This window comes from Aquimarina sp. Aq78, assembly GCF_900299525.1.
Classification (GTDB): domain Bacteria; phylum Bacteroidota; class Bacteroidia; order Flavobacteriales; family Flavobacteriaceae; genus Aquimarina.
Window position 1 is genome coordinate 1 of the sequence record NZ_OMKA01000003.1, and the last position, 115,343, is coordinate 115,343.

The window sequence follows — 115,343 nt, forward strand, 5'->3', positions numbered from 1 at the left end:
TTGATTAGAACCTAAGTTTAAAACCTTTAATGCCCCCATACTACCAATAGATGTGGGAATAGTACCCGTCATGGCATTACGCTCAACAGTAAATGTTTCTACATTTACCAAGTTGCCTATTGAACCTGGTAAAGGTCCTGATAATTGATTAATAGCAAAGTTAACAGATGTAAGGTGTATCAAGTCTCCAAAAGAGGCTGGAATTACTCCCTTTAATCCGTTATATGATAAAGTTAATTTTGTTACTTTTCCATTCTCAACAATAACACCGGCCCAATCACAAACAGGAGTATTAGTTAACCAATTAGTATTCTTTGTCCAATTAGCACCATCTGTACTATTGTAGAAATCAACTAATGCTTGTTTTTCTGCGGCAGAAACCGTGCAATTAATCGTTAAAGTAATCGGGTTACGGGTTAATGTCAGGTCTGTAACAATACTATTGGTCGCAGTAAAATGATACACTCCTGCATTAGCATCTGTAGCATTAGAAATAACCAAGTCTCTATTAGTTGCTCCTGTAATTGCTACTCCATCCTTATACCATTGATAGCTATTATTTGTACTGGTTAATGCTGTACTAGATAATGTAATACTTCCATTTGTAGTTACAGATAATGTCTCTGTTTGGTCTACCTTACCTTGCGTGAGATAACCAAAATCTGTTATATTATTTTTATAAGTAGTAAAATCTGATTCAAAATCACTAAAAACAAAATTATTAGTACTAAAACCAAAGACGTTCAATACATCATTAGTTGCTAATACTGCTAAACTAGGAGGTACTGCTCCCGACAATTGATTACGAGAGAGTCCTAGCGTTTTTAATCCCGGTAAATTACCAATACTTGAAGGAATAGAGCCTGTAATTTGATTAGTAGATAAATACAGCTTTTCTAGTTTTAATAAATTACCTAAAACTGATGGTATTTCTCCGGTGATTTTATTATCTTCTATAGACAAAAATGTTAAATTAGATAATTGGCCCAATGAAACAGGAATTGAACCACTAAGACCATTTCTAAATAAATTAAGGCCTGTTAGTTGAGAAAGATTACCTAATTCTGAAGGAATCGAGCCGGTGAGCTTATTTGCATTTAAAGATAATCCTGTTAAATTACTTAACCCTCCTAAAGAAGATGGAATACTACCACTAAGACCGTTTCTTGCAAGATTTAACGTTTCTAATTTACTTAAATTACCTAATTCTACAGGGATGGTCCCAGTTAAAGAATTCTGGAAAAAATTTAACGTCTTTAAATTTAATAAGTTTGATAATGATATAGGAATTGAACCTGTTAATCCATTTTCTGCTAATGTTAGGTGAACTAAGTTTGATAAACTACCTAATGAAGATGGAATGGTACCACTAAGATTATTCCTAAATAAGTTAATATTTTCTAAGGCTAATAAAGTTCCTAATTCTGTAGGAATTGGGCCTGTAAGCTTGTTTGCATTAAAGTCTATCTGTTTGATATTAGTCCAATTACCAATTGTTGCTGGGATACTGCCTATTAAACGTCCATGTCTTGTAATCGATATAGAAGTAAGATGAACTAAATCTCCTATAGAGGCTGGAAGCTCTCCGTTAAGTGCATTGTCGAAAATGTATAAACCAGTAACTTTTCCATTGGTAACTGTAACTCCTGTCCAGTCACAAACAGGAGCATCAGTTGCCCAATTGGTATTATTACGCCAATTAGCACCATCAGTACTATTGTATAAATCTACCAAGGCCTGTCTTTCTGCTGCAGAAACCCCACAAGCATTCTCTGCTGGAGTTACTGATAATGTTATATTATTACGATAAATATTAAGCCCCGTAACAACGGTATTTTTAACAAGCATCTTATAAACTCCAGCATTAGTTTCACTTGCATTTGTAATCGTATATTCTCTATTAGTTGCTCCAGAAATAGCAGTAGTCCCTTTATACCACTGATATGTATTATTAGGATTAGTAAATACATTTGATGTTAGTGTGATACTTCCACCTATAGACACATTAAGTGCTTCTTCGACATCTGCATTTTTCTGTTTATTATAGTTAAAACTAGATAAGTTTGCTTTATATGTAGCGAACTCAGGTTCGAAATCAGAAAATACAAATTGATTACCCGAAATTCCGAAGTTACTTAGTTTAGGTAACGTACTCATTTCTGGTGGAATTTTTCCAGAGAGGTTATTATTATATAGGTATAATGATTTTAAATTAACCAATTGTTTAAATGATATTGGAACCGAACCGGTTAACTCATTATTATGAAAGTGAATGTGTTCTATTTTTGTTAATTGGCCTAATTCTGAAGGTATATTACCGCTAATTTTATTCCCCGATAAGCCAATTCTTACCACATTAGACAATAAGCCCATTTCTGCAGGAATACCACCAGTAAGCTGATTCGCTCCCAATTGTAAATTTTCTAATTTCGACAACTGCCCAAAACTAGAAGGAACACTTCCTGAGATTTGATTATCTGCAATATACAAACGTTTCATATTTGCCAATTGCCCTAGTTCTGAAGGTAATGCCCCAGTTAAATTATTATCATTTAAGCTTAAAGCATATAATTTTGATAGTTGTCCTAATTGTGGAGGAATAGTTCCTGTAAGTTGATTACCACTAAGTGATAAAGATCCAAGTTTAGTCAATAAAGCAAGGCTTTCAGGGATAGTTCCTGTAAGTATATTATTTGCTAGAGAAAGTTTTTGAAGATTAGCTAATTGGCCTAATTCTATAGGTATAGCTCCGGTGAGTTTATTATTTGTTAAATATAAGGATCCTAATTTTGAAAGTTGAGCCAGTTCAACCGGTATCGCTCCGGTTAACTGATTATATCCCATATTAATAAACAAAAGATTTGTTAATTGACCTAATTGAGGCGGAATCACACCCGAAAAATTATTACTATCAAAATATAAATGTGTTAAGCCTGGCGCATTTAATAATGTAGTTATTGGTAGTGTTCCAGAAAACTCATTACCACTCAAATGAAGAGACTTCAACCCGGTCATTTGTCCCAAACCTGCAGGTAATGCTCCTCCAATATCATTGCTACTAAGCACCAATTGAGTTATATTAGGTAAATTCCCTATAGAGTTTGGTAAAGTACCAGTTAGATTATTTTTAAAAAAATCTAACCTAACAACCTTACCACTAGATACTGTAACACCATACCAATCACTCACTAAAGAATTAGGGTCATTGATTAACCAAGGTTGATTTCCCTCTATTGTATTTTTCCAATTATTTCCATTAGTAGAATTATATAAATCTATCAATGCCTGGCGTTCTGTCGAAGAAACTTGAGCCAATAAAGGAAATGTTAAAACAAGAGTTAAAAATACTGTTAAGACAAATGCAATAGAATCACCAAAACGTGCTTTTATCTGCTTCATTTATTTTTTATTTTTAGTCAGTTAGTTACTTTTTATTAATGTGAAAATGGTTTTTAAATAAGCCAAATACCCTCCTACCCAACAACTTAACGCTATTAGCTACAATCAACACATATCACTCAATAACAAGCATTTACATGCATCATTCTAAGCAATATTCTTAATATTTATGAAATTATTTGTAGGACTAGCACTAAAATTAATGGGGTTTTATATTAATCTCATTGCTCGGGCAAACATACTATTTTCTCAAATCAAAATAAAACAATTTATGGTTAACTTATCTTTAACAGAATTGGTGTTTTTAAGTAAAAAAGGGTAAAACAATTGAACACTAAATACTTAAAAAAAACTTTATCTCTTAAAAATTTTATTTAAATCTATTTATTAATAATAATCTAAAATCACTAAATAAAAACTCTACTTTATCTAAAGTTCATTTTCATTAGTTAAAGAGTTATTGCACTAGTTTTAGATACTACAATCTCAAAGTTTAGTCTAAACAAAGAAGCTCTTAATTTGCTACTTCGTAAAAATTTATAATTTTCTTTAAAATTAGCTTTCATAAAACTAAGTATTACTCTTCATTATTTATTACAGTACAAGAATACGAGTAATGAGTCCCATTTTTCGGGACTGAGGAATATTTTTTTTATTTTTTTTAAGATGGTCTTAAATAAAACATAAAAACTGTAGTATACAGTGTGTTTTACAGCGCAGTTCTTCTTAAAATTATTTTTAATAATCGCACAAAACATGTAGCTCTATCTTTTAAGAAAACCACAAAACGATTATCAAAATATCATAGAAATAAAGAATATAATTATTTTTCTGTAGAAATTGCTTTTTTAGTTTTCTTATAATGCACCTTGTTCCTCCAATATGAAACCACACCCAGCACAGCAAGAAAGACAATTGAATAATAAACAGCATTAGGGGTAATTACTTTATCACCACTAGCATACGAGTGTAGTCCTTTTAGGTAAAAATTAACTCCAAAATACGTCATTAGAATACTATAGACAGCAATAACTGAAGCCAAGTTAAACCACCATCTTCCTCGTAATCCTGGAACTAATCGCATATGTATCACAAAAGCATACACCATAATACTTACCAACGCCCATGTTTCTTTTGGATCCCAACCCCAGTAACGTCCCCAACTCTCGTTAGCCCACATTCCGCCCAGGAAATTACCTATGGTAAGCATTACTAACCCAATAGTAAGCGCCATCTCATTGATAATAGTTATCTCTTTAATATTAAGATCCATTCGTTTCTTATTAGATTCTGTTGTCAATATCATTAACAACAGCGATAGGATTCCTAAAATTGCTCCGACAAAGAATGGTCCATAGCTACCTACAATAATAGATACATGAATTAATACCCAATATGAATCTAATACTGGTTGTAAGTTTGCGATAGCCGGATCTGTCCAGTTTTCATGTGCAAAAAACAAGATGATTGCCGCCACAAAAGTAGTAGCTGCAATAGTTAGATTACTTCTTTTACCAAAAGCAAGACCAATTGCCAGGGTCATCCAGCCCACATAAATCATAGATTCGTATGCATCACTCCAAGGAGCATGCCCCGAAACATACCAACGTATTATCAATCCCGCAGTATGTAGAATAAAAAGAAGAATAACAATACCAATTGCACTATTTATTAAAGTTCTTACAATTTTAGAATCCTTAAATATTCTAACAACTACAAAGATCATTAGTAGCAAGCCTATTACTCCATAGTATCGATATAGTGTTCTAAAAATATCATATTTATTCAGTGCAATTTCTGCTTCGATTTTTTTATCCGTTGGTAATACTTCGTTTCCAAATTTTTTCTGAAAACTTTTAATACTTTCAATATATTGATCAGGTTTGCTATAATCCCCTGTTTTTCTTGCTTCTCGTAAAGACTGGCGATAAATCGGAATAATCTGTCTGGTGTATACCGAATCCATCCCGCTAAATTTAAATTCATTTAGCTCGGGCATAGAAACCCATTTGTTTCCTTCATCACCCGGAACCGGAAAAACTCTTAAAATCCCTCCTCCTAAAGCTTGATTAAGCAAATAAAATTTCTCATGAGTTTTAAGAAAATCTTTTTCAAAACTACTAGGTGTATTGGTACTACTTGCTTTTTCTAAATAAGGAGTTAATTTATAAGATCCATCTGGTTCTACAAGATCTATTAAAGATACTCTTCTTTCGGTTTTTGGAACTCCTAATATTTTACGTAAGCTATCATTTTCTCTTTGGATTTCTATAATTGGAATACTATACCAGATAAATGGATTCTCTACCATAGATACAAATACCTGATCTGCATTTAATCCTTCATAAGTATCCTTTTTACTAAGTTTACGTAATAATTCTGAAGAAAATGTATTTACAGGTTTCATTCTTCCTCTTTCATCCTGAATCACAATACTACCAAATTTAGCCGCATGAACAGCAGGAACAACATTAGCCAAAATAACCGAATCCAATTGTGCTTTGCTAGGCAACGATGGTAAATGATTTGTATGATCAGGTTGAGATTGATCTTGTGCGAAAGAAAAAGTAGACACTATTAATGCTAAAAATATAGTTAATGCATTTTTCTTTTTCTTCACCTTACTCAATTTATATTCTATTTCCTTAAAACGTGATCCCTTGGTAAAAAGAATTAGCATTAATCCTAAGTATAACAACATATAACCTATATAAGTAATCCATGTACCCCAACGATCATGATTTACAGAAAGTACAGTTCCTTTTTCATCTGGATCAAAAGAAGCTTGAAAAAATCGATACCCTTTATGATCTAGTACATGATTCATATAAATATCATACGGGCGAGAAGAATTTCCTTCTACAATATCAACCTTACTCTTAAAAGATTTATAAACATTCTCTGTACCAGGGAATTTTTCAGCTATAAAGTCATTTAATTTTAATGCAAAAGGTAATTCCATTTGTTTAGAACCATAACTAAAATACATATCCAAACCTCCTAATGAGATTTTACTCATGTCATTATTATATCCTTTTCCTCCCAATAATTTAACTTCTTTGGTTTCTTCATTAGTAGAAACATTTATTACCAAAGCATCTTCTTGTCCTTTACCTTTAACTTCTATAGGAACTACATCATACTTACCTGTAATTACAGGATCGGGAATTACAAACTGCATTCCGGCAGTTTGATATAAAGATCTAAGCATTAAAGGCTGAAGACTATCCTTAAATACTAATCCTTGCATCTGATCTGCCATTCTCAAAAATGATCCATCAAAAGGGGATTCTATGAAATAATCATCATTTTTATATGTGATATTTATTGCTCCTTTGGTTGGTTTATTAAAACTAACCAATATATTATGAATATTAGAAACCTCTCCTTCTCTTAAAAAATGATCATGACGATTACCATCTCCTGCTTCTACTACTTTAAGATAGTTTTCTCCATCTTCTGTCTCAACTAATCCCATCTCTGCTCCCTGGATATAGTTTTGATATGTTATCGTAACGGGTTGCTTATTATAATCTGTATTAATCGTAAAATCATTATTGGTCGCTTCAGCTAGTTCTAAGGCTTCGGTAATTATACGTCTGCGAGGTTCTCCATTAATTTCTCCATCCAGAAAAACGGATAAGTATGTTTTTTCAGAAAGAAAAGTGGATGTAGTTTCACCTTCTCTAATAGGCATAACTCCTTCATAGCTTATATATCGGGTAACAAAAGCTCCTATGATAATTAAAATAAAAGATAAATGGAGTAGTAATGTTGCCAATTTACCTTTCTTATATAATTTGTAACGTACAATATTTCCACAGAAATTAATAACGAAAAACACCATTATAGCCTCAAACCACCATGTGTTATACACCCAAATCCTAGCGGCTGTAGTTCCATGTGCATCTTCTAAAAACGTTCCTACTCCCATAGAAAACGCAAAAACAATAAATAAAACTGCCATTAATCGTGTGGAGAACAAAATACTCGCTAGCTTATCTTGCATAGTAACCTTTCTTTTTTTGCTGGGCAAATTTACTATTTTTGGCAGGATAATATACCATGATCGCCTTTTGATTTTATGGTTTTAACAGAAGTATAAGTATAAACGATATTACTTTTTCGTTTTTCGCAAAAATATGTCGCATCAGATATACTTCTAATTCTAACTATTTCTGAAAAAAATATCAAAAAAAGTAAGGCCAAAACTCATTATAAATATAGAATTTGGCCTTTTTTTTCTTCTATAGTGCTTTTAGATATTCGACCAGATCATCTTGTTCCTGATTTGTTAACTCCAAACCAAAATGATCATTATAATGTATAACCACATCATTAAGGGTAGTAAATCGCCCGTCATGAAAGAAACCATTACCATCAGATTTAACAAATATTCCTCTTAGCGGAGGTGTTCTATACATTTCTGTCGGAGATCTCTTTGCTTCAAAGTCATCGATCCCGATTTCTTCTGGAGTATGTAATATATTATCTGCAAAAGCGCGCCCCGAGTGGCAAGAAATACAATTTGCTTTACCATCAAACAATATTTTACCTCGAATTGCCGAAGTCTCATCATAACTATCCGGATCTGGATTTGGGGCTAATATTGATAATTGGTATTCTCGTAAACTTTCCAGTTTCGAATCTACCATATCTACAGGAGCACTAACATCAAATAATCCTCTTTCTACTGCAAGTGGAAATTTTTCGGGATCGTTTAATCTTTGATCAGAAAAATTTCCCTGCCCTCCCATGACCAAAACGCCAATAAACCTATTCCAATAAGATACTTCACCCCAACCGGTATATGTTTCATGCGTTATCCCTTGCAATCCATAAGCCGGTGGTATTACTAATGTTGCTAGCTCCCCATTTGGCTTAGTTACTTTTCCGTCCATTAATAATGTAGGAGCAAACCTTCCTGGCCCCCATGCATTAACAACACTATTAAAAGTCTCGACATCAACATTTAGAATATCTGCGAGAGGAGCATTTTTAACAAATCCCAAAATAGCTCCCACATTAAGATCGGTATTTGCCCAACCATCTTTTCTATTTCCTATTCCTGAAGTAAATGAATCATCAACTGTAGAATGACATAAGGCACATGTGATCCCAACAGATGTTAATTTTTTATTTTCATTAAAGCTTCCTTTTACACCAACAACAGCACCCAAATCTAACAAAGCTACTGTGGTCATTGGATCGGTTAAATCAATACTTCCATCTGTAATACCATCTACCACAGCTTGCGGTAATACTTCGGCATCTACTTTAAGTCCTATTGCTAAAGCCGTAGTTGGATCAAGGCCAGGTCCAAACCCACCATTTGCTGCTCCCAAAATAGCTTTGTCCAACTCTAATAAATCTGTCCATTGTGCTTCGCTTCCAAAAGTATCGTGTCTAAATACTTCTTTTCCTTGAGCAACCAAAGCCGGGTCTAAATTAAGTTCAATCGGAGGTGGTATTACCAATTCTTCTGGTATTGGAATCAAATCATCATCCTTACATTGAATAAAAATTGTGCTAATGCCAAATAGCATCAGAAAGAATATTGTTTTTCTTAGTTTCATAGCGGTCATTTTTATGAATTATGTGAAAATTTTAATTGTTGATTTACTATTGGTTTTTAAGAGTTGTACTATTTTGTATAAACTAAATAAGGATCTATTGTAAACCTTAGATAAATGGGCTTGAAAAAGGTTACAAAATTTTGCTTTTTTTTAAATCAGGATTAATTTTGGTGAGCATTATCGTTTCAACATTTTATTCTGAATTAACCTGAGCACCCTCTTTTATCTTAAAACTCGTTTAAAATAAAAATGAAAAAATGTATTGCTCTTCTTTTTAAGGGAACTTCCCTATTTTAGCCAAATGATTAGAGTTATAATTCTTGGTGCCGGTAATGTGGCCAAACACTTGTATGCTGCTTTTTACAATCAAAAATCGGTAGAAGTTGTGCAGTGCTATAATCGTAAAGGATTGTCGTTACATCCTGATCAGAGAGAAAATACTATTACACAAGATTTTAGTTCACTAAAAGAAGCTGATATTTATATTTTGGCAGTAAGTGATGATGCAATTGAAGAGGTTTCTAGTCTATTACCATTTACGAATAAACTTATCGTTCATACCTCTGGCAGTGTTCCTATGAATGTCCTTACAGATACAAATAAAAGAGGTGTTTTTTACCCATTACAAACATTTAGTAAAGATAAAGCCGTTGATTTCTCCACTATTCCTTTTTGTTTGGAAGCTGAAAATGAAGCGGATCTTACCTTATTAAAAAAGCTAAGCTCTACTCTTTCTAAAAAAGTATATGAAGTTTCTTCAGAACAACGTAATGTGCTTCATGTTTCTGCTGTATTCGTAAATAATTTTACTAATTATTTATTTTCAACAGCAAACGACATTTGTAATGAGCATGATGTTCCTTTTGAAATTTTGTATCCTTTGATTATGGAAACCGCCAAAAAAATTACAAAAATGAATCCTGACCTGGCCCAAACAGGACCTGGGATACGTAATGATTCTAAAACTATAAATCGGCATTTAAAAATTTTAACAGATACTACGCAACAAGAAATATATAAAACCCTTACCAAAGCAATTCAATCTAAATATGGAAAAAAGTTATAAAGAATACCTGCAGCACATTACCACCTTTATTTTTGATGTAGATGGTGTACTTACAGATGGTACTGTTATTATCAATACAGATGGCCAATTACTAAGAACAATGAACATTAAAGATGGATACGCTTTGAAAACTGCTATACAACAGGGTTTTAAAGTATGTATTATTTCTGGAGGAAAAAACGAAGGTGTTCGCCAACGCTTAAAAGGGTTAGGAATAACCGATATATATCTTGGAGCACATCAAAAAGTAGAGCAACTAAATGAGTATCTCGATACTAATAATATCAATATTAAAAATGTATTATACATGGGAGATGACATTCCTGATTTACCGGTCATGAAAATGGTAGGATTACCAACTTGCCCTCAGGATGCAGTTGCAGAAGTAAAAGAAGCCTCTAAATACGTATCCTACAAAAAAGGAGGTAAAGGATGTGCAAGAGATGTTATCGAACAAGTACTTAAAGTCCAGGAGAAATGGGTATTAGATTTTGATGCAAAAGCGTAACAAGAACATATTTTTTTGAAAACTATACATTAGAAATTACACCTCTAAATGAAAATCGTATTTGCTACCAATAATCATAATAAAATAAAAGAAGTACAAGCATTACTGCCTTCTACTATCCAAATAGTAGGACTTAGCGATATAGGTTGCATAGAAGATATTCCCGAAACTTCTTCTACTATAGAAGGTAATGCAATGCAAAAAGCTAATTATATCAAAGAGCATTATGGATTTGATTGTTTTGCCGATGATACAGGTCTTGAAGTCGAATCGTTGCATGGTGCTCCCGGGGTATATTCGGCAAGGTATGCTGGCGAAGCCAAAGATTCGAATGCTAATATGGATAAGCTCTTAAAAGAGTTAAAAGAAAAAGAAAATCGCAAGGCACAGTTTAAAACTGTAATCGCCCTGGTATTAAATGGAAAATTAAAAACATTTACAGGAATATGCTCTGGTTTTATTACCGAAGATAAAAGAGGAAAAGGAGGTTTTGGATATGATCCAGTTTTTTTACCCGATGGGTATACCGAAACATTTGCCGAACTTTCTTTATCAGAAAAAAACAAGATTGGTCATCGTGGAAAAGCAGTACGCCAGCTTATAGAGTACTTTTTGTAATTTATCCAGGGCCGGGAAAGGCTAACATTTCCCCCATACCAACAGTAAATAACCAATTACCATAAATAGCATGCTCTATAGAAACTAAGGTAGTAGATTTTGTTTTTTGGTAAGTATAAGCAAATAACAAACCGCCAACAAAAGTTAATACTTGCACTAAAAAACTATTCAAAAAAAGATGGGCTAAGGAAAAAAGGATTGCGTTTATAAAAATAAACAACCACTTATTACTAATTAGATTCTCATAACGCTCATAAAAAAAGGTTCTATATATAATCTCCTGTGGCCAAACAGACAAAAATGTATATATAAAAAGAATGATTATCCATAACCCTGGTCTTTTTATCAGTACAGAAAACAACTTATCCGGAGCAATTAAAAAGACATATACTCCAGTTATTATCGCGATAATCCCAAACTTAACTATAATTTCTTTCCAAAAAGGTTTCCAATATTCTTTAACAGGAAATTTCAACCTTAACAGTCCTTTCTTCTTAAGAAGGACCAGAATATAAACAAATCCCAAAACAGTAGGTATAACTTTAAAAAGAAAGTGAGAATCTAATAAAAAACTTAACGGCAGTAGTATAAAAAAACAAAATAATTCTAAGCCTTTATATGTATTAGTTTCCATCCTATTAGTTTTCGACTAATTTCAATATAAAAAATGGAACTTACACTACTAAAATCCTATTGAGACAAGAATAATGAATATTTAGCTATAATAATATGTTGTGTTATATCTATAATAATAAAAAAAGCCTCTGGGGTATGAGGCTTATTAGGGCTTGGGGCGAAATTAATTTGGGGTAAAAAAGACTAATTCTAGTTCAATGGGCTAATCAATATTTTAATTTCTTTATGTTTCTTTATTTCTATACATCAAAAGTATGTTGTTATCACTAAAATCTTACAAAATAGCAATATGGAAAATAACAAATTATCGATTAAATACATTAATTGTCGATAAAACACAATAATCAGTTCGCAAAATATTGTATCTCAATTAGAACAAAAGTTAAAAAATCAGAGAAATAATGTATATCGATATGATCAATTATTGCTCATGATATTTCTTACACATATATATATAAAAAGCAAAAAGCCTCTGGGTATGAGGCTTATTAGGTTTAGTGTTCAAAATAACTCATTAAGAATTATTTTACTGGGACAAAAAAAGTCACAAAACAATCAAAAAATTCCAATTTTTCTCTTACTCTTCTTCTTTCGTAATCCAAAAGTAGAACATATCATAAAATTTATCATAAAATAGTTATGTAATAAGATTATAAATATCGATAAAAAGCACAAAAGATCGATTAATGTAGATTTTCGTCATTATAAATCAACATTCTATCCTTTTACATCTTTTTTATTTAGGTTTGAAAGTAATTAAACTCAATGTAGACGTTGCATAGCTTTTATTAATATCGTAACATTACATCCATAAAATTTCGAATTTAGCATATGGAAAGTCAAAACATCACACCTACCGATCCCCAAAACGAAGATATTATTGAGAATAAAGAATTAAACATCTGGGAAGCCTTGATCCCAATTATAGCATTGGTTATTATGTTATTCTTTAATGTCTATTATATTTATGGAGATGAAGCAATTAGCGGAAGTAATCAGTTTGTTTTGCTTATGGGAGCTGCTGTAGCTGCGATAGTAGGGTTTTATAATAAGGTAACTTATAAACAAATGATGGAAGAGGTTGCCAAAAATATAAAATCAACCTCTAGTGCACTAATTATACTATTATTAGTGGGGTCATTAGCAGGAACCTGGTTGATTAGCGGTATTATCCCTACCATGATTTATTATGGTTTACAAATTCTTAATCCAACTATCTTCCTGGCCGCCTGTGTAATCATTTGCGCCATCATATCTATTGCAACGGGTAGCTCCTGGACTACCTCTGCAACTGTAGGTATTGCACTGATCGGTATTGGTGATACCTTGGGAATCTCTCTCGGAATGACAGCAGGCGCTGTAATCTCTGGTGCTTATTTTGGAGATAAAATGTCTCCCTTATCCGATACTACTAATTTAGCTCCTGCGATGGCTGGTGGAGAATTATTTTCTCATATAAAATATATGGCGTATACAACTATACCAACTATAGTAATCACACTACTGGTTTTTATTGTTATAGGATTTACTATTGATACATCTGGAACTCCAGAAATTAGTGAGCAATTACATGTTATTGATAATGCTTTCAATATTTCTCCCTGGTTATTTATTGTTCCTGTTTTGATTATCGGTTTAATTATTAAAAAAACACCTCCGGTGGTTGCCTTACTTATAGGTACGTTGCTTGGTGCTATTGCTGCCATTATTGCTCAGCCAGAAATTGTAACGACCGTTGCCGGTAGTGACGAATTCACATTTAATTCTGCATATAAAGGAGTGATGAATGCAATAACAACAAAAACATCAATACAGACATCCAATGCTGAACTTACTAAGCTCTTTACTTCTAAAGGAATGGTTGGAATGCTAAATACTATTTGGCTAATATTATGCGCTATGGTATTTGGTGGTGTGATGGATGCTATTGGAGCATTAGCAAGGATTAGTAAAGCTTTATTGAATTTATTTGATTCTGTATTCGGGCTTTTTGCCAGTACAGTAGTAAGTTGCCTAGCACTAAATGTAACTGCATCTGATCAATATTTAGCTATCGTAGTACCAGGAAGAATGTACGCCAAAGCTTATAAAGATAAAGGACTAGCCCCAGAAAACCTTAGTCGTACTCTAGAGGATTCGGGAACTGTTACTTCAGTTTTAATTCCCTGGAACACTTGTGGAGCTTATCAAAGTGGAGTACTTGGTGTACCTGTAGTCGATTATTTCTTTTTTGCCATTTTTAACTGGCTTAGTCCATTTATGACATTACTTTTTGCTGCTTTCAGAATTAAAATAAAACAGTTGGCTAAAGGGTAACAACTATCAAACAACATATAAAAAAAGCACATTGTTCTCGATGTGCTTTTTTTATCCCCCAGATATTTTAAAAGTATACTTATTCATAACAAGTAAAACAGTAATAACCTATTAAACAACTCATTACTCCTCTCTACTTACTTACGGGACACTAATAAAATTCGAATACAGCATCAAAAAACCTTCTTTTTTAGAATTATTTTCAGTTTTTAACAAAAAAACTAAGAATACGATTGTTAAACACATGTATTTATAGATTTTTGAAACCTTAACATAAACTTAATATTATGAAAACAATTCAAAAAATTATTCGTATTGAAATGATTCTAATTATGGTTGGAATCGCATTTTTTTTAAATTCTTGTTCTAAAGAAGAAGTTTCTGAAGAACTATCAACAGAAAGCCCTTCTACAGATATTAGCGCTGCTCAAGCAGTTCCTAATAGCTATATTATTGTTTTTAAAGAAGATGAAAAGTTAAAAAAGAACAAACAAAAAGTAACTCAAAAAGCATCTGGTATTTTATCTAAATACAAAATTTCTTCACAAAAAATGAAATTTGTTTATGAAACTGCGATACAGGGGTTTAACCTTGACGATATTTCTACAAAAGAAGCCGAGTTACTTAAAAACGATCCTGACATTCTTGCTGTAGAACCAAATTACATTGAGAAATTAGACGTTACTGTAGAACAAGGGGTAATGCCTTCTGTAACAACAGGAAAAGCAAACAAAAAAGCTACTACTGGTTATTATGAAACCGGGGGAGATTATGTAGACTGGGGGGTTGTAAGAGTTGGAGGCTACACCTACTCTACCGGAAAAACAGCATGGGTCCTGGATAGTGGTGTGTATGCACACCCTGACCTTAACATCGATTATAATCGTAGTACCACTTTTGTAGATAACAATTGGGGAGATAGAAATGGTCATGGTACTCACGTGGCAGGAACCATTGGTGCAATGCATAATGGAGATGGAGTTGTTGGAGTTGCTCCAGGGGCTACAATTGTTGCGGTAAAAGTATTAAGTGATGGTGGAACCGGAACACAAGCGCAAATCATTGCAGGAATCAATTATGTTGCTAATAATGCTAGCTATGGTGATGTATGGAACTATAGCATAGGGTTTACCAGTAGAACAATTAGTGTAGCTTACGAAACTGCTTTCAGAAACTTAGCCAAAACTACATTTGGGGCTATGGCCGCTGGTAATAATAATGATAACGTATATTACTACTCACCACAAAGAGCATATATCCAAGGATGCTGGGTCGTTGGAAATATGACTAATACTGATGCTGCTGCAGGTGGTTCTAGCTACGGAGATAATGTACATGCATGGGCTCCGGGAACAGGGATCTGGTCTTGTGGTATAGGCGGTAATGAATTTGCACAAAAGTCGGGTACTTCAATGGCCTCTCCTCATTTGGCGGGTATATTACTTGTTAACGGAAATGGTAAGATTTTTACTGATGGTAATGTTACTAAAGGAGGGTATACTGCATCAATAGCAGTAGCAAAGTAATAAAACATTCTAATTCTAGTGACATTTTTATTTCAGAAATTGGTTAATTGTAAATAAGCAAACTTGGTTGTTTGTGTATTCTGTAAAAGGCTGTTTAAAATTTTAAACAGCCTTTTCTCTTCATTTCTTACAACACATAATAAATTCATCTTTTCAATTTACTGCTTCCTTTGTACACGACAAAAATTTACATGATACAGAGATGTGTTGATGTGTCATTCTATCAAAGAACACAATCTACTCGTTAATAGCACAATAGATATTTTATCAAGTATCTAGGTTTTTATATACTAAAAGGCTGTATGAAAAATATCATACAGCCTTTCCTATTTACCGCCAAACGGGTAAATTCAAACTAAACTAACTAATTTTTTACCATTGTAGGGTTAACTACCAGGCTAGAAATCATTTTCACTTTATTTGCTACAGTAGCATAGTTTGGTGAAAATTGGATAACCTGATCTGCAATTTCTTTAAAATCCTGCTCTGTACCGTTTCCTTCAACAGTAAAACAATATTCTACGGTATCAAATCCTACAGGAGAAGTTTCATTTATACCTAGAAATCCTTGCAAGTCCAAGCTTGATTTTATCTCTAAAGAAACTCCTTCTAATTCGATTCCTTTTATTGAAGTCATAGCAACAAAAGTTACCATCATACAGCCCGAAAGTCCTCCTAATAAATAATCCTGAGGTGTTGGAGAAGAATGTTCTCCTAATAGTTGTTCTGGCTCATCAATAACAAAAGAAAAACTATGAGGTATTTTCTCATCTCCAAGTTGCAATGCGTTGGTTTCAACCCCTACTTTTGTACCGCCTAACCAGGTCGCTTTAATACCACCAGAATACATTCCATTCTTAGAATCCTGCTCAACTGTATTTTTGTAAGCTCCTAAAGCCTCTAAATTAATTCCGTTAATCATAATTGTTTAAAGTTTTAAAATTGTTAATGTATTTAATTTAAGTATCCGTGATCTATTAACTGTTGTTGTACTTCCATATATGTATCTGCATATAATTTATCTACTTCACTTTGAGATAAGAAAGAACTAGAGAATCCTGGTTTTTCTGGATCTATCATTAGTTTTACAGATTGCATAAAATGTTGAATCAATTCTTTTGGGTTCTCATTACCAACAGATACTCTCATTGTCGTTTTGTGAATACCTGCCTCTAGCAAAGCATCTTTATTTAATTCTGAATGAGATGTAAATGCTGGACATAAAAGTGTAGTGTTAATCTGTCCTAAACTTACCTGAAGACCAAATGCAGGAGCCAAAGTATCAAAGAACATCTTAAAGGCTTTATCAGATACTTTTGCTTTTTCAAAATCAATAGTAAATAAAGGCGAAGCTAATTGATACTTACTAATCTTCTTCATAATGCCATGATTATGATTGTTTTCTAATCCATTACAGTGTACGGTTATACCAGGATTAGAGTCAAAAAACTTAGCAAGAACTAAAGTATTTACACATTTTTGAGCCATTCTCATACTTAGTGTTTTCATACCCGATAACACCTCGAATGCAGTATCAGAATCTAAGAAAGCACCTTTGATGTAGTATACATTCCAGAATAAAGTTTCATCCCATTTTATTCCATCTACTTCATCTCCTTTTGGTAAAAACATTAAGTTATTTTTACCTATAATACCCCCTGCTATTGCATTACCAGATCCGGTAATATCTTTGGTATAGCTATGAAATAAGAAATCTGGTCTACACTCTTCATCTTCATGCTGTAATGGTTTGATCAGGAATGGTGTTGCTACCGTCCCATCCAACATTACTGTTGCTCCGTTCTGCTTAGAAAATTTACAAATAGCAGGCACATCCAACATATAACCATGAGGATTACATGGAGACTCCATATACACATGTAATTTATTACCAGAAGAGAGTATATCCTGGTAATCTTCTTTGGCTTTTTCTAATACTGGTTTAAAATCTTCTATAGAATATCCATCAAACCAAACTACATTAATTGCGAACTTATTCTTTTTAGCAAAAAAATCTTCGATTAACTGGTAAACTCCTCCATAGATATTTCTAGAAAGTATAAGAACATCATTATGATTTAACACATTACTCAATAGCGCATCTACCGCAGCCATACCACTATTAAAATTCCACGCAGTATACTCATCTGCGTATTTACCTGCTTCTATGTGTACCATATGAGTAGCCAAAGCCATAGAAGTAGGATTTAATAACCTGGAGTATATATGATGTATCGATTCTTTACCGTTAAAAGCATCGTCAACCCATTCTGTACAAGAGTAATCATATGTAGAAGTACGTGCAATCACTGGAGTCGCAGAAAATAAAGCTGCAATATTATTAAACAAAGGATGAGGTCCTTTGGCTTGTAAAGATTCATCTGACTGCCCTAAAGACTGATAGGTTTTGCTTAGCGGGCCTTGTAATGTTTCTAATACTTTTGCTATTTGAAAAGATAAAAAACGCTTAGCATTAAAATATGCTACTTTCTCTCCCTGATCTAATTTTGCAATGGTATCATTTGTTATTTTCTGTAATTTAGAAATATCTGATTGTGCATTGTAAATATCCATAGCAGCGCCTTTCAGGGCTTCTCCATATGCACTATCAACATCTATTTGAAAATGTTCTAACTGTTCGATTGCCAACTCTTCTATAGTTGTACTTGCTGTAGATTTTCTTCTAGGTGATAATACTTTGGCTATATCTATGTTTCCATTTTTTGTTATAGTTTCGTCTGATAACATCTCTACGTTTTCTATACTATTCATATCTATAATTTATTTAAAGGTTAAAACATGCAATTTTAGTTGTGGTCATTTCCCGTATAGCAGATTTTACTCCTTCCCGGCCAATACCACTTTGTTTAATTCCGCCAAAAGGCATCATATCTATTCGGTAATCTGAAGAATCATTAACCATAACCCCTCCACACTCTAATTGGTTTACTGCTTTAAATGCGGATTCGATTGAATTTGTAAAGATCCCTGCATGCAATCCGTAAGGAGAATCATTGCTTGCGTTGATACCTTCTTCTAATGAGTTAATTCTAGAAATTGTTGCTACTGGTCCAAAGATTTCTTGTTTACCATTTAATGGGTGATCATGATTTCCTTCTATAAGCGTTGCTTCAAAAGCATTGCCTACTCGGTTTCCTCCACATAAAACCTGGTAACCAGAATTTTTTAATTCAGAAATAGAGTTCTCTATAACACCAATTGCTTCTTGAGTAATAATAGGTCCCATATCGGTATTAGCATCATTAGGGTCTCCCAGTTGTATTGAATTAGAAAGGGTAACTACCTTTTCCTTGAACGCATCGTAGATCGTATCATGAACATACAAGCGTTTTACGCCTACACAGTTTTGGCCTGCTGCCCATACCATACCTCCTACGCAGTTTTCTGCGACAGCATCTATATCAACATCATCCATAACTATTACCGGAGAGCTCGAACCAAGTTCCATTGCTACTTTTTTAATTCCTGCAGCTTTTATGATTGCCTCTCCGGATTTAGTCCCCCCAGTAAAACTTACCATATTAACACGTGAGTCCGTAATTAATGCATTTCCAAAATTACTTACCGGCCCGGTTATGATATTTAGGATATGATGAGGTAAACCAGCTTCTAGGAATAATTCACCTAGTTTTATTGCAGAAATAGGAGTGAAATCTGAGGGTTTAAGTATAACTGCATTCCCCGAGGCAATTGCGGGGCCTAATTTATGTGCCACCAAATTAAGAGGATCATTAAATGGCGTTATTGCAGTGATGATACCTATGGGGTCATGTACATAATAACCTGTTCTGGAAGCAGCACCAGCAAATGCATTAAAAGGCACAGTTTCTCCCGTAAGCCTTTTAGCTTCTTCACTACAAAGGGTTAATGTATTGATACACCTATCTACTTCTTTGGCTGCTTCAATTTTGGTTTTAACTCCCTCGTTTACTATAGTTTGGGTAAACTCTTCTTTTCTTTCTTTTAAGAAAATAACTACTCTGGCTATAATTTCACTTCTATCATATGGTGATAAATTTCTGGATATCACTTTTCCTAACTCTGCAGATTTTAAAGCTTTTTGTATGTGATCTGCATCAGCACAAGAAACAGCATACACCTCTTTTCCTGAATAAGGATTTAATACCGATAATTTTGTTGAACTTTCTACCCAATCTTCTCCAATTAACATTTTCATGGAATCAATCTTGTCTAAAGTGCTTATCATACCTCAACTATTTTTAATTATTGATAATACATCTGAGAATACAGAATAGCCTGTTTCAAGTTTTCCGGCTCCGGGTCCTGTAACCATAAGTTTTCCTAAGTATGCAGTAGAGACTTCTATCGCATTAGTAACACCTCCTATATTTGATAGTGCATCTTCGTTATCCAAAGCTTCTGGCTGCACTTTTGCTTCTATAGTCTTACCAGTTTTTGTTAAACTCCCTATAAGACGAATGTTTTTTCCTTCCTTTTTAGCAGCATCCAGTTCTTCTATAGAAATAGCATCAATACCAACAGTAGGTATATTTTCTAATCCCAGATCAACACCAAAGACTTTATGAGAAAGTATAGCTACTTTTCCTCTTGCATCATATCCCTTAACATCATTAGTAGGATCTGCTTCTGCATACCCTTTTTCTTGAGCAACTCCTAATGCATTTTCAAAAGAATCTCCCTGAGACATTTTTGATAGGATATAATTACTCGTCCCATTGAGAATTCCTCGTATACTTACGATATCATCTCCAGCAAGGCATTCTTCTATTAATGAAAATGTAGGAGTACCACTTAATACTGTACCTTCATATCGTAACATCGCTTTATTATCATTTGCTAACTTGTTTAGTTCTGTATAATGCAATGCAACCGGACCTTTATTTGTAGTAACCACATGTTTACCATTAGTAAGAGCATCCTTAATGAAAGTATATGCAGGATCTCCTGTTGTATAATCACTATAAGTTGCCTCTACAATAAGATCTACACTATCTATTTCAGAAAGAGAATCTCCATCTTTTAATGAAGTATCACTGATTTTTTCCCCATTATTAAGTTTTTTTAAAAGCTCACTAATATTTATCCCCTGAGGATTATATATGTTTCCTCTTGCAATATCTTTGACAGCTACTACCTTGATATCACTTCCAAATTTTTGAGAAATCCAATCTGTTTTTTGCTCTAGAATTTCTAAAAAACCTCTACTTACGGTACCCAATCCTATTATACCTATATTCATTTTTGAATTTAATTTTACAAGTTCACGAACAAAATTCACTATATTTACAAATTATATGAATTATATTCATATTAAATTTCAGTAAAACCGAAATAAATTCTAAATAGATAGTAAATATGAAGTTAGATCAGAAGGATATTCAGATTTTAAACCTATTACAAAATAATGCTCGGCTTTCTAATAAAGAGTTAGCTGCAGAGCTAGATATCGCGCCCTCTACCTGCCATGAGCGATTAAAAAGATTAACAAGAGAGGGATTTTTTAAAGCTTTTAATGCTGATCTTAATTTAAAAAAATTAGGGATCAATGTACAAGTAATAATTGCTATACGTTTAAAAAAGCATGAAAGGGAAATTATAAATTCTTTTATTAAAAGAATACGAACACTTAAAGGAGTTATTAAGTTTTATCATATGGCGGGAGATACCGATTTTATGATTCACATTGGAGTAAAAGATTCTGATGATCTTAGATCCTTTATTCTTGATAAATTAGCAAACTTTAGTTACATAGACCATATAGAAACGGCTATGATTTTTTATGATGAATGTGTATGTAACCTTTCTATTTTTGAATCTGAAAACTAAAAATAGCTAATTCACAAAGAATTATTTGTTAACTATAGGAATTGGATTTTTATTATTATCTATGGCAACAAACTTGAAGTGCCCAGAAACGGCAAGTTCTCTATCATTGCTATACATATCTTCTTTGTAAATATCAACTTTTACCAAACAACTGGTTCTTCCTACTTCTGCAATTCTTGCTACGAGTTCTATAATGGTTCCTTCGGGTATTGGTTTCCCAAAATCAATCTTATCTGTAGATATGGTGACTACTTTTTTTCTACTAAAACGAGTAGCACATATAAAAGACACTTCATCCATAAGCTGTAATGCTGTACCACCAAATAAAGTTTCGTAATGATTGGTCGTATTAGGGAATACAGCTTTAAAGATTCTTGTTTCAGATTTATTAATCAATTCTTCTATAGCATTCATACAATTGTGATATAGTTTTTTCTTATCATTTTACCTGTCAAAGGTAAATCTTATCGTACTATCTTTGTCATATACTTAAAAAAACTTCGAATGAATATTATAGAAAGTTTACATTGGCGTTATGCCACCAAAAAATTCGATAATAAGAAAATCCTTTCTCAAGAAAAAATAGATATATTAACAGAAGCTTTTAACCTTACTGCTACTTCATATGGCTTGCAACCCTTAAAATTAGTGGTAATTAAGAATAAAGACCTACAAAAAGAACTTACTCCACATTCTTGGAACCAACAGCAGGTTGCCGATGCATCACACGTGCTGGTATTTTGTATCGAAAAGACAATAGGAGAACAATACATATCTAAGTATTTTGATAATGTAAAAGAGATAAGAGATACTCCCGAAGAAATATTAAAACCTTTTAAAGAGCAGCTTGTGGATTCTTTTACTTATAAATCCTCTGAAGAGATATCTAATTGGGCTGCAAAACAAGCATATTTGGCCTTGGGAAATATACTTACCGTATGCGCTATCGAAAAAATAGATTCCTGTCCTATGGAAGGTTTTATACCAGAAAAATATGATGAAGTCCTTAATCTCAATGATTTAGGACTAACATCAGTATTGGTACTACCTATTGGGTATAGAGCAGAAGATGATATGTTTTCTGAGTTCAAAAAAGTAAGGCGCCCAATTAAAGATACTATCATTACTATCTAAATTTTGGTTCGTTAAATTTTAATTCACTCTATAAAAATTATTCCATATTATTGTAATCAAAAAAATCTGGTATATCCACTATAAAATCAAAACTCTTTTCGGTATTTTTGCCGGGAAGAGTTTTTAATTTAACACTATACCTATGCCAGGATTTGAGTTATTTGGTGCTGAAGAGCAAAAAGAAGTTCAAGATGTTTTAGATAATGGAGTTTTAATGCGATATGGATTTGATCCAATGAGAAATGGCCATCATAAAGCATTAGAATTAGAAAGAGATTTAGCAAACAGAATGCAATCCAAATATGCTCAGGTAGTATCCAGCGGAACTGCAGCTTTAACAGTTGCATTGGCATGTGCTGGTATCGGATCTGGAGATGAAGTAATTATGCCTACATTTACTTTTGTAGCAAGTTTTGAAGCTATATTATCTGTTGGGGCCACCCCAATACTATGTGATATAGATGATACACTTACTTTGGACCCTAAAGCTGTTGAAGCATCTATAACTCCAAAAACAAAAGCAATCATGCCTGTGCATATGTGTGGGTCTATGGCAGATCTTAGTACATTAAAAGCAATTTGTGATACACATGATCTTATTTTATTAGAAGATGCTTGTCAGGCTATCGGAGCCACTTACGATGGAAAACCATTAGGAAGTTATGGAGATCTGGGTTGTTTTTCTTTTGATTATGTTAAAACAATTACCTGTGGTGAAGGTGGGGGTATAATTACTAATTCTGAAACCTATGCAGATCGAGCACACAAATACCAAGATCATGGTCATGACCATGTTGGTAATGATCGCGGTGCAGAGACACATCCATTTTTAGGATATAATTATAGATTATCCGAACTAAATGCGGCAGTGGGAATTGCACAGCTAAGAAAATTAGATCATACACTAACAATCCAGGAAAAAAACTACACTATACTTCGTAATGCTCTGGCAGCAGTTCCCGAAGTTTCTTTTAGAAGAGTTCCAGAAACAGGAGTAGAAAATTATTCATTTTTAAATATATTTTTACCTACAGAAGATATTGCCAGAAAAGCACATAAAGCTTTAGGAGAAAATGGTGTAGATGCTTGTTTTTATTGGTTTGATAATAACTGGCATTACTATAAAAAATGGGAACATCTTTTAGAACAAAAATCTCTTAGTAAACTATCTCAGGAAATACAATTAGGGTTACAAAAAAACAATCGGTCATTTGATGCCAGTGATCTATGGATGGGACGTACTGTTTCTTGCCTTATTAAATTAAACTGGACTGAAACAGAAGTAGCAGATAGAGCTTCAAAAATGGTTGAAGCTTTAAAAGGTGTTCTTGTAAAAAGTGTACTATAAGATAGATATCAGATTTTAATACCCCACATAGTCTACGATTTCTAAACCGTATCCAATCATTCCAACGCGTTTTTGTTGTACTGTATTAGATACTAATCGTAGTTTATGAATATTAATATCATGTAGAATCTGTGCTCCTATACCAAAGTCTTTGGTATCCATGGCAATTTTTGGTGCTTTTACTACATCTTTTCCATTTTGAATTTCTTTTAAGGCACTTAAGCGCCCTAAAAGATTAAGGGATTGGCTTTCTTGATTAATAAAAATTATTGCTCCTTTACCTTCAGCATTAATACGTTGAAACATAGCATCCAGTCGTTTATCAGCATTATTGGTTAGCGTTCCCAGAATATCATTATTAAACAAGGTAGAATTAATTCTTGTAAGCACAGGTTCGTTTTCTTTCCAAGAACCTAGTGTCAAGGCAATATGCACTTGATCATTGGTTGTTTGCTTATAGGCTCTAAGTCTATAACTTCCAAAACGTGTAGTAATATCAAAATCTTCTTTTTTCTCGATCAGAGAATCATGCTGCATACGATAGGCTACAAGGTCTTCAATCGATATCAATTTAAGGTCAAATTTCTTGGCAACCTCTACCAATTGAGGTAAACGGGCCATAGTACCATCTTCATTCAAAATTTCGACCAAAATCCCTGCTGGTTTAAATCCTGCAAGTCTTGCAAGGTCAACAGCTGCTTCGGTATGTCCTGTACGTCTTAATACTCCTCCATTTTTCGCTTTAAGCGGAAAAATATGCCCCGGTCTTCCCAAATCATCAGGTTTTGTATCTTCCTGAATCAATGCATTTATAGTCTTGGCTCTATCATGTACAGAAATCCCTGTTGTACACCCATGTCCAATTAAATCTACCGATACGGTAAATTGGGTTTCATGCAAAACGGTATTGTTCTGAACCATCATATTCAGGTTTAACTCCTCACAACGATCTCTTGTAAGTGGAGCACAAATCAATCCACGACCATGGGTCGCCATAAAATTGATCATTTCTGGAGTTACTTTCTCTGCAGCAGCAATAAAATCTCCTTCATTTTCACGATCTTCATCATCTACCACAATGATCACCTTTCCTTGCCGAATATCTTCAATAGCTTCTTGAATGGTGTTCAGTTTCATTTTGTTTGTGGTATTAGTTGCTTGTGACATAATCATACTCTTAAATTTATTACGGGCAAAGATATTTAAAAAGAAATCTATTTTTTAGATTTAGAAGATCGTTTTGCAAAGAAATTCTTTATTGGTTGTATAAAAGTATCCATATTAAAGATTCCTTGATCTGTAGTTGCCCTATATGTTAGGAATATACTTAGAGGAAATATAATACACGTAGAAAGCCATGAACCTACAAATGGGGGAATCCCACCTTCTTCTGCACTGTTTTTAGCAAAAATTCCAATAAAATGGTATGTCAAAAACAATACTACTCCAATAACTATAGGTAATCCTAACCCTCCTTTACGAATTATAGCCCCCAAAGGAGCTCCAACAAAGAACAATAAGATGCAAGAAATTCCTAAAGCAAATTTATCATGAAATGACATTTCATATTTATTTAGAGCCCTTTTCTTAAAACTTAGATTTTTTTGTGTCGAATTTAGCTTTCTTATTACTCCATCTACTGTAGAATTTGCAATCTGGTATATCTGTATTTTTTTAAGCGTATTATAATAATCTCTTACATGCAACGTATCATTACTTGTTTTTGAAAGAGAATCCGTTATTTTAATATTTCTATTTAATCCTTCAAATCCTATCATTCTGTCGATTTCTACCGTCATATTCTTCACATCGGCATTAACCTGGATAGATAATGTATCTATCTGATCTTTTAGTTCATTAACATTAAGCATATTATATCCTTTGCTATATTGTTGTTCATCCATATCTACATTACCCAAAGATGACAAATCTATATTAAGAACATATTTTTTAAAATGTGTTTTGGCAAAAGGTAATCTGTTTCTTTTTTGAGGAGAATTCTGTTGGATCTCATCATAATAATTGCCATCATTAAGGATCAAGGTGATTAAATCAGAATTGATATTACCTTTCAACTCTCCTCCTACTGCTTTTATAACTGTAAAATTACCTGGTCTTGCAGCTTTCTTATGAATGATAACATCTCTAAGAAACTCATCATTATCACCATATTTTTCTGCTACTTTTATATTTATATCCCCTAAATCATTAAACTGATTAGGGGTTATTACCATTGCTGGTTTTACTTTAACTATATTTTTACGAAGGTTTATAAACCTTTTCTCTGAGGACGGGATTACTGTATTCGAAAATAGAAAAGCTCCTATTCCTACAAAAAAGATAAAAACAGATAACGTTCTCATAGCTCGTTGCAGAGATATCCCAGAAGATTTCATCGCGGCAAATTCATAATTCTCGGCAAAATTCCCAAAAATCATAATAGACGTTAGCAAGATAGTAAGCGGCAAAACCATAGGGATTAATCTAGGTGTTGCAAACGTCAAAAACTTTAATATTACTGAAAAATCCAGATCTTTTCCTGCCAATTCTGATATAAACAGCCAGATGGTTTGCAATAAAAGGATAAACATAATAATTATAAAGAGCGGAAAAAATGTCTTCACAAAAGTTGTTAAAATATACCTATCTAGAATTTTCACTCGTTTTCTGTTTTCTAATCGCTAAAAATATACATTAATTAAAAACTAAAGAACGTGTGTAAATTTTCACACCCGTTCTTTTCTATGCTTTTGTATTTTCTTATGTATTATTCTTTCTAATCTAAGCGATTGATATAATAATTTTCATATTTTGATTTATCAAACACAAATAATGTTTTTGACAGCGGTTGATTAGTTTTGAAACTATTAACCGTAATTGTAACATTAGTACCATTATTTTGTTTCTGAATCATTTTGTAAATATGCTTTGTTTGCTTATCAATACCAAGCAATATTTCTTTTAAATCACTTTTTGAGTCAATAGGTATCAATTTTACATATTGAATTTTTCTACCTTTTACATCCTGAACAATATCCATTTTATAGGTATAACCATCTTCATAGAAAGTCAACATTTTTGAAGGAGTCACACTGGCACCATCATCTTCATCTTGTGAAGAAATATTGATTTCCTCATCTTCTGGGACTATTACATGTAACTTTTTACCATCATACATGCGTTTGGTTCCCATGATATTAAGCAGGTACTTGTTTCCTTGTAATGCTACATCTCCTCTGGTTTCCTGAGCAACATTCTCTGCCTGATTGTTAATAGAATATTTAAAGTCAATAACAATATTGGTGTAGCTATTTACTTTTTTGGAAACCTCATCCAAAAGATCTTTGGCACTTTGGGCTTGTGTAGTACCTATGCCTAATACAAATAGTAAAAATATAGCCTTTTTTATCATTTTATTTATTCTTCTTTAATTACTAATTATCATTACCATATTATTAATCAGCTCATTACTCATTATCCAGTAACTGCTGAAGCGAAATTAAATCGGGTACTAAAACCTGTCTTGCTTTACTTCCTTCAAAGGGGCCAACAATTCCGGCAGCTTCTAATTGATCTATTAATCTACCTGCCCTATTATACCCTAATTTTAATTTCCTTTGTAATAAAGACGCCGATCCTTGTTGAGCTGTTACAATTACTTCTGCAGCTTCAGCAAAAAGTTTATCTCTATCTTTTTTATCTATATCAAGACTTGTGCCACTTTCTTCGCCTACATATTCTGGTAACAGATGTGCATCGGGATATGCTTTTTGGCTACCAATATAATCTGTTATTCGTTCTACTTCTGGGGTATCTACAAAGGCACATTGTATTCTTACAATATCATTTCCTTGTGTATATAACATATCCCCTCTACCAATTAATTGATCAGCTCCTCCTGTATCCAAAATTGTACGAGAATCTATTTTAGAAGTTACTCTAAATGCTATTCTGGCAGGGAAATTAGCTTTAATCATACCTGTGATTACATTTACAGATGGTCGCTGTGTAGCTATAATAAGATGTATCCCTATTGCACGAGCCAATTGAGCTAATCTAGCTATAGGGGTTTCTACCTCTTTTCCTGCTGTCATAATTAGATCTGCAAACTCATCTACTACAAGTACAATATATGGTAAAAATTTATGTCCGTTCTCGGGATTTAACTTTCTTGCTTTAAACTTTACATTATACTCTTTAATATTTCTAACCATTGCCTGTTTTAACAGGTCATATCGAGCATCCATCTCAATACACAAAGAATTAAGTGTATTAATCACTTTAGTATTATCTGTAATAATAGCTTCTTCTGTATCGGGTAATTTGGCCAGGTAATGTCGTTCGATTTTATTAAACAATGTAAGTTCTACCTTTTTAGGGTCTACCAAAACAAATTTTACCTCTGCGGGATGCTTTTTATAAAGTAACGATGTAAGTATCGCATTAAGTCCAACAGATTTTCCTTGTCCCGTAGCTCCCGCCATAAGAAGGTGAGGCATTTTGGCAAGATCAACTACAAACGTTTCGTTCGAAATCGTTTTACCCAAAGATAATGGCAATTCCATTTCTGCATTTTGAAACTTAGAAGATGAAATTGCAGATCGCATTGATACAATAGTAGCTTTTTTATTTGGTACTTCTATACCAATAGTTCCTTTACCAGGTATAGGAGCAATTATACGAATTCCAAGAGCTGCTAATGATAATGCGATATCATCTTCCAGGTTTTTAATTTTAGAAATTCGAATTCCAGCTTCGGGTACAATTTCGTATAATGTTACTGTAGGACCAACTGTGGCTTTAATTTGAGCTATTTCAATTTTGTAGTTCTTAAGCGTCTCTACAATACGGTTTTTATTTTCTTCTAACTCTCCTTGATCAATTGTAATTCCACCCGATTGTGTAGTGTAATCTTTTAATAAGCTAATTGCAGGAAACTTATAGTTCCCTAACTCTAGTTTTGGATCAAATTCGCCAAAATCTTTAACCAGCTTAGCACTTAGGTCTCCGACTACTTCTTCTTCTACTGTAGTTTCGACCTCCATTGCAATATCCTCTGGATTATCTTCTGATTTTATAATTAGTTTCTCGGGAATCTCGTTATCTTGATTATTTGGATCTCCATAAAAATCATTAATTGTAGGGTTTAAAGTAACCTCTTTGGTATTACTATCCTTTTTGATTGTTTCTTCTTTCTCCTTTTGCTTTTTCTCGTCATACTTTTTATTAAAGTCTTTGGATTTAGCAATAATCGAATCTATTTTTTCTTTAATACTAGAACTAGAATTATCAGTATCAGACGAAGGAGTTGATACTACTTGTCCATTATTTGTTTCTGGCGTTCCTTCAAAATCCTTTGCAATAGCTTTTTGAGTATTTTTTAAAGAATCAGATATTTTCTCTGGAGTATATCTTAGACGTACTACAATATATACTATAGCAAAAAAGGCAAGTACAAGAACAGTCCCTATAAAACCTATATAGTCTCTTAAAAAGTCATTAGTTTCATATCCAATAATACCAGCTAATAATCCTCCATCTTTTTCTACAAACCCTAAAACAATAGATATCCATAGCATAACTAGTCCGCCCCAAAACCAAAATCCAAATAGTTTTTTTTTGTTGAGGTCAAAGAACAAATACACTCCTGTTAATGAGGTTAGCACAGGGATAATCAATGCAGAAATTCCAAATCCTTTAAAAATAAAGAAATGACTTACTGTAGCTCCAAATTTACTTAACCAGTTCTTTGGAGATGATGTTCTATTATAAAATTGTGATATTTCACTTTGATCAATTTTCCAATTAAAGAAAAACGAAACAAAAGCAAAAAATAATCCTATCCCTAAAAAGAACAAGAAGCTACCCAAAACAACTTTCTGCTGTCTCGATAGCGTAAATTTTTCTTTTAGTGATGTTTTAGGTTTTTTTGTTGTTTTCCTTTTTGTACTTACCTTTCTTTTGGCCATTTTTTGGGTATCTTATCGCAAAAATACGAATATCTATATTGGAACGTAAAAATGACTAAAAAATTTTCTAAACTAAATATGGGATATAAATTAATAATCCAATTATTATAGCTGTAATTGCAGCAATAAAAACAGCTCCCGCGGCTATATCTTTTATAATACCTATCTTATTATGAAAATCCGGGTGAATAAAATCTGCGATTGCCTCGATTGTGGTATTTAGCCCTTCGATACTCATTACCAAACCAATAGCAAAAATTTGTAAAATCCACTCGATCGAAGTAATCTCGAAATAAAAACCTAATATCGTCATCAATATTGCAATACCAACCTGTACTTGTATACTTGGTTCTGTCTTTATCAACAACAAAGCTCCTTTAAAAGCATAACCACAACCTCGCAATCTGCCAACCACAAATTTTACTACCTTACTCATCGGGTATTAAGACAATATTTCTAGTGCCGCAGAATAATCTGGTTCCTGTACAATTTCTGGCACCTGTTCTGTATACAATACGGTTCCTTTCTCATCGAGAACGATAACTGCTCTAGAATGTAACCCTTGTAATGGTCCATCTACAATCTCTAGTCCATAGTTTTTTCCAAACTCTCCGGTTTTAAAATCAGAATGATTGATTACATTTTCTAATCCTTCTGCTCCACAAAAACGACCTTGAGCAAAGGGTAAATCACGTGATATACACAATACTTTAGTGTTTGATAAATTGCTTGCTTCTTTATTAAATGCTCTTACTGAAGCTGCGCAAATTCCGGTATCTATAGAAGGAAAAACATTTAAAACTACTCTATTTCCTTTATAATCAGATAATTTTGCAGTAGATAAATCAGCATTCACCATCTCAAAATCTGGTGCGTTTTGTCCTACTTCTGGTAAATTTCCACTAGTGTGAATTGTATTTCCTTTTAATGTTATTGAAGCCATAATAAATGATTGTTGTTTTAAGAGTTATAAAATTAGTAAGATTATATTGTAATATTAATAAAGTTTTAAAAAAATAAAAAAACCAACTATAAGTAATAGTAGGTTTTTTTATTTCTCAGGTATCTATAGATCCAAGGACTCTTTTCATGAAACTGTTTAGGGCTTCTTTTTTTGGAGTACCTTCTTTAATCATTTTATCCACCTCTAGAGCTCCATACATATTCGAGATCAGTTCTCCAATAACATCCAACTCTTCATCTTTTAATGAAGGTACTTCTGTTAAAGCCTCTAGGGTTTCAATAGTTTCTACGATAAAATCTTCATCGTTTTCTTCGATAAAGCCTGTAAGATGTTTAATTACTGGTAACTTCATCTACCAAATTTTTTAGAATATCAAATTTATTAGTTTGAACCTGATTTACAAAAGCTCCGCCTTTGAATGTAGCAAATGTTGGAAGATTATCTACCGTAGCAAGTTTTCTGGATTCAGGATATTTCTCAGCGTCAACAATAACAAAAGTTGTATCACTGTTTTCTGAGGCCAGTTTTTTAAATTTTGGTTTCATAATCCGACAATTACCGCACCAAGTGGCAGAATACTGTACGATAACAGTATCGCTATCCTGTATTAGCTGTGAAAGATTGTCTGTTGCTAGTTCTTGTACCATATTATTTGAATTAAAGTTTAGAAAAAATTTCTCTGGGTAAAAATCCCAGAGAAATTTTTAATTCGGATTGTCAATTAATGAGCTGCCAGGTAAGAAGCTACTCCTTTTCTATCCGCGTTCATTGCATCTTTTCCTTCTTCCCAGTTTGCCGGGCACACTTCTCCATTTTTTTGTACATGCGCATATGCATCGATCAATCTTAAAAATTCAGCTACATTTCGACCAACAGGCATATGGTTTATTCCTTCATGAAAAACTGTACCTTCTTCGTCGATTAAATAAGTCGCTCTATACGTTACATTATCACCTTCTACAGTTACAACTCCTGTTTCTTCATTATAAGTTTCATTTGTAATATCAAGGATACCCAATGTACTAGAAAGATTACGATTAGAATCTGCAAGAATTGGATATGTTACTCCTTCTATACCACCATTATCTTTAGAAGTATTTAACCATGCAAAATGAACTTCTGGAGTGTCACAAGAAGCTCCTATCACAATCGTATTTCTTTTTTCAAATTCATTTAAAGCCTCTTGAAAAGCATGCAGTTCTGTTGGGCAAACAAATGTAAAATCCTTAGGGTACCAAAAAAGCAGTACTTTTTTATTTTTATTTTTAGCTTCTTCTAAAACATTAAGCTTAAAAGTATCTCCCATATCGTTCATTGCATCAACGTCCAGATTGGGGAATTTTTTACCTACAAATGCCATTTTTTTACTTTTTAAAATTTATAATTGATTAATTTTTGACAATGCAAATATACACCTACTTATAGAACAATAATTACTGTATAATTTTAATTATTTATATTTAAATAGTTTTTTCTAATCATAGAAAGATTTCTTATAAAACGAATTAAATTCCTACACAAACATCTAATTACTTACAAAAATTACGGATAAATAGCACTTTTTTTACGGTGAATTACACTATGTTAAATCTATTTTTGTATTTTCGTCAACATAAATAAACCAAGAATTATTGAACGTTGAAAAATTTTATTCAACATATAAAAGTAATATTTTTAATAAGCTTTACTCTTACTGTACAATCTCAATCTTCTATAACTTCTGATAGTATTCAAAGTTATATTGAAAAGGCTGAGAAACTACAGGAAGAATACAAGTACGAGCAGTCTTTGGAAATAGCCCAAGCTGCACTTCATTATGCACAATACAATAATGATGACAAAAGTCTTGGGTATATCAATAATATTATTGCCAAAAATTACGAAACTAGCGAAGATGATAATGAAGCAAGAAGATATTACAGAAGAGCATTAACTTATGCCCGAAGTTCAAAGAGCGAAGTATTAGAGACAGATCTTTATAATAACCTTGCACGAGTATACACCAAACACAACCTTACACGTAAACAAGGAGTTGGTTATTACAAAAAATCTTATGAGTTTGCAGTACGATTAAAAGATACCATAAGAATGATACGCCCATTATTAAATCTTGGAGAATATTATATTTCCAGAAATGATTTTGACAGTTCTTATGAATACCTCGCACCTGCAAGAAAGTTGATTCATCAAAAATCTTCTAACCTTGATAAAACCAAATTAAATAGTCTTTTAGGAAAATACTTCCTAAGTGTACGAAAATTTAAAAAATCAGAAGAGTATACAGATAAGGCAATATCATATGCTATTGGCGAAACTAAAAATAAGAAAAATAATGATGAACTTATTTCTAGGTATTATGAAGAGTTAGCCTCTGCCTATGAAACCAAATCTGGTCTATATGTTAAACAAGATGATTATCAAAAAGCATACAGTTATCAGAAAAAACAATTTCAAAATATATTACAAGCTAATAACCATAAGAAACTAAAAGAGCTGAGACGTGCTAATATTAAGTACGAGGTTGATATTTTTGAAAAAAGAGCAAAAAAGGCAGAATCAGAAAAAAAAGAAAGCGAATCAGAAGTTGTAAAATGGAGAATCAGTATTATCCTAGGTATCATCTTGATTCTAATATCATTAGCTTTCTTAATTAGTTCCTATAAAAATAATATACAAAAGAAAAGGCTTAACAATGATCTTATTGACAAAAACAAGGAATTAATAGGTGCCAAAGAGACTGCAGAGCAAGTATCTACTTTAAAGTCCCAGTTTATCTCTACTGTAAGTCATGAACTTAGAACACCTCTATACGGTGTAATTGGGCTTACCTCTTTATTGATGGAAGACCCTGATAAAAAGAAGACCAATGAATACCTAGAATCTTTAAAATTTTCTGGTGATTACCTTTTGGCTTTAATTAATGATGTTTTACAATTAAGTAAAATAGAAACTAATGAAGTTAAACTCGAAAAGGTTTCTTTTGATATCAAAACACTAATCGAAGGAATTGTTAATTCTCTTCATACCAAACAAAAGAGCAACAACAATACTGTTCATATTGATATAGACAAAAAAATAACCGCTACTTTACTTGGAGACTCGGTAAGATTATCACAAATACTAATTAACCTGATCGGTAACGCGCTTAAATTCACCAAAGATGGAAACATTTGGGTTAGTGTAAAATGTATCGATGATAAGGATGATAACTATGCTTTACGCTTTATTGTTAGAGATGATGGAATAGGAATACCTAAAAATAAGCAACAGACAATTTTTGACAATTTTGCTCAGGTAAAGAACGAAAATCAAGAATATGAAGGTACAGGATTAGGATTGGCAATTGTTAAGAAACTAATTCATCTTCATAATAGTGAAATTCATATAAAGAGTAAAGAAAATCAGGGATCCGAATTCTATTTTGATCTATATTATGAAAAAGCTGTAAAAGAACAAGAAATTTCATTAAAAACAGGAGAGAATCTAAGTATCGGAACAAGCAATTTCTATGTTCTTATTGTAGATGACAATAAAATAAATCAAATTGTTACTCAAAATATCTTAAAAAAGAAAGGATACACTTGTAGTATTGCAAACAATGGTATGGATGCAATCGAAATGTTAAAAAATGAAAAGTTTGATTTGGTATTAATGGATATAAATATGCCCGAAATGAATGGCCTTGAAGCCACCAAAGTAGTACGAACTTTTAATACCACTATTCCAATTATAGCACTAACAGCTGTTGAAGAAGGAGAAATAAGAAACCAAGCTTTATCAGTAGGCATGAATGATGTAATCATTAAACCCTATGATACTCAACAATTCTTCCAGACAATAATGAGAAACATCTCAAAAGTAAAAATGATATAGCCAAGTTAAAAAAGGCGAAACCAAATCTGTAATATCTAGTCATTTAATCTGTTAAATCTTATTTGATTTCTTCTGAAAATCTTAATTTAGATGCGATAATTATAAGATTTACCGCATTCATTATGGATACAAAAAATATGGGGTTTAATACCATCTGCACTCACCTTGGCGAAATCAAAGATGAACAATTTAAAGGAGCTATATCACCGATATACATGTCTACCTCTTATGCTTTTGAAGATGTAGATGTAAAACGTTATCCGAGATATTTTAATACTCCCAATCAAGAAACATTATGCAAAAAAATAGCTAAGCTCGAAAAAGGAGAATCTTCTCTGATTTTTGGTAGCGGTATGGCAGCAATAAGCACTACACTATTTGCATTTTTACAGAAAGGAGATCATATTGTTTTGCAACGTACACTCTATGGAGGAACTGCTAATCTCATCAATGAAGAGTTTGAAAAACACGGTATAGAATTTTCTTATGTAGATGCTCATACTCCAGAAGGTTTTAAACAAAAAATACAACCTAACACTAAGGTAATTTATATAGAAACTCCTTCTAATCCTTTGCTCACAATTATTGACATTAAACCTATTGCAGAGTTAGCAAAGGAAAATAATATTCTTACTATTATAGACAATACTTTTGCATCTCCTGTAAATCAAAATCCAATTCTATTAGGTATAGATATCGTTATTCACTCTGCTACCAAATATCTGGGAGGCCATAGTGACATCCTTGCAGGAGCTGTCATTTCTACCGAAAAAAATATAGATCAGGTATTTCAGGTTGCTAAGAACTTTGGCGGTAGTTTAAGCGACTTTACAGTATGGATGTTAGAGAGAAGTATAAAAACATTAGGGATTAGAGTACAACGCCAGAATAAGAATGCCCTAAAGCTTGCTAAATGGCTTAAAAAGCATGAAGACATCGCTACAGTCTATTATCCCGGATTGAAATCACACCCTGACCATGAAATTGCAAAAAAACAAATGACTGGTTATGGTGGTATGTTATCTTTTGAATTAAAAGAAGGGTTGGATGCCAGTAAGTTTCAAAAAGAATTAAAATTAATTAAAAGCTCTATGAGTCTTGCCGGGGTCGAAAGCACTATGCTATCCCCTACTCTTACCTCACATGCTTTACTTACCGAAGAAGAACGAAATTTACAAGGAATTAAAGATGGATTAGTACGATTTAGCGTAGGTATAGAAGAAAAAGAAGATTTAATGCAAGATATACAACAAGCCATAGAAAAAGTAAAAGTCCCAGAATTAGAACATTAAAATATGAAGTTAGATATTCTAGCCATAGGAGCTCATCCTGATGATGTAGAACTAAGTTGCTCAGGAACCATAGCCAAAGAAGTTAGTAGAGGTAAAAAAGTTGGAATACTGGATCTTACCAGAGGAGAGTTAGGAACTAGAGGCACTCCCGAAATTAGAGATCAGGAAGCAAAAAACGCTTCTGAAATCTTAGGAGTTGTCACTCGTGAAAATCTAGGTTTTAAAGATGGGTTTTTCTCAAATGATCAGGATCATCAATTAGAGGTCATAAAAAAGATAAGAAAATATAAACCCGAGATTGTACTTTGTAATGCAATTATAGATCGTCATATAGATCATGGTAAAGGAAGTAAGCTAGCTAGTGACGCTTGTTTTCTGTCGGGATTAAAAAAAATTGAAACTACTCTTGATGGCGTGAATCAAGATCCCTGGAGACCAAAACAAGTATATCACTATATCCAATGGGCTAATATTGAACCCGATTTTGTAGTTGACATTAGTAATTATATTGATAAAAAGATAGAAAGTGTAATGGCATATACCTCTCAATTTTATGATGCGGGTAGTAAAGAGCCTGTTACTCCTATATCAAGTAAGAATTTTATAGAAAGTGTAAAGTATCGTGCTGCCGATTTAGGGCGAATAGTAGGTGTACACCATGCCGAAGGCTATACCGTAGAACGCTATGTAGCAGTCGATTCTATTTTTGATTTAATTTAATTCAAAAAAATGTTTGTAGAAAGGTAGAAATACTTTATTTTTGCACCCGAAATTAAATGGTGGTTGTAGCTCAGTTGGTTAGAGCATTGGTTTGTGGTACCAAGGGTCGCGGGTTCGAATCCCGTCTTCCACCCCTAAAATTTAAAAAGCCCTTTTTCGAGGGCTTTTTTATTTTATCACAGTAGTGTGTTTTTATCTTAACATCTCGTTATTCACCTTCTTTAGCACCATCAACTATAATTCTTTCTGCTCTATTAGCTACCTCCCAGGCAGTATAAAACACCAACTTTGCTCTTTTGGTCATAAGTTCATATTCTATTTTATCTGGCGTATCTGTTGGTTTATGATAATCCTCGTGCACTCCATTAAAATAAAATATGATAGGAATATTATGTTTTGCAAAATTGTAATGATCACTTCTAAAATAAAATCGATTTGGATCATTTTCAGCATTATACGTATAATCCAAATCCAATTTGGTATGCTCTGTATTTGCTTTTTCGCTAATATTATGTAATTCTGTACTTAATCGGTCACTACCAATCAAGTATACATAGTTACTTTTATCCTCTCCTTCATGTTTCTTATCAATTCTTCCTATCATATCAATGTTAAGGTCTGTTACCGTATTTTCTAAAGGAAAAACAGGGTTTTCTGTATAAAATTTTGAACCATATAGTCCTTTTTCTTCACCAGTAACATGCAAAAACAGGATAGATCTCTTTGGCCCAACCCCATCTTTCTTTGCTTTCATAAATGCATCTGCTATTTCTAATAAACTTACGGTTCCAGAACCATCATCATCGGCACCATTATGAATATTACCTTTTTCATCGGTTCCTACATGATCATAATGAGCAGAAATCACGACAATCTCATCAGGTTTTTCTGTACCTTCAATAAACGCCAATACATTCTCTGAAGATTTAATACCTCCTCTAAAATAACTTTCGGGTATTTCCTGATAGTAATCATCTCCCCCTAAAGGAGAAGGAATACCCATTCTTTGATATTGTTTCTTTAAATATTCTGCAGCTTTTTTCTGACCGGGTTCTCCTGTATCACGGCCTTCGAAATCATCACCTGCAAAAACATATAAATATTCTTTTAATTCTTTGGCAGTAATGCTTTCAGCATAGGTAACAGCGGTTAATTCTGTATTCACACTAGTATGTGAATCTATTTTTGGATTAGCAGTTGTAGAATTTTGAGATGTTCCACAACAACAGACTATAAATGAGCTGACTAGTATTATAGTATTTTTCATGAAATTATTTAATTAAAGATGTACAATATACTCAATTCATCCCATATGAATATGAGAATGTTTTCTTAAAAGAAAATAACTCTTAAAATTTTTTAAAATTTTTCTTTTTAGAATTAAAAAAGTTTTTATATTTGCACCCGCATTCAGGGAATACCTGATGAGACTAAACACTGGAGAATTGGCAGAGTGGTCGAATGCGGCAGTCTTGAAAACTGTTGAGGGTCACACCTCCGGGGGTTCGAATCCCTCATTCTCCGCAAGGAATTTACTTAATTCCATAAAAGCCCATAACATAATGTTATGGGCTTTTTTCATTTTTACACTTTTAAAAGAAACCATCCGAAATCAGGTCAAGATTTAATGTTGTATTTATTTAAGTATTCTTAATTCTTGTGTCGAAATAAAAGCAATAACTCAATGGGGTGAACACTACTAGAAGTAAAGGTAACATCCAAAAACTATCATTTTTTGGCTACATATGTTTCTAAAAATTTATGATACGCCTCTTCTTTTTTTAGCTTCTGTAAATCTTCTTTAGTTACTTTATATGCTCCCTTACTCTCTTGCTCTGAGGTAATGAATGTTCTGGTTTCTAATTCTATAGTTACTTTAGGCTCATAGCTTGCCAACTTTTTTAATTGAGCTACTATCTTTTCTTTTTGTGTATCACGCCCCGAACAAAGTGTTATAAATGAATAGTTTTTTAGGTACTCCTTATTTTTTTTGATGAAGGTTTTCATTGGATGCGCTATAATATAGTTCCAGATCGGAGCTATCAAAACGATATGTTGGTAGTCACTCCATAAGATATTCAGTTTATTGATCTTAGGAAAACGATTAAATAACATGTCCAACATAATCTTGAACATCCCTCGTTTTTTGGGTTCGGTGATCTGCAATAGATCGGCTTCCAGGTCTTTGGTTAGGTCTTTTGCCAGTAATTCATTATTTCCAGAAAAGGAAAAGTAAACGATAAGAGTTTTCATTACGGTACTATTTTGTATAAGAATTATTTAAAAAACAACTTAAATTTCGAGAACTATTTTTTTTGAACTGGACAGTAGTTAGTTATACATTTCCTCTAATGAAGCATTTTCATCCTTAACCAAGGATATATCTTTGGTTATGATTTCTTCAGGTATACATTGCCATAACTTTTTAAAAGATCAATATGGTACGATCTCATACCCTGCATTTAACAAGAGAATCCCTGTTAAAAACAATAGTACGTATAACACTTGTACCAATTTTATATTGATAAATTCTAACCACTTAGTGGTTCCTTTCGGAAAGATGAATAACACCAAACCTATACCTAATGAAATCCAACCTATGATAGTAATGATAAATTTCCAGCTTGGCTCCCATATATTATGAAAAAGGATATTGAGTAATCCTACTATAATTGCTACAAACGAGGTTATAATTACAAATTTTTGATCCTTCAGATCTTCAAAAATCTGTTTAATCCTATTAGGATTAAAACTCAATATGAAAAAAAATATAATTAAATACCAGCCCCAAAATTTTGCTAAAAATATAGATATGTCCATAATAAACTTTTTTATGACCAATATCCCAAATGTAAGGACTACGCTTCTTTTTTAATATGACCAATATCATAAGAACAATCTATAAAATTGAAATTTAATTTTTAAAATTCACTCATAAGCAAAACATTATACTATTTTTTTAAAGATCACAAAACCTGATAATTATCATAGTGAGGTAATCATAAAAGAGCCAAACTATCTCAAGAGTATTTTCTAATAAGCAAAGGATTAACTAAAGCGCTGTATCCCTTAATTTTTTTCCATAATAATAGTAGTATTACTGCAATTACACATATACATAGAAATAGCACACTTCCTTCTGGCCCAAAAACTCCACCAGTTATGGCATTGTTAGACACATCCACACTAATTATGGATACTTTTGTACTATTGCTGTTAACTGCAAAACCAAAAAAAACATCCTGAACAAGATTCCACGAAAAATGCATTCCGGTTGACATCCCTAATCGGCCAGATTTCAAGTTTTTATACAGAAAACAGGACATACTTGTAGTTCCTGGGAAGAGTAAAATATTATATTCAGATGTATACTAAATCCCTTTTCTCGATTTCATTTTATAAAGATGTAGGTTTTTTCCCCAATAATGCTCTTCAATATGGTATGTTTCTAATCCAAATTTGGCATAAAATTGATATGCATGTTGCGAAGTCCAAACCTCAATATTATGTATATCTTGATCTTTTCCTATTTCTTCAATACAATGTAAAATCATTTTTCTCCCTAAACCTTTACCTTTAAACTCTGGGTGAATAAAATCCCACGAAAGCCTTGCTGTATCTGGAGTACTTTTATGATATCCACCGCAACCAATTACCTCATTTTCATTCTTGGCAACAAAATATGTAGTACTATGCAATTTTAAATACTCTGTAAAGTCGTCCCACTCTTTTTCTACAAAATACTCAGGAACATTTAGAAAAAAAATGCTCTTGATTTCGGGCAACTGCTCTTCTGTATATCTAATAATTTGCTCTTCAAGCATTTTAAAAGGTCTTAAAAATTCTTATCCTTTGTGGCTCCCATTGTTCTATTAATGGAGTGTTCTTTTTATCATAAAAAGGCCATTGACTATTCGAAATATAAAGATATCCCATTTTTTTATAGAATTTACCATTAGTAGGCTCTCCTTTATGCGGTAATGCATTATCCAAAATTTCTACTTTAGTTATCTTATTAGAATCTATACTAAGCTTTATTACCTTTTTTGGGTTCGAATTATTTTGAATGGCTATTAATGTATTATCATCAATATAATTTAAACCATCTATTCCTTTTAATAAATACTCTTTGGATTCATACCACTTTCTATTTGAAAAATCAGTTAAACTCAATTTCATGATCCCTTTTATATAATCGGCTATAAACACATATTCATGCGTATCATCAAGAGTTATCCCTTGTAGGTTAAACGCTTCTTTAATTTCAAGAGAATTTTCGAGTATTCCTTTATTAGTATCTATTATAAATATTTTTGGTGATACAGAATTAGTCGCATAGATTTTATTGTTTTTAGCTAAAACCATACTCCCAATAACAGCTTCTTCTGGTATTTCTATTTTCGTGATTACACTTCCATTCTTGGCATCTATCTTATAAATAAATGACTTATTATTTTGCTCTTTGTCATATTTACTATAGTTAGGAAACATAGATGATGACACCCAAATAGAGTTCTTATCTGCTCCCTTTATAATTGCAAAAGCAGAACCTGCTACAGATAGAAGTTCTTCGGATTTTTTAGTTTTCAGGTTATATTTAATAACAAACCCATTTCTCACATCGGTTAGGTAAGCAATATCATCTATCATCACTACATCTTCGATATGATATTTACCTGGTACTTCGAAAAAAACAGAGCTTGATTCTTTTTGAGTTGAAAAAAAGGAAGCTTTTTCCTTTAAATCATTTTTAAACTTCTTCTCTTCTAAAAGGTGTTTAAAATCTTCATCCTCAAATTTTAGTTTGGCATTCCAACTCAATAAAGTACTCAAAAGCTCAAAAGACTGCTTATTCTTACTATTAAGAGCATAGGAAGCTGCTAAATTAAATAATATTGTAGGCTGCGAAGGATGCAACTCTAGGGCTTCTAAATTAAGCTTTTCGAATGCTTCATAATTTTTATTTTTATAAGCTTCTACACTCTTCTTGTAGAGTTCATTTAGGCTTTGCGCATAGCCAGTTATTGTCGAAAAAATTATGATTACTAATATTTTAAGTCTCATGGTCTCTAAACTTTTTGTAAAAAACATCTTCTAATATTTCTTGAAGTTATTTTTTGATAATTTATAGATCAAATATGAGGAATTACTACGTAAAGAATTAGATGAAAATATCATGAAATCGTTTGTAAATATCATTTTTTTGACAATTTTATAAACGTTTCGTTTACTTACAGTCCGTTTTATACTTCGGTCTCTATAAAAAATGATTTGATACTATGAATTAAAAGTTTAAATTATGAACGGCTTAAAAAAGCAATATACTTACCAAGATCAATTATTATGAAAATACTTATTGTTGATGATGAGGCTTTGGCTAGAAAAAGGATTTTAAAATTAATTATTGAAGCGGAAGTAACCAATTCTATTTTTGAAGCGTCATCTGGTAAGGAAGCAATACAATCTATTCGTGAGTTAGAGCCTGATCTTGTTTTCTTAGATATACAAATGACAGATATGACTGGTTTTGATGTGCTAAAAAAGGTACATACAGAATGTACTCCTACTATTATTTTTGTGACTGCTTTTGATAGCTTTGCAGTAAAAGCATTTGAAGTACAAGCTATTGATTTCTTATTAAAGCCTTTTAAAAAAGATCGCTTTTTTGAAGCTTTACACAGAGGAATCAATCGTATTAAATTGAATGAAAAAGAAATTTTTAGTTCAAAAATGAGTAGCTTGATTCAATTTCTAAAAAATGAAGAAACAAGTATCTTAGAAGAGCGCAATACATACTTAGAGCGAATTGTTTTAAAACTTGGTAAGAAGTATTATTTTGTTGAGACTAGCGATGTAAAATACATCATTTCATCTGCATATTATGCCGAAATCTTTACGTATTCGGATCAAAAACATGTGTATCGTATCTCTATGAGTGATTTTATTAAAAAACTAGATCCAAAAGAATTTATTCGTGTAAACAGATCAACTATCCTAAGATTAAAAGAAATTAAAGAGGTTATCGGAGAAGGCATGGGAGATTATAGCATTACCATGAATGATGGAAAGTCATTCTCTTTAACAAAAACATATAAAGCCTCTTTTCTAAAGAAAATTGATATTAAGAATTCTTAAAATGCTAGACAAAAAACTTTTTAGATTTATAGTTCTCTTTTATATTTTGGCATGCCTTTTTGCTCTTATCATTGCACTCTTTCAAAAAATAAGTGGAGTTTCATTTAAAACATTTTCCTGGATTGGGCTCATCATGAATTATTTGTTCAATTATGGCACCAAGTTCATATTTATTATAGCATCAATCATATTTACGAGAGTCTATATTATGAACAAATTCTCTCTACCCATTAGTATCATTATTCATACTTTAATTTCTGTTTTATTATCACTATACAGTTCGATTCTGCTATTAGGATATGAAAAATACATCCTGGGATATACCGATGTTATCGATATTAAAGTAATCTTATCGAGACTAGCCTATAGTTCGAATTTTAACTTTTTTGTCTATTTTACATTAATCACCATTCTTTATGCCTATTACTATTTTCAAAAACAAAAAGATCAGGAGATAAAAGAATCTAATTTAAAAGCACAACTACTGGATTCAAAAATTAAAGTCTTACAATCACAACTTCAACCACATTTTCTATTTAACGCTTTAAACGATATTTCTTCCTTAATGGATATTGATATTGAAAAATCGCAAGATGCAATAGCAGATTTAAGTGAAATGCTAAGAAAAACACTTAGTATTAAAGATGTAAAATATATTACTTTGAAAGAAGAGTTATCAATTTTAAACAAATATTTAGGCATCGAAAAATTGCGGTTTGGTGATAAGCTAAATTTTGATATTGATACGACCAACTCCTTATTGTCTGAAAAAATCCCACCACTTATTTTACAACCTATTGTAGAAAACTCGATAAAACATGGTTTTTCGTATACCCATGATACTATCACTATCGGCATAAAAATATTTATTCACCATGATGAAATCGTTTTCGAGATAACTAATAATGGCCTACAATTACAACAAGAGAAGATTGTTTTTGGTAATGGTATCAGTAATGTTTTAGAACGAATAGATACCCTGTATCAAGGTAATTATTCATTTGACATAAGAAATAATGGAGATTCAGGAGTAATCAATATCATAAAAATACCAAGGATTTCTGAAGAAAACGCTTAACCAAATTCCATATAGTATATCTAAGCAACTAGTTAGCGAATAAAGAAGCAACTATTACTCTAGCAGCAACTTGACTACCAGATAAGGAAGGATGAAATTGATCAGGACTGTAATATGAAAAGTCGTTAGTTTTATCAAAATGTTGTTTCCAAATTTTCCCTACCGGGCACAGTATTGCATTATTCTTGATAGCAGCATCGGTATAGTTTTTAATAACACCTTCAAAAGTATGATAATATATCCTTGATGGCCATACCATGAAATAGGCCAGTTTGGCTCCATTTGCATTACAGAAATCACTATACTCTTTCCCTGAGTTAAGAAGCATTTCTCTTCCATCAGCCTGGGAAGAAGGGCCTTGCTGTATAATCACAAAATCATATTTCTTTGTTTTAATCAGGCGTTGAACCTCTCTATCTGCCCAATGATCTATGATAGCATAATTAGGCTTAGCCAACATTGTAGTGGTAACAATTATCCCTTTATTTTTCGCTTCTTCTCTTACCAATTTGGGTAAATCATTATAATAAGTCAAACTATTACCTACAAACAAGAGGCTATATTTTTCATTCGATATATCACGTTCATCACCTTGCTGGTCAAAACTTTCGATTTCTGATTCTTGAGTAACATGAGTTGATGAACAAGATATGCACACTATAAATAATCCAATAAATATTACGACCGCTCTGTTAATCATCATTTTTATTATGCTATATTTATTAATTAAACCTACCTCCTTATTTTATACTAATAAGTACATAAGTTTACGTAAATATTTCTATCCCTGAGATAAATGATATTGATAAACCATTTTTTGCTAACAATACACTAAAAGTTGATATCTATTATATCAAAATTTCAATATTTTAATCAACTACTAATGGGTTATAACATAACATAATACCCCATAACAAATTACAATAGCCTATTTACATAAGAGATCTATACATTTGAACTTTAACTTAAAACTGCATTCTAAGAAACAAAATTGTAGTAATTTTAAATGTTCTTTAAGCACTTCTTTTTTAAGAAACAATTCTCATCCATTGTCAGGAATGTATCATATTAAAATTATGAAGTTATTTTTCACTACTTTAAAGGCAAATTGGCATACCTGGTAGGGAATACATAAGGTAAAACGTTATAATTAATACTATCAATAAAGAGGTTTTAATCTATTGAAATCAAAATTTACTTTTTCAATACATCTTTTTACTGAAAGAAAAACCGCTTAAGTATAGTCTAATGATCTACAGATTAAAAGTTTTCAAAAAAGTTGCAGATTTTCTAAGCTTTACCAAAGCTGCCAAAATACTTTTTATTACCCAGCCTGCGATAACAAAACATATCAACGAATTAGAAAAACATTTTGGTAAAGCGTTATTTAACAGACATGGCAACAAAATAAGTTTAACTTCTGAAGGAAAATTATTATTACAATACACCAATAAAATACTGAGCCTATATAATCAATTAGAAGATGATTTTTTGGCTTTGAACAGTAAATTTCCCGATAAGATCACTATTGGAGCAAGTACTACGATTTCTCAGTACATTTTACCTAAAATATTATCAAAATTTAAAGCAAAATACAGCACTACCAACATTACTCTTCTCAATAATAATTCTGAACATATAGAAGCATCAATTATTAATAAACAAGTAGATATTGGTTTTACCGAAGGAAATACTTCTAATCCATTATTACACTATGAAACATTTGTTTTAGATGAAATTGTTTTGGTAACCAGTGCCGATAACATTTCATTAAAAAAACAAGAAATCACTTTAGAAGAGCTCAAAAAATTACCATTAATACTAAGAGAGAAAGGTTCTGGTACCAGAAACGTGATAAAAGACACTTTAGGAAATTCTGGAGTAGATATTAAACAATTATCTATAGAGATGACTCTGGGAAGCACAGAAAGTATCAAAACCTATTTAATGCACTCAGGTTCATACTCTTTTCTATCTATTCATTGCATTACAGATGAACTAATGAATAATAAATTAAAAATTATTGACATTACTTCTTTTACTATCAAGCGTGTTTTTCATATGGTGAATTTACATGGAGAATACTCCAATACAGTAGAAAAAACAAAACATTTCTTTGCTGCCCACTATAACCAAATGGAATAAAGGATTACAAATTGTTATAAAACTTATTCTGTAAAAATATTCAAATTTGCATCTGCAATACAATATTAACAAGACGTAGATGAATATTTTGATGAAAGAAAAAGCTACTCAATTTACCGGGATAATTATATTTTCTCTAATTATTATAGCATGTTTATGTTCGATTATAAATAGCTCTGCAGCATTATTATTAGGTTTTTTATATGCCAATTTATTCGGAAATCGATTTCTTGCATTTAACAACAAGGTCATCAGTTTTTTACTGAAACTTGCCATTATCGGAATTGGTTTTAATCTCGATATTCAGGAAACATGGGGTATTGGACAAAATGGTTTCATATATACTATGATTTTTGTAGCTTTTGCTTTATGCATTGGGATTTTATTAGGAAAAACCTTTAAAGTCGAACAAAAAACAGCTCATCTAATTTCATCAGGAACAGCTATCTGTGGCGGAAGTGCAATTGCTGCAATTGCATCTACAATTAACGCTCCAAAAGAAGATATTTCTATTGCCTTAAGTATAGTTTTTATTCTTAATGCTATAGCATTATTAGTTTTCCCTACTCTAGGACACATATTTAATTTATCTGAATATCAATTTGGTCTATGGAGTGCGATTGCTATCCATGATACCAGTTCTGTAGTTGGTGCTGCACAAATTTACGGAGAAGAAGCTTTAAAAATAGCTACAGTCATTAAGTTGGTTAAGACGTTATGGATTATTCCCGTAGCTATTTTTTCTTCTTTGTTATTTAAAGGCGAATTCAATTCAAAAAGAATACCATGGTTTATAGCAATTTTTGCTTTGGTAATTATCCTAAATAGCTATTGGTCTATCTCTAGTACAATTACAAATTCGGTATATACGATTTCAAAATCAATATTCGTAGTTGTTCTTTTCCTGATAGGAACGAATTTATCTATTTCTAAAATAAAAGCGGTTGGGTGGAAACCTGCAGTTCTAGGAATATCAACATGGTTTATTATATCAACAATCTCATTAATTATAATACTCAATTTATAGTTTAATTCTATATATAATGATCCTAAAAACAAATCATAAAACAATCAGAGAATACTTAGGTATAGTACATCATATTTTTACTAACCCCCTTTTACGTTCCCCTTTCCAGATGTATTAGGGCTTCATTATATACAGCTGGGAAGGTATAGTAATAGCACCTAAATCCGTCTAAAAATAAGTCGGTTGTTTTACGGTTAGGTAGTATTTACTATTTTATGGTAAGCCCTCTAAAGTTAGATTTAGAGGGCTTTTCTTTATTTTATTACAAAGTTTAATATTCTGATTTGATTTTTTAAGATCAAGGTTCCAATACTTTTGTTTTATATACTTCAGAATATCGATATTATCCATATGAGTTATAGAAACATTAATATTCACATTATCAGAAATATCTGTAACCATTCTTGTATTTCATTGAGAAAACACTATGAGCAAAGTTTGAGCTCTCTAAACTATGATAAATGGAAAATTATTTTTTTGAAGTCAATTCAAAACAGAGAATTACAAATCATTTTGTAACTTTAAATAGAATTAACCAGTACGTATGTCTTTAACTTTAGAAAAATTTGGAATCTCATCAGAAAAAACATTACTATTTCTTTTTATTCTAAAAAAAAATGGAGAAATAATTTCTTTCAATAATCGATGTGAACTATTATTTCCTCTGGATAAAAATAAAATCGAAGGAAAGCTCATTACCGATTTTATAATTGATAATGATGTATCTGTGTTTTTAAATTCGGTATCTGGTTTATCTGATGACAACCCACTCATCAATATATCTTTAAACTTCCCTACCGAAAAACAAGGAGTTGTCTCAATAAAATTTGATTTCAAACTACATAATAATTTGATTTATGCAACAGGAATAGATACTACAGAAGAATACAAAGAACATAGAGCGCTATTAACTATTTCAAAGCTTGCCAAAACAGGTGCCTGGTATTTTAATCCCAAGAACAATGAAATGTACTGGTCTGATGGTTGTTACTTAATAAACGAACTAAGTTCCTGTACTCCTATAACAAGGGAAAAAGAAATTAGCTTTTACCCAAAAGATGCCAGAGTAAGAATAAAAAGTTTTCTTGATAACCTTATCAAAGACAAAGAAACTTATGAGTATACAGAAAAAATTAGTACTGAAAAAGGAAATGAAAAGTGGGTTAAAGTTGTAGGACAACCTGTTATTTATAAAGATGAGGTTGTATATGTAAACGGAACTATTACAGATGTTACAGATCGGTACAATTATATTGAAAAGCTAAAGTATAGCGAAGAAACCAAGCATCTGGCTTTAAAAGGAATACAATCTGGATTGTTTGATTATCATGTTAAAAGGAATGAAGTTTTTTATAGCTCGGATTTTAAAAAAATGTTGGGATTACCTCTGGATCAGGATTTTGTAGCAGAAGAAGAGTTTAGAAAAATGATACACCCAGATGATGTAGAAAAAATGCTTACTAGGCGATATGATAACTTTAATCAAGATGATAATTACTATTATAATTACTATCGACTTAAGCATATTAATGAAGGGTATCGACATTATGAAGTGTACGGTTTCAAAAGAAAAAATTCAAAAGGAGAAACAACCCGAATGATTGGTAATTTGATCGATGTTCATCAAAAAAAAATCAATGAAAAAACTATTGTAGAAAGTAAAAATCGATTACAGGCAATCGTTAATAACGGATTTGCATATACAATTTTGTTAGATACCAAAGGAACAATTCTAATGACTGATGAGAAATCTGTGAAAATTATAAATAGAGACTTTAATGTAAATCCAAACGAAGTGTCTTGCCGTTTTATAGATGTTATGCCTCTTAATTTCAAAAATTCCTTTGCTCATGAATTTAATGAAGCTCTAAAAGGAAATATTGTAAAAAAAGAAATAGAACGTATTACTCACAAAGGTGATTTACAATGGCTTGAAGCCAAATACACTCCTGTTTTTGATCAAGGAAAAACAGTAAACTCTGTTCTTGTTAGTTTTTTGGACATCACAGAACGAAAATTAGCAGAAATCGCAATTAAAGAATCACATATTAAGGAACAAGAGCTAAATAGCCTTAAATCAAATATATTATCCAATTTTAGTCATGAAATAAGAACTCCACTAAATGGCATAATGACTGTGACTAAGCTATTACTAGACGAGGAAAAACCTGACGAAAGAGAAAAACTCCTGGAATATTTGGAAGAAAGTAAAAACAGACTTCTGGATACAATCAACAACTTATCTAATTTTAGCGAAATAGAAGCTATAAAAAAGAACATAAACGTACAAAAATTAGACATTAACTATACTATAGAAACTTCGCATAGAGAATATAAACATATGGCCGAAGCAAAGGAATTAACCTATCAATTAGAACTTGATAAGACCAGTCCACAAGTTAGGATAGATAAAGATTTATTTAGAGCTGCAATAAACAATATTATCCATAACGCCATTAAATACACTAACAAAGGAAGTATAATTATTAAAGTTAATTCTAAAAATTCAAAAAATAATGTTTATATTTCAATAACTGATACTGGTATTGGAATAGACAACGAGAATCTTAAGAAAATTTTTGATCCTTTCATGCAAGAAAGTATTGGTATGAGTCGTAAATATGAAGGAACTGGTATTGGCCTAAGCTTATCTAAGCGATATATTGAAATCCTGGATGGGAAAATAGAAGTAAAAAGTGAAATAGGTAAAGGTACCGAGTTTAATATTATAATTCCAAAATGCCTATGAATGTTCTCTACGTAGAAGATAATAAGATAAACGCAATGGTAATGGATAAAATGTTATCCAGAAACGATTCTAATGTTATCATTGCAGAAAATGGTTCACAAGCACTTAAAGTTGTGAAGGAAGAAATGCTTGATCTTATCCTGGTTGATATTAACCTGGGACTTAATCAAATGGATGGCTGTGAATTACTTCAAAGATTCCGTAAGCTGGATATTCTTAAAAACATCCCTGTTTTTGCGGTAACTGCTTATGCTATGCCAGGAGACGAGCAACGTTTTATTAATATCGGGTTTGATAATTATTTCTCTAAACCCGTAAATTTTGATCAACTTTTATCGGTTATATCAAAAATAGGTACATCACAACCTACATAATTACAGAAATAGCTATAAGAATCAAAAACTATATTTTGATTATCTAATCTGGTTAAATCGTATTCCTAGTTGTTTTTCGAGTTCTCTTATAACCTGTACTTCTGATTTGGTTATTAAAGCCAAAGATAGACCTGTTTTTCCTGCTCTAGCGGTTCTACCACTTCTATGCGTATAATATTCTATTTGATCTGGTAATTGAAAATGTGCAACAAAAGCCAAATTAGCAACATCAATACCTCTAGCGGCAACATCTGTGGACACCAGTAATTGTAAAGTTTTTTTTCTAAAAGCTCTCATTACTTTATCCCTATCTTTTTGTGTCATTTCTCCTTCTAGAAGACCCACTTCATAATTTTTAGCTTTCAGTTGTTTATGAAGTGTACGGGCAGCAGCTTTAGTTCTTGTAAAAATAATTCCCCTACCCTCTTTTTGTGTTTTCAGAAAATACGTAAGCGTATCTAATTTGTTAACCTCATCACCTACTACAAATTGATGATCTATACCTTTATTAACCGCTTCATCTTTATCAATACTTATTTGTACTGCGCTTTTACTAACATAAGAATTTATAATTTCGTTTAGAGAAGATGGCATCGTTGCAGAAAAAAGCCAAACATTTCTATTTCCTTTGGTTTTGGATAAAATTGTGGTAAGATCTTTCTTAAATCCCATACTTAACATTTCATCCGCTTCGTCCATGACCAATGTTTTGATCTCAGATATATCAACCGCTTTCCTATTAATTAAATCTATAAGTCTTCCGGGTGTTGCTACAATGATATGTGTAGGTCTTTTTAATCTCGAAAGTTGTCTTTCAATTTTTTCACCACCATATACCGATTCGGTAAAAATCTTATCCGTATACTTTGTGAACTTAAAAAGTTGTTTTGCTATCTGTTGGCCCAATTCGCGAGTAGGAGCTAAAACCAAGGCCTGTACATGTTTTTTAGAAGGATTAATCTGGGATAATAACGGAATTCCAAAAGCTGCAGTTTTTCCTGTTCCAGTTTGAGCTTTCCCAATAAAATCGGTTCGCTGACTCATTAAAACAGGAATTGCCTGTTCTTGAATCTTTGTAGGAACTGTAATTCCCATTTCTTTAAGGCCTTTATTAAGATCTTTGGGTACTCCTAACTCTAAAAACGTCATACATATCTGATTTAAGTTGCAAAAGTAATTGAATATCTATTCATAATTCAACTTAATCAGAAAATAACCAGCATAATTATTAAATCCTATTAACAAGCAATACTCATGAAATAGTCAAAGAGTTGCTTTTTCATACTTAATCCCTTTTTATGAAAATGAGATTTATTCATACAAAAACCGCCAGAGCAGTTAAAATCAGATCCTTCATCAGAGAATAAGATATCCAACAAAACTACTTCATTGGCATGATCATGCTCTAAATGGTGATGTTCGGTTTCAACGACATTAAAATCGTAAGAAAAAACCTTCTTTTTAAGAAACGTTTGATTTTGGATCAAGATAGGATGATCAGAAAGAAAAGAAAATATATTTTCCTGTTCGTGATTAGAATGATTGATGTTAGCACTAGATTGAGAATTAGCTAGATTAGCAATTAACAAAAAAACCAGTATAAGAGGATAGCGTAAAAGTTTATTCATACAATTGATATTTTAGGGACCATGAGGTAATCGTACTCGAATTTAAAGCAATAATATTAAGTAATTTCCTACAACATTATTTTTAAATTCATCGGCAAACTACACATATATTCGCTAAAAAGCAATAAAAATTAAACTTTTAACATTTATAAAAGAAGGTAATACCATCAAATCATATGTAAAGCCTATCAAATAGCTCTACATCTCTATACTAAAACAATTTGAGGTCGTCTGATAAATGGTTAGGCAAGCCTAATTGGGTTCCTATATGCGTATTCAATTCTTTAATGAAATACTTAGAAAGTAAAGGTGATTCTACTTCCAGATTTTGATGCACAAAAAAGTGTATCTGGTTAATTCCTTGATCTTTCCAGGTAGAAAGTCTCTTTATCCAATCATCTAGCCTTGTATAATCCGTTTCATGATTTGCTCCAACATATCTTACAAAAGCTTCATCATTGGTTAAACGCATATGCAGTAAATCTCTTCTACCTGCTGTGTCTGTAATGATATTCGATATATTGTTACTTTCAAGAAGACTATATAACTCATCGGCTACCACTAAATCATTAAACCAATCTGTATGCCTAAATTCTACCGCCAGACGTATTTCTTTAGGCCACTTTTCTATAAATCGAATAACTCTATCAAAATTTTTAGGAGCAAAATTACCATGCATCTGTAAAAATATAGTTCCTAACTTTTCTTTTAAGTGAATTACATTGTATAAGTATTCATCAACATAAGGCTGTACATCTTCATTTAATCTTTTTAGATGAGAAATATTCTGTACTAGTTTTGGAAAAAACTTGAACCCTTCTGGAGTTTTATCGTACCATTTTTTGAATTGATCTTCAGGAAAAATCCTATAAAATGTAGCATTCAATTCGATACTATTAAACTGCCTCGAATAATACTCTAATTCATCTTTGGTTCCTCTGGGATAAAACCCTTTTAAATCTTGTCTATTCCATTTGGCACAGCCAACATAAGTCGATAAACTTTCTTTAGCTGTAGTATTTAAAATTCTTACCGTATCCTTATGATCTTTTGGTAAACTAAAATCTACCATATCAGGATGTTCTACTTTGCCAAATTTCATGCACCTGGTTTTTTATGTTTATTTGATGAAAATTAATTAAAAAATTAAGACTGTGGGTAATTACTTCGCCCTTATTACTACAAAAAAATTAAAAAAAGTGTAACAAAAATATAACTCGATTGACTAATTATTACAACAACATCATAAAAATCACAACTAATGAATGCTTTAAAATCTATTACAGTAGCTCTTGTACTAGCTATCTCAACATCATTTTATGCACAAACTGCAGATGAAATAGTTAATAATTACTTCGAAAATACAGGAGGAAAAGAAAATTGGGAAAAACTAGAAGGCATTACTATGAAAGGAGTAATGAAAATGCAAGGGATGGAAATTCCTTTTGAACAAGTTATGATGAAAGATGGGCGCCAGTCTACCACTATTGAATTACAAGGAAACAAGATGATCTGGGCAGCATATGACGGAAAAGTCTCGTGGTCTAGAAATCAGCAAACTATGGAAGCTGAAAAAAGCGACAATGAAGCTACAGAAAACATGAAGAAGCAAATGAAAGATTGGCCTTCTCCATTTTTAAATTATAAAGAAAAAGGATATGCCATAGAACTTATTGGTAATGAAACTGTAGATGGAACCGATACCTTTAAAATAAAGGTAACCAAAGATCCTATCACGGTTAATGGTCAATCACAACCTAATATTTCTCATTACTATTTTGATACCGAAAATTTTGTACCTATTATAATTGAAGAAGAAATTCAGGAAGGTCCAATGAAGGGTCAGAAAATAAAAATGTCTATTAGCGATTATCAGGAAGTAGAAGGATTATATTTCCCATTCTCACAAAGTAGTCAATTCCAAAGTATGGATTTTAAGGAGTTTAATCTCAATCCAGAAGTAGAAACTACATTATTCGCTTTCCCAGAAGGAAAATAAACACAAATCATAATCCCCAAATTAAAAACTTGGGGATTTTTTATTCTAAATTAACAACCAGTAATTATGAACAAACAATTTATAATTGCAAGCTTGGCTATACTCTTTTCCATACACTTGCAAGCACAAGAAGTTGTTCTAAAAGGCAAAGAATTATTCGGAAACCTTGAAGCACGACAAATCGGACCAGCACTCATGAGTGGTCGAATTATAGACTTAGAAAATCACCCTACTAATGATAAAATACTATATGCCGGTACTGCCGGTGGAGGGGTTTGGAAATCCTCGAATGGAGGAGCAAGCTTCTCTTCTGTATTTGATGATCATGCACAATCAATAGGAGTAGTAAAGATTGATCCCAACGATCCAGATAATACCATTTGGGTAGGAACAGGTGAAATATGGACCAGAAACAGTGTTTCTATCGGTGATGGTTTATACAAATCCACAGATGGTGGTGCGAACTGGAAAAAAATGGGGTTTGAAAATTCAGAACGAATTGGTAGTATAGAGATTAACCCAAATAACTCTAATGAAGTCTATGTAGGAGTTTTAGGAGCATTATGGGGAGATAGTGAAGACAGAGGAGTATACAAAACAATAGATGGAGGAAAAACCTGGGAAAAAATACTTTATATTAATGAGAAAACAGGAGTCAATGATCTTATAATGGATCCCAAAGATCCTAATACTCTTTATGCAGCAATGTGGGAATTTAGAAGGACTGCATGGGGATTTAATTCTGGAGGACCTAGTAGCGCACTGTACAAATCCACAGATGCAGGAAAAACATGGAATAAAATCCATAATGGTTTTCCTAAAGGTAATCTGGGTAGATTTGCATTGGCAATAGCCCCTTCAAACTCTAAAATAGTATATGCTGTTGTAGAAAGCAAAGAAGATAAAGGACTATATCGTTCTGATGATGCAGGAGCCAATTGGAAATTATTAAATGGAGATTTTGGCTTAGTCGTGAGACCTTTCTATTTCGCTAGAATAGTTGTCGATCCAAAAAACCCGGATATTCTGGTTAAAGGAGGATTGTTCGGTTCTATCTCTAGAGATGGAGGAAAGACGTTCAAAAACTTGGGGAATATGCATGCAGATATACATGACGTTGTTTTTGACATCAACAATTCAGACAGAATGTATGTAGGAACCGATGGTGGAGTATACAGAAGCTGGGATGGTGGATCAACAATGGATATGGTTGATAATTTACCTATTTCTCAATTCTATCATATTAGTGTAGATAATGAAGAGCCATATAATATTTATGGTGGTCTGCAAGATAATGGTTCCTGGTGGGGACCATCTTCTTCTCCTGGAGGTATAGAAGCTCGCGACTGGAACCGTGTTGGATATGGAGATGGGTTTAGAGTATTAAGACACCCAGCCAAGAATATTATATATTCTGAAATGCAAGGAGCACAAAATGTTTGGAGATATGATGTAGATAAGAATTACACCAAAAATGTTGCTCCTTTACCTATAAAGGGAGAAGCTGATTTACGTTTTAACTGGAACGCTCCAATGGCTGTGAGTAATCATCAACCAGATCGATTTTATATGGGTAGCCAATTCCTTCATGTAAGTGAAGACATGGGCGATAACTGGAAAAAAATATCACCAGACCTAACCACCAATGATCCTGCAAAGCAAGATAAAGAATCAGGAGGTATCTCTACAGATAAATCGGGAGCCGAAACTCACACTACAATTTTTACAATTGCAGAATCCCCAATAGATCAAAAGGTAATTTGGGTAGGAACCGATGATGGTAATGTACAGGTTACACAGGATGGTGGAGCGACCTGGACCAATACAGTAGCTAATATTCTAGGAGTACCAAAAAATACCTGGGTATATCACATAGAAGCTAGTTCACATAATAAAGGGACAGCATATGCTGTGTTTGATGGTCATGCATCGGGAGATATGAATACCTATGTATATAAAACATCAGATTTTGGAAAAACATGGAAATCTCTGGCGACAGATGAGATTATAGGATTTGCAAGAAACATTCAGGAAGATTATGTAAATGAAGATTTACTATACTTAGGTACCGAGTTTGGATTGTTTATATCCATAAATGGGGGTAAAAACTGGTCTCGTTTTACCAATAATATGCCTGCCGCTGCGGTGCATTTTATTGATCTACAGAAAAAAACTAATGATCTGGTATTAGGGACCCACGGTAGAGGTGTTATTATTATTGATGATATCTCTCCTCTAAGGCAAATAAACCAGCAAGTTCTTGTCAAAGATGTTCACTTTTTCGATACCAAACCTTCAATAATCAAAGAAGAAGGTGGTTTTGGTGGCGGAAGCACAGAACTTCAATTTACAGGTGATAATCCAAGCTCTTCTGCAAAAGTTATCTACTACCTTAAAAAGAGACATACTTTTGGAAAAATGACACTATCTATCCAGGATCAAAATGGTAATGAGATAGTAAGCCTTGTTCCCGGAAAAGCTAAAGGGATTAATATAGTAACCTGGAACTTCAGAAAAAAAGGACCTAAAGTAGCTGCTGGAAAAACATTTACCTTTGGTGGATTCACTGCTCCAAGAGTTTCTGCAGGGACTTATAAAATAGTACTCAAAAAAGGAAAGAAACAATATGAAAGTGCGATAACATTATTAAACGATCCCACCTCATTAATTTCAGAAAAAGACAGAATTACTCATAATAAAACGACACAAGAGTTATTTAATGACATGGAAGATCTGGCATATTTGGTTCATAAAATTGATCAAAATATAAAGAAGGCCGAAGCAGTATTAAAAAAAGATCCAGCTTCGCAAAAAATTACTTCTGCCGTTATTAAGGAACTAAATACCTTAAAAGAAACTCTGGTAGTAACCACTGGTGATAATTATGTTGATGAAGCCGAACCACAATTGAGAGAGAAATTATCTGATTTATATGGTGAAGTGGCAGAGCAATTTGAGAAGCCTTCATTTGCTCAATTAGAAAATCAGGAAGTATTAGAAACAAGATTAAATGAAGCCAAAACTGCATACGATAAAATCAATGGTAAGCAGGTAGCTAAACTTAATAAACACCTTGAAAAAACGGGGAACACTCCTGTCAAAATTTTAAGTAAAGAAGAATTCATAAAAAAATAAGCTAAAAAGCATCTTGCTGCATAAAAGCCCTCTATAATAGAGGGCTTTTATTATATATAACTTATTGTTTAGGTAATGTAGCAGAAAAATAAAAAGATTAGATTAGTATAACAAAACATCCCATATAATATATGTAACTCTATTATTGTTTATAAGTCGTTTAAAACTCTAATCACCATCTTGATTTTTGAGCACAACAAATACTTATTTTTAGTAAACCTTCTTTATTATGGAAAACAGGGAATCAAATTTATTGGCAATACGACCACAGTTATTAAATGCAAGAGTTTCTGAAAACATGTCTAATGATGAACAATTTCAGAACAAAACGATTAGGCCTATTATAAAACTACAAGGAGGCTTATTAATCGAAGTATTTAAAAACTACATTAAAAAAAGAAAGAATACTTTCTACGAATTATCCTTAGAAAAACGTTTCGATTTTATTGAGAATGCTATCCAAAAGGACATGAAATTCAGAAATAGTTTAAAAGGAATGATTATAGGCCAATTTACTGTAGAAGAATACCAGGTCTATATGGAAAATTCTTCTGCATTAAACAAACGAATGATGAGTATCGTAAAAGAGCGCCTACAAGATAATATACAATTGTTAGAGTATAAGGTGGCATAATTGATGATTCTTCTTCATATCATAATACACTGTTAATTGTGGTAATGACGTAGTAGAAAACAGGACATTTCATATATCTTTAAAAGTATAATAACTTTTAAAATCTATGTCATGTTAAATAACATTATGAACCTTAATGGTGTCGAGAAATTAAACAGAAAACAACAATTATCTATTAATGGAGGAAGAAAACAATGCATTGATCCCAGAACTGGCTTGTGTACCGATTATGGGCGTCATTGTGCAGAACTCGAATGCATCCTCATAATCGACTAATTCTTGTATTTTATATCAAAAAAAAGCTGTCGTTAATTAACGACAGCTTTTTATAATACGATAATATTGTTTTTCTATTTGCTCAAATATTCTAGTACATTCTCTTCTATCCTTCCTTGTATATCAGAGACATCTTCTTTTATAAAAGATACACCTGTTATATTTTCATATAATTCGATATATCGTTCAGAGACAGAATTAATATATTCATCTGTCATTTCAGGAATCTGTTGGCCTTCTTTACCTTGAAAACCTTTACCAATTAGCCACTGTCTTACGAACTCTTTAGATAATTGTTTCTGTGATTCTCCATTCTCTTGTCGTTCTTCATATCCTTCTTCATAAAAATAGCGAGAAGAATCCGGAGTATGTATTTCATCAATCAATACAATTTTACCATCTTTTGTTTTACCAAACTCATATTTGGTGTCTACAAGGATCAACCCTCTTTTTGCTGCAATCTCTGTTCCTCTTTGAAAAAGTTTACGAGTATAATCCTCTAAGATGAGATAATCTGTTTCAGAAACAATTCCTTTTGATAATATTTCTTCTCTAGAAATATCCTCATCATGCTCTCCATTATCTGCTTTGGTAGAAGGTGTTATGATTGGTTGAGGAAACTTATCATTCTCTTTCATACCATCGGGCATAGATACACCACACAATATTCTTTTATCGGCTTTATATTCTCGAGCTGCATGACCAGAAAGATACCCTCTAATCACCATTTCTACTTTAAAAGGTTGGCATAAATGCCCAACAGCCACATTTGGATCTGGAGTGGCTATTAACCAATTTGGCACCAAATCTTCGGTTTCTTTCATCATCTTGGTTGCAATTTGATTAAGAATCTGCCCCTTAAAAGGAATTCCTCTTGGCATTACTACATCAAATGCTGATAAACGATCAGTTGCAATCATCACCAAAAGTTCATCATTTATACTATATACTTCTCTTACTTTCCCTTTGTATACTGATTTTTGATTAGGAAAATTATAGTTTGTATCTACAATTGTATTCATTACTTAGGTTTCGGGTTTCTGGCTTTAATTTCAATTAGAAACTAAAACCCTAAAACTATTTATCCATTTCTATGTTCTATCTCTTTATAAGCAGCAATTACCTTTTTCACCAATTTATGGCGAATCACATCTTTGTCATCCAGGTAAATCATACCTATCCCCTGTGTGTTTTTAAGCACTAGTAGAGCTTCTTTAAGTCCAGAAGTAACTCTTCTTGGTAAATCTATCTGTCCAGGATCACCTGTAATAATAAATTTAGCATTTTTCCCCATACGCGTCAGAAACATTTTCATCTGTGCATGTGTTGTATTTTGTGCCTCATCAAGGATTACAAAAGCATTATCCAATGTTCTACCTCGCATAAATGCCATAGGTGCGATTTGTATAACTCCTTTTTCTATATAACTATCGAGCTTTTCATTAGGAACCATATCACGTAAAGCGTCGTATAAAGGTTGCATATACGGATCTAGTTTCTCTTTAAGATCTCCCGGTAAAAATCCAAGGTTTTCTCCAGCTTCTACTGCAGGGCGTGTAAGAATAATACGCCTCACCTCTTTTTCTTTTAGTGCCTTAATAGCTAGTGCAACACTGGTATACGTTTTTCCGGTACCTGCTGGACCAATAGCAAAAACCATATCGTTCTTTTTACAAGTCTCTACCAGCTTACGTTGATTAGCAGTCTGGGCCTTAATTAATTTCCCACCTACTCCATGCACTAATGTTTCTCCACTGTTAGGCGATGTTTCATAATCTGCCTTACTCACACTGGTAAGCACACGCTCTATTGCATTCTCATCCAGCTTATTGTATTTGCTAAAATGTTCTAGAAGCATATTAAGACGCATATCAAACTCTTTGAGCATGTCATCGTCTCCATATACTTTTATCTTACTGCCTCTTGCTACAATTTTTAACTTAGGGAAGTACTTTTTTAATAATTGAATATTGCTATTCTGAAGTCCGAAAAACTCTCTCGGATTGATTTCTGTAAGTTCTATAATAAGTTCGTTCAAAAGCTATACGAATTTTAGTATGATTTTTTTTTAGGATTGACTAAGTTTGCTAAAGTTGTTCAAGTTTTTGTCGGGAAAACAAAATAGAAATTTAAAACGAAGCAAAATGTTTATATCATCACTATATGAGTTAGTGATCAAAAAACAGTAAATACGATGGTTTTATCATCATTTTGTTGTCCAAAGAAAAGCTTTGAATAACTTCAAAACAAATTTACATATTTTTAAGTGCTTACAACTAAAAGATATTAACAATTCTTATACATGCCAATAATCACCTTAACTACAGATTTTGGAATCAAAGATCATTTTGTATCTGCGGTTAAAGGAGCTATTTATACAGAATTGCCAGATGCCAAAGTTGTTGATATATCTCATGAAATCTCACCTTTTCATATAACAGAAGCTGCATACATCATACAAAATGCGTATAAAAGTTTTCCAAAAGGAAGTATACATATCATAGGAATCGATAGTGAACTTAATCCAGAAAATAAACATATTGCTGTAGAACTAGACGGTCATTACTTTATATGTGCTAATAATGGACTGGTGTGTTTAATCACATCAGAATTTAATCCAGAGAAGATTGTCGAAATAAATATTCACGATGCTATAGTATCTAATTTTCCTGTCTTGGATGTTTTTGTGGCCGTGGCTTGTCATATTGCCCGAGGTGGTACACTAGAAGTAATTGGAAAAACAATCTCAGAAATCAAAACAATAAAAGGGATTACCCCTATTGTAAATCTTGGGGATAAGCAAATCGTAGGCAGCATTATCTATATCGATAATTATGGTAATTTGGTTACTAACATTACACGTAAGCTTTTTGAGGAAATTGGAAAAGGGCGCAAATTTAAAATTACAGCGCGTACAGCAGTATTCCAAAACGTATATAACCGGTATAGTGATGCTATCAATTTTGATATCGAAAAAAGTAAACGCGAAGAAGATGGTAAAAAATTAGCTGTCTTTAATTCTTCGGGATACTTAGAACTAGCCATCTATAAGAGTAACCCTAAAACTGTAGGGGGAGCCTCCAATCTCTTTGGATTGTACTATAGAGATACGGTAAGCATTAGTTTTGAATAATTAATATCTGAAAAGAAGCGAAAATAAACTGTAAAACCTTGTGGTTATACTTTTGAAAATTAAAAAATGATAATACGAATCGTAAAAATGGGATTCTTACCCGATCAAATTGATGCTTTTTTAGAAAACTTTGAACAGAATAAAGAGAAGATCAGAAATTTTGAAGGATGTAGTCATCTAAAATTATTAAGAGATGCACATCAAACTAATCAATTTTTCACCTATAGTCATTGGGAATCTGAAGAGCATCTCAATAACTACAGAAACTCTGCGTTATTCAAAGGAGTTTGGGCAAATACTAAAAATAAGTTTAGTCAAAGACCAGAAGCATGGAGTGTAATCGAGGTATAAAGTTTATAATACATGACTTCATAAACTTAAAAAAACTTCAATCCTAAAAAACTATGTTTGCATTAATACGAAAAGAAATCAATACCTTTTTCTCCTCTGCTGTAGGGTATTTGGTGATTGCTATATTTTTAATCCTTAACGGACTCTTTTTGTGGGTCTTTAAAGGGCAATTTAATATTCTGGATAGCGGGTTTGCTGATCTCTCACCTTTTTTCCAGATTGCACCATGGATATTGTTATTTCTCATTCCTGCTGTAACCATGAGAAGTTTTGCTGAAGAAAAGAAACAAGGAACTTTGGAGGTATTGATTACAAAACCAATCAAAAACTGGCAATTGGTACTTGGAAAATATCTAGGTACCTTATCCTTAATCCTAATTGCTTTAATCCCTAGCCTTCTTTACATCGTTACTATTTATCAATTAGGAAACCCTATTGGCAATCTCGATATAGGTAGTACTATAGGATCGTACATTGCACTACTATTACTTGCCGCAGCATATACCGCAATGGGTATATTTTCGTCTTCGATTACCAACAATCAAATTGTTGCTTTTTTGATCTCGCTGTTTCTATGTTTCATTTTTTATTTTGGTTTTAGCGGACTCGTAGATTACAACTTGCTAGGAGCAATGAATACTATCGTTGAACAACTAGGAATGCAATTGCATTACGAACGTATGAGTCAGGGTATTTTGGATACCAGAGATATCTTTTATTTTTTAAGTAGTATTCTACTATTTGTGATTCTTACCATTATCGTTCTTGAAAAAGGGGCAATAAAGCAGAAAATCAAACCTATTGGTATTACATTAATCTCTGTCGTTGTTCTATTTTTAATCGGAAACTCATTATATAATCGTTTTGATCTTACCCAGGATAGTCGTTTTACACTTTCTGAAGCTACCAAAAACTTAGTAAAAGAAGCAACGGCTCCTGTTGTTATTGACGTATTGCTAGAAGGAGATTTTCCTTCAGAGTTTAGACGTTTACAATCTGAAACCAAACAAATATTAGAAGAGTTTAATGCTATAAACCCTAATATTCAGCACATTTTCACCAACCCTTTAGAGGAAGAAGGAATACGAGCACAAACAATTACAGAACTACAAAAATTTGGTCTAACCCCAATGGAGGTAAGCGTACAGGAAAACGGGAAAACCGAAATTGAAACTGTAGTTCCCTGGGCTATTCTAAGTTTTCAAAACAGAAGTGTAAAAATTCCTTTAATCAAAAATACCATTGGAGCCACTTCAGAAGAGCGAGTAAACAGTTCTATTCAACAATTAGAATATGCTTTTGCAGATGGGTTAACCAAGTTACTACATCCTAAAAAACACAAAATTGCAGTGCTCAAAGGAAATGGACAATTACCCGATATCAAAATTGCCGATTTTATTAAAACGCTACAAAATTATTACTTTGTCGGAGCATTTACTTTGGATTCGGTAACGAGTAATACGATAAAGACATTACAAGAATTGCAAAAGTTTGATATGATTATCAATGCTAAGCCCACAAAAGCTTTTTCTGAAAAAGAAAAGTATGTACTGGATCAATTTGTAATGAATGGAGGAAAATCATTATGGCTATTAGAATCTGTTACTATGGAAATCGATAGTTTAATGAATCCTGAAGGTTCTTCTGTTGCGATCATGCAGGATCTAAGATTAGGAGATGCTTTATTCTCTTATGGAGTAAGAGTTAATCCCGTTTTGGTAAATGACTTGTACTCTGCACCATTGGTATTAGCTTCTGGACAAGGTAGTGAAACTCAATTCACCCCGTATCCATGGTTTTATGGGTCACTAACCAAAAGTACCAGCAATCACCCTATTGTTAAAAATACAGAATCCGTAAAATTTGAATTTTCAAACCAGATTGACACCTTAAAAAATGGTATCAAAAAGACGATACTACTCACTAGTTCTGACAAATCAAAAATAGAGGGAGTACCCAAAGAAATACGATTAGAAAATATCATTAGAAAAAAACCAGACATTGCTAGTTATAATGAAGGGCCCCAAAGTTTGGCTGTACTTCTCGAAGGAAATTTTAAATCTACCTATAAAGACAGAATAAAACCTTATAAAATTGAAGATCATAAAGATAAGAGTGCTCCTACAAAAATGATCGTTATTGCCGATGGGGATATTATTAAAAACCAAACGCGAAAAGGGCAGCCAATAGAATTAGGTTTTGATCCGACCATGAATTTAAAATATGGAAATAAAGAATTTCTGCTAAACGCAGTAAATTACCTGTTAGATGATTCTGGCCTTATTGAAATTAGAAGTAAAGAGATCAATATTTCATTTCTAAATGTCGAAAAAGTTGTTGAAAACAAAACCCTATGGCAAGTTATCAATATCCTGATTCCTTTACTTATTCTTATGATTTTTGGGTTCTTATTTTCGTTTATCAGAAAGAAAAAGTATCAAAAAACCGTTTAAAATTCTATTCTCTATATTTGATATAGAAAATCTCAAAACTTAAAACCTTAAATCTATTAATCGCGAAACCCTAAATATCGTTCTTAAGACAGAAGACCTCTCTATTGGTTATCGTACCAAAAAGGAGCTTAATGTTATTGCTGCTGATATCAATCTAAAATTGCACGAAGGAGAACTGGTAGGATTAGTAGGTGCCAACGGAATCGGAAAATCTACTTTATTACGTACTTTATCCCGTGTACAACCAGCTCTTCATGGTAAAATCATGTTGTCTGACATAGAACTTCAATCTTATAAATCTGTCGAACTAGCTTCGCAGTTGAGTATTGTTTTAACAGAGCAAATTGCTTCAAAAAACCTTACAGTACAAGAATTGGTAGCCTTAGGTAGACAACCTTATACCAACTGGGTAGGAAAAATGGCAGAAGAAGATATAGAACAAATTCGCAAAGCAATCGAAGTAACACATATTGGTAACTTGGTAGCCAAGAGATGTTTTGAACTTAGTGATGGGCAGTTACAAAAAGTACTTATCGCCCGTGCTATTGCACAGGATACTCCTTTTATTATGCTTGATGAACCTACAACTCACTTAGATGTATATCACAAAGCCTATATCCTTAAACTACTAAAACGTTTGGCCTTTGAGACCAGAAAAACTATTCTTTTTTCTACTCATGAAATCGATTTTGCCATACAATTATGTGATAAAATGATTGTAATGAATGAGGATGGTTTCGAATTTGGAAGACCCAAAGAATTAGTACAATGCCGTGCATTTTCCTCTCTTTTTCCTGAAGACCTGATTCTTTTTGATTCTAAATCCGGGAGATATAAAGTAAGAAACTAAATTCTTGTAAAACACTACTTTTCTCCTACTTCTCTTTGCTTTTAATTACACTTTATCGAATAAATCTGCTTATCAAGGGAAAACTGTAAAAATTTGAAGTTGCTAACCTCGTACAGTTAGTATAGAAAGCTATAATTTTATCCCAAATTATAAATTAAACCTATGAATACCATGTTAAAACTCAAATCAATTGTAACTTTATTAATTATCGTAGCTTTTACATTTAGTTGTAGCTCAGATGATAATCAAGATATATTAACTCCAGACGGAGGAACTTCAGATGCAGAGTTAATTGTAACTGAATCTGGAACAGGCGACAAACGTGCTGTTAGTGTGACTGGTGGTGCCAATGGAGAAAATGTAAAAATCAGAATTAAATTTGAATCTCAATCTAAATCTATGCGACGCCTGTATATTACCCAAAATACAGGAGGTTCTGGAGAAGTTCCTTACCAAATATCTACAACGGGAGTAACAGTAGATAGTAAAAAAGATGGATCTTTAGATTTGGCATCAGATAAAAAAAATGCTTTTGATTTCACCATTGATTTCCCTGCACCAAGTAGTATGGATAATGGTACAATTGTTTATAATATATGGGCTACATCGGGTAGAGGTGATTTTAGAGATGTAACAAAAAGAAATGTTTTTGAAGATAATGCAGTAGGTAGTATAACCGTTAAATTTGGTACAGGAGCTAATAGTAGCTCTGGTATAAAGGTGTATGAAGCTACAATTTTAGCTGCTCCTTTAAAAGACGGTTCGTCTAATACCTTTATATCGGTTTTTGATGGAAAAATTTATAAAATTAATCAAGGGGAGGAATTTGCAGCTCTTTGGGATTTTGGATACTATTATGGTGCTACGCAAAAAGCTTCTTTAGCTTCTACAGTAGACTATCCACAACTTTTCGATACAAACAATGATGGAACACTTGACGCAGGTGTAGCTGGTATCTCGGGTGTTGCAGCAGAAGAATTAAATAATTTCTACATAACTACATCAACTAAAGATTTTGATACAACTACCACTGCTTCGGATTTAGATGATATCTCTATACCTACTACAGAAAGAGTTACCGACCTTGCTATTGGAGATGTATTAGAATTTGTAGATAATTATGGCCGTAAAGGGTTAATAAAAATCAAAGAATTAGTTTCTGGTAATGGAAGCAATGGTAAAATTACATTTGATGTAAAAGTACAAGCACCAACAATAACCATTAAACCATAATTCATCATAAATAGAAAGATCCATAAGGATTTGAAAAGCCTTGAGGTTATCTGTAACAGGATAACCTTTTTTTGTATCAATTTTGTAACTTCACTAAATCAGAGAATACAGAGAAATGAATATAGAAGAATACAGAGAACACTGCATTAGTAAAAAAGGAGTAACCGAATCTTTTCCTTTCGGAAAACTTCCTGACGCTTTAGTTTTTAAGGTATTAGGAAAAATGTTTACAGCTACAGATATATCATCTTTTAAGGCTATAAGTGTGAAATGTAACCCCAATGATGTTGATACTCTTCGAGAAACCTATACCGCCATAGCACCTCCATCCTACATGAGTAAAAAACACTGGAATAAAATACTAATGGATCACTCTATCCCCGATATGCTAATCAAACAATGGATAGATGATTCTTACAGTCTGGTAGTCAAAAAATTACCTGTTCGAGATCGAGATAAACTAAAAGAATAGTAACATTATAAATATGAAAACTTCGAGTACTTCATCCAAATTTTCATTGCTTATCTTTATCTTTGAGTAAACAAAAGATTACATGTCAGAATACACACCGATTATCATTGCCGTTGGGGTAATCATTATATCAATTATTGTAGGTTTTTTTATTGGTAAATATGTAGTTTCATTACAACATAATAGTGAAAAAAGTGCTACTAATGAAAGAGCAAATTTGCTTCAATCTCAGTTCGATGAACTTAAAAATAATACCGAAAAACAACTTTCTGAATTGATTAAAGAACGCGAAGAGATTCGTAGAGAAAAAGATTTTCTAAATACCGAACTTACTCGTCGTAATGCAGAATATGAAAATCTTCAACTTAAAAATGCATCACAAAAAGAAGAAGTAGAAAAACTTCAGGAAAAATTCACCAAAGAATTTGAAAATCTTGCCAATAAAATCCTGGAAGAGAAGTCTAATAAATTTACCGAACAGAATAAAGAGAATATTAAAAATATCCTGAATCCATTACAAGAAAAGATCAATACTTTTGAGAAAAAAGTAGAACAAACTCATAAGGAAAGTATCGATTATCATGCAGCACTACGCCAGCAAATAGTAGGTCTTAAAGACCTTAATGAACAAATGAGCAAGGAGGCAACCAATCTCACCAAAGCACTTAAAGGCGATAGCAAAATGCAAGGTAATTGGGGAGAATTAGTGCTGGAACGTGTATTAGAAAAATCTGGATTAGAGAAAGATAGAGAGTATTTTGTGCAACAAAGTTTTACTCTAGACGACGGACAAAGAGTAATGCCCGATGTAGTGATTTACCTACCAGACAGTAAAAAGATGATTATTGACTCCAAAGTAGCACTTACTGCGTACGAGCGTTATATCAATGAAGAAAATGAAGACTTAAGAGCCACTCATCTCAAAGAACACATCACGTCATTAAAGCGTCATGTAGATCAGCTTTCAGAAAAAAATTATCAAGATTTGTATGATATCGAATCACCCGATTTTATTTTAATGTTTGTTCCTATAGAACCTGCTTTCGCGATAGCAATTAATCAGGATAGCAAATTATACAATCAGGCTTTCGAAAAAAATATAGTTATCGTTACTCCTTCTACTCTTCTGGCCACCCTACGTACGATTGATACCATGTGGAATAATGAAAAACAACAACGCAATGCTATTGAGATTGCACGACAGGCCGGAGCTTTATATGATAAGTTTGAAGGGTTAGTAAAAGATCTTACCGGTGTAGGCAAAAAGATAGATGATGCAAAAAAAGATTATTCTGCTGCAATGAACAAACTGGTAGAAGGTAGAGGAAATCTGATTACAAGTGTCGAAAAACTTAAAAAAATGGGAGCTAAAGCCAAAAAATCATTACCCGAAGCTGTGATTAAAAGAGCCACCGAAGAAAATGAATAATCAACAAAACATAGATCAATAATTATGGTATCAAATTCAAACTTATCAGAAATTATACACAGGATTATTGGAGGGCTGTTTTACATTCTACCCATTCTGGTATTTATAATCCTTACGATGTATTATATGAGCAAAAAGGGAACAACAAAAGAAGGAATCCTTATACTTATCGGTAATATCCTGATCCTGATAGTAGCAATTTTACATCAATTCATCTATAGGTTTGTAGATTCATGGGGATTTGACATATACCTTATTATCAACTCTGGAATAAATACTATTTCATTCATTGGATCCATACTTTTCATAATTGGTTTCTTTATGATGATCCAGAAAATTATTAAAAATAAGGTTTCAGAATAAAAAAACAACTATGGGGCAAGGCATTACAGAAATTATTAAACACATTTTTTTGGGTATTCTAACCTCTATCCCGCAATTAGTTATAGTTATATTATGTATCTATTACATAACCAAAATAGGGTCAAAAACAGAAGCAATATTATTAACCACAGGTAGCATTATATCTTTATTATGTGGTATTTCGAATGTTGTAGGTGCTACATATATTAGTACGTTAGGAGTAGATTCTTATGTAATCTTTATATATGTCGTCCAAGGTTTTTCCTTTTTAGGATCAATTCTTTTTGTAATTGGTTTTTTTATTCTGATAAGAAAAGTAATAAAGAGTAAAGTATTTGCGCCCAATACTAAAACAAGTAATTAAAAGATGTAAACACATGAAATCTATACTTATAAAAATATATTTTCTTGTATTTCTTTTCGGAAACGTTTTTCATATTGCTACTGCACAGCAGGCTTATTTTCCCGAGCGGGGAAACTGGCAAGAAAAAAGTCCTACCGAATTTAAAATAGATGCACAGAAGCTTCAAGAAGCAGTGCAGTTTGCTCAGGATCATGAATATTCGGGATCAAAAGATCTACGTGAAGCCATCGTAAAAGGTTTTGAGCGAGAACCATATCACAAAATCTTGGGGCCTACCAAAAAAAGAGGCGGTCCTGCCGGACTTATCATTAAAAACGGGTACATTATATCGAAATGGGGAGATATAGACAGGGTAGACATGACATTTAGCGTTACCAAAAGTTATTTATCTACTATGGCAGGGTTAGCTGTAGATGATAGGTTGATACATTCTGTTGATGATCACGCTTATACTACCATATGGGATCATACGTTTGATGGAAAGCACAACAAGAAAATTACCTGGAGACACTTACTTACACAATCTTCAGATTGGTCTGGGCAATTATGGGGTGGATATGACTGGGCAGATCGCCCCCCAAAAGAAGGTGATATTGACGATTGGAAATTTAGAAAACTTAATGAACCCGGAACTGTTTTTGAGTACAACGATGTTCGAGTTAACGTATTAGCCTATTCCTTACTAAATGTTTGGAGAAAACCACTGCCACAGGTACTAAAAGAAAAAATAATGAACCCCATTGGTGCATCAACCACATGGAGGTGGTATGGATACAATAACTCATGGGTTGCTATTGATGGTATCAATATGCAGTCTGTAAGTGGTGGTGGTCATTCTGGTGGTGGATTATTCATTAATACATTAGATCATGCCCGGTTTGGATTACTTTTTCTTAACGATGGAAACTGGAACGGAAAACAATTACTATCAAAACAATGGATCAAAGAAGCTATCAAACCCTCACAGGCGAACCCAAACTATGGATTTATGTGGTGGCTTAACCAAAAAGGATCAAGGCATTGGGAAGGACTACCAGAACATTTGTATTATGCCGCAGGTTTTGGTGGTAATTTTATCGTAGTCGACCAAAAACAAAACCTGATAGTAGTTACTCGATGGCTCGAACCCAATCAAATCGATGAATTTATGACCAAAGTATATAACGCTTTCTAAAAATGAAAAAAATACTCGGAATACTCATCATTGTAATCTTAGCTCTTTTTGCAGCATGGTATGCATTTATATATTATGCATCTTATAGCGAAGGAACCCGAAGTGGCGAGCTCATAAAATTTAGTAATAAAGGAGTGGTGTTTAAAACCTGGGAAGGCGAAATTAGTCAGGGGATCTCTGGAGCGCAAATATTTAGTTTTTCTGTTGAAAGCCAGAAAGAAGACATTATTAAGAAACTCGAAAAATTTCAAGGTAGATATGTAAAATTAAAATATAAGGAACGTTTTGCTAAAATTTCCTGGCTTGGAGACACAAAATATTTTGTAATCGATGTTGTTGAGGAAGACTCTCCTCACTTTAGAAATAAGTAGTACAATTCTTATATTATCAACTAAATGAATACTAGAATGAAAAAGTACAAAACCAATACCGAATCCAGAGTAACTATTTCAGAATTGATGCTCCCCTCCCATTCTAATTTTAGTGGAAAAATACATGGTGGCTATATCTTGTCTTTGATGGATCAAATTGCTTTTGCATGTGCTTCTAAACACTCAGAAACCTATTGCGTGACTGCTAGTGTCGATAAAGTAGATTTCTTAAAACCTATTGAGGTAGGTGAACTTGTAACCCTTAAAGCATCTGTTAATCATGTAGGCAATACCTCTATGGTAGTAGGTGTACGAGTCGAATCAGAAAACATACAGACCAGTAAAGTAAAACATTGCAACTCTAGTTATTTTACTATGGTGGCCAAAAATGACAAAGGCAAAAGTGTGCCTATACCCGGATTGATATTAGAAAACAAAACTTCGATACGTCGTTTTGTAAGAAGTATTATACGCAAAGAAGATGCAGTTACAAGGCGTAATCGTTTCAAAGACTCAGAATTTGACCCCGAATCCCATTTCGAAATCCTTGACCAATATAATGTAAAGATCGACTTATAATTAAATCAAGATCATTACGTTATACCATCTATTAGCAAAATCTTTGTATATTTCATATAAAAACCCCGTTATGGAAAATATATTCAAAAAATATTTAATGCTACTTATAGCTATACTTTGCTTTAATTGTAGCAGTGGTGATGATAGTCCACAACCTAATCCGGATCCAGATCCTGATACAAATCCAAACCCAAATAAAATTACGACATATGATGCAGATGTTAAGACTATTATAGATAGTCAATGTGTACGTTGCCATACCGTTCCTGCTCAAAACGGAGCTCCTTTTCCTATGCGTAATTTCACAGAAACTATAGTTGGTGTGAATAGAGATCTTGTACTTTTAGTCAACTCAACAGGAGTAAATGTAATGCCTCCAGAAGGTAGGTTGCCTCAAGCCACAATAGATATTATCCTGGATTGGGAAGCGGATGGTTTTCTAGAAAAATAACATCATAATTCTTTAGAATTTCTACTTAAAATACAAAAAAGAGGCTGGAGTTACCCAGCCTCTAAATACATACTCAAAAATATGAAACTACCGTATATTAATTTGTGGTAGCTATAGGAGCCGTATGGCCTCCTTTACTTACGGAACCATCTGTTCCTGTACTGTTACCTCTTAGCAATAGTATTCCTGCCACATGTGGTGACGCCATAGAAGTACCAGAGATTCTATTAAATTGTCCGTTTAACCATGTAGACCATACTTGGGTACCAGGAGCCCAACGATCTACACTTCTTCCGTAATTAGAAGTTCCTGCAGGACCATCATTTCTGGTCATGTTACCCACATTCCAAGAGTTTCTAGTTCGTAATCTTTGTGGTGAATAATACTGTGTATCATCATTACTATTACCTGCAGCCATAGCGCCATAAGTTGTTCGCTCTAGGTTTCTAAAAGCATTGTCTGTAGCTGCATCAGTATGACGATTTCTATATCCTATACTATAGTTCCAGGTATCTCCATTTCTTGCATTTCTGGCAACATAATCTACACCTCCAAGTATACTTGCATCACTACCGCTACCCTGCGCATTTAAAACTCTTACAGAAACAACTGTAGCACCATAAGCTACACCAATAACTCCAGAACCATTATTTTTTGCAGCAACAGTTCCTGCTACATGAGTTCCGTGTCCGTTTTGATCTTGCCATGATCCACCAACAAAACTTCTGCTTCGGTTGGTATCAATATTTAAATCACTATGAGGTGAGATTCCACTATCAATAATCCAGCAAGTTCTACCAGCACCATTTGCTCTACCTACTCTATTTATACCCCATGGTAAAAAGTCTCCACTCGGTAACCAAGAACCTTTGTTCGCTGCTTTATTATGCACAGTCGCGGGAAGGGCCTTAACTGGTGTTCCCATTTCAACATCCAGTGTTCTAATATAATTAGGCTGGATATATGCAATCTCAGAATCATTTTTAAGCATTTCTACCTCCTTTACAGATAAGTTTTCTACATGAAAACCTTGGATAGCACTGCTATAGGTTTGTTTTATATTATCCTCTGCTATCGCATATTTAGATAATGTTTGCTGGGATTTAGCTTTCATACCAGCACTTTTACCAGATAGAGATTTATCTTCTTTATAAATTACAATATACTCTCCAGGTACTGCCTGATCTGCTCCGACTTCATCAGTGGTATCTACTCCGGTTTCGATATCAGTAACCCCATCAGCATCTTTTTCGCAACTATAAAAGAGGAAAGAGAAGACTGTTAGTATACTTAAAATTCTCAGTTGAGTTTTCATTATTGTTTGATTTTTTGTGTTAAACGTTTGATTCTAAAATTTAAATTAAAAGTTGAGCTCTCATTAAAATTTGTTGTTCAAAAGTAAAGATTAATTCAAATAAACAAATACGGCAAACACGTAACAAACAGCTAGTTATGGCTCTATTATCGTCCTTAAATCAGATGAATCACCTCCTGATTTTCAATAATGCAACACTGTTGCATTATTGAAAATCAGGAGGTTAAACGAAAAAAGAGAATGCCTAAATAGAAGAAAATTTCAGAAGAAAAAACCAATACTAATTTAATGAAATTTAACACTATTTAACACTGCGTTAACCTTAAATTAATGAATTAGTGAATCTTATTCGGAATAAATCAGCATTATTTTTATGATATTCTTATTCACAAATCGACATTATACTCAAGTTTATAATCATTTATTTATGCATTGAAACAAAAAAAACGTTGTTCAACACTTTCACTCACGATCGAACATTAGATTTTATATGATTCCTTTATAAGAATCTAAAAACTAACACTTTCTAAATTCTCCTCTATAAACTCATTTCCATTTCCTCTAAAAGCAATTTCAACTTTTCTTATTATTCCTGCCTTTATATTGTATTGACATCTAAGTTTTTCATCTAAATAATGATAATTATCATTATTTAGATTTAATTAAAATAAAATATTTGCGTCATAATTCAACTATTCAAAAAATGAAGCACATTTTTATTCTTCTACTATTATTATCAAATATTTTACGGGCCAACGATACATTCGATATTTCGGGAAAAGTAACAACAAATAACGAATCCTTACCTTTTGTGAATATATACTTAAAAGGTACTAAAACAGGTACAGTAAGTCAGGAAAACGGAAATTTTATAATTGAAAATATTCCTGAAGGTGATTATGTTTTAGTAGCATCTTTTACAGGGTTTAAAACATTTCAAAAACAAATCTCTTTACAAGGAAAGAACATTATCATTGATATCAATCTTGAAGAGGTTGAACTTCTTGATGAAATCGTAATAACCGGAACTCTGAAACCCGTAAAAAGACTCGAAAGCCCGGTTCCTGTAGAAGTATATTCACCAACTTTCTTAAAAAAGAATCCCACTCCTAATATTTTTGAAGCTTTACAAAATGTAAATGGTGTACGCCCACAGATTAATTGTAGCGTATGCAACACTGGTGATATTCATATAAATGGTCTAGAAGGCCCCTATACTTTGGTTTTAATCGATGGTATGCCTATTGTTAGTGGTTTATCAACTGTTTATGGGCTTTCTGGAATACCAAACTCCTTAATTGAGCAAGTTGAAATAGTTAAAGGTCCAGCTTCTTCTCTATATGGTAGTGAAGCTGTTGGTGGATTAATTAATGTAATTACAAAATTACCAGAAAACGCTCCCATATTTTTTGCCGATAGTTATGTGACAGATTGGGGAGAAGCAAATTTTGATTTGGGATTTAAAGCAAAAGTTGGCAAAAAATCCAATATGCTTTTCGGAGCTAATTACTTTAATTACTCAAATCCGATTGATAATAACAATGATAATTTTACTGATGTTACTTTACAAGATAGAATTTCTGTTTTTCAAAAATGGGATTTTTCCCGAAAAAACAATCGTGTGTTTTCTGTAGCCGGACGTTTCTTTTATGAAGATCGTTGGGGAGGCGAAATGCAATGGACTCCAGAATTTAGAGGTGGTAAAGACATATATGGCGAAAGTATTTATACAACTCGTTACGAAGTAATTGGTAAATATCAATTGCCGATAGAAGAAAATATGGTGTTTCAGTTTTCCTACTCAGATCACGATCAAAATTCTGCTTATGGAGATACTTTTTATCTAGCAAAACAGCGTATTGGTTTCGGGCAATTAACTTGGGATAAATCCAAACAAAATCACGATCTTCTTTTTGGTGCGGCAATGCGCTATAATTATTATGATGACAATACACCTATCACAGAAAATTCAGATAAAATTGTAATTCCTTCCTTTTTTGCTCAAGACGAAATAACTATAAGCGAAAAACATAAACTATTACTTGGAGCAAGATATGATTATGACAAAAGACACGGTAATATTTTTACTCCAAGATTAGCGTACAAATTTAAACCCACAGAACACGACATTTTTAGACTAAACACAGGAACAGGTTTTAGAGTTGTAAATTTATTTGCAGAAGAACATGCTGCTTTAACAGGTTCTCGGGATGTAATCATAGAAGAAGAATTAAAGCCCGAAAAATCGTATAATGTTAATGTTAATTATCTAAGAAAATTATACACCAAAAACAGTATGATTATTGGTATTGATGCTTCTGCCTGGTACACTTATTTTACCAACGCGATCTTACCAGATTATGACACCAATCCAAATCAAGTTATTTATGATAATTTAAATGGTTCTGCCACAAGTAAGGGATTAAGTGTTAATTTAGATGCTGTTCTATCTAGTAACTTTAAAGCTTTGGCTGGATTTACAATTCAAGACGTATCTCAAAAAGAAAATGGTATTAAACAACAACAAGTACTTACCGAAAAATATTCTGGAACCTGGACTATTTCTTATAAAAACTTCAATTATAATTTTACTATTGATTACACAGGAAATCTATATGGCCCAATGCGTTTACCTGTTTTGGGGGAGTTAGATCCAAGAAAAGATGAATCTAAAGTTTGGAGTATCCAGAATATTCAACTAACCTATGATGGTTTGAAAAGCTTTGAAGTATACGGTGGAGTAAAAAACTTGTTGAACTGGACACCTAATAAAGGTAATCCTTTTATCATAGCAAGAGCCAATGATCCTTTTGATGAAAATGTGGTTTTTGACACTAATGGTAATGTCCTTCCTACAGCAGACAACCCTTATGGATTATCTTTTGACCCAACATATATTTATGCACCAAATCAAGGTAGACGTTTATTTATAGGTTTAAGATATAAATTAGATTAAACTATAAAAGTTATATGTATTACTAATACCAGTCTCCATCTATAAACATGAACTCAAAAAATAAAACACAAAACCTGATTAAGAAAGCTATATATTTTCTTATGCCTAAAACGAGTTAAATAAATAAAAAAACCAGATTGTATACTTAACAATCTGGTTTTTTATAATTTCTATATATAAAGTATTATTTACTCAAATACATTTTGCGTCTCGAATATAGATCATAAAACTGATCGTCTTTAAGATCGTCAATAAACAAAATACTCTCTCCTGTACTTTTCATTTCTGGACCCAATTTCTTATTAACATTAGGGAATTTATTGAAAGAGAATACTGGTTGTTTAATCGCATATCCATTTAGATGGGGTTTGAAATCAAAATCTGTCACTTTCTTTTCTCCCAGCATTACTTTGGTTGCATAATTCACATAAGGTTCTCCGTATGCCTTAGCAATAAAAGGTACTGTTCTCGAAGCTCTTGGATTTGCTTCAATGATATATACTGTATCATCTTTGATAGCAAACTGAATATTTATTAATCCCACGGTATTTAAGGCCAGAGCAATCTTATGTGTATGATCTTTAATCTGTTGCATCACAAACTCTCCCAAATTAAATGGAGGTAATGTAGCATTAGAATCTCCTGAGTGAATTCCACACGGCTCTATATGCTCCATAATTCCTATGATATACACATTTTTACCATCACATATTGCATCTGCTTCTGCTTCGATCGCACCATCCAGATAGTGGTCTAATAGTAATTTATTATTAGGGATTTTGCGTAATAAGTCGACAACATGCTCTTCTAATTCCTGCTTATTGATTACAATCTTCATTCCTTGCCCTCCTAATACATAAGATGGTCTCACCAAAATTGGAAAATCCAAACGATCTGCCACTTCAAGTGCTTGATCTGCAGTTTCTGCAATATCAAACTCAGGATATGGAATATTGTTTTCCTGTAATAATTTAGAGAAATGTCCTCTATCTTCAGCAAGATCAAGTGATTGGTAACTTGTTCCTATAATCTTAATTCCGTAGCGATCTAACTTTTCAGCAAGTTTTAATGCCGTTTGACCACCAAGCTGAACAATTACTCCTTCTGGTTTTTCATGCCTAATAATATCATAAATATGTTCCCAAAATACAGGTTCAAAATATAATTTATCGGCAGTGTCAAAATCGGTAGATACAGTTTCTGGATTACAATTGATCATAATCGTTTCATATCCGCACTCTGCAGATGCCAAAACGCCATGCACACAACAATAATCGAACTCGATTCCTTGTCCAATCCTGTTAGGACCTGAACCTAAAACAACAATTTTCTTTTTATCACTAACAACACTCTCATTAGACACATATTTTTCTCCTTCTGGTGTTTCTATTTCTGCTTCAAACGTAGAATAGAAGTAAGGAGTTTCGGCTTTAAATTCTGCAGCACATGTGTCTACTAATTTATACACTCTTTTTATCCCCAACTCATCCCTTTTGTTGTAGACTTCACTTTCGTAACATCCTACCATATGAGCTATTTGTCTATCTGCAAAACCTTTTTGTTTAGCTTCCAGTATTAATTCTTTAGTAAGGGATTGAATGGTATATGTCGAAACTTCTTTTTCAAGATTATATAATTCCTCATACTGTTTTAGGAACCACATATCTATTTTTGTGATTTCGTGTATTCTGCTTAATGGGATTCCCATCTGGATAGCATCATAGATTACAAATACACGATCCCAACTGGCATAGGTAAGTTTATCTATAATTTGATCATAGTCTTTATACCCTTTTCCATCGGCACCAAGTCCGTTTCTTTTAATTTCTAAAGACTGAGTCGCTTTATGCAATGCTTCCTGAAACGATCTACCGATTGCCATTACTTCTCCAACAGATTTCATCTGGAGTCCTAATGTACGATCAGATCCTTCGAATTTATCAAAATTCCATCGTGGTATTTTTACAATTACATAATCTAATGTAGGTTCGAATAAAGCCGAAGTAGATTTGGTAATCTGGTTATCTAATTCATCCAGGTTATATCCAATAGCCAGCTTTGCTGCTATTTTAGCAATCGGATATCCTGTTGCTTTTGATGCCAATGCAGAAGAACGAGAAACTCTAGGATTAATCTCGATCGCAATAATATCTTCATTTTCATCTGGGCTTACTGCAAATTGTACATTACATCCTCCTGCAAAATCTCCAATACTACGCATCATATGGATCGCCATATCACGCATACGCTGAAAAGTTTTATCACTTAAAGTCATTGCGGGAGCAACTGTAATCGAATCTCCGGTATGGATTCCCATAGGATCCATATTCTCTATAGTACAAATAATAACTACATTGTCATTATTATCTCTTAACAATTCTAATTCATACTCTTTCCACCCGATAAGAGCTTTATCAATCATTACCTCATGAATTGGAGAAATCTCCAGTCCACGTGTTAATAATTCATCAAAATCTTCTTCCTTATAAACAATAGACGCGCCTGCCCCACCAAGTGTATATGATGCTCTAATTACAAGAGGAAATCCAAATTCCTGAGCAATCTCTTTTCCTTTTAGATAAGAATTGGCAGTTGCCTGAGGAGCCATTGGAATCCCAATAGAAAGCATTAGTTCTCTAAACTGCTCTCTATCTTCAGTAATATTTATAGCATCAATATCTACTCCTATGATCTCTACTTCAAAATCTTTCCATATTCCTTTTTCATCTGCTTCAATACAAAGATTAAGCGCAGTTTGGCCTCCCATAGTGGGTAATACAGCATCAATCTGAGGGTGTTCTTTCAGAATCTGTATTATTGACTTAGTATTTAACGGTTTAAGATATACATGATCCGCCATAGAAGGATCTGTCATAATAGTAGCAGGATTCGAATTGATCAGGATCGTTTCTATCCCATCTTCTCTTAAAGAACGTAGTGCTTGTGTACCAGAATAATCAAACTCACACGCTTGACCAATAACAATTGGTCCCGATCCTATAATAAGTATACTTTTTAGTTTTTCTCTTTTTGGCATGTAATAACAGTATTGGCTTTTCCTATAAAATTATGTATTAGATATAAAAAAAGGCGTTACCTATAAAGTAACACCTTCAATATTTTTAATGAACGTTATCATTAGTGCTTATGTCTTAGTTCAGACGAAACAGATATTTTCTTTCTTCCTTTTGCTCTTCTACGAGCCAACACCTTTCTACCATTTGCAGAAGCCATACGCTCTCTGAAACCGTGTTTGTTTTTTCTCTTTCTCTTCGATGGTTGAAACGTTCTTTTCATTGCTATATATCTTTATAAATCTTCTTGAAATATCTAATTTGATCTTTTATGAGAACTTCTTCCCAAAACTGCGGGCAAATATACAAAGAGTTTTTACTTTGACAAACGTAAATATCAAATATTTTTTATCCAAAAAAATTAGTTTCTTTGCACAAGAAAATCGCAATCCTATTTTCATGAAAAAATCAATCATTTTTATACTAGTACTGATACTATCAATTACTGGATTTTCTCAAGCTACTTTGCAATATAATTTAAATATTGGAGATTCTTTTGCAATTCGTCAGGATTCTGAACAGATAATTACGCAAGATATTTCTGGAGCAAAGCAAACAATCACAAATGATATTAGTGCAGAGATGTCTTTTGTAGTGAAAAAAATAGAAAATAGCCTGTTTTATATAGAAATGAAATATCAAACACTAAAAATGAAAACGAGTTCTCCTACTTTAGGAGTTCTTATGGATATGGACACTTCTATAAAACCAGATTCCACCGATATACAAGGCCTTATTTTTCAAGGACTTATTAATTCCCCTATTACCATGGTAATGCAAAAAAATGGCAAAATTAATGCTTTAGAGGGAACAGAAGTCCTTATTGATAATATGATAAAAAATGCTGGTATTACAGAGCCAAATGCTGTGGCGCAAGTACGCACTAGTTTAGACCAACAATGGGGAGATAACCAATTATTAGGTAATTTTGAGCAAATGACCTATATCTATGGTGATAATAAAGCTACATTGGGTGACCAATGGGAAAATGAGTATACCGGTAAAATGAAAAGCAAAAATAAATGGAATATTGCTTCAATTACGGATGAAAATGCTACTATTGCAGCTACATCAGAAGTAGAAATGGAAAATGTAAATGCTAGCGCTACCGTAATCGTATCGGGTTCTCAAAAAGCAATGATAACTGTTAATAGCAAAACAGGGCTTATGCTAGAAGGAAACACAGAAGGTATCTGCAAAGGAAATACACTAATCTCTACCATGCCAGATACCAAAATACCTACATCAATAAAATTTAAAAACAACTACAAAACAATAAAATAAGGTTTAAAATGTACAATAAAAATATAAAATTAGTAATCGCAGCAATCGTTACCGGAGTAGCAATATGGCAGATAGTAGAAGGATATGTAGGTAATGGAATTATGCTTATTTTATTAGCTGCTATTTTTGTCTTTTTATACTTTAAAAACGAATTAATTCTCCTGGCTTTCTTAAGGTTACGTAAACAAGATTTTGAAGGTGCCAAAAAATGGTTAAACAAAATCAAAAATCCCGAAAGTGCTCTTACTGTAAAACAACAAGGGTACCACAACTACCTTCTTGGTATAATGCTGTCGCAAACCAATATCACACAAGCCGAAAAACATCTTAAAAAAGCTATTAAACTAGGGTTATCGATGAATCAGGATCTTGCAGTGGCAAAATTAAATCTTGCTGGTATTGCAATGACTAAACGCCGTAAAAGAGAAGCCCAAATGTTACTTACAGAAGCTAAAAAATTAGACAAACACAACATGCTTAAGGATCAGATAACAATGATGAAACAGCAAATGAAGAAAATTTAGGCATACTAATTGTATTAAAAATTACGTTTAATGATAGTTTAATACAATCTTTAGAACGTTTTTTAATTAAGCTAACATCTAAAGTTTTACACCTAAAAAATGTTATTTTTGATGGCATTATATTACATTAGCTACCGTAATCTATTTATAATGAAGAAATTATTAGTATTAGGAATACTCTCTTTATATTTCAGCAATTCCTTTGCTCAAGAAGAAAGACAAATACCATTTTCGGTTGCTATTTCGGCGCATATCGTAAAATACAACCAAAAAATTGATCTTGCTTATCAAGATAAAGATTTGGAACGTGCTGAATTCTTATTTGACTCTCTGGTAACTAATCACCTTAGTGGAACTTATATGGATAACTTTAATGTATATCCACTAAAAGGAGATCCTATTCTTTTAAGAGATTACGAAAAACCAATTTTTCTTATTACATATGCTTCCTGGTGTGTTCCTGGCATTGGAGAAATCCCTGCGCTAAACGATCTAGCCGATAGATTTCATGATCAGATTGACTTTGTAGTCCTCTTCTGGGATAATAAAGAAAAATTAAAAGAAAAAGTAAAAGAATACAATAGCAACATTCACCTAGTCCACATTGATGAAAAAACCAATCAGGATTCATATATTATCAATAAATTAAAGCACGCATTAGGCTTTCCTATGATGTATTTTATGGGTGGAGATAAAAAGATACTGGATATTAGAAAAATTGTTACTCATCACTCAAGTGAAACACTTAGTAACTCTTACAACATCCACTTTAATTCATTATCAAAAGGCGTTTCTCTTTTAATTGCTGATTTGGATTTAAATACTGAAATAAACAATGCAGAGGCTGAAGCAAAAGAAAATGAAGATCGACGTACAGATGAAGAACGCGATATTGATGAAGAATATGAAAGATATAAACGAGAACAAGATTCTATAAATATCAAAAAGGATAATTAGTAAATTCTATTTCCCAAAAATCATTTTTATCGCTACTATTAATAATACTCCTCCAAAGATTTTTTTTAGTAATGCCTGATTTATAGAAATTGCTAGTTTGCTTCCTAAATATCCTCCAATAATAAAAGTCACTGCTATTATAATTGCGTATTTCCAGTTTACAAACCCTTCCTGATAGTAGTTATATGCAGCTAACAACGTTACAGGGACTGCTAGTACCGCAAGGCTAGTTCCCTGTGCTTCGTGTTGAGAAAAGTTTACCCATAAAATCAGAAGAGGAATCATAATCACACTTCCTCCTACCCCCAATGTACCACTAAAAAAACCTGCTAATAACCCAATTAAAATTAACGAAATAAGTACTGAAGTATTCACACATCTAAATTTTAGTAATCACTTGGTAACTAGTCATAAAATCAAGAACGTATGATCTCAACGTTCTCTTAGTAAAAGTAGTTTCAAACATTTCCATTTACCAGAAATCCAAACAATAACCGACATAAGATATTTTTCTTAATGCCATATCATGTCATATTTCATACTACTTTAGAACAAGCAGCTAACTTAGATAAAAAATCTCAAATTATTATTGTCCGGTTGTAGTTTTGTAATACCCCTCTCTTGGTATTTTTATAAGATACTCTTTACCAGAATGATTATTTAAACGAGCTTCTCTAAGCCAGGGGTTATGTAGTTTTAAAATTTTATAATTGATATCATATTGCTCGGCAAAAGCAGTAAAATCAGCAATAGGCTCATCTACCAAAACATTAAATGTAGGGATATGAGTATATAAATCTTCATTACTAAAATTAAAGCCGTATTTCTTTGGGTTGCTTAAGATTTCTTTCACTGCAACAATTCTAAATACATATCTACCTGTCTCTTCTCCTAATAAAAGATCATAATAGGTAGTCACTTTTTGTTTATCGAGTCGTTTATTAACCCCTGCTCTACCAGCATTATAGGCTGCTGCTGCCAAAGTCCAGGAACCAAATTTTTCTTTTGCTTTTTTAAGATATCTACAAGCCACCATTGTGGATTTCTCGATATGATAACGTTCGTCTACATTTTCATTTACCTCTAGCCCATACTCTTTAGCAGTGCCTTTTAAGATTTGCCAAAACCCTGTTGCTCTTGCAGGAGATACAGCTTGAGTCAAGCTACTTTCTATTACAGCCAGGTATTTAAAATCATCTGGAACACCTTGTTCTTTAAGGATTGGTTCTATAATAGGAAAATACTTATTTGCTCTCTTAAAAAGAAGTAAACCATTAGATTGCCAGTAGGTATTAACCAACAATTCTCTATCCATTCGTTCTCTTATATCTGGATTTTCTATTGGAACTAATTCTCCAGAAAAATTAAGATTATCTGGCATTGCAATAGCATATACATTATAATCATTTATCAATTTTTCTTCTAAAACTTCTTGTGCCAATGGTTTTTCTGGCTGATGGTCTTGTGTAGCATTTACTAAAATTCCGAAGGTGAACAGCACACCTAAGAGAACTAAAAATTTCTTAATTGTTTTCATTACTTAAGTAGATTTTGATTTTATTGGGGAATAAAATTTATTGTACAATATAGCGTAAAAAGTTAGATTAACGCAAGTTATCACTAATTATTTCGGGCAAATGTTTATTAAACCACTTCGCTCTATTTACAATCATAACATGAGTTCCCCCATCAACTGTTATACATTTTTTTATATTTGCGATAGGAAAAACGATATCCTTATCACCATGAATATGAATAAGCTCATCTGGTGTTTTCTCCTGATCCCAGCACACCATTTTTTCAATAGCCCAATCCAAATATCTTTTATCATTAATTGATAAATATTTTTGATACATAGCAGCTCGTTTTTTGGCGAAATCACCAAAAGCTAATTTTTCCCAATTATCTATTTTAGAAACTATTGCTGTAGGCAACAATTTATAGGCCCTGGTTTTTCTGGCAATTTTAATTCGGGTAGGTAACTCAAACTTGTTTTTAACACTCGAAATAATGATAAGTTTCTTTAAATTCAAATATCTACTCATCTCTTGTACCATCACTCCGCCAAACGATACTCCGATCAAAATGCAATTTGTATGTTCAATTTCCTCACACATACGTTTAGCATAATTCTCAATAGATTCGTTCTTATCAGGAATCTTCCAAGGTAGGGTTTGAGTTACAAATTTATCCTTGGGAAGCTTAATATATTCGAATATCGAAACATCTGCTGCCATCCCTGGAACAAAATAAACATGGCTAACTTCCTGCGACATAGGTATTTTAACAGTGGGTATTAAATTTAAAACTCTAATTTTCTTATCTTTGCGTATCAAAATTATAGTATTCCTTTGTTAGAAAAAAGGAAACATTGAGTTAAATTTTTGCAAAAGGGAATTTTAGAACTAACTAATCTTAGTTAGAAGAGGCAAGGTTAAACCTTATTTTTGTTAAGTTAATAACCTTTATTTCAGATAGATATATCTAAAAAACCTTCTCTAATAAGATTGTTATGATTAGTAAGGTTAACTCCTTATAAACATTTGATTAAATACCTCATAATTTTAAAAAATATGGAGAACATGAGTGCTGTTGAATTAGAAATTATCGACAATGAATTTCTAAGACAATTCGAAACTACAATTGACGGTCAAAAAGCAAAGATCGAATACGCGCTACAAGAAAGGAAAATCTTTCTTACTAAACTTGTCATGAGTGAAGAACATCTTGATAAAGGTTATGAACAAGATTTTATCATTGCAGTATTTAATGTAATTCAAGAACGTAATATTAGATTAGTACCTACTAGTCCTATTATTGCAAAATTTATGCGAAAAAACCGAAGGAAATATAAAGATTTACTTCCTGTTGGAATAAACATATAGTTTACTACATTATTGGTACAAAAAAAGTCTGCTTTATCGCAGACTTTTTTTGTACTATATACCGAATTCTTCTTAGTTTTTACGTCATAAAATCAAATCTCACTATCCCATCTTCATCAATAATTGTTAGCCTTATCTCATGCAACGTGTTTACATACAACGGATTCCATGGCATTTTAACTTTCACATAATTTTCGGTAAAACCGTGTATATATCCTTCCTTATTTTCAGATTCAAACAGAACTGTTCTTTCTGTTCCCAACTGGCTTTCATAAAATGCTCTTCTTTTCTTTGCAGATAATCCTCGTAACATTTTACTTCTTTTCTTTCTCACGTCTTGAGAAACTACACCATCTAAATCTGCTGCTACAGTATTATCTCTTTCAGAATAGGTAAACACATGTAAATACGATATATCTAATCGAGACAAAAAGTTATAAGTGTCCAAAAAATGATCATCTGTTTCACCAGGAAAACCAACAATAATATCAACTCCAATACAAGCATGAGGCATTACTTCTTTAATTCTATGTACCCTATCAATATATAGATCGCTAAGATACCTGCGTCTCATCAGTTTTAGAATATCATCGTTCCCAGACTGTAAAGGAATATGAAAATGAGGCACAAAAGTTCTGGAGCCTGACACAAAATCTATAGTTTCATTTTTAAGCAAATTTGGCTCTATAGATGAAATTCGTAATCGCTCTATACCATCGACTTTATCTAACGCTTGTACCAGTTCAAAAAATGTATGTTCATGTTTCTTATTTCCATACTCACCCTTACCATAATCTCCTATATTAACTCCGGTAAGTACAATCTCTTTAATTCCTTTTTCAGAAATTTCTTTAGCATTTTTCAATACATTCTGCAGGGTATCACTTCGTGAAATCCCTCTGGCAAGTGGGATTGTACAATAGGTACATTTATAATCGCAACCGTCCTGCACTTTTAAAAATGCGCGGGTACGGTCCCCAATAGAATAACTACCTACATAAAAATCGGCTTCTTCGATTTCGCAAGAATGCACTTCTCCAAAATCATTCTTAGAAAGATCATTAATATAATCGGTAATTTTAAATTTCTCTGTAGCTCCCAAAACCAGATCTACACCATCAACAGAAGCTAATTCTTCTGGCTTTAACTGGGCATAACATCCCACAGCAGCAACAAAAGCATCAGGGTTTACCTTTTGAGCTTGTTTAACTATAGTTTTAAATCTTTTATCTGCATTTTCGGTAACAGAACATGTATTAATTACATAGATATCAGCATTCTCAGAAAAATCTACACGATCAAAGCCTTCTTTTGTAAAATCTCTTGCAATTGTAGAGGTTTCTGAAAAATTCAGTTTACAACCTAAAGTATAAAAAGCAACTTTTTTTCTCATAAAACATAAGTGTCATTTCCGCAGGGGCAGAAATCTCATTATATTTACCCATACCAAAACTCAAAAATATTGAGTCGCTCTGGAATAAATTTTCAGGGTGCAAATATACCAACAATAATTCGTTTACTAAAATTGAAGTGTATTCATTATTTTTTCATAACTCGTTATTTAACAATAGCTTATATTTTACTAACTCTAATATCTTGTAGAGATTCTTCTCAAGAAAACAGAGATCATTTGATATTTCGGTACAATCAATATGAAAATATAAGTTCATTAGATCCTGCATTTGCAAGAGATGTAGCTAATATCTGGTCTACAAATCAACTGTTTAACAGTTTGATACAACTAGATGATTCATTACATATTAAGCCCGACGTTGCAAAAAGATGGGAAATTTCTGAAGATGCTCTTACCTATACTTTTATACTTCGAAATGATGTAAAATTTCATAAGCACGAACAATTTAAGACCAAAGACAGCACCCGGCATGTTATTGCAGAGGATTTTGTGTATAGCTTCAATAGATTGGTTGATCCCAAAGTAGCATCGCCCGGTAATTGGGTTCTAAAGACTGTAGACACCTATAAAGCTATTAATGATACTATTTTTGAAATCAAACTAAAAAAACCTTTTCCTGCATTTTTGGGATTGATGAGTATGCGGTATTGCTCTGTGGTTCCTAAAGAAGTGGTAGCATTTTACGGGAATCAATTTAGAGCCAACCCCATTGGTACAGGTCCATTTAAATTTAAATTATGGGAAGAAAATATCAAGCTCGTTTTACGTAAGAATGAATTGTATTATGAAAAGGACAAAAATGGCAAACAACTCCCCTATCTCGAAGCTGTAGCTATTACCTTTTTACCCGACAAGCAAAGTGAATTTTTACAGTTTGCCAAAGGAAATATCGATTTATTAAACAGTCTCGATGCTTCATATAAAGATGAATTATTAACGCCTAGCGGTAAGTTGAGAGAGAAATACAAAGACCGTGTTAATATTAGTAAAGGCTCTTATCTGAATTCTGAATACTTAGGCTTCTACCTGGATACAGACAAGAAGGAAATACAATCAGAAATATTAAGAAAAGCTATTAATTATGGCTTCGACAGAAAGAAGATGATCACCTATCTAAAGAATGGCATAGGAACTCCTGCAACACATGGTTTTATTCCCAAGGGGATTCCCGGGTTTAATAGTATTCCTGGATATGACTATGATCCCGAAAAAGCCCGTAGGTTAGTCGAAACTTATAAAAAACAAACAGGAGAAAACAATCCAACCATACGAATTGCAACAGATGCAAATTACCAAAGCATCTGCGAATTTATACAAAGAGAGCTCGAAAAAGTTGGATTAAACATCATAGTAGATGTAATGCCGCCTTCGACAATACGCCAAAAGAAATGGAAAGGAAAACTAGAATCATTTCGTGCCAGTTGGATTGCAGACTACCCTGATGCCGAAAATTTTCTATCGCCATATTACAGTAAAAACTTTACTCCTCACGGCCCTAACTATACACATTTCAAAAATGAGACTTTTGATCGATTATATGAAGAAAGCTTCTTAATAACAGATATCAAAATAAGAGAGCAGCATTATATAAAAATGGATTCTATTATTATTGCCAATGCTCCTATCGTTCCTTTGTACTATGATCAGGTAGTTCGATTTACTCAAAAAAACGTAAAAGGACTCACTAATAATCCTCAAAATTTCCTGGTATTAAAACGAGTATGGAAAGAACGTATTAAATAATTAGGGTTTGATATATGAAAATTCTAAGTATATAATAAAGATTTACAGGACACAGAAATGAGTTGATTTGTCATTCCGTTGAAGAACGGAATCCATTACAACAACTACATAAAGTGGATCCCAGCCTTTAGTTTATCCTGAGCCGAGTCAAAGGGCTGGGATGACAAAAAACAATAAATCACCAACTCTGTAGAGTCTCCCGATTTAGTGAGATAATTATATTATACAAACACAAGAGAGAACTATTTTTCATAACCCTTTCGCCACTGCTTAGTATCTTCAAAAACCTGTTCCAGAATCTGTTCTTCTTGTTTTGTAAACTCGATTTTCCTTCTGGACATAACTACATTAGCCACTTCAAAAGCTTTTTTGGTTAAATAAGTGGTAAAACCTGCACTTCCTCCCCAGCTATAGCTAGGCACAAAATTACGAGGGAAACCTGTACCAAAAATATTGGCATTTACTCCTACAACAGTCCCAGTATTAAACATGGTATTGATACCGCATTTAGAGTGATCCCCCATCATTAAGCCACAGAATCGCAATCCTGTCTTTGTAAAGCTTTCTGTTTCATAGTTCCATAAACGAACTTCGGCATAATTATTTTTAAGGTTAGAGGTATTCGTATCTGCTCCCAGATTACACCACTCTCCTATTACAGAATTCCCCATATATCCGTCATGACCTTTATTAGAGCATCCAAATATTACCGAGTTATTGATCTCTCCCCCTACCTTAGAATGCACTCCAATAGTAGTGCCTCCATAAATCTTTGCTCCCATCTTTACCACAGCACGATCACAAAGCGCAAAAGGCCCTCTAATCATACTGCCTTCCATGATTTCGGCATCTTTTCCTATGTATATTGGTCCTTTACTAGCATTAAGCATTGTAAATTCGAGTTTTGCTCCTTCTTCAATAAAAATATTTTCGGGAGCAATACAATTATTACTTTCAGGAATAGGCTGACTCTCTCTATCCTGTGTTAGTAGTTTAAAATCATCAGCAATCGCTTGTTCATTTTTTGAAAAAATATCCCAGGTATGCTGTACTGTAAACACATCAGTATCATATGCTATTATTTCATAGGTCTCAAAATCTACCTCCTGATCTTCTTTGACGTAAAAAGCGATAGGTTCATCATCGCAAAAAATAGCTTGTTCGGGTTTCAGGTTTTTAATTGCTGTTACCAATTGTTCTGATGGTAAGTAAGAAGCATTGATCATTATATTCTCTGCTAACTCTACCATAGGAAATTTTTCACTTAGGTATTCTTCTGTTACTGTAGAAGTAGTAGATCCCAAATATTTCTCCCATTTCTCACGAATGGTTAATATCCCAATCCTAATCTCGGCAACTGGTCGTGTATAAGTAAATGGTAATAACGCATTACGTGAAGCACCGTCAAAAAGAATATAATTCATGTTTCGATTTCAAAAAATTAGTTAGTTATACGGCTGCAAAAATAAAGACGTTAATATTAAAAATAGTGCTGTTTGACGAATTTATTTGTAAAATAACATAAATAATATTTAAGAGCAGATACGTCACTTCGAGTGAAATTCTGTAAGAATTTAGTATCGAGAAGTACTTTTTAGTTATAAATTTTCTTGTTTTCGATACACCAAATCAGAGATTTGGCACTCAAACTGACGAAAATTTCTTATCCATTATTCACGTTAAAATAATAAAATGCATCAAAATGAAATAGAATTATCCTTTTTTAATTAACGCGAATTTGATGTAAGGATTTAGCTTAAAAAAGCCGTCAAATAAAATTTTCTCCCTTAGATATATTCACGTTCCAAAGCAGAGCTTTGAAAATCTTTTTCTCCAGTATAAGATTTGTTTTGCGTAAAAAAATCTTGAAGCCTTGGAAAGATTTTAGCAGAATCAATCTGGTTTTCAGTATAACTGAAAAATACCTTGAAAAAGTGTCTTTTCTTTTGTTTCGTTTTCTTTGGACAGGCAAAGAAAATGAAAAGAAGATCAAATCTAAGTTATCTACTCGCTCCTCTTCTAACAATCAGCTTACTAAAAAATCACATCAATTGGAGTGTCGAGTTTTTAGGCATAGTGTATCGAGCCCTTCGACACACTTAGGATGACAAGGGTTTGGGATCAAAAAAAACTATTCTCGAGTCAATTTAAATAAGCATAAAAAAAGCCTTTCCAAATGGAAAGGCTTCTTATTATAGTATATACTACTAAATTACTTTTTGAATTTAGCGTATTTGTTTTTGAATTTGTCAATACGTCCTGCAGTATCGATAAGTTTTGATTTACCGGTATAGAAAGGATGTGATGTTCTTGAAATTTCTAATTTCACTAACGGATACTCTACACCCTCTACTTCTAAAGTTTCTTTAGTATTGGCTGTAGATTTAGTTAAAAAAACTTCATCGTTAGACATATCTTTAAAAGCAACTAATCTATAATTTTCTGGGTGAATATCTTTTCTCATTGTAGTATTTCTTTTCTATTTTCGAGGTGCAAATTTACAACTATTTTTTTAAATGCAAAATTATTTTACAAATAAAGAAATGTAAATTAATTGATGCTGTAAACACCTAGCAACTATTTAGAATTTCATTAAAATATTATTCTACCTCGCAACCACAAAAAAAGTCAATCAAAGCAAGAAAAATCTTATCTGCTGTACCAACAGATCCACCTGTTCCACAACATCCATCTGACTTATTTGAGCTTGTTATTACATTTAACCTTAAATACTCAAATTGGCTAGCTATAACATGAAACTCTTCTGGTGTTATATTTAAAGCTACAAGTTGATAATACACATCCAAAAATGCCTGGGTCTGATCCCCAAGAAATCCCTGAACCATAGCCTCCAATTCAACTGAATTCAATGGTGTTGTTACTGATTTTTGAGATACATCTTTAATAAATGCCTCATATTTTCCAGTTTTAACAGCACTATTATTAAACTCAATAATAGTTTGCTTGACCAGGTATTCTTTCTCTGTCAATGAAACTTGTGTAGATTCCTCATCGCGGGAACAAGAAATAACAGTAAGGAAAGAAATTACACATGTAAAAAGTAATAGTTTTCTCATAAATACTAGTTTCGTTAATATATTTTTATACAATTCAAATTGGGGTAAGTAATTCTAAAAAAGTTTGTTTTATCAATAAAACTACTCCTAAAACACAAGATATCAACAGATTAATCCTTAACAATCATTTTAAGCGAATCCCCTTATTTTACGCCTGCTGACACCACATTCACACTACGGTAAAACCGTAATAACTTAGTAAATATACGACAAAAATATGAATTCTATCGATAAAGTGCTACTTTTACAATACCGATACCAACACCATTTTATTATATTTGCTTACTTATGGTCTATAAACATTTGAAAACATTTTTTTCATGAAAAAAACTACTATTCCCACTAAAAAATTTATTTTAAATTACGGTCTGATCTTAGGCATCATATCTATCATATATGGTGTTATTCTTTACATGACAGATAATGTCGCAAGTAGAAACTGGATTTTTGCCGTTATAAGCGCGGTCATACTTATTAGTATTATTTTTTATGGAATAAGTGCATACAAAACAGCTAATAATGGTTATCTAAAATTAGGTGGTGCTTTAAAAATAGGTATTGGTATTGCTTTAATTGGCGGGGTGATCTCTATTATTTGGAATATTACATTAATGAATGTAATCGAACCTGATATGATGAGTCAAATATTCGATATGCAACGAGAAGAAATGATAAAACGAAATCATAACATGTCTCGAGAACAAATCGATCAAAATATAGCAATGGCTGAAAAAATGAGTTCACCATATATTATGCCTATTCTTTCGTTAATCTGGAATTTATTCTTAGGCTTTATTATTTCCTTAATAGGAGGAGCTATCATGCAGAAAAACAGAGATGTTTTTTAATGTATATCCCTATTTATCTATTTATTACCCTAAAACTTACCTGTATTGTATCTAAAAAAACCAGTAGACATTAGTGATCAATACCATAAATTTATTATCCATACCTGTAACAATTTACTATATTTGTGTACTTATGGTTTATAATAACCAAAACTATTTTATATATGGAAAATGATAAAGCATCAACCAAGAAAATTATAATCAACTACGGAGTAATCCTGGGGATTCTCTCTGTCCTAATGGGAGTAGTAGTCTATGTTATGGATGGATATGCTGAGCAAAACTGGGTGCATTCTGTTATCGGTTTAGCAATTATGGTAGGTGTTACCGTATACGGGATAAAAGCATATAAAGCTGCTAACGGCGGATTTCTTAAACTTGGTGAAGCTATAAAAATTGGGCTGGGTATTGCTCTTATTGGCGGTATCATAAGTGTTATTTGGACGATTCTGTTAATGAGCGTTATAGAGCCGGATATTGTTAACCAAATGAATGAAGTACAACGTGAACAAATGATCGAGCGTTTTCCTGATATGCCAGAAGAACAACTAAATCAAAGCCTGGAGATGACTAAGAAATTTACTACTCCATATATGCTTTCTGCATTTGCGTTAATCTGGAGTTTATTTATAGGATTTATCATTTCCCTATTTGCAGGATTAGCAATGCAAAAGAAACAAGACTTATATTAATATATGAATATATCTGTGGTCATACCACTGCTTAACAAATTACAGAATAGGATTGCAAAATGCAGTCCTATTTTTTTTATAAAACTAAGTATTTTTCAGTTTCTTTATAAAAGAAGAAGGGTAAATCCCTGTTTTTTTATGAAATGCTTTTGCAAAAGACTCGCTAGTCTTAAATCCCATTTCTTCGGAAATCCCTTTTATAGAGTATCTTCTAAATTTCTCATCATCCCTTAATCGCTCAATTGCATATCCAATTCTAAGATCATGCAAATAATTAGAAAAATTCTTTTCTTTATAAATATTGATGATTTTTGATAGATAAGTTGAATTCGTTTTTAATTCTTTGGCTAACACACCAAGTGTGTATTTTTTATCCAGATATCGTTTACCACTTTCAAAATCCTTCATACCTTCTAGGATTTTCTGGATAACCTCCTCCGAAATGTTTAAGTCATTAAGATGTTTTTCATTCTTCGTATTAAGTTTTGGTTCGGTTTCGACTACTTTATTAGTATATGAAACGACAGCACGAAAACTTTTTCGATAGCGTTTACGGTCGTTATGAAGATAAATCATGATCCCGACAGAAATAATGAGCAACAAGATTGTTACGATTATAGTTATTCTATAATTCATACCACTATCTTCTAATTTAGAAATTCTGGTGTCTTTATTAGAAACTATCATAGGTACGGTATACTCGCTAATTATTCTTTGTAATACATTTGTTGTATTATTACTCTGCAAACTATCAATTTTAGATTGCCTTTGAAGATACAATGACTCTTTCTCAATATCACTCTGTTCTTTAAAATGATTAATTAGTAGTTTATATCCTTCTTGTAGTTTAGGAATAATATCTTCCTGAATTTGAACAACGGAATCCATCTTCATTAAATAATCAACGCTCTGATCTTTTAAATTAATCCCAGCATAAGCTTTTCCTAAATAAAAATAGGAGGTTATTAGTCCTTGAGACTCATTACTTCTCCTTAGATACGGTAGTGTTTTAGAGATACTATCAATTGCGCTCTGATATGTTTTCTTATGATAATAAGTAATCCCAGAATTAAGGACAAACAAAGTATATCTATGCTTATCCTGAATATCCAATGTTCCTCTAATTCCTAGGTTATTATAATAAGAAGCAGAGTCCAGTACTTTCAGTTGATTAAATTCATTGGCTAGATATAGTATATCCTGAAAACGATCATCTAATTCTTCTTTTGAGGCATATTGATAACATTCTTGAAAAATTTTTATCGCTTCTTTATGCCTTCCTATTCTACTTTTTAGCCGTCCAATAGATCGATTATACCTATAAAGCGTCCTTGAGTTAGATTTTTTTGTAATAATCTGGTCTGCTTTTTTATAATTGTTCCAAGCCTCCTGAAACAGTCCTTTTTTCAAAAAATAATCCCCTTTTAACAAATATCCTCTGGTAAGAAGGCCATTGTTTTTCAAACCTTTGGTTAATTGAATAATACTATCTGCATATTTAAGACATATCTCGTTCCCTTCGTATAAATGAGAGATTAAAAAGAAGCCATGAGCAATTACAAGATCTTCATTTTCATTTTTCCCTTTCTCTAAGTATCTATTGGCATATAGACGAGCTTTATCTGGATTCTCCTTATAATTATCAAAAAACAATTCATACAACTCAAAATAAGTCTTTGATTGAATAGAGTCTGGATTTTTAAAATCAACTTCACTTTCCTGAGCAAGTAGTTTACAGTGAATGATAAAAATTAAAAGTAATATTCTTTTCATTTAATTTTTTTGACACATCAAAATGTCTTCTTCAGATATTATTATACTCTAAAAACATAGTAAATTGTTTATCATAGTACAAAGTTAAAAATACTATCTTCAATACCTTCTTTCTATAGATGTTCTAACATAAATCAATTTTACAAAAGTAAAGATTCATTTTACATTTTATGTAACAGAGATCTAACTAACAACATTTCATTATATTTGAATATTTACTTCTTTTTTAGAATACTCAATATATGGAGACTAGCACTATTTCTACTAAAAAATATATCATTAAATATGGAATAATTATTTGTATTGCATGGATTATACTAGGTGTAATTCGATATATGACCAACAATGTATTTAACCTTTCCTCAGGAGATAGTGTTATTGACTTCCTTATACATAGTATTCCTGTTATTTTTGGAATATACGCGTACAAATCTAAAAACAATGGTTTTTTAAAATTGAAAGAAGCTTTAAAAATAGGTACTGGTGTTTCTTTAATTGGTGGAATAACATTCATCTTATGGACTTTTTTTTTATTTCATGTAGTAGAACCTGAGTTATTAAATCAAAGTTTCAATGACTCCAGAGAAAATATTTTTCTAAAAGACCCAAATATATCCCCTGAAGAAGTACACAAAATTATGGAGTTTTCCGAAGCAATGTATTCCCCATATATATTTATTCCTACTACCTTGCTTTTGCATTTATCATTAGGGCTTATAATTTCCTTAATCACAGGAGCAATTATGCATAAAAAGCAAAACTTATAACAAACCATAAATTACAGTAACCAATGGAAACTAATGCTATTTCTACTAAAAAATACATCACTAAATATGGGATAATCAGTGGTATTGCATGGATTACTTTAAGCATTATTCTTTATATAACCGACAACACATTTAATCACTCTTCTATATACACTCTTGCTGAATTACTTATACATAGCATTCCCTTAATTTATGGAATATACGCGTACAAATCTAAAAATAATGGCTTTTTAAAATTGAAGAAAGCTTTAAAAATAGGCATGGGTATTTCCTTAATTGGTGGAATCACATATATTATATGGGATACTTTTTTAAAGAATGTAATAGAACCTGAGTTGATGAATCAACGTTTCAATGCCTCCCGAGAAAGGATTTTTCTAAAAGACCCAAATATATCCCCAGAGGAAGTACATAAAACTATGGAGTTTTCTGAAATAGTGGTTTCCCCATATATATACATTCCTACTATTCTTATTTTGCATTTATCCTTAGGATTTATAATTTCCTTAATCACAGGAGCAATCCTACACAAAAAACAAAACTTATAATAATCCAAAAAATAAAGTACGTAATGGAATCCAACGCTATTTCTGCTAGAAAATATATCATTAAATATGGAGTAATTTTAGGGATTATATTTGTCATATACAACGTTTTTCTTTATCTGACCAATAATATTACTAGTAAACATTGGATCCATGTAACCATAAATATTGCTATACCCTTTTGCATCATTATTTATGGATTATACAGCTACAAATCAAATAATAATGACTTTTTAAAATTAGGAAAGGCTTTAAAAATAGGTTTAGGTATTTCTCTAATAGGAGGTATAATAACGATCGTATGGAATGTTTTACTATCTAACGTTATAGAGCCAAATTTGTTCAACCAAATACTCGATACTCAACGAGAGAAGATGATTCTAAATAATCCAGAAATGTCTCCTGAAAAAGTAAACGAAACCATGGAATTTTCGAAAAAATTCAGTTCTTCATATATCGTTAATACAATCGGGTTATTCTGGAGATTGTTATTAGGGTTTATAATTTCCCTAATAGGAGGAGCGATCATGCATAAAAAGCAAAATTTATAACAAACCATAAATTATAGTAACCAATGGAAACCAACGCTATTTCTACTAAAAAACATATCACTAAATATGGAGTAATCTTGGGGGTCGCAATTTTCGCATGTAACCTATTCCTTAATTTAACCGATAATAATATGAACTTTAAAGAATGGACTATTTCGATAATAGGTGTTGTCATATCTTTAAGTATCATTAGTTATGGTTTATACAACTACAAATGCGCAAATAATGGTTTTTTAAAACTAAAAAGAGCTTTTAAAATAGGCATGGGAATAGTCTTAATATCAGCAATTATACATATAATTTGGATAGTTTTGAACGAAACAATATTTGAGCCCGATTTAGCCAATAAAATGATGACAATTAATCGAGATAGAATAATCAGGAATAATCCTAGTATAACTCCCGAAGAACTACATGAACAATTAGCATTTTTCCAAAAAACTAATACTATTTATTTTCGAATTGCATTTGGTTTAACAGGCAATATATTAATGGGATTTATTTACGTTTTAATTTCTGGACTCATATTAGCTAAGAAAAAAGATTTATAATTAACTTAAATAATTTTATACCTATACCAAACTTAATAAAAAGGAATCTCTCTCTAAATTATTATGATTGTAGTAAATAAATACTACAACTAACAACATTTCATTATATTTGAACATTCATGCTTTTTGTATAATAGCAAAAGAAACAAGACTTATATTAATATATGAATATATCTGTGGTCATACCACTGCTTAATGAGCAGGAATCACTTAATGAATTATACAATTGGATTGCAAAAGTTATGCAATCCAATTCTTTTTCTTATGAAATTATTTTTATCGATGACGGTAGTACTGATGGATCGTGGGACACGATCTCGGCATTATCAAAAAAAGACCAACAGGTAAAAGGAATTCGTTTCTTAAAAAACTTTGGGAAATCACAAGCATTACATGCTGGGTTTGGCACAGCTCTGGGGGATGTGGTCATTACTATGGATGCTGATTTACAAGACAATCCAGAAGAAATCCCAGAACTATATGATATGATCACCAAAGAAGGCTATGATCTCATTTCCGGATGGAAAAAGAAACGATACGATTCTGTTATTGCCAAAAATCTACCTTCAAAATTATTTAATGCAGCAGCCAGAAAAACATCTGGTGTTAAATTACATGATTTTAATTGTGGACTAAAGGCGTATAAAAATATCGTAATAAAAAACATAGATGTACATGGCGAGATGCATCGTTATATCCCTGTACTTGCCAAAAATGCTGGTTTTGCAAAAATCGGTGAGAAAGTGGTACTACATCAGGCTCGAAAATACGGTAAAACTAAATTTGGGATGAGTCGTTTTATAAATGGTTTCCTAGACTTAATCACCATTTGGTTTATGTCGCGTTTCGGCAAAAGACCCATGCACTTTTTTGGTCTTATCGGCACCCTACTTTTTATTATAGGATTCTGCTTTTCGTTATACTTGGGGATCGATAAACTTTTTATAGAAACCAAAGGGAGACTTATCGCACAACGCCCCGAGTTTTATGTAGCGTTAACCTCTATGATTTTAGGAACACAGTTCTTTCTGGCAGGATTCTTAGGTGAAATTATCCTAACCAGCAAACGAAGTAAAGAGCGATATAGCATTGCAGAAAAGATACATCTTTAATGTAGCCAATTCATCGTGCAGATATAAAAAGTCATGATGAATTAAATATCGAAGCAGTTTATGCGTATTTCGAAACTTTTTTACCAAAATTAAATAGTATTTTTGCACTAAAATCACAAGCATGCAAATCACAGATTCTGATATAAACCTAAGAGTTGACGAGTGGTTAACTCCGGTTTTTGATACCACTACTCAAAAAGAAATTAAAAATTTACAGGATACTAATTCAGAAGAATTAAAAGAGAGCTTTTATAAAGATCTCGAATTTGGTACCGGAGGTATGCGTGGTATCATGGGTGTGGGAACCAATCGAATCAATAAATACACCTTGGGAAAAAGTACACAAGGGTTAAGTAATTATATGATCAAGCAATTTCCGGGAGAACAACCCAAAGCAGTAATTGCATATGATTGTAGACATAATAGTGATACGCTTGCGCAAGTAGTTGCAGATGTATTTTCTGCTAATGGTATTAAAGTCTATTTATTCTCCAGCCTTCGTCCTACTCCAGAATTGTCTTTTGCCGTGCGAGAATTAGGCTGTCATTGTGGTATAGTACTCACTGCGAGTCATAATCCACCAGAATATAATGGATATAAAGTATATTGGCAGGATGGCGGACAATTAGTTCCGCCGCAAGATGGTGAGATTATTGCAGAAATAAATGCATTAAAATATTCAGATATTCAATTTGATACGAATCCTAGTCTTATTCAAAAAATAGATCAGGAGATTGATACTGTTTTTATTGAACAGAGTGTGAAAAACGGAAGTTTCGCAGCTACCCAGGAAGCAAAAGATAATACGACAATTGTTTTTACTTCGTTACACGGTACTTCTATTACCGCTGTACCCGAGACTCTTGAAAAAGCAGGATACAAAAATGTACATATCGTAAAAGAACAAGCAGAACCCGATGGTAATTTTCCTACCGTAAAATCTCCTAACCCAGAAGAACCAGAAGCCTTAGCAATGGCAATGGAACTTGCTACCCAAGTTGATGCAGATATTGTAATTGGTACCGATCCTGATTGTGATCGATTAGGAATAGCTGTTCGTAATGATCAAGGGGAATTACAATTACTTAACGGAAACCAAACTATGATTGTAATGACCTGGTTTTTGTTAGAAAATTATAAAAAACAAGGGTTTACTGGCAATGAATTTATTGCATCTACCATAGTATCTACTCCTATGATGCAAAGTCTGGCCCAGGCCTACGGTGTAGAATATAAAGAAGTACTAACCGGTTTTAAATGGATTGCCAAATTAATCAAAGATTTCCCTGACCAACACTTTATTGGTGGTGGTGAAGAAAGTTTTGGGTTTATGGTAGGTGATTTTGTTAGAGATAAAGATGCAGTAACGTCTACCCTACTCGCTTGTGAGATTGTTGCTTTTGCCAAAGCAAATGGTAGTTCTTTTTATAGTACTTTATTAGATTTATATACAAAACATGGTTTTTATAAAGAGCATTTGGTTTCATTGGTAAAAAAAGGAATCGATGGTGCTGCAGAGATTAAGCAAACTATGGTGGATTTAAGAAATAATCCTCCAAAATCTCTAAATGAAGAAAAAGTAGTTTTGATCGAGGATTATCAAACCGGTATTGCCAAAAATGTTCAGGATCATACAGAGCATAGTATTGATATCCCAAAATCAAATGTTTTGATATTTTATACCGAAGCAGGAAGTAAAATTGCTGCCAGACCAAGCGGAACAGAACCAAAAATAAAATTTTATATCAGTGTACAGGAATCACTTCATACAAGTGCTGACTTTACTACTGTGCAACAACAATTAGATGGTAGAATTGAAGCCATCAAAAAAGACTTACAATTAACTTAAACAACAGTGATAGCTGTTCAGTATATTTTTAATGAATTATTTTAAACAAATCCTTCGCTTTGCGAAACCCTATAAAGTATATGCTATATTAAATATAATTTCTAATATTTTTTATGCCCTTTTCGGAACACTATCTATGGTATCTTTATTTCCCATGCTAAAGGTTCTTTTTGACAAAACTGAAAAAATTAGGGTTAAACCAAAATGGGAAGGCATATTAAAAGCTAAAGAATATGGTGAAGATTATCTTAATTATTTTGTAACACAAAAAGCCGATCAAGGTAGTGAGGATGTCCTAATTTTTATGGTGGTTCTTGTAATAAGTATGTTCTTTCTTAAGAATATTTTTAATTACCTGGCAATGTACTTTATTACATTTCTAAGAAATGGTGTTTTAAAGGATGTACGTAATGAATTATACAAAAAGACAGTAGAATTACCACTGTCATATTTTTCAGAAAAAAGAAAAGGAGATACTATGGCTAGGATATCTACAGATGTTCTAGAAATACAACATTCCTTTTTATCTATATTAGAACTTATTGTAAGAGAGCCTTTGATGATTCTATTTACGATACTTACCATGCTATTGATAAGTTTAAAATTAACAATATTTGTCTTTATTTTTATTCCGATATCGGGGTTTTTGATTTCTTTAATTGGAAAAAAGTTGAAAAAACACTCGGATAAAGTACAACAAGAACAAGGATTCTTTCTTTCTATTGTCGAGGAAACTCTTGGTGGGTTAAAAGTTATCAAAGGATTTAATGCTGAAAAAATATTTGGAAAAAAGTTCCAGGAATCTACTTCTCGTTTCTATAATTTTTCGAATACGCTACTTAACAGACAAAATCTTGCATCCCCAACAAGTGAATTTTTGGGTATAACTGTAATCTCTATTTTATTATGGTATGGAGGGCAAATGGTACTAGTAGAAAAATCTTTGGATCCAGGACTTTTTATTGTGTATATGGGTCTTGCCTATAATATTCTTACGCCAGCAAAAGCCATTTCTAAGGCAAGTTATGGAGTAAAAAGAGGTAATGCAGCGGCAGAGCGTGTACTAGAAATATTAAATACGACCTCGCCTCTGCAAGATCACCCAAATGCAAAAGAGAAAAAAGAGTTTACCACTGATATTACTCTAGAGAATATATCTTTTAAATATGAAGATGAGTATGTACTAAATGATTTTTCTTTAAAAGTACCCAAAGGTAGTTCTGTTGCACTAGTTGGTCAGTCTGGTAGTGGTAAATCCACTATCGCCAATCTGGTTACTCGTTTTTATGATGTAAACAAAGGAAATATTAAAATAGATGGTGTAGATATTAAAGATCTAACCAAACACTCCTTAAGAGATCTCATGGGATTGGTTACCCAGGATTCTATTTTATTTAATGACTCTATAAAAAATAATTTGTTGGTTGGAGATCCATCTGCATCTGACGAAGAAATTATAAAAGCTTTAAAAATTGCTAATGCCTGGGAATTTGTAAAAGATTTACCAGCAGGGATCGAAACCAATATAGGAGATAGCGGTAATAAAATTAGTGGCGGACAAAAGCAACGTTTATCTATAGCACGTGCTGTATTAAAAAATCCTCCTATCATGATTTTGGATGAAGCAACTTCTGCTCTAGATACCGAAAGTGAACGATTGGTACAATCTGCATTAGAGAATATGATGAAAAACAGAACAAGTATTGTGATCGCTCATAGATTATCAACAATACAAAATTCAGATCTAATCGTTGTAATGCAAAAAGGGAAAATTGTTGAACAAGGTACACATGATGAGCTTATTTCTAAAGATGGTATTTATCAAAAATTGGTGAATATGCAATCATTAGATCAATAAAAAACTTATAGTTTACAATAAAACGACAAAACCCCTGTAACTATTAAGTACAGGGGTTTGATTTTTCTAAGAACTATTTCTGGTTAAATTTACTTAATAAAAACAACTAGAATTGATATCTCCCCCTCTGCTTGTTCCAATATTAATACCTATCCATTTAACTTTGAAATGGTATCAATTGTAATCACCATCATTTTCTTCATCAGTGGTATTCCAAATATTCATTGATTATCTCATCGATTATGTTTTCTGTATACCTAACTACAATCTCTAATTCTCCTAAAAAATGATAAAGATTTAAAGTATCTAATAGTAAATTTTTGATACAGATTACTTGACTAGATGGTTAAAAAGGTATAAAACGAAGGTTAGCACATATTAAGAATATGGCCTTACCATTCAATTAAAAAAAGGTGTATTGAATTTGGAATTACCGATGTTATTTATCTAACTTTAAGCTAGTTAAATCTCTTAAAACAAACTCAATGAAACTAAAAAATTTATTATTATTACCGCTATTGTTCGCCGTTTCTTTTATGACCCGCGCACAAGAAAATGACACCAAAGCTTTCTATCATGGAAAGATATCTTCTGTAGAGTATGTCTCATCTCTAGAATCAAGACCCAATGATCTTACCCCCCCGGACAATTCGGTAAGGGAGGCAAAAGATAAAAAATCATTAGGAAATCAAATTGTATCTGGCAAAGACCCTCAAACGAAAAATGATTACTTCGTAAGAAATAAACATGAAAAGGAACAAAGCATGAAAAGAGCTCCCGCTAGCCTTGTTTTTGACACCTATTCATCAAATTCTCAACCGACAGATCCTTCTATGGCCATAGGCCCTAATCATGTGATGGTGGTTTATAATACCGGGTTTATGATTTATGATAAATCTGGTAATCAATTGTTAGGTCAAACCGCTCCTAATCCTGCTATTTTCCCTTCGGGTGGCTGTTGTGATCTTACGGCATCCTATGATAATGCAGCAGATAGATGGGTACTTTCATTTTTGGGATCCGGAGCTCAGGTGGCGGTTTCAGATGGCCCTAACCCATTAACAGCAGGATGGTATATATACAATATTCCGGGTATAGCAGATTATCAAAAACTATCTGTCTGGAGTGATGGATACTATATTACCGAAAATACTGGAGGTACTAATAAACTTTGGGCATTAGAGAGAACTGCTATGTTGGCAGGAAATTCTTCAGCTCAAATTATTGGATTTAAACTTCCGGGGATTGTTACCAGTGGTTTTCATAGTCCGCAAGCTTTAAATGTTACTAATGGCAATTTACCTGCTGCTGGAGGTGCTACCATAGTCTATTTACAGGACAATGCATGGAGCGGAGTATCTGTGGACCATATTAAAGTTTGGACTGCTAATATAGATTGGACTACTCCAGCAAACTCGACAGTTTCAAACCCTCAGCAAATCAATACAACACCTTTTATTAGTGTTTTTGACAATGGAAGTTTTACTAATTTAACTCAACCCGGAGGCGGTGCAATTGATGCACTACAAGCAACTATCATGAATCAAGCTCAATTTAGAAAATTTGCTACTCATAATTCTGCAGTATTTAATTTTGTAGTTGATACAGATGCTGGTTCAGGTGAACTGGCAGGAGTACGTTGGTACGAGTTTCGACAAAGTGGGGATAATCAGCCTTGGTCTTTATATCAAGAGGGCACTTATACCGCACCAGATGGAAGACATGCCTGGAACGCTAGTCTCGCAATGGATGGAAACGGAAATATAGGAATGGGATATACATCTATGTCTGGACCTACAACACCAACAACAGTTAGAGTAAGTTCTTATTTTACAGGGAGATTGAGTTCTGACCCATTAGGAACAATGACAAGTACAGAAGGACTCATCGCAAATGGAACTGGAAATATTAGCGGTAACCGATATGGGGATTATAGCAAGATTGATGTAGATCCATCTGATGATTCTTCATTTTGGTTTATTACCGAGTATATTAAGAGTGGTAGAAAAGGTGTCGTTGGAAAATTTCAAATTCAAGCTGGTACTCCTGATACTGAAGCACCAACGAATCCAACTAATTTGGTTGCCAGTAACATCACATCTAGTGGATCAGTACTTAATTGGACCGCATCTACAGATAATGTGGGTGTAGCTCGCTATAATATCTCTATAGGTGGTACTGTTGTTGGTACTTCTACAACTACTACTTTTAACGTTACCGGGCTTTCACCTTCAACCACATATACTGCTTCTGTAACTGCCGAAGATGCTGCCGGGAATGTTTCAGGAAATGCTACTACTTCGTTCACTACAACAGGAACCGTTGTTACTTATTGTAGCTCTGCAAGTACAAATGCAAGCGAAGAATTTATTAGCAATGTCCAGTTAAATACAATCAACAAAAGTTCTGATGCACAACTATATTCAGATTTCACTTCAATTTCTACAGATTTAAACGAAGGTCAAACATATACTGTTACGGTTGTCCCTACCTGGACAGGAACCACGTACTCTGAAGCATACGCTGTTTGGATTGACTACAATAATAATGGAGATTTTAATGATACAGGCGAATTAGTTTGGTCCAAAGCCGCTTCGACTAATACTTCTAATAGTGGATCTTTTACAGTTCCTAGTGGAACTTCTAAAACTTCGGTTAGAATGAGAGTTTCAATGAAGTATAATGGAATTCCAACCTCTTGTGAAGCTTTCACTTATGGTGAAGTGGAAGATTACACAATTAATCTTGGAACTGGAGTCACTGTTAATAATGATGTAGAAGCTCTGAGATCATTCACTCAAAACTCAAAAAGGAATATTAAAATGCATCCTAATCCAGCAAATTCAAAGTTAACTATTGATATTTTGGGAGGTGATTTTGATGAGATTATAATATTTGCATCCACAGGAGCGATCATTAAAAAGATAAATCCAAGTGTGGGTTCTCATGACATTGATGTCTCACAATTTACAACTGGTATGTATTTTGTAAGATTTGTTTCTAAAAGGTTGGCTGTCACCAAAAGATTTATAAAACAATAATAGTCTAATTAATAGTTCTAAAAGGCTATCTCTAGGGATGGCCTTTTTTTTGTGGTTATTGTTGAATACACGTACTTCATAAAAATACGAGTTCAAAACGAGCTTAACGATAGCTCTTTTGGAAAAAAGAACGATATCTATTCTGAGATATTAGAAATGTGAAATTCTTCCTTTTCTGACCGACCACGTATTTTCACAAACCAAAAATTGATTTTAACCGCATAAAACTATACTTTATCTATAAAAAATTGTATTTAAATTAAAACTATCGAAAAGATAAAACATAAAAAAGAGTGCTTCCGCACTCTTTTTCTTCACACAAATCATCTTAATTTAGGGGCTTATTCTAAAATTAAAACTCACTCTTATTAACATCTTCCATCTTGGGGGGAATGGAAGGACTAACTCTCTTTAATTATGATGTAAATATAATACAAAAATCCGGGACGTCCAAATAAAAATTGAATTTTATCTATAAAAAATACTTTTTAACCGCATTAAACTTAACAATAACCATAATTAAGTAATCTAATTCCTACAATTATTGATTTTTAATAGAGAATAAATTTTATTTATTTAAAAGTTATCGAATATATTAAACATAAAAAAGAGTGCTTTCGCACTCTTTTTCTTCACACAAATCATCTTAATTTAGGGGCTTACTCTAAAATTAAAACTCACTTTTATAAAAACTTTCATCTTGGGGGAAATGAAAGAACTCAATCATTATTACACTGTAAAGATAGTAATTATTTTCAATCCACCAAATAAAAAATGCATTTTATCTAATAATTATGTGTTTTAACTTTTAAAAATTAAATAAATATTATATTTTGTAGTCCTTATCCTACAATCATGAATATTTCGAAATATTACCTGGTAAAAAGTATTAAACATAAAAAAGAGTGCTTTCGCACTCTTTCTCTTCACACAAATCATCTTAATTTAGGGGCTTACTCTAAAATTAAAACTCACTTTTATAAAAAACTTTCATCTTGGGGGAAATGAAAGAACTCAATCATTATTACACTGTAAAGATAGTAATTATTTTCAATTCACCAAACAAAAAGTGTATTTTATCTATAAAAAAAGTAAATAATCATATAATTTAACATTTAATCCTACAAAATTCCTACAAAAAATATTTAAAATATGATTAAACCTTTTTTATGTACATTAGTCATATAGTAGTACCAAGATCAAATAATTGATCATTTCAATAAAACTAATTTTACCTTTGAACACTCAGGAAGAACAAGACCTACTTATTGCCTTACAATCAGACGAGGATATAAATATCGCTTTTGGTAAGCTTGTTGCTATATATCAACAGCGCCTTTACTGGCATATTAGGAATATGGTAAAAAATCATGATGATACAGATGATATACTACAAAATGTGTTTATTAAAGTGTATAAGAATATAAAAAAATTTAAAGGAGATAGTAAATTATACTCTTGGTTATATCGTATAGCCACAAATGAGTCTATTACTTTTCTTAATCAAAAAGCAAAAAAATATAATATTAGTAATGAAGAGTTAAGTTTACAATTAATTCAGAACCTCGAAGCAGATGTTTATTATGAAGGAGATCAAATACAACTCATGTTGCAAAAGGCTATAGCTACTTTGCCACAAAAACAACAACAGGTCTTTAATATGAAATATTTTCAGGAACTAAAATATCGTGAGATGTCAGAAATTCTGGAGACCAGTGAAGGGGCATTAAAAGCTTCGTATCATTTAGCTTCAAAAAAAATTGAAGAATTTTTAAAAAAAGATTAAACCATTTTATAATAAAAAAGTCATACTATCAGTGAAAAAAGATAAATCACATAAAAACAATGACGGTTTTAAAGTACCAGAAGGTTATTTTGAAAGTTTCGAAAGTAAGCTTTTTGAAAAAATAGCTTCAGATAAAGATGACCAACTGAGTTCCAAAATGGATTCGGGTTTTAAAACCCCAGAAGACTATTTTACTACTTTAGAAGGTAATATAATGCAAAAAATTGATGATGATAAACCCAAAGGGGAACTTATCTCATTACGAGCCAAGAAAAATATTTTATATCTCTCTGGTATTGCAGCAATGATTGCTATTATTATATCTGTATCCATACCTAAAGAATCAGAATTAAATTTTAATTCTATTGAGGTTGCCGATATACATGCTTATTTTACCGAAGAAGATATTGAACTTAGTACTACAGAAATAGCAGTTCTATTAGATGATGATATTATGTATTCGGAAACATTCGAAAAAGAATTAATTGATGATGAAACTTTATTAGAGTATTTATCCGAAGAGGATTTAGATGATGAAATTATATTTACAGAATAAAACATACACATGAAACCGACTCGATTAAAATAATTATTAAAACATCAATCTATAATTCTTTTAATCGTCAAAGATTACATGTGACCTCTAAAACAATAAACATACACATGAAAAAGATAGTTTTACTTATTTGCTTTGCCTGTTTTTATATAGGTGCTTTTGCTCAACACGGGTCAAGAGAAAAAATAAAGGCATTTAAAATTGCATATATTACTGAAAAATTAGATTTAACCAGTAAAGAGGCACAGCAATTCTGGCCTGTTTATAATGCACATGAAGAAACCGTTGGAAAGCTTAGACGTCAAGAGCGTAAATTAATTAGAAGTATAAAAGAATCCAACGACAACCCCACCGGTTTAAGTGATAAGCAAGCTGAAGACGCTATAAACAGCTTTCTGGAGGTTGAAGAACAGAAATCACAGTCCCGAAAAAAATTAATCGTCGATCTAAAGAAGGCCATACCTAATAAGAAGATTCTAAAACTCATAAAAGCAGAAGCAGATTTTCATAAACGTATGCTTGCAAGAATTAAAGAACGAAGAAAAAGACATTAACAACCGTTGTAATAAAACAAAAAAAGAGGTTATAACAAGCCTCTTTTTTATTTAAAAACCAGTTTAGCAATTCTTCCTTTACCAGCTGCTATTGCGGTACTATCATTTATAAATCTTATGGTATAAAAACCTTCTTTACTTAGCTCTTTCCAACTCCTTCCAAGATCATTAGAAATTGATATTCCCGTAAATCCAACAGCTACCATTTCTTTACCACCACCATTAGGGATATATCGTATACAGCTCTTATACCCTACTCCACTACCATCTGACACCAAATTCCAGGTTTTTCCTCCATCTTTTGTAATCGCTTTATTTGCCTCGTTACTTTTTGGATCTGTATAATCTCCTCCAAAAATGACTCCATTATTCTCGTCATAAAAATCAACAGAATACGCTCCTGTGGTTTCTTTTCCTTGAATGATCGGAGTATCAAAAACCTCCCATGTTTTTCCTTTATCAGGAGAGTAAAACACCCTGGATTTCATCCCTCCTGTAGCTATCCACGTCTTATCGCCTACAATTGCAATGTTTCCATTACTAGCAGCAAATGCTGCTTCTCCAACAAAAGCCTCAGGTAGATCATTACAAGAAACCTTTTTCCAGGTTTCCCCTTCATCTCTTGTAATAATTATCGACAAACAAGTATCCGTAGGGTCTCCCATTGCAATTCCTTCTTTAGCATTCCAAAATGCAATTGCATCATAAAATATCTTTTTATGCATTTCGGTATATACAATTTTTTCTTTTTTACTCTCTCTATCTATTTTTCTTAATCTTGCAGGAGAACTCACTCCTAGACTAAAAAACGATTTATCGGTAAAACTAACAGCGCGTTGCTCTGCAATCCAGTTTTCCTTTTTTTCTATAGTATCAGTCTCTGAGAACTCGATAATAGTCTTCTTTTTTGTAGTAAGGTTCATAAACCCGTACCCTTTATTAAATCCAAAACCAATCAAAGTATCATTATATATATCTAAGGCTCGTATACTTATAGAATCTTTTAAAATAACTTCTATTTCAACTTTAGAAAAATTATGAGTTACTACTTTCTCTTCTGTAGTCCAAAAAACAAAAGTCAAAACAAATAATAAGGTGCAGATTAATTTCATAGGTTCCTATATCAATAATTATAGTCAAATATAATAGTATTTGATCACAAAGGTCTACCTTTGCACACCTTAAAAAATAATACAATGCGTTTACATAGAAATCTTGTCTTTGCTGTTATAGATGGATTACATGAAATATTTAATGAAGGAAGCTATGCAGATAAAGTGGTTCAGAAATTACTGAAACGAGACAAAAGATGGGGATCACGTGATCGTAGTTTTGTTGCAGAGACCGTATATGAAATCGTAAGGTGGAAACGCTTATATACCGAAATAGCCGAAGTAAAAGAACCTTTCTCCAGAGATAACTTATGGAGAGTCTTCGCCGTTTGGGCTACTCTAAGAGGGATTTCTTTGCCCGATTGGAAACAAATTGGCCCCACGCCTACCCGCCGTATCAAAGGACGTTTTGATGAATTAAGCAAAATAAGAAAATTTAAAGAATCTATCCCCGATTGGATGGATCAATTGGGAGAGCAAGAACTAGGTAAACTGTGGGATAAAGAAATTACTGCACTTAATGAGCAGGCTCCTGTTATTCTTCGTGCAAATACCTTAAAAACATCAAGAGAAAAACTTAGAAGTCTACTGGAAGACGAAAATATCGATACCGAATTCATTAAAGGATATCCAGATGCGCTGAAGCTTGTCGAAAGAACTAATGTATTTTCCACAGAAGCATTCAAAAATGGATTATTTGAAGTACAAGATGCTTCTTCTCAATTGGTAGCCGATTTTCTAGAAGTACAACCAGGACAACGTGTTGTAGATACTTGTGCAGGTGCAGGCGGTAAAAGCCTTCATTTGGCAGCCTTGATGCAAAATAAAGGGCAGGTTATCGCTATGGATATTTATGGCAATAAACTAAAAGAGCTTAAAAGAAGAGCACGTAGAGATGGTGCCCATAATATCGAAACCCGAGTCATAGAAAGCACAAAAGACATCAAAAAATTACATGGCAAAGCAGATCGTGTTCTTATCGATGCCCCATGTAGTGGTTTGGGTGTTTTACGACGAAATCCTGATGCTAAATGGAAATTACAACCAGAATTTTTAGATAAAATCAAACATACACAAGCCGAAATACTTGAGAATTATTCTAAAATGGTAAAGTCCGGAGGAAAATTAGTATATGCTACCTGTTCTATTTTACCATCAGAAAATCAAGATCAGGTAAAAAGTTTCCTTTCTAAAGAAATCGGAAATGATTTCACCTTGATCAAAGACAAGAAAGTACTTTCACATAAATCAGGATATGATGGATTTTATATGGCCCTATTAGAAAGAAAATAATACGTATCGGTATACAATAATATGTATACAGTTATATAAAAATTTCACTCTTACAAAGATGTAATACCTTCTAAAAACTATCGAAACATCAATACTGTAGTATTACGAAATTTGGTTATTACATTTTATCTCTTTTCTATTGTTCAAAATTTGGTGAATAACTATGGGATTCTATCTTAGTTTTATACCAAATTTTAGCAAGAAAGTAGTAAATTTGCAGCTTAATAAAAATCAACACAAATAATCGAAGTATGATCCATTTCTTCGGAAACCAAAACGAGAAAGTATTTGCAGTTCAAACAAACAATGAAATCTCTCCTTCAACCATCAAAAAATTAACCTGGTTATTTGGCAACCAACCTCAACTATCTGTGGCGTCTATTGACGCTTTTTTTGTTGGTCCTCGTGCCGCAATGATTACTCCGTGGAGTACCAATGCCGTAGAGATCACTCAGAATATGGGTATAGAAGGAATTATTAGAATAGAAGAATTTCGAGCCGTTACAAAAGATTACATTGATTTTGACCCTATGCTTTCTCAAAAGTATGATCTATTAAATCAGAATATCTATACTATTGATATAAAGCCAGAATCGATCATAGAAATTAATGATATTGCTGCTTATAATATCGCCGAAGGTTTAGCGCTTAATGACGAAGAGATTGAGTACCTCGAAGGGGTTAGCAAAAAAATAGGGCGACAACTTACGGACTCAGAAGTTTTTGGATTTTCGCAAGTAAATTCTGAACACTGTCGTCATAAAATATTTAATGGGACTTTTGTGATTGATGGAGAAGAACAACCTACATCGCTTTTTAAGTTAATTAAAAAGACATCAAAGATAAATCCAAACGATATTGTTTCTGCTTATAAAGATAATGTAGCGTTTATAAAAGGGCCAAGAGTTACTCAGTTTGCTCCAAAAACTGCTGATAAGCCTGATTTTTATCAGGAAACCGAATTTAACAGTGTGATTTCGCTTAAAGCGGAAACACATAATTTTCCGACCACAGTAGAACCATTTAATGGAGCTGCTACAGGATCTGGAGGAGAAATCAGAGATCGCCTTGCTGGAGGAAAAGGCTCCTTGCCTCTTGCCGGGACAGCAGTATATATGACCTCATATTCGCGATTAGAAAATAATCGCCCATGGGAGAAAGCTATGACAGAAAGAGATTGGCTATACCAAACTCCAATGGATATTTTGATAAAAGCTTCTAACGGAGCTTCTGATTTTGGGAATAAATTTGGTCAACCTCTAATCACAGGATCTGTACTCACTTTTGAGCACGAAGAAAATGCCCGTAAACTTGGTTTCGACAAAGTAATTATGCAGGCAGGTGGGATTGGATATGGTAAAGCCGAACAAGCTATCAAAGCTACTCCAGAAAAAGGAGATAAAATTGTAATCCTGGGAGGAGAAAATTATCGAATTGGTATGGGTGGTGCTGCCGTATCTTCTGCAGATACAGGAGAATTTAGCAGCGGTATCGAATTAAATGCGATACAGCGCTCTAATCCAGAAATGCAAAAACGTGCCTCTAATGCAATTAGAGGTATGGTAGAAAATGAAGAAAATACAATTGTATCCATACATGATCATGGTGCAGGAGGCCATCTTAACTGTCTTTCTGAGCTAGTAGAAGAAACCGGAGGAAAAATTGACCTGGATAAACTACCTGTAGGAGACCCAACATTATCGGCAAAAGAAATCATCGGTAACGAATCCCAAGAACGTATGGGATTAGTTATCGGGCAAAAAAATATAGATACACTGCAACGTATTGCAGAGCGTGAACGCTCACCTATGTATGAAGTAGGAGATGTTACCGGAGATCACCGTTTTACTTTTCAATCCAAGACCAAAGGAGATACACCAATGGACCTGGCATTAGAAGATATGTTTGGCAGTTCTCCTAAGACTATAATGAATGATAAAACCATTGAGCGTAATTATGAAAACATTTCATATAACAAAGAAAATTTTCAAAACTATCTCGAACAGGTACTACAATTAGAAGCTGTTGCCTGTAAAGATTGGTTAACCAATAAAGTAGATCGATGTGTAGGAGGAAAAGTTGCTAAACAACAATGTGTTGGACCATTACAATTACCACTAAATAATTGCGGAGTAATGGCTCTTGATTATAATGGCAAAGAAGGTATTGCAACTAGTATTGGGCATTCTCCTATCTCTGGCTTGATTAACCCAGAAGCAGGAAGTAAAAATTCTATTGCCGAAGCATTGACTAATATGATATGGGCACCACTAAATGAAGGATTACAATCCGTTTCATTATCCGCAAACTGGATGTGGCCTTGTAAAAATGAAGGAGAAGATGCCAGATTATATAAAGCTGTAAAAGCAATTTCAGATTTTGCTATTGATTTAGGAATCAATGTGCCTACGGGTAAAGATTCATTATCTATGAAGCAAAAATACCCAAATGAAGAAGTTATTGCTCCCGGAACCGTAGTGATATCTGCAGCTGCACATTGTAATGACATCACCAAAATTGTTGAACCCGTTTTACAAAAAAATGGGGGTGATATCTATTATATTAACCTTTCAAATGATAAACATCAGCTTGGAGGCTCTTCATTTGCACAAATATTAAATAAAATTGGTTCTGAAGCACCAAATATTAAGAACGCAGCTGGTTTTAAGAATACCTTTAACGTGATTCAAGATCTAATTAGAGACGATAAAATTGTGGCAGGTCATGATATAGCTTCAGGAGGTTTAATCACTACATTATTAGAGTTGTGTTTTGCAGATCTTAATCTTGGAGCAGAACTTGATCTTACCAAAATTGGAGAATCTGACTCAATTAAATTATTGTTTGCAGAAAACTCTGGGATTGTTTTTCAGAGTGCTTCAAACTCAGACATCGAGTCTATTCTTTCTAAAAACAACATTGAGTTTTTCAATATCGGTACTGTAAAAGAAGAAGCTTCTTTATCAATTAAAAATCAAAATGACTCCTTTGATCTTCCTATAGAAGAATTAAGAAATACATGGTATAAAACTTCTTTCTTATTAGATCAGAAACAAACTGCAAATGATTTAGCAAAAGATCGATTTGAAAATTATACAGATCAACCATTACACTATTCTTTTCCAAAACACTTTGATGGTAAACGACCAATCATTTCTGGTAAGTTTGAAAGACCAAAAGCAGCTATCATACGTGAAAAAGGAAGTAATTCTGAACGAGAAATGGCCAATGCCATGTATTTGGCAGGTTTTGATGTAAAAGATGTACACATGACCGATTTGATATCTGGTCGAGAAACATTAGAAGATATTCAGTTTATTGGAGCCGTAGGAGGTTTCTCTAATAGTGATGTTTTAGGATCCGCAAAAGGATGGGCAGGTGCCTTTTTGTATAACGAAAAAGCAAATACAGCCTTAAAAAAATTCTTTAAAAGAGAAGATACTCTATCTGTAGGTATCTGTAACGGTTGCCAGTTGTTTATGGAGCTAGAAGTTATTAATCCAGAACATGAAAAACACGGCAAACTAACCTACAATGATTCTCATAAGCATGAGAGTAGTTTCACTTCTGTAAAAGTACAGGATAATAATTCTGTAATGCTATCTACTTTGGCAGGAAGTACACTGGGAGTATGGATTTCTCATGGTGAAGGAAAGTTTGACCTACCGTTACCAGAAGATCAATATAACATTGTTGCAAAATATGGATACGAAGGATACCCTTCTAACCCAAATGGATCAAATTACAACACAGCTATGATGACAGATAAAACTGGTCGTCATTTGGTAATGATGCCTCATATTGAGCGTTCAATTTTTCAATGGAACTGGGCCAACTATCTCCAAGATAGACATGATGAAGTATCCCCATGGATCGAAGCCTTTGTAAATGCCAGAAAATGGTTAGAGAAAAACGTTTCTGAATGAAAAACAGAAAAGCGCTCTTAATAATTGACATGCAAAAAGGTTCTTTTACTCCAAAAACTCCACGCTTTGATGCAAAAGGAGTTGTAAACAGAATCAATACGCTTGCACAACTATTTAGAGCCTCTGATTTTTCTGTATTTTTTATTCAACATGATGGCACAAAAACAAATGAATTTGTACCAAATACAGCAGAATGGGAATTGCTAGATGACTTAAACGTAAAATCAACAGACGTTTTTATAGATAAGTATGCAAATGATATATTTTATAAGTCAAAGCTACAATCAAAACTAAACGACTTACATATCGATGAGTTATTTATTACAGGTTGTGCAACTGATTTTTGTGTAGAATCAACTGTTCAATCAGCTTTAACAAAGGACTATAACATAACCGTGATAGAAGATGGGCATACCACTGGAGATAGACCGCATTTAAAAGCTAAAAAAGTAATCGAACACTACAATTGGGTGTGGCAAAATATGATTCCTACCAAAGGAAAAATAGACGTAAAAAACTTTGAGCAGGTAAAAAATAATCTAATAAGTCATTAAATAGATTTAGAACATAGCTCTTGATTTGTTAAGAGATTATCCTATTTATGTATTATAAAGCTATTTTTGAATCTATAAATGGCAGATATTTTATTAAAAACGATAAAATATTAAAGAGTTAACAATTTACAGCTCCTTTTTTTTATATCTTAGAGTTGTGTATTATAAGATTTTTTATAATTTGCAAAACTATGCGCGCATAGTAGTTCTTTTAAGTTCTTAAATTGTGGTGTATTCTAATTTGTTTATACGTAAATTAATCACCCAATTATTTTTAAAACAACCATCTGGAAAGAGCTTTAGAATGCTACAAAAATTATTTTAAAACAACTTATGACAAAAATTACGAGATTATTTGATTTCCCACATTATCAATTAGAAAAATTTAATTTAGACAAGGCTTTAATAACTAAATATAATGGTGAATGGATTGCTACTTCTACTAAGGAATATGTAGAAAAAGCAAATCAAATTAGCCGTGGTTTGTTACGATTAGGAGTAAAACCTAATGATAAAATAGCAATTATATCTTCTAATAACAGAACAGAATGGAATATAACTGACATTGGTGTTCTTCAAATTGGAGCACAGGATGTTCCTATTTATCCTACAATTTCTCAAGAAGATTACGAATATGTTTTAAATCATTCTGAAGCGACATATTGTTTTGTTTCAGATGAAGAAGTATTTCAAAAAGTTAAAAACATTAAGGCAAATGTACCTTCATTAAAAGAAGTATATTCTTATAATGATATTTCAGGTTGCAAAAGCTGGAATGAAGTTCTTGAATTAGGTAAAGACGATAGCAATCAATCAGAAGTAGAAGAAATTATGGCCTCTGTAAAAGAAGATGATCTTGCTACTCTAATATATACTTCGGGAACTACAGGAAGACCTAAAGGAGTTATGCTTAGTCATAAAAATGTAGTAAGCAATTCGATAAATAGTTCTTCCAGATTCCCTATTGTAGATGGAGAAACTAAAGCCTTAAGTTTTCTTCCCGTATGCCATATTTATGAAAGAATGTTAATGTATTTGTATCAATACCGTGGTGTGAGCATATATTTTGCAGAATCTTTAGAAACTATTAGTGATAACCTAAAGGAGGTTAGACCCGAGGTTATGACTGCGGTACCGAGATTACTAGAAAAAGTATATGACAAAATTATTGCCAAAGGAGCTGATCTCACAGGGATCAAAAAGAAATTATTCTTTTGGGCAGTAGATCTGGGATTAAAATACGAACCTTATGGAGCAAATGGTTGGTGGTATGAGAAAAAATTAGGTCTCGCCCGAAAACTTATTTTTAGTAAATGGCAAGAAGCTCTGGGAGGTAATTTAAAATTAATTGCTTCTGGTAGTGCTGCACTACAGCCAAGACTTGCACGAATATTTAATGCAGCAGGGATGGGAGTTATGGAAGGATATGGTCTTACTGAAACGTCCCCTGTAATCTCTGTAAATGAAACAGGAAACAGAGGAATGAAAATAGGCTCTGTAGGAAGAATGATCCCTGAAACCGAAGTAAAAATAGCAGAAGATGGTGAGATTCTGGTAAAAGGTCCTCAA

General features: G+C 32.7%; 99 protein-coding genes and 2 tRNA genes (1 of these 101 running past the window's edge). 59 read left to right on the top strand and 42 right to left on the bottom strand.

The annotated features are described in order from the left end of the window. From DG435_RS04960 to DG435_RS04970, 3 genes are all read right to left on the bottom strand, one after another. The coding region (locus DG435_RS04960; protein ID WP_369871689.1) for an immunoglobulin domain-containing protein at positions 1-3,399 on the bottom strand (3,399 nt) is incomplete at its 3' end. An 823-nt stretch (positions 3,400-4,222) separates the two neighbouring features. Further along, the gene (gene ccsA / locus DG435_RS04965; RefSeq protein WP_106792930.1) at positions 4,223-7,408 is read right to left on the bottom strand and encodes a cytochrome c biogenesis protein CcsA; all 3,186 of its coding nucleotides are present in this window, start codon (positions 7,406-7,408) and stop codon (positions 4,223-4,225) included. 238 nt (positions 7,409-7,646) lie between these two features. Then, positions 7,647-8,975, bottom strand: coding sequence for a hypothetical protein (locus tag DG435_RS04970; protein WP_199852696.1), 1,329 nt, complete (start codon positions 8,973-8,975; stop codon positions 7,647-7,649). Positions 8,976-9,276: 301 nt separating this feature from the next. On the opposite strand from DG435_RS04970, the gene DG435_RS04975 reads away from it, so the two are divergent. From DG435_RS04975 to DG435_RS04985, 3 genes are read left to right on the top strand one after another with little or no spacing between them, the layout of a single operon-like run. Beyond that, complete coding sequence (locus DG435_RS04975) at positions 9,277-10,041, top strand: Rossmann-like and DUF2520 domain-containing protein (RefSeq protein ID WP_106792931.1); 765 nt, start codon at positions 9,277-9,279, stop codon at positions 10,039-10,041. Then, complete coding sequence (locus DG435_RS04980; protein WP_106792932.1) at positions 10,025-10,549, top strand: HAD family hydrolase; 525 nt, start codon at positions 10,025-10,027, stop codon at positions 10,547-10,549. The genes DG435_RS04975 and DG435_RS04980 overlap by 17 nt, the downstream gene beginning before the upstream one ends. Before the next feature lie 48 nt (positions 10,550-10,597). Further along, positions 10,598-11,167 carry a non-canonical purine NTP diphosphatase gene (locus DG435_RS04985; RefSeq protein WP_106792933.1) on the top strand — a complete coding sequence of 190 codons (570 nt, stop codon included), beginning with the start codon at positions 10,598-10,600 and terminating at the stop codon, positions 11,165-11,167. A gap of 1 nt (position 11,168) precedes the next feature. Here the strand turns inward: DG435_RS04985 and DG435_RS04990 are convergent, their stop codons facing one another. Beyond that, entirely contained in the window at positions 11,169-11,801 is a 633-nt protein-coding gene (locus DG435_RS04990) for a CPBP family intramembrane glutamic endopeptidase (RefSeq protein WP_106792934.1), read from the bottom strand. Between the two features lie 833 nt (positions 11,802-12,634). On the opposite strand from DG435_RS04990, the gene nhaC reads away from it, so the two are divergent. Further along, positions 12,635-14,119: a Na+/H+ antiporter NhaC gene (nhaC, locus tag DG435_RS04995; protein WP_106792935.1), complete on the top strand. Its 1,485-nt coding sequence runs from the start codon at positions 12,635-12,637 to the stop codon at positions 14,117-14,119. 287 nt (positions 14,120-14,406) lie between these two features. Next, positions 14,407-15,645: a S8 family serine peptidase gene (locus tag DG435_RS05000; protein ID WP_106792936.1), complete on the top strand. Its 1,239-nt coding sequence runs from the start codon at positions 14,407-14,409 to the stop codon at positions 15,643-15,645. A 364-nt stretch (positions 15,646-16,009) separates the two neighbouring features. Here DG435_RS05000 and DG435_RS05005 read toward each other — a convergent pair whose 3' ends face one another. Genes DG435_RS05005 through DG435_RS05020 form a run of 4 tightly spaced genes read right to left on the bottom strand, consistent with a single transcriptional unit; the run spans position 16,010 to position 20,887 of the window. Beyond that, on the bottom strand, positions 16,010-16,567 hold the full coding sequence (locus DG435_RS05005) for an OsmC family protein (RefSeq protein ID WP_106792937.1): 558 nt from the start codon (positions 16,565-16,567) through the stop codon (positions 16,010-16,012). A gap of 32 nt (positions 16,568-16,599) precedes the next feature. Continuing rightward, complete coding sequence (locus DG435_RS05010; RefSeq protein WP_199852698.1) at positions 16,600-18,417, bottom strand: PLP-dependent aspartate aminotransferase family protein; 1,818 nt, start codon at positions 18,415-18,417, stop codon at positions 16,600-16,602. 13 nt (positions 18,418-18,430) lie between these two features. Continuing rightward, positions 18,431-19,873, bottom strand: a complete 1,443-nt coding sequence (locus DG435_RS05015) for an aldehyde dehydrogenase family protein (protein ID WP_199852700.1) — start codon at positions 19,871-19,873, stop codon at positions 18,431-18,433. A 3-nt stretch (positions 19,874-19,876) separates the two neighbouring features. Then, positions 19,877-20,887: a homoserine dehydrogenase gene (locus DG435_RS05020; RefSeq protein ID WP_106792939.1), complete on the bottom strand. Its 1,011-nt coding sequence runs from the start codon at positions 20,885-20,887 to the stop codon at positions 19,877-19,879. Between the two features lie 116 nt (positions 20,888-21,003). Between DG435_RS05020 and DG435_RS05025 the strand changes: the two genes are divergently transcribed. Then, positions 21,004-21,474 carry an Lrp/AsnC family transcriptional regulator gene (locus tag DG435_RS05025; protein WP_106792940.1) on the top strand — a complete coding sequence of 157 codons (471 nt, stop codon included), beginning with the start codon at positions 21,004-21,006 and terminating at the stop codon, positions 21,472-21,474. Between the two features lie 21 nt (positions 21,475-21,495). Here DG435_RS05025 and DG435_RS05030 read toward each other — a convergent pair whose 3' ends face one another. Beyond that, entirely contained in the window at positions 21,496-21,888 is a 393-nt protein-coding gene (locus tag DG435_RS05030; protein WP_024771117.1) for an acyl-CoA thioesterase, read from the bottom strand. A gap of 90 nt (positions 21,889-21,978) precedes the next feature. Between DG435_RS05030 and DG435_RS05035 the strand changes: the two genes are divergently transcribed. Beyond that, positions 21,979-22,608, top strand: coding sequence for an NAD(P)H-dependent oxidoreductase (locus DG435_RS05035; protein WP_106792941.1), 630 nt, complete (start codon positions 21,979-21,981; stop codon positions 22,606-22,608). Positions 22,609-22,750: 142 nt separating this feature from the next. After that, positions 22,751-23,956 (top strand): DegT/DnrJ/EryC1/StrS aminotransferase family protein, encoded by a 1,206-nt coding sequence (locus tag DG435_RS05040; RefSeq protein WP_106792942.1) that lies wholly within the window; start codon positions 22,751-22,753, stop codon positions 23,954-23,956. 15 nt (positions 23,957-23,971) lie between these two features. Here DG435_RS05040 and ribB read toward each other — a convergent pair whose 3' ends face one another. The 9 genes from ribB to DG435_RS05085 all read right to left on the bottom strand — a co-directional run bounded on the left by ribB (position 23,972) and on the right by DG435_RS05085 (position 32,249). Further along, positions 23,972-25,093, bottom strand: coding sequence for a 3,4-dihydroxy-2-butanone-4-phosphate synthase (gene ribB / locus DG435_RS05045; RefSeq protein WP_234387109.1), 1,122 nt, complete (start codon positions 25,091-25,093; stop codon positions 23,972-23,974). A gap of 77 nt (positions 25,094-25,170) precedes the next feature. Continuing rightward, positions 25,171-26,616: an LptF/LptG family permease gene (locus DG435_RS05050; RefSeq protein WP_106792944.1), complete on the bottom strand. Its 1,446-nt coding sequence runs from the start codon at positions 26,614-26,616 to the stop codon at positions 25,171-25,173. 116 nt (positions 26,617-26,732) lie between these two features. Continuing rightward, positions 26,733-27,365 (bottom strand): outer membrane lipoprotein carrier protein LolA, encoded by a 633-nt coding sequence (locus DG435_RS05055; RefSeq protein WP_369871783.1) that lies wholly within the window; start codon positions 27,363-27,365, stop codon positions 26,733-26,735. A 58-nt stretch (positions 27,366-27,423) separates the two neighbouring features. Continuing rightward, positions 27,424-29,925: a DNA translocase FtsK gene (locus DG435_RS05060; RefSeq protein ID WP_106792946.1), complete on the bottom strand. Its 2,502-nt coding sequence runs from the start codon at positions 29,923-29,925 to the stop codon at positions 27,424-27,426. A gap of 67 nt (positions 29,926-29,992) precedes the next feature. Beyond that, on the bottom strand, positions 29,993-30,361 hold the full coding sequence (locus tag DG435_RS05065; RefSeq protein ID WP_106792947.1) for a diacylglycerol kinase: 369 nt from the start codon (positions 30,359-30,361) through the stop codon (positions 29,993-29,995). A 6-nt stretch (positions 30,362-30,367) separates the two neighbouring features. After that, positions 30,368-30,868, bottom strand: a complete 501-nt coding sequence (tpx, locus tag DG435_RS05070; protein WP_024771125.1) for a thiol peroxidase — start codon at positions 30,866-30,868, stop codon at positions 30,368-30,370. A gap of 115 nt (positions 30,869-30,983) precedes the next feature. Beyond that, on the bottom strand, positions 30,984-31,241 hold the full coding sequence (locus tag DG435_RS05075; RefSeq protein WP_024771126.1) for a hypothetical protein: 258 nt from the start codon (positions 31,239-31,241) through the stop codon (positions 30,984-30,986). Further along, the gene (locus DG435_RS05080) at positions 31,222-31,536 is read right to left on the bottom strand and encodes a co-chaperone YbbN (RefSeq protein WP_106792948.1); all 315 of its coding nucleotides are present in this window, start codon (positions 31,534-31,536) and stop codon (positions 31,222-31,224) included. Before DG435_RS05080 ends, DG435_RS05075 begins: the two co-directional genes overlap by 20 nt. A gap of 74 nt (positions 31,537-31,610) precedes the next feature. Continuing rightward, a complete protein-coding gene (locus DG435_RS05085) occupies positions 31,611-32,249 on the bottom strand; it encodes a peroxiredoxin (protein WP_024771128.1) in 639 nt (212 codons plus the stop codon). 278 nt (positions 32,250-32,527) lie between these two features. On the opposite strand from DG435_RS05085, the gene DG435_RS05090 reads away from it, so the two are divergent. From DG435_RS05090 to DG435_RS05105, 4 genes are all read left to right on the top strand, one after another. Continuing rightward, the gene (locus DG435_RS05090) at positions 32,528-34,762 is read left to right on the top strand and encodes a response regulator (RefSeq protein WP_106792949.1); all 2,235 of its coding nucleotides are present in this window, start codon (positions 32,528-32,530) and stop codon (positions 34,760-34,762) included. A 122-nt stretch (positions 34,763-34,884) separates the two neighbouring features. After that, positions 34,885-36,054 (top strand): PLP-dependent aspartate aminotransferase family protein, encoded by a 1,170-nt coding sequence (locus tag DG435_RS05095; RefSeq protein ID WP_106792950.1) that lies wholly within the window; start codon positions 34,885-34,887, stop codon positions 36,052-36,054. 3 nt (positions 36,055-36,057) lie between these two features. Beyond that, on the top strand, positions 36,058-36,774 hold the full coding sequence (bshB1, locus tag DG435_RS05100) for a bacillithiol biosynthesis deacetylase BshB1 (protein WP_106792951.1): 717 nt from the start codon (positions 36,058-36,060) through the stop codon (positions 36,772-36,774). Between the two features lie 58 nt (positions 36,775-36,832). Beyond that, positions 36,833-36,908 (top strand) — tRNA-His (locus tag DG435_RS05105). Between the two features lie 74 nt (positions 36,909-36,982). On the opposite strand, the gene DG435_RS05110 is transcribed toward DG435_RS05105, so the two are convergent. Then, positions 36,983-38,041: a M28 family metallopeptidase gene (locus DG435_RS05110; protein WP_106792952.1), complete on the bottom strand. Its 1,059-nt coding sequence runs from the start codon at positions 38,039-38,041 to the stop codon at positions 36,983-36,985. A gap of 172 nt (positions 38,042-38,213) precedes the next feature. Between DG435_RS05110 and DG435_RS05115 the strand changes: the two genes are divergently transcribed. Beyond that, positions 38,214-38,298 (top strand) — tRNA-Ser (locus DG435_RS05115). A 204-nt stretch (positions 38,299-38,502) separates the two neighbouring features. Here the strand turns inward: DG435_RS05115 and DG435_RS05120 are convergent. The 5 genes from DG435_RS05120 to DG435_RS05140 all read right to left on the bottom strand — a co-directional run bounded on the left by DG435_RS05120 (position 38,503) and on the right by DG435_RS05140 (position 41,838). Then, positions 38,503-39,027, bottom strand: coding sequence for a hypothetical protein (locus tag DG435_RS05120; RefSeq protein ID WP_106792953.1), 525 nt, complete (start codon positions 39,025-39,027; stop codon positions 38,503-38,505). Positions 39,028-39,207: 180 nt separating this feature from the next. Continuing rightward, positions 39,208-39,594, bottom strand: coding sequence for a hypothetical protein (locus DG435_RS05125; protein WP_106792954.1), 387 nt, complete (start codon positions 39,592-39,594; stop codon positions 39,208-39,210). A gap of 200 nt (positions 39,595-39,794) precedes the next feature. Then, complete coding sequence (locus DG435_RS05130) at positions 39,795-40,076, bottom strand: hypothetical protein (protein WP_159025604.1); 282 nt, start codon at positions 40,074-40,076, stop codon at positions 39,795-39,797. 69 nt (positions 40,077-40,145) lie between these two features. After that, the gene (locus tag DG435_RS05135) at positions 40,146-40,598 is read right to left on the bottom strand and encodes a GNAT family N-acetyltransferase (protein WP_106792956.1); all 453 of its coding nucleotides are present in this window, start codon (positions 40,596-40,598) and stop codon (positions 40,146-40,148) included. Between the two features lies 1 nt (position 40,599). Then, positions 40,600-41,838 (bottom strand): hypothetical protein, encoded by a 1,239-nt coding sequence (locus DG435_RS05140; RefSeq protein WP_159025605.1) that lies wholly within the window; start codon positions 41,836-41,838, stop codon positions 40,600-40,602. Positions 41,839-42,117: 279 nt separating this feature from the next. On the opposite strand from DG435_RS05140, the gene DG435_RS05145 reads away from it, so the two are divergent. Together DG435_RS05145 and DG435_RS05150 are read left to right on the top strand one after the other, a co-directional pair. Then, positions 42,118-42,909 carry a LytTR family DNA-binding domain-containing protein gene (locus tag DG435_RS05145; protein ID WP_106792958.1) on the top strand — a complete coding sequence of 264 codons (792 nt, stop codon included), beginning with the start codon at positions 42,118-42,120 and terminating at the stop codon, positions 42,907-42,909. Position 42,910: 1 nt separating this feature from the next. After that, complete coding sequence (locus tag DG435_RS05150) at positions 42,911-43,987, top strand: sensor histidine kinase (RefSeq protein ID WP_106792959.1); 1,077 nt, start codon at positions 42,911-42,913, stop codon at positions 43,985-43,987. A 28-nt stretch (positions 43,988-44,015) separates the two neighbouring features. Here the strand turns inward: DG435_RS05150 and DG435_RS05155 are convergent, their stop codons facing one another. Further along, on the bottom strand, positions 44,016-44,690 hold the full coding sequence (locus DG435_RS05155; protein WP_106792960.1) for an SGNH/GDSL hydrolase family protein: 675 nt from the start codon (positions 44,688-44,690) through the stop codon (positions 44,016-44,018). 545 nt (positions 44,691-45,235) lie between these two features. Between DG435_RS05155 and DG435_RS05160 the strand changes: the two genes are divergently transcribed. From DG435_RS05160 to DG435_RS05180, 4 genes are all read left to right on the top strand, one after another. After that, complete coding sequence (locus DG435_RS05160) at positions 45,236-46,132, top strand: LysR family transcriptional regulator (protein ID WP_106792961.1); 897 nt, start codon at positions 45,236-45,238, stop codon at positions 46,130-46,132. Between the two features lie 79 nt (positions 46,133-46,211). Continuing rightward, positions 46,212-47,159, top strand: coding sequence for a YeiH family protein (locus DG435_RS05165; RefSeq protein ID WP_234387111.1), 948 nt, complete (start codon positions 46,212-46,214; stop codon positions 47,157-47,159). 544 nt (positions 47,160-47,703) lie between these two features. Next, positions 47,704-49,908: an ATP-binding protein gene (locus DG435_RS05175; RefSeq protein ID WP_106792963.1), complete on the top strand. Its 2,205-nt coding sequence runs from the start codon at positions 47,704-47,706 to the stop codon at positions 49,906-49,908. Then, a complete protein-coding gene (locus DG435_RS05180; RefSeq protein ID WP_199852702.1) occupies positions 49,905-50,282 on the top strand; it encodes a response regulator in 378 nt (125 codons plus the stop codon). Before DG435_RS05175 ends, DG435_RS05180 begins: the two co-directional genes overlap by 4 nt. 39 nt (positions 50,283-50,321) lie before the next feature. Here DG435_RS05180 and DG435_RS05185 read toward each other — a convergent pair whose 3' ends face one another. From DG435_RS05185 to DG435_RS05195, 3 genes are all read right to left on the bottom strand, one after another. Beyond that, the gene (locus tag DG435_RS05185; protein ID WP_106792965.1) at positions 50,322-51,431 is read right to left on the bottom strand and encodes a DEAD/DEAH box helicase; all 1,110 of its coding nucleotides are present in this window, start codon (positions 51,429-51,431) and stop codon (positions 50,322-50,324) included. 89 nt (positions 51,432-51,520) lie between these two features. Beyond that, on the bottom strand, positions 51,521-51,910 hold the full coding sequence (locus DG435_RS05190; protein ID WP_106792966.1) for a hypothetical protein: 390 nt from the start codon (positions 51,908-51,910) through the stop codon (positions 51,521-51,523). Between the two features lie 211 nt (positions 51,911-52,121). Continuing rightward, entirely contained in the window at positions 52,122-53,012 is an 891-nt protein-coding gene (locus tag DG435_RS05195) for a DUF72 domain-containing protein (protein ID WP_106792967.1), read from the bottom strand. 159 nt (positions 53,013-53,171) lie between these two features. Here DG435_RS05195 and DG435_RS05200 point away from each other — a divergent pair, with 159 nt between their 5' ends. The 4 genes from DG435_RS05200 (at position 53,172) to DG435_RS25445 (ending at position 57,954) form a co-directional block, all read left to right on the top strand. After that, positions 53,172-53,909 carry an outer membrane lipoprotein-sorting protein gene (locus DG435_RS05200; RefSeq protein ID WP_106792968.1) on the top strand — a complete coding sequence of 246 codons (738 nt, stop codon included), beginning with the start codon at positions 53,172-53,174 and terminating at the stop codon, positions 53,907-53,909. 66 nt (positions 53,910-53,975) lie between these two features. Beyond that, entirely contained in the window at positions 53,976-57,044 is a 3,069-nt protein-coding gene (locus tag DG435_RS05205; RefSeq protein WP_106792969.1) for an exo-alpha-sialidase, read from the top strand. 229 nt (positions 57,045-57,273) lie between these two features. Next, a complete protein-coding gene (locus DG435_RS05210) occupies positions 57,274-57,678 on the top strand; it encodes a glyoxalase (RefSeq protein ID WP_106792970.1) in 405 nt (134 codons plus the stop codon). Between the two features lie 111 nt (positions 57,679-57,789). After that, the gene (locus tag DG435_RS25445) at positions 57,790-57,954 is read left to right on the top strand and encodes a hypothetical protein (RefSeq protein WP_159025606.1); all 165 of its coding nucleotides are present in this window, start codon (positions 57,790-57,792) and stop codon (positions 57,952-57,954) included. Positions 57,955-58,028: 74 nt separating this feature from the next. On the opposite strand, the gene DG435_RS05215 is transcribed toward DG435_RS25445, so the two are convergent. Together DG435_RS05215 and DG435_RS05220 are read right to left on the bottom strand one after the other, a co-directional pair. Next, positions 58,029-58,976 (bottom strand): phosphoribosylaminoimidazolesuccinocarboxamide synthase, encoded by a 948-nt coding sequence (locus tag DG435_RS05215; protein ID WP_106792971.1) that lies wholly within the window; start codon positions 58,974-58,976, stop codon positions 58,029-58,031. Between the two features lie 59 nt (positions 58,977-59,035). Further along, positions 59,036-59,992, bottom strand: a complete 957-nt coding sequence (locus tag DG435_RS05220) for a PhoH family protein (RefSeq protein ID WP_106792972.1) — start codon at positions 59,990-59,992, stop codon at positions 59,036-59,038. Positions 59,993-60,256: 264 nt separating this feature from the next. Here DG435_RS05220 and DG435_RS05225 point away from each other — a divergent pair, with 264 nt between their 5' ends. The 13 genes from DG435_RS05225 (at position 60,257) to DG435_RS05285 (ending at position 71,177) form a co-directional block, all read left to right on the top strand. Beyond that, positions 60,257-61,087: an S-adenosyl-l-methionine hydroxide adenosyltransferase family protein gene (locus DG435_RS05225; RefSeq protein WP_106792973.1), complete on the top strand. Its 831-nt coding sequence runs from the start codon at positions 60,257-60,259 to the stop codon at positions 61,085-61,087. A gap of 66 nt (positions 61,088-61,153) precedes the next feature. Beyond that, positions 61,154-61,438, top strand: a complete 285-nt coding sequence (locus tag DG435_RS05230; protein ID WP_106792974.1) for a putative quinol monooxygenase — start codon at positions 61,154-61,156, stop codon at positions 61,436-61,438. A gap of 53 nt (positions 61,439-61,491) precedes the next feature. Continuing rightward, a complete protein-coding gene (gene gldG / locus DG435_RS05235) occupies positions 61,492-63,891 on the top strand; it encodes a gliding motility-associated ABC transporter substrate-binding protein GldG (protein WP_106792975.1) in 2,400 nt (799 codons plus the stop codon). A gap of 136 nt (positions 63,892-64,027) precedes the next feature. After that, complete coding sequence (locus DG435_RS05240) at positions 64,028-64,741, top strand: ABC transporter ATP-binding protein (RefSeq protein WP_369871785.1); 714 nt, start codon at positions 64,028-64,030, stop codon at positions 64,739-64,741. A gap of 162 nt (positions 64,742-64,903) precedes the next feature. Beyond that, positions 64,904-65,974: a hypothetical protein gene (locus DG435_RS05245; protein WP_159025607.1), complete on the top strand. Its 1,071-nt coding sequence runs from the start codon at positions 64,904-64,906 to the stop codon at positions 65,972-65,974. A 115-nt stretch (positions 65,975-66,089) separates the two neighbouring features. Further along, positions 66,090-66,446, top strand: a complete 357-nt coding sequence (locus DG435_RS05250; protein ID WP_106792978.1) for an MmcQ/YjbR family DNA-binding protein — start codon at positions 66,090-66,092, stop codon at positions 66,444-66,446. A gap of 82 nt (positions 66,447-66,528) precedes the next feature. Next, positions 66,529-67,875, top strand: coding sequence for a DNA recombination protein RmuC (gene rmuC, locus DG435_RS05255; protein WP_106792979.1), 1,347 nt, complete (start codon positions 66,529-66,531; stop codon positions 67,873-67,875). A gap of 24 nt (positions 67,876-67,899) precedes the next feature. After that, positions 67,900-68,238 (top strand): hypothetical protein, encoded by a 339-nt coding sequence (locus tag DG435_RS05260; RefSeq protein WP_159025608.1) that lies wholly within the window; start codon positions 67,900-67,902, stop codon positions 68,236-68,238. 10 nt (positions 68,239-68,248) lie between these two features. Then, complete coding sequence (locus tag DG435_RS05265) at positions 68,249-68,602, top strand: hypothetical protein (RefSeq protein ID WP_106792981.1); 354 nt, start codon at positions 68,249-68,251, stop codon at positions 68,600-68,602. Positions 68,603-68,615: 13 nt separating this feature from the next. Continuing rightward, the gene (locus DG435_RS05270) at positions 68,616-69,776 is read left to right on the top strand and encodes a serine hydrolase (RefSeq protein ID WP_106792982.1); all 1,161 of its coding nucleotides are present in this window, start codon (positions 68,616-68,618) and stop codon (positions 69,774-69,776) included. A gap of 2 nt (positions 69,777-69,778) precedes the next feature. Then, entirely contained in the window at positions 69,779-70,147 is a 369-nt protein-coding gene (locus DG435_RS05275) for a 6-phosphogluconate dehydrogenase (protein WP_106792983.1), read from the top strand. 36 nt (positions 70,148-70,183) lie between these two features. Continuing rightward, complete coding sequence (locus DG435_RS05280; RefSeq protein WP_024771170.1) at positions 70,184-70,726, top strand: acyl-CoA thioesterase; 543 nt, start codon at positions 70,184-70,186, stop codon at positions 70,724-70,726. Positions 70,727-70,796: 70 nt separating this feature from the next. Further along, positions 70,797-71,177, top strand: coding sequence for a cytochrome c (locus tag DG435_RS05285; protein ID WP_106792984.1), 381 nt, complete (start codon positions 70,797-70,799; stop codon positions 71,175-71,177). 97 nt (positions 71,178-71,274) lie between these two features. On the opposite strand, the gene DG435_RS05290 is transcribed toward DG435_RS05285, so the two are convergent. Next, positions 71,275-72,492, bottom strand: coding sequence for a S8 family serine peptidase (locus tag DG435_RS05290; protein ID WP_106792985.1), 1,218 nt, complete (start codon positions 72,490-72,492; stop codon positions 71,275-71,277). 703 nt (positions 72,493-73,195) lie between these two features. Here DG435_RS05290 and DG435_RS05295 point away from each other — a divergent pair. Beyond that, entirely contained in the window at positions 73,196-75,448 is a 2,253-nt protein-coding gene (locus tag DG435_RS05295) for a TonB-dependent receptor (protein WP_106792986.1), read from the top strand. Positions 75,449-75,632: 184 nt separating this feature from the next. On the opposite strand, the gene carB is transcribed toward DG435_RS05295, so the two are convergent. After that, entirely contained in the window at positions 75,633-78,485 is a 2,853-nt protein-coding gene (gene carB / locus DG435_RS05300) for a carbamoyl-phosphate synthase large subunit (RefSeq protein ID WP_106792987.1), read from the bottom strand. A 101-nt stretch (positions 78,486-78,586) separates the two neighbouring features. Then, positions 78,587-78,745: a 50S ribosomal protein L34 gene (rpmH, locus tag DG435_RS05305; protein ID WP_074410140.1), complete on the bottom strand. Its 159-nt coding sequence runs from the start codon at positions 78,743-78,745 to the stop codon at positions 78,587-78,589. 176 nt (positions 78,746-78,921) lie between these two features. Here rpmH and DG435_RS05310 point away from each other — a divergent pair, with 176 nt between their 5' ends. The 3 genes from DG435_RS05310 to DG435_RS05320 all read left to right on the top strand — a co-directional run bounded on the left by DG435_RS05310 (position 78,922) and on the right by DG435_RS05320 (position 81,287). Continuing rightward, positions 78,922-79,806, top strand: coding sequence for a DUF6263 family protein (locus DG435_RS05310; protein WP_108840565.1), 885 nt, complete (start codon positions 78,922-78,924; stop codon positions 79,804-79,806). Between the two features lie 8 nt (positions 79,807-79,814). Continuing rightward, a complete protein-coding gene (locus tag DG435_RS05315) occupies positions 79,815-80,330 on the top strand; it encodes a lipopolysaccharide assembly protein LapB (protein ID WP_106794844.1) in 516 nt (171 codons plus the stop codon). 150 nt (positions 80,331-80,480) lie between these two features. Next, positions 80,481-81,287: a redoxin domain-containing protein gene (locus DG435_RS05320; RefSeq protein WP_159025773.1), complete on the top strand. Its 807-nt coding sequence runs from the start codon at positions 80,481-80,483 to the stop codon at positions 81,285-81,287. Between the two features lie 6 nt (positions 81,288-81,293). On the opposite strand, the gene DG435_RS05325 is transcribed toward DG435_RS05320, so the two are convergent. The 3 genes from DG435_RS05325 to DG435_RS05335 all read right to left on the bottom strand — a co-directional run bounded on the left by DG435_RS05325 (position 81,294) and on the right by DG435_RS05335 (position 83,563). Then, positions 81,294-81,662, bottom strand: a complete 369-nt coding sequence (locus tag DG435_RS05325) for a sulfite exporter TauE/SafE family protein (protein ID WP_106794842.1) — start codon at positions 81,660-81,662, stop codon at positions 81,294-81,296. A 211-nt stretch (positions 81,663-81,873) separates the two neighbouring features. Then, a complete protein-coding gene (locus DG435_RS05330; RefSeq protein WP_106794841.1) occupies positions 81,874-82,824 on the bottom strand; it encodes a lytic transglycosylase domain-containing protein in 951 nt (316 codons plus the stop codon). Between the two features lie 67 nt (positions 82,825-82,891). Then, the gene (locus DG435_RS05335; RefSeq protein WP_106794846.1) at positions 82,892-83,563 is read right to left on the bottom strand and encodes an alpha/beta hydrolase; all 672 of its coding nucleotides are present in this window, start codon (positions 83,561-83,563) and stop codon (positions 82,892-82,894) included. A 297-nt stretch (positions 83,564-83,860) separates the two neighbouring features. On the opposite strand from DG435_RS05335, the gene DG435_RS05340 reads away from it, so the two are divergent. Beyond that, the gene (locus DG435_RS05340) at positions 83,861-84,172 is read left to right on the top strand and encodes an N-acetyltransferase (protein WP_106794840.1); all 312 of its coding nucleotides are present in this window, start codon (positions 83,861-83,863) and stop codon (positions 84,170-84,172) included. Between the two features lie 79 nt (positions 84,173-84,251). Here DG435_RS05340 and mtaB read toward each other — a convergent pair whose 3' ends face one another. Beyond that, positions 84,252-85,565, bottom strand: a complete 1,314-nt coding sequence (gene mtaB, locus DG435_RS05345) for a tRNA (N(6)-L-threonylcarbamoyladenosine(37)-C(2))-methylthiotransferase MtaB (RefSeq protein WP_106794839.1) — start codon at positions 85,563-85,565, stop codon at positions 84,252-84,254. Between the two features lie 156 nt (positions 85,566-85,721). On the opposite strand from mtaB, the gene DG435_RS05350 reads away from it, so the two are divergent. Continuing rightward, a complete protein-coding gene (locus DG435_RS05350; protein WP_106794845.1) occupies positions 85,722-87,329 on the top strand; it encodes an ABC transporter substrate-binding protein in 1,608 nt (535 codons plus the stop codon). A 242-nt stretch (positions 87,330-87,571) separates the two neighbouring features. Here DG435_RS05350 and DG435_RS05355 read toward each other — a convergent pair whose 3' ends face one another. From DG435_RS05355 to DG435_RS05365, 3 genes are all read right to left on the bottom strand, one after another. Then, the gene (locus DG435_RS05355) at positions 87,572-88,753 is read right to left on the bottom strand and encodes a GlmU family protein (protein ID WP_106794838.1); all 1,182 of its coding nucleotides are present in this window, start codon (positions 88,751-88,753) and stop codon (positions 87,572-87,574) included. 788 nt (positions 88,754-89,541) lie between these two features. After that, entirely contained in the window at positions 89,542-89,793 is a 252-nt protein-coding gene (locus DG435_RS05360) for a type B 50S ribosomal protein L31 (RefSeq protein WP_024771186.1), read from the bottom strand. Positions 89,794-89,929: 136 nt separating this feature from the next. After that, a complete protein-coding gene (locus DG435_RS05365) occupies positions 89,930-90,406 on the bottom strand; it encodes a hypothetical protein (RefSeq protein WP_106794837.1) in 477 nt (158 codons plus the stop codon). A 320-nt stretch (positions 90,407-90,726) separates the two neighbouring features. Here DG435_RS05365 and DG435_RS05370 point away from each other — a divergent pair, with 320 nt between their 5' ends. Beyond that, positions 90,727-91,254, top strand: coding sequence for a DUF4199 domain-containing protein (locus tag DG435_RS05370; RefSeq protein WP_106794836.1), 528 nt, complete (start codon positions 90,727-90,729; stop codon positions 91,252-91,254). Between the two features lie 164 nt (positions 91,255-91,418). Further along, complete coding sequence (locus DG435_RS05375) at positions 91,419-91,946, top strand: DUF4199 domain-containing protein (RefSeq protein WP_024771189.1); 528 nt, start codon at positions 91,419-91,421, stop codon at positions 91,944-91,946. Between the two features lie 84 nt (positions 91,947-92,030). On the opposite strand, the gene DG435_RS05380 is transcribed toward DG435_RS05375, so the two are convergent. Next, positions 92,031-93,719: a helix-turn-helix domain-containing protein gene (locus tag DG435_RS05380; RefSeq protein WP_106794835.1), complete on the bottom strand. Its 1,689-nt coding sequence runs from the start codon at positions 93,717-93,719 to the stop codon at positions 92,031-92,033. A 242-nt stretch (positions 93,720-93,961) separates the two neighbouring features. On the opposite strand from DG435_RS05380, the gene DG435_RS05385 reads away from it, so the two are divergent. The 11 genes from DG435_RS05385 to DG435_RS05435 all read left to right on the top strand — a co-directional run bounded on the left by DG435_RS05385 (position 93,962) and on the right by DG435_RS05435 (position 106,889). Continuing rightward, a complete protein-coding gene (locus DG435_RS05385; RefSeq protein WP_106794834.1) occupies positions 93,962-94,486 on the top strand; it encodes a DUF4199 domain-containing protein in 525 nt (174 codons plus the stop codon). 23 nt (positions 94,487-94,509) lie between these two features. Further along, a complete protein-coding gene (locus DG435_RS05390) occupies positions 94,510-95,034 on the top strand; it encodes a DUF4199 domain-containing protein (protein WP_106794833.1) in 525 nt (174 codons plus the stop codon). A gap of 23 nt (positions 95,035-95,057) precedes the next feature. Beyond that, positions 95,058-95,582: a DUF4199 domain-containing protein gene (locus DG435_RS05395; RefSeq protein ID WP_106794832.1), complete on the top strand. Its 525-nt coding sequence runs from the start codon at positions 95,058-95,060 to the stop codon at positions 95,580-95,582. Between the two features lie 23 nt (positions 95,583-95,605). Further along, positions 95,606-96,133 carry a DUF4199 domain-containing protein gene (locus DG435_RS05400; protein ID WP_106794831.1) on the top strand — a complete coding sequence of 176 codons (528 nt, stop codon included), beginning with the start codon at positions 95,606-95,608 and terminating at the stop codon, positions 96,131-96,133. Positions 96,134-96,297: 164 nt separating this feature from the next. Further along, positions 96,298-97,245 carry a glycosyltransferase family 2 protein gene (locus DG435_RS05405; protein WP_106794830.1) on the top strand — a complete coding sequence of 316 codons (948 nt, stop codon included), beginning with the start codon at positions 96,298-96,300 and terminating at the stop codon, positions 97,243-97,245. 121 nt (positions 97,246-97,366) lie between these two features. Then, complete coding sequence (locus DG435_RS05410) at positions 97,367-99,094, top strand: phospho-sugar mutase (RefSeq protein WP_106794829.1); 1,728 nt, start codon at positions 97,367-97,369, stop codon at positions 99,092-99,094. 31 nt (positions 99,095-99,125) lie between these two features. Next, positions 99,126-100,952, top strand: coding sequence for an ABC transporter ATP-binding protein (locus DG435_RS05415; protein WP_024771035.1), 1,827 nt, complete (start codon positions 99,126-99,128; stop codon positions 100,950-100,952). 485 nt (positions 100,953-101,437) lie between these two features. Then, complete coding sequence (locus DG435_RS05420; protein WP_106794828.1) at positions 101,438-103,993, top strand: GEVED domain-containing protein; 2,556 nt, start codon at positions 101,438-101,440, stop codon at positions 103,991-103,993. A gap of 1,237 nt (positions 103,994-105,230) precedes the next feature. Further along, the gene (locus DG435_RS05425) at positions 105,231-105,779 is read left to right on the top strand and encodes an RNA polymerase sigma factor (protein WP_106793227.1); all 549 of its coding nucleotides are present in this window, start codon (positions 105,231-105,233) and stop codon (positions 105,777-105,779) included. A 31-nt stretch (positions 105,780-105,810) separates the two neighbouring features. Continuing rightward, positions 105,811-106,335: a hypothetical protein gene (locus tag DG435_RS05430; protein ID WP_106793166.1), complete on the top strand. Its 525-nt coding sequence runs from the start codon at positions 105,811-105,813 to the stop codon at positions 106,333-106,335. A 107-nt stretch (positions 106,336-106,442) separates the two neighbouring features. Then, complete coding sequence (locus DG435_RS05435; protein WP_106793167.1) at positions 106,443-106,889, top strand: sensor of ECF-type sigma factor; 447 nt, start codon at positions 106,443-106,445, stop codon at positions 106,887-106,889. A 47-nt stretch (positions 106,890-106,936) separates the two neighbouring features. Here the strand turns inward: DG435_RS05435 and DG435_RS05440 are convergent, their stop codons facing one another. Continuing rightward, positions 106,937-108,001 carry an oxidoreductase gene (locus DG435_RS05440; RefSeq protein ID WP_106793168.1) on the bottom strand — a complete coding sequence of 355 codons (1,065 nt, stop codon included), beginning with the start codon at positions 107,999-108,001 and terminating at the stop codon, positions 106,937-106,939. An 84-nt stretch (positions 108,002-108,085) separates the two neighbouring features. Here DG435_RS05440 and DG435_RS05445 point away from each other — a divergent pair, with 84 nt between their 5' ends. The 4 genes from DG435_RS05445 to DG435_RS05460 all read left to right on the top strand — a co-directional run. Continuing rightward, positions 108,086-109,294 carry an RsmB/NOP family class I SAM-dependent RNA methyltransferase gene (locus tag DG435_RS05445; RefSeq protein WP_106793169.1) on the top strand — a complete coding sequence of 403 codons (1,209 nt, stop codon included), beginning with the start codon at positions 108,086-108,088 and terminating at the stop codon, positions 109,292-109,294. A gap of 251 nt (positions 109,295-109,545) precedes the next feature. Continuing rightward, positions 109,546-113,220 carry a phosphoribosylformylglycinamidine synthase gene (gene purL / locus DG435_RS05450; RefSeq protein WP_106793170.1) on the top strand — a complete coding sequence of 1,225 codons (3,675 nt, stop codon included), beginning with the start codon at positions 109,546-109,548 and terminating at the stop codon, positions 113,218-113,220. After that, positions 113,217-113,774 carry an isochorismatase family protein gene (locus tag DG435_RS05455; protein ID WP_106793171.1) on the top strand — a complete coding sequence of 186 codons (558 nt, stop codon included), beginning with the start codon at positions 113,217-113,219 and terminating at the stop codon, positions 113,772-113,774. The genes purL and DG435_RS05455 overlap by 4 nt, the downstream gene beginning before the upstream one ends. A 333-nt stretch (positions 113,775-114,107) precedes the next feature. Further along, on the top strand, positions 114,108-115,343 hold the 5' portion of the coding sequence (locus DG435_RS05460; protein ID WP_106793172.1) for a long-chain fatty acid--CoA ligase. 537 nt of this gene lie beyond the right edge of the window; 1,236 of the gene's 1,773 nt are visible here — the first part of the coding sequence; its start codon is at positions 114,108-114,110; its stop codon lies off the right edge, out of view.

Excerpts from the sequence above, each read along its gene's own strand:
- DG435_RS05295 (WP_106792986.1), top strand. The coding sequence starts at position 73,196 with ATGAAGCACATTTTTATTCTTCTACTATTATTATCAAATATTTTACGG.
- DG435_RS05120 (WP_106792953.1), bottom strand. The coding sequence starts at position 39,027 with ATGAAAACTCTTATCGTTTACTTTTCCTTTTCTGGAAATAATGAATTA.
- DG435_RS05210 (WP_106792970.1), top strand. The coding sequence starts at position 57,274 with ATGGAAAACAGGGAATCAAATTTATTGGCAATACGACCACAGTTATTA.
- DG435_RS05280 (WP_024771170.1), top strand. The coding sequence starts at position 70,184 with ATGAAAAAGTACAAAACCAATACCGAATCCAGAGTAACTATTTCAGAA.
- ribB (WP_234387109.1), bottom strand. The coding sequence starts at position 25,093 with ATGAAACTGAACACCATTCAAGAAGCTATTGAAGATATTCGGCAAGGA.
- DG435_RS05415 (WP_024771035.1), top strand. The coding sequence starts at position 99,126 with ATGAATTATTTTAAACAAATCCTTCGCTTTGCGAAACCCTATAAAGTA.
- DG435_RS04980 (WP_106792932.1), top strand. The coding sequence starts at position 10,025 with ATGGAAAAAAGTTATAAAGAATACCTGCAGCACATTACCACCTTTATT.
- DG435_RS05080 (WP_106792948.1), bottom strand. The coding sequence starts at position 31,536 with ATGGTACAAGAACTAGCAACAGACAATCTTTCACAGCTAATACAGGAT.
- DG435_RS05275 (WP_106792983.1), top strand. The coding sequence starts at position 69,779 with ATGAAAAAAATACTCGGAATACTCATCATTGTAATCTTAGCTCTTTTT.
- DG435_RS05440 (WP_106793168.1), bottom strand. The coding sequence starts at position 108,001 with ATGAAATTAATCTGCACCTTATTATTTGTTTTGACTTTTGTTTTTTGG.
- DG435_RS05190 (WP_106792966.1), bottom strand. The coding sequence starts at position 51,910 with ATGAATAAACTTTTACGCTATCCTCTTATACTGGTTTTTTTGTTAATT.
- DG435_RS05035 (WP_106792941.1), top strand. The coding sequence starts at position 21,979 with ATGAATATTATAGAAAGTTTACATTGGCGTTATGCCACCAAAAAATTC.
- nhaC (WP_106792935.1), top strand. The coding sequence starts at position 12,635 with ATGGAAAGTCAAAACATCACACCTACCGATCCCCAAAACGAAGATATT.
- DG435_RS05185 (WP_106792965.1), bottom strand. The coding sequence starts at position 51,431 with ATGACGTTTTTAGAGTTAGGAGTACCCAAAGATCTTAATAAAGGCCTT.
- DG435_RS05445 (WP_106793169.1), top strand. The coding sequence starts at position 108,086 with ATGCGTTTACATAGAAATCTTGTCTTTGCTGTTATAGATGGATTACAT.
- DG435_RS05175 (WP_106792963.1), top strand. The coding sequence starts at position 47,704 with ATGTCTTTAACTTTAGAAAAATTTGGAATCTCATCAGAAAAAACATTA.
- ccsA (WP_106792930.1), bottom strand. The coding sequence starts at position 7,408 with ATGCAAGATAAGCTAGCGAGTATTTTGTTCTCCACACGATTAATGGCA.
- DG435_RS05340 (WP_106794840.1), top strand. The coding sequence starts at position 83,861 with ATGGAGAACATGAGTGCTGTTGAATTAGAAATTATCGACAATGAATTT.
- DG435_RS05285 (WP_106792984.1), top strand. The coding sequence starts at position 70,797 with ATGGAAAATATATTCAAAAAATATTTAATGCTACTTATAGCTATACTT.
- DG435_RS05380 (WP_106794835.1), bottom strand. The coding sequence starts at position 93,719 with ATGAAAAGAATATTACTTTTAATTTTTATCATTCACTGTAAACTACTT.
- DG435_RS05025 (WP_106792940.1), top strand. The coding sequence starts at position 21,004 with ATGAAGTTAGATCAGAAGGATATTCAGATTTTAAACCTATTACAAAAT.
- DG435_RS05290 (WP_106792985.1), bottom strand. The coding sequence starts at position 72,492 with ATGAAAACTCAACTGAGAATTTTAAGTATACTAACAGTCTTCTCTTTC.
- DG435_RS05270 (WP_106792982.1), top strand. The coding sequence starts at position 68,616 with ATGAAATCTATACTTATAAAAATATATTTTCTTGTATTTCTTTTCGGA.
- DG435_RS05180 (WP_199852702.1), top strand. The coding sequence starts at position 49,905 with ATGAATGTTCTCTACGTAGAAGATAATAAGATAAACGCAATGGTAATG.
- bshB1 (WP_106792951.1), top strand. The coding sequence starts at position 36,058 with ATGAAGTTAGATATTCTAGCCATAGGAGCTCATCCTGATGATGTAGAA.
- DG435_RS05065 (WP_106792947.1), bottom strand. The coding sequence starts at position 30,361 with ATGAGTAAGGTAGTAAAATTTGTGGTTGGCAGATTGCGAGGTTGTGGT.
- DG435_RS05215 (WP_106792971.1), bottom strand. The coding sequence starts at position 58,976 with ATGAATACAATTGTAGATACAAACTATAATTTTCCTAATCAAAAATCA.
- DG435_RS05030 (WP_024771117.1), bottom strand. The coding sequence starts at position 21,888 with ATGAATGCTATAGAAGAATTGATTAATAAATCTGAAACAAGAATCTTT.
- DG435_RS05330 (WP_106794841.1), bottom strand. The coding sequence starts at position 82,824 with ATGAAAACAATTAAGAAATTTTTAGTTCTCTTAGGTGTGCTGTTCACC.
- DG435_RS05405 (WP_106794830.1), top strand. The coding sequence starts at position 96,298 with ATGAATATATCTGTGGTCATACCACTGCTTAATGAGCAGGAATCACTT.
- DG435_RS05250 (WP_106792978.1), top strand. The coding sequence starts at position 66,090 with ATGAATATAGAAGAATACAGAGAACACTGCATTAGTAAAAAAGGAGTA.
- DG435_RS05155 (WP_106792960.1), bottom strand. The coding sequence starts at position 44,690 with ATGATGATTAACAGAGCGGTCGTAATATTTATTGGATTATTTATAGTG.
- DG435_RS05335 (WP_106794846.1), bottom strand. The coding sequence starts at position 83,563 with ATGTCGCAGGAAGTTAGCCATGTTTATTTTGTTCCAGGGATGGCAGCA.
- DG435_RS05260 (WP_159025608.1), top strand. The coding sequence starts at position 67,900 with ATGGTATCAAATTCAAACTTATCAGAAATTATACACAGGATTATTGGA.
- DG435_RS05265 (WP_106792981.1), top strand. The coding sequence starts at position 68,249 with ATGGGGCAAGGCATTACAGAAATTATTAAACACATTTTTTTGGGTATT.
- DG435_RS05060 (WP_106792946.1), bottom strand. The coding sequence starts at position 29,925 with ATGGCCAAAAGAAAGGTAAGTACAAAAAGGAAAACAACAAAAAAACCT.
- DG435_RS05315 (WP_106794844.1), top strand. The coding sequence starts at position 79,815 with ATGTACAATAAAAATATAAAATTAGTAATCGCAGCAATCGTTACCGGA.
- DG435_RS05095 (WP_106792950.1), top strand. The coding sequence starts at position 34,885 with ATGGATACAAAAAATATGGGGTTTAATACCATCTGCACTCACCTTGGC.
- rmuC (WP_106792979.1), top strand. The coding sequence starts at position 66,529 with ATGTCAGAATACACACCGATTATCATTGCCGTTGGGGTAATCATTATA.
- DG435_RS05360 (WP_024771186.1), bottom strand. The coding sequence starts at position 89,793 with ATGAGAAAAGATATTCACCCAGAAAATTATAGATTAGTTGCTTTTAAA.
- DG435_RS05355 (WP_106794838.1), bottom strand. The coding sequence starts at position 88,753 with ATGAATTATATTCTTTTTGACGGTGCTTCACGTAATGCGTTATTACCA.
- DG435_RS04970 (WP_199852696.1), bottom strand. The coding sequence starts at position 8,975 with ATGAAACTAAGAAAAACAATATTCTTTCTGATGCTATTTGGCATTAGC.
- DG435_RS05160 (WP_106792961.1), top strand. The coding sequence starts at position 45,236 with ATGATCTACAGATTAAAAGTTTTCAAAAAAGTTGCAGATTTTCTAAGC.
- DG435_RS05385 (WP_106794834.1), top strand. The coding sequence starts at position 93,962 with ATGGAGACTAGCACTATTTCTACTAAAAAATATATCATTAAATATGGA.
- DG435_RS05370 (WP_106794836.1), top strand. The coding sequence starts at position 90,727 with ATGAAAAAAACTACTATTCCCACTAAAAAATTTATTTTAAATTACGGT.
- DG435_RS05245 (WP_159025607.1), top strand. The coding sequence starts at position 64,904 with ATGAATACCATGTTAAAACTCAAATCAATTGTAACTTTATTAATTATC.
- rpmH (WP_074410140.1), bottom strand. The coding sequence starts at position 78,745 with ATGAAAAGAACGTTTCAACCATCGAAGAGAAAGAGAAAAAACAAACAC.
- DG435_RS05000 (WP_106792936.1), top strand. The coding sequence starts at position 14,407 with ATGAAAACAATTCAAAAAATTATTCGTATTGAAATGATTCTAATTATG.
- mtaB (WP_106794839.1), bottom strand. The coding sequence starts at position 85,565 with ATGAGAAAAAAAGTTGCTTTTTATACTTTAGGTTGTAAACTGAATTTT.
- DG435_RS05010 (WP_199852698.1), bottom strand. The coding sequence starts at position 18,417 with ATGAATAGTATAGAAAACGTAGAGATGTTATCAGACGAAACTATAACA.
- DG435_RS05230 (WP_106792974.1), top strand. The coding sequence starts at position 61,154 with ATGATAATACGAATCGTAAAAATGGGATTCTTACCCGATCAAATTGAT.
- DG435_RS05400 (WP_106794831.1), top strand. The coding sequence starts at position 95,606 with ATGGAAACCAACGCTATTTCTACTAAAAAACATATCACTAAATATGGA.
- DG435_RS05125 (WP_106792954.1), bottom strand. The coding sequence starts at position 39,594 with ATGGACATATCTATATTTTTAGCAAAATTTTGGGGCTGGTATTTAATT.
- DG435_RS04975 (WP_106792931.1), top strand. The coding sequence starts at position 9,277 with ATGATTAGAGTTATAATTCTTGGTGCCGGTAATGTGGCCAAACACTTG.
- DG435_RS05040 (WP_106792942.1), top strand. The coding sequence starts at position 22,751 with ATGCCAGGATTTGAGTTATTTGGTGCTGAAGAGCAAAAAGAAGTTCAA.
- DG435_RS05195 (WP_106792967.1), bottom strand. The coding sequence starts at position 53,012 with ATGAAATTTGGCAAAGTAGAACATCCTGATATGGTAGATTTTAGTTTA.
- DG435_RS05150 (WP_106792959.1), top strand. The coding sequence starts at position 42,911 with ATGCTAGACAAAAAACTTTTTAGATTTATAGTTCTCTTTTATATTTTG.
- DG435_RS05015 (WP_199852700.1), bottom strand. The coding sequence starts at position 19,873 with ATGATAAGCACTTTAGACAAGATTGATTCCATGAAAATGTTAATTGGA.
- DG435_RS05310 (WP_108840565.1), top strand. The coding sequence starts at position 78,922 with ATGAAAAAATCAATCATTTTTATACTAGTACTGATACTATCAATTACT.
- DG435_RS05420 (WP_106794828.1), top strand. The coding sequence starts at position 101,438 with ATGAAACTAAAAAATTTATTATTATTACCGCTATTGTTCGCCGTTTCT.
- DG435_RS05165 (WP_234387111.1), top strand. The coding sequence starts at position 46,212 with ATGAATATTTTGATGAAAGAAAAAGCTACTCAATTTACCGGGATAATT.
- DG435_RS05140 (WP_159025605.1), bottom strand. The coding sequence starts at position 41,838 with ATGAGACTTAAAATATTAGTAATCATAATTTTTTCGACAATAACTGGC.
- DG435_RS05455 (WP_106793171.1), top strand. The coding sequence starts at position 113,217 with ATGAAAAACAGAAAAGCGCTCTTAATAATTGACATGCAAAAAGGTTCT.
- DG435_RS05075 (WP_024771126.1), bottom strand. The coding sequence starts at position 31,241 with ATGAAGTTACCAGTAATTAAACATCTTACAGGCTTTATCGAAGAAAAC.
- DG435_RS05225 (WP_106792973.1), top strand. The coding sequence starts at position 60,257 with ATGCCAATAATCACCTTAACTACAGATTTTGGAATCAAAGATCATTTT.
- DG435_RS05205 (WP_106792969.1), top strand. The coding sequence starts at position 53,976 with ATGAACAAACAATTTATAATTGCAAGCTTGGCTATACTCTTTTCCATA.
- DG435_RS05390 (WP_106794833.1), top strand. The coding sequence starts at position 94,510 with ATGGAAACTAATGCTATTTCTACTAAAAAATACATCACTAAATATGGG.
- DG435_RS05135 (WP_106792956.1), bottom strand. The coding sequence starts at position 40,598 with ATGCTTGAAGAGCAAATTATTAGATATACAGAAGAGCAGTTGCCCGAA.
- DG435_RS05020 (WP_106792939.1), bottom strand. The coding sequence starts at position 20,887 with ATGAATATAGGTATAATAGGATTGGGTACCGTAAGTAGAGGTTTTTTA.
- DG435_RS05375 (WP_024771189.1), top strand. The coding sequence starts at position 91,419 with ATGGAAAATGATAAAGCATCAACCAAGAAAATTATAATCAACTACGGA.
- DG435_RS05145 (WP_106792958.1), top strand. The coding sequence starts at position 42,118 with ATGAAAATACTTATTGTTGATGATGAGGCTTTGGCTAGAAAAAGGATT.
- purL (WP_106793170.1), top strand. The coding sequence starts at position 109,546 with ATGATCCATTTCTTCGGAAACCAAAACGAGAAAGTATTTGCAGTTCAA.
- DG435_RS05110 (WP_106792952.1), bottom strand. The coding sequence starts at position 38,041 with ATGAAAAATACTATAATACTAGTCAGCTCATTTATAGTCTGTTGTTGT.
- DG435_RS05435 (WP_106793167.1), top strand. The coding sequence starts at position 106,443 with ATGAAAAAGATAGTTTTACTTATTTGCTTTGCCTGTTTTTATATAGGT.
- DG435_RS05200 (WP_106792968.1), top strand. The coding sequence starts at position 53,172 with ATGAATGCTTTAAAATCTATTACAGTAGCTCTTGTACTAGCTATCTCA.
- DG435_RS04985 (WP_106792933.1), top strand. The coding sequence starts at position 10,598 with ATGAAAATCGTATTTGCTACCAATAATCATAATAAAATAAAAGAAGTA.
- DG435_RS05320 (WP_159025773.1), top strand. The coding sequence starts at position 80,481 with ATGAAGAAATTATTAGTATTAGGAATACTCTCTTTATATTTCAGCAAT.
- DG435_RS05085 (WP_024771128.1), bottom strand. The coding sequence starts at position 32,249 with ATGGCATTTGTAGGTAAAAAATTCCCCAATCTGGACGTTGATGCAATG.
- DG435_RS05005 (WP_106792937.1), bottom strand. The coding sequence starts at position 16,567 with ATGATTAACGGAATTAATTTAGAGGCTTTAGGAGCTTACAAAAATACA.
- DG435_RS05410 (WP_106794829.1), top strand. The coding sequence starts at position 97,367 with ATGCAAATCACAGATTCTGATATAAACCTAAGAGTTGACGAGTGGTTA.
- tpx (WP_024771125.1), bottom strand. The coding sequence starts at position 30,868 with ATGGCTTCAATAACATTAAAAGGAAATACAATTCACACTAGTGGAAAT.
- gldG (WP_106792975.1), top strand. The coding sequence starts at position 61,492 with ATGTTTGCATTAATACGAAAAGAAATCAATACCTTTTTCTCCTCTGCT.
- DG435_RS04990 (WP_106792934.1), bottom strand. The coding sequence starts at position 11,801 with ATGGAAACTAATACATATAAAGGCTTAGAATTATTTTGTTTTTTTATA.
- carB (WP_106792987.1), bottom strand. The coding sequence starts at position 78,485 with ATGCCAAAAAGAGAAAAACTAAAAAGTATACTTATTATAGGATCGGGA.
- DG435_RS05395 (WP_106794832.1), top strand. The coding sequence starts at position 95,058 with ATGGAATCCAACGCTATTTCTGCTAGAAAATATATCATTAAATATGGA.
- DG435_RS05365 (WP_106794837.1), bottom strand. The coding sequence starts at position 90,406 with ATGAGAAAACTATTACTTTTTACATGTGTAATTTCTTTCCTTACTGTT.
- DG435_RS25445 (WP_159025606.1), top strand. The coding sequence starts at position 57,790 with ATGTTAAATAACATTATGAACCTTAATGGTGTCGAGAAATTAAACAGA.